Raw genomic sequence first — 112,851 nt, forward strand, 5'->3', positions numbered from 1 at the left:
ATCAGATTATTTTTAAACTTATCAAATAAAACCTAACTCAACCAATCTTAACTAAGTTACTGTTTTATCAGAAGTTTTAATCTTCATCACCGCCGATGGATGTGCATTCTACAGTATTTCAGGAGGCTTGCAACCCCCTTTTTCAACAAAAACCACCGTCTGTTTATTTATTCTACAGAAATCAGCTTTTTCTCTATCTTTTGACTAAAAATGGTACAGAATCGGGCACGTTACTTAATATTTTTTCTTCTTTGCTGAGTTCCTGAAAGCGTAAAGCTCGACAATCGATGTATTCAATATAGCCCCCTTCCTCATTTTCTTCCTGATCATTGATCTTTACCTGATAGCTAAAACTCCCTACATAGCCTGCCCCAAGACCAAATTTAAAATCACCTCGACTTTGTCCTTGAATTGAAATCTGAATTCCATCTTTATTTTCACAGTGCCATTCGAATTCACGTGGTAAATACATTTTCTGGCCATTTGGTGTGGTCACACTTGGATAGACCCGATGCACTTTAAAAATTACCTTTTCATCCAGCATTTGGGTCTGCTGGCTTTCCAAATCTTTATAGTAAATGCGTGACTGAATAATCTTATTAAAGCTATCTCGTACCTGAACCAAAATAATCTGTCGGTTTTGACTCAGGTTAATCATCTGATAAGTCAAGAAAGCAAATGGCAAATAGGGAAACTTGAAACTACGAGCATATTCAAAGCTGCCCAGACTTTCGATTTGGTATTGTTGATCTTTATACTGAATGACACCTTCACACCAGCATGGAATCGACCAATAATCAGCCAAAGAAAATCGAAGCTGGGTAAAGTGGGTAATCAACTCGATAGCTCTAATTTTCAAATCAACACTGAGCTCGTCATCCTGGCGGGTGAAATGAAATTCCGGAAATATACTGCTCAATTGCTCACGTGTATGAAAATTAAAGTTACAGCTTTCAAAACGACACTCATTTTGGATGGAATAATGATTCAACTGACCGACCATGTGCGGACTGGTACTACAGATTACCGTTGCTGTATCCAAGGCATCCGTATGAATGGCATCGGGATTACATAGCATCGGCACATTCGGCTGACCGATCATGCTAAAAAAATTGAAATAATGCAGTGGCGCAGGCAGATTGGGAATAACAAAACGATGGTGAATATATTTATATTTTTTATTTGGACCATGACAGGCCAGATCGGCCTGGGCAGCAGGAGTCTGATTCAGCTGTTTCGAACGATCCAATAAATCCTGAAGAAACGCCATATCAGACTCTCCTGCATACTAGCTCACTTGTCGTTTCGCCATAAAAGTCGTAACAAAACCAGACAAAGCATAAATTACAGAGATAACCAGAATCCCGACCGGAATGTTGTAAGTCATCGCTGCAAAGATAAATACGGCAATTGGCAAGACAAAAAATGGAACCCGCTTACGCTCTACCGTTTTAAAAGAATAGTATTTGATATTAGAGATCATCAGCAAACCGGTAATCACAATCGCAACGGCATTGATGATCTGAACCACTGAATCTTTAATATCGAAAATTTCCGGGAAATCTAAACCGACCCAGACCAGCGAAATAATCATTACGGCAGCAAGTGGACTCGCGACGCCAATGAAGTAGCGCTTATCAACCACACCGATCTGCACATTGAAACGTGCCAGACGGAAAGCCGCACAAGCGGTATAAACAAAACATGCCGCCAGACCGATCCGGCCCAACTCACTTAAGCCCCAGCTGTACATCAAGATAGCAGGTGCTACACCAAAGGCCAGCATATCCGATAGCGAATCAAACTGTTCACCGAATGGACTTTGCGCCCCAATGGCACGTGCAACACGTCCATCCAGGCCATCGAGTAATGCTGCAATAAAAATCGCATAAATGGCTTGCTGAAAATTGCCATTCATACTGGCAATAATCGAGTAAAAACCTGCTAACAACGCTGCGGTTGTAATCAGGTTCGGCCATAGATAGATGCCTCGACGCTTAATTTTTTGCCCTTCGTGAGTATGCTCTTCTTCTTCCACCTCAAAGGTGATGCCATCAAAAGGCGCTTCGGTGGAAGAGTCACGTTCCGGTTTGCTTATATTTGTCATTCTTGTCGATCCTAGCTATGACCTGATCTTTAAAAAATTATTCGCCTACTAACCAGCGAACTGCGGCGTGACCACCAGTTTCCTGCATACGTAAATGCGGGAATAACCATTGAAGTGCTTCATCAGCATCTTCAGAGAACTTCCAAGGTGGGTTAATCACCAACAGACCACAACCATTTAAACCAACAGGAGTGTCGTCTGGCCATACACATATTTCACAGATCAGCTGACGGCGAATACCAGTCTTGAACATTTTTTTCTCGAAACGCTCAATCATGGCACGGTCTTTAATTGGATACCAAACAGCAAATACACCTGTCGGCCATTTTTTATAAGCTGCTGCAATCAACTCGACTAACTGAGGGAAATCTTTACGTTCCAGCTCATACGGCGGGTCGATCATTACCAGACCGCGTTTTTCTTTCGGTGGAATGACTGCGAGCAAACCTTCATAAGCATCACGCTCATGCAGACCAGCACGCTTGTCAAAAATATTCTGATCAAGCTGCTGGAAGACATCACGCTGCATTTCAAAAATGGTGGCTTTGTCGATTTCACGCATGCCTTCAAGGGCAAACCACGGGGAACCCGGATACGCGCCTTTACCAAAATTTTCACGCATTTTTTCAACAATTTTTAAATATTGCTGTATGCCTTCAGGGGCATTGCGCTTAATTGAATCATCCAGTTTAATCAGGCGATGAATACCGTTTAAGAACTCACCAGACTTCTGCGCTTCTGAAGTCGACAAGTCATATTTACCTGCGCCGCCATGCGTATCAATATAACGATATGGCTTGTCTTTATTATTAAGGCGAGACAAAATCTGAAGCAATAACACGTGCTTCATGACATCGGCAAAGTTGCCTGCATGGAAGTGGTGACGATAATTCATGTTTCAATTATTCCTAAGATCAATAGCTATTTTAACATGAAAAACTGATTCGTTCAGAAACGATTATTGCTCTAAAATAGCAAACCTTTTTACCACACGCTCGAGAATTGAAAAATGGAAGCAGTTGTCATCCCAGGGGATTGGAATGTTGATCAAATCTTAGATGATTTAGATCAACATGGCTTTAGTGTTGTTGACGGTGCTTATTCAATTGAATATCAACATGCGGTCAGTCAAGAATGCCTAAGTCACTTAAACGAATTTCGTGATGCCGCGATTCAAAATGGCGTAGTAAGCAACATCCGCAGTGATCATATTCTTTGGTTACAACCTAAATTTCAAATCTCTCACCAACATACCGAAACCCTGCAACAATTTTCTCAAGTTTTAAACCGCGCATTTTATTTGGGTATTAAAGATGTCGAAGCGCATTTTGCCTGCTATAACGCAGGTGAATTCTATGCTCTTCACCGCGACAACCCGCAAGGTAAGAATGGCCGCATGATTTCCTCGGTATATTATCTGCATGAAGAATGGCAAGATGACTGGGGGGGTAAACTACATTTACAAGATAAAAATGGACAGTGGCATACGATTTCACCTAAGCCCAACCGTTTAGCATTCTTCCAAAGTGATTTATTGCACGAAGTATTAGTAGCCAAACATCAACGTTTATCCATTACCGCGTGGTTACGCTCAGATACCTCTTTAATCTAGCCTTTAAAAGCAGACAATCATCCTCATATAGCAATCATTAAGACACGAGGACTGCGTTCATGCGACCAACCACCAAAGAGATCATTGCACGCATTGGTGAAACAGATCAGCTATTTTTAAATGGCAATACCCCTGAGCTGGCGCTTGAACGGGCTGACCTTCGCCTGCAACTGGTAGCGATCAGCCAGTTACGTCAGGAACAGGTGCATTTTCTGCAAGAAGCGATTGTTCTGCTGGAACAAGGTCGAATCGAGTTTGAAGAAATGCCACTCGATCTTTATATCAATCTGTCATTGCATTTGGCTAAAGCCTACATGATCTATTTTGAACTGACTAAAGAAAATCGCTATGCACTGATTACCCAGCAGATTTTAAAACCGATGACCCGTTATGAGCATGCGGATATCTATTTCTTCCTGGCATATGCCTCAGCAAGCAAAAAAGAACCGGCTATGACCCGTCACTGGTTAAATAAATACAGTAAATTGAACAATTTTGATCTGGAACTGGTAGATCAACATCCAGCATTTGAAGAATACCGTCAACAGGACTGGTTTATTCAAATTCTACACAGCCGGATGCATTAAAACTGCGAAATTATTCTCATAAAAAATGCCTCATGAATGAGGCATTTTTTATAACTAGTTTTATCTTCTTAAGCCAGTCGACGGCGATCGGCATCTAAGTGTAACTGTTGATTCAGTTCATCAACCCAAATTGCCCAGTCATCGTCTTGTACCAAATGACTAATTAACAATGAACGCTGTGCTTTATTCCAGAAATGCGCATCATGCAATGAGATTTCCTTAGGTAACTGATGAGTACGTACATATAGCTCAATGGCAGCAGGACTATTCGGCAAACCAAGTTGCGAAAATAATAGGGGTAAGGATGGTTGCATTGTTCCGAGCATCTCGCCCTCCTTATATCAGTTAATTTGTAATTCTTTATAGAACTAACTTATAAGATAAGACAAAAAAAACCTAGTCCTGTGACTAGGTTTGTTTGTATCTTTTTGTATAAAAGTGGACTAAGCGCTTTGCTTGTCACTCTCTACATGCAGTAATTGATTGAGCTTATCAATAATTACAATCCATTCATCATCTTGATGCCAATGTTCACGAAGAAATGCACTCTGCCCCTCACTCCAAAATTCCGCATCTGGCAGAATAACTTCAGATGGAAGCTGATGGGTACGGGTAAATTCATCAATCGACCTTTCATCTGCTGGCAGGCCGAGTTGTTCAAATAATAATTCTAAAGTAGGTTGCTGTTCCAATACCATTTGATTGCTCCGTAATAGAAATAAAAAATAATTTGCTGCTAGTTTTTTAACGTTCAAGGATGTGAGGAGGTCGGCAGATCACAAGTACCTGAACCCTCTGCTTCTATATGCAATTGTTCATTCAGTACATCGACAAAAATGGCCCAATCATCATCTTGCTTCCAATGCCCAATTAGAAAGTCATGTTGGTTCTTGGTCCAAAAAGGTGCTTTATGTAATGGCACATCCATCCCGATCTGATGGGTTCTGATAAATTCATCGATTGCTTCAGGGCTTGAATCCAAGCCGAGTTGCTCAAAAAAAACTTCCATGGTAGGTCGCTGCTCTAACATCTCAGTACCTCCTCTTTTATTGATGACTCTGCTTACAAATTAAACGACTTATATAGAAAGTTCAGTTGTCGCTCTTTGACAGGATGTTATTTTTTGTTTTTAGGATATTCTGAAATAAAAAAGCACTCCATTTGGAGTGCTTTTTTTATTTAATCTTAAAAGACTAAATTAGTTAAGCATGTCAGCCACTGCTGCGCGCTCTTCTTCAAGTTCGTTCAATGTAACATTGATACGTTCACGGCTGAATTCGTCGATTTCAAGACCTTGAACGATTTTGTATTCACCGTTTTCAGTCGTTACAGGGAAACCGAACATTACGCCTTCAGGGATACCATAAGAACCGTCAGAAGGAATACCCATCGTTACCCATTTGCCGTTAGTGCCAAGAGCCCAATCGCGCATATGATCGATTGCAGCGTTTGCAGCAGAAGCAGCAGAAGACAGACCACGTGCTTCAATGATCGCAGCACCACGTTTACCAACTGTTGGAAGGAATACGTCTTTGTTCCATGCAGCATCGTTGATTTTGTCTTTCAAGCTTTCGCCGTTTACGTTTGCAAAACGGTAGTCAGCATACATCGTTGGAGAGTGATTACCCCAAACAGTCATGTTTTCGATGTCAGAAACTGCAACACCCGCTTTTTGCGCAAGTTGAGTCAACGCACGGTTGTGGTCAAGACGTAACATTGCTGTGAAGTTTTTCGCTGGAAGATCTGGCGCAGATTTCATTGCGATGTAAGCATTTGTATTCGCAGGGTTACCCACAACAAGCACTTTAACGTCACGGCTAGCAACTTCGTTCAGTGCTTGACCTTGACCGATAAAGATTTCGCCGTTTACCTTAAGAAGGTCAGCACGTTCCATACCAGGACCACGTGGACGAGAACCTACTAACAATGCATAGTCAGCATCTTTGAATGCAACTTTAGGATCATCAGTACCGATCATGCCTGCCAATAATGGGAAAGCACAGTCGTCAAGTTCCATCATCACGCCTTTAAGCGCTTGTTGAGCTTTCTCAACAGGAATTTCTAATAATTGAAGAATAACTGGTTGGTCTTTACCCAACATTTCACCGCTAGCGATACGGAATAATAGGCTGTAACCAATTTGACCAGCAGCGCCAGTAACGGCAACGCGAACAGGTTGCTTCATGTAATTATCTCCAATTGAGAGGATAGTCAATGCGGATTAAATAGCTGTTCTATCTAATCTTAATAATCATAAACGGCAAAGATTGTACTCCAATCCTTTCGGAGATGCATGTAAAAGCGAATGAATTCCAACAAAAGTCTGATAGGAAATATAAATTAATTTGGCTGAAAAGCTTAGTATGTACCTTTAATTGTAATGTTCTGAGGGCAGGTATTTACTATACTGCTCGGACATTGCTTATATTGGCCATTGCTGCGATAGCACACCTTAACCGCAGTCAGCAGGCTGACACTACGGTTGGTCTGGCAGTTAAACCGGATGCCGCTGGCGGGTAATTGCGGATTAATCTTAAGGAATTTTGTACGCAATGTATTAATCGACATGACCATGTTTTCTTGGTCTGTCAGTTCCTGTGGTACTTTCAGACGATCCGCATAATTAATAATGGTCCGAAAATACTGGCTGGCACTCATGGGAATACACCCTCCAGTACTCTGCCATAAGCGTGCCCGTGAAGCCTCGTCCGGCATGACACGAGCAACCACCTTGGCTTGTAAAGGTGGAAGTGCGGATGAAGTCTGCGTGCTGCAATCCTGTTGACTGGTTTCAGGAAATAAGCCGGAGATATTCAAGGAATAACCTTCCAGACATTTTCGCTTTTTGGCCAATTCAGGATACAGACTGCAAAGTGCGGGAACCATCTGCACATCCATGATATAGCCCGTCGGTGCCGCAAGCGCAGGAAAACTCCCTCCTGCGACTATACAAGCAGAAAGCCATACTGATACTCGACGACTATTCATTAACTTCATGAATAATTCACTATCCCTAAATCATTAATTTTTATTGTGTACTACGTAGCGGAATTGCTTGCATACGTTTCCCGATTGATTGTGCTCCCTGGCCCAATAGGATGCCATAATGTGTCGCATTGGTCATGACATGTTTCACATAATCCCGTGTTTCTAATAAAGGAATGGTTTCCGTGTACTGATCTGCTGCTAGATTCTGTAAGTCTGGCTGCCAACGGCGTGCGCGATTCGGTCCGGCATTATAACCTGCCGTTGCTAAAACAGGACTGTTGCTGAGCTGGCGTTGAATCGTAGACAAATAGAAGGTGCCATAACGAACATTGGTATTCATATCGCTTAATGCTGCCGGATTATAGGTTTCGCCCATCTGACGCGCGACCAGTTTGGCCGTATCTGGCATGATCTGCATCAAGCCACCTGCCCCGACATGTGAACGCGCCACAGTATTAAATCGGCTTTCCTGACGCATCAAACCATAAGCCCATGCCGGATCAACACTGGCATTCTGGCTATGGCTGACCACATAATTTCGATATGGCATTGGGAAACGGTAATCATAGTTGTGCTTATTCACTGTACGATCTGCAGCATAAATAGCACGGTCATGCCAGCCCATATCATGCGCACGTTTCGCTGCGGCAAGCAGTAGATCATCATCATGTTTCAAGTAAGCCTGACGCACGGCCCAGTTCCATTCACGGTTTACATACGCAGCTGAAGCATTGATATTACGCAAGGCAAAAGCACGGCGGAAATGAATATCCTGATTCAGGCGTTGCATGGCCTGAGCAGAAGGCTGTGCGGATTTCGGCGTACCTAAGGTTAACTGTCCTAAGCGGTCACGTGCCAGCAAGTTATGATAATCATCACCAGTGGCCAGTTTTCGATAAATATCTTCAGCTGCTTTTTTTGATGCTCGGTCTGAGCGCTGTTCACTTGCACGAGCCAGCCAGTATTGCCAGCGGTCTTCCTGTTTCTGGGTCACACTCATCGCATCAATCGCCCGAATCAGACTTTCCCAAGCGCTAAAGCGAATCGCCTGACGTGCATAAATTTCTGCTTCTTCCGGACTAAATGACAGGCCATAACTCAGATCCAGATAATTCAGGACTTCACGATTAAAGTTGTTCTTCATCACCGTGGTGCCACCGATATAGCCGACTACACGGTACAAAGCTTTTTGGATCTGTTCAGGGGTGCCTTCAGCAGTACGTCGCACACTCGAAAATGCTGTATTCAGATCACTATCCGCCAGTCGCCCCATGGCATACACCAGATAAGCATGATCAGCAGTGGTCGCTTTGGGTGCCGTCCATAAATAGGCTGTCGGATTGGCCTGAATGCTATTAAGCTGCGCCAAAGAAAGGTTGAGGCCGATACTCTGGGCGGTCGCAATCGCCTGTCCAGACTGACCGGCACGCAATTGTGTCCAGAGTCGTTGCTGACGGTCTTCAATGGTTAATAAGGGACTGGACAGCATCATTCGACCTAAACCGGCACAGGATTCCGGTTGAGAATTGGTGGTCAGCCAGACATCTTTATATTCGGCATAGACCAGAGGATCACCACTTTTGGCACGTACCTGAGCAATCGCGCAGCTTTCTGCCTGATCTGGATTGGTCACATATTGCAGGACCGGCTGTGCTGCTGAAAAATCGGCCTGCTTTACTTTTTCTTCAACATAGTCTGCTGCCAGCTTTTCTGCCATGGCAGATTGCGGATAACGCTGGGCAAAATTAATAATCTGACTGGCCGGCTGCATGCCAAGATTTTGATTCAGAATCCAGTATTCCGGGTAGTAACCCAAGGCATCATTTTGCATGGCTGCACGATACTGTTGTAATAATTCAATATTTCCAGCATTTGCCGCAGTGAGTGCGTCATTAAATTGTTCTTCGGCAGCTTGAACGCCCATTGAACTCAGACAGGCCATCCCTACAGTGAATAATCTTGAATATTTATGTGTACTTATAATCTGTTTCAACATTAACTTAACTTCTATCATGTAGTTCGTGCCAGACAATTTTGTTCAACATCGGTGCTAGTTTATAAATTCTAGACCGACTCTACTGTTCTCTTATGTAACCTTATGATTCAGCAATATTAATTTTCAAACATTTTCTGTCCATAAATCAATATTTTCAGGCCACCAATAAAGGCTATAAGTTTAAGCGACTTTCCTGCTAAAATATGCGACTTCCAAAAAATTCATTCTGTGAATTGAATTCTAATTGACCTGATTCGCAGATTAATAAGGTCGTCCGTTCACAATTTAAACGTATTATCCCTAGGAGCCTTCATGACGGTTCAAACCTTCATTCCGAAGAGTGCCCCAGCTGCCTCAGAAAACACTGTTACCCAGCCAGCGCACACCCCAGCCCACGATGCTACAGTCAAAAAACTGTACATTGAAACGCAAGGGTGTCAGATGAATGAGTATGACAGTCATCGTATGGCCGACCTTTTGGGCGACTCACATGGCTATGTGCTAACCACTGACCCTAAAGAAGCAGATATTCTTCTGATGAATACTTGCTCAATTCGTGAAAAAGCACAAGAAAAAGTATTCTCTGAATTGGGTCGCTGGCGCAAACTAAAAGAAAAAAATCCGGATCTGATTATTGGTGTGGGTGGCTGTGTTGCTTCACAAGAAGGTGACAACATTCAGAAACGTGCCAATTATGTTGACATGATTTTTGGTCCACAAACCCTGCACCGTTTGCCGCAAATGCTGGATCAGCATTTTGAGCAAGTAGAAAAGCCAAAGAAAGATAAAATTAAACTGGTTGATATTTCCTTCCCGGATATTGAAAAATTCGACTTCCTGCCTGAACCACGTGTTGAAGGTTATAAAGCCTTTGTATCAATTATGGAAGGCTGTTCAAAATACTGTTCTTTCTGTGTGGTGCCGTATACCCGCGGTGAAGAAGTATCACGTCCGCTGGATGATGTCCTGGCAGAAATTGCAGGTCTGGCAGAAAAAGGCGTACGTGAGATTTCACTATTGGGTCAGAACGTAAATGGCTATCGTGGTGAAACCTTTGATGGCAAGATCTGTACTTTTGCCGATCTGTTACGTTTAGTTGCAGAAATTCCAGGTATTGGCCGCTTACGTTATACCACGTCGCATCCACTCGAATTTAATGATGACCTGATTCAATGCTACCGTGACCTGCCACAAATGGTGTCACATCTGCATTTACCAGTACAAAGTGGTTCCAATGACGTCCTTCAAGCGATGAAGCGTAACCATACGATTGATGTCTATATCGAGAAAATTGCCAAACTCCGTAAAGTCCGTCCGGATATGCACTTATCTTCAGATTTCATTATTGGTTTCCCGGGTGAAACCGACGACAACTTCGAAGAAACATATCAGTTTATTAAAGATATGGACTTTGATCATTCGTACAGCTTTGTGTATTCAAAACGTCCGGGTACGCCTGCTGCGGAACTTGAAGACACTACACCTGAACAGGTGAAAAAAGAACGTCTGGCAAAAGTTCAAAAATGGATCAAGCAATCCAGTATTGAGAAAACGGATGCGATGCTTGGCACCATTCAACGTGTTCTCATAGAAAAAGTTTCTGACAAGGATCCAAATGTCCTGGTAGGCACCGCAGATAACACACGTTATGTGACATTTATCGGTGATCCTGCATGGGTTGGACGTTTTGCCGAGATTGAAATCACTGAAATAAAAACACTCAATTTAGTTTACGGTGAGCTATTGAATCTTGAGCCTGACGTGGCGTAATGTAGGGATATAAGAACCCATCTCTATAAGGAACTCTCTTTGACAGCAGCGATTCGACGTACAGTAGCTTTTCCTGGAATTTCAATGGACCGTTTACAGAGCATGCTCGGTGCTTATAACGGTCATTTGAAGCAAATTGAACAACGTTTAGACGTCAAAGTTTCCCATCGAGGCGATAGCTTTTTTATTGATGGTGAGATCGATGCCGTTGAGAGAGCGGAGTTGCTCCTACAGCGACTTCATGAAGAATCTGAACAGAGCGGTCAGATCAGTGCAGATACCCTGCACCTGATGATCCAAGGCAGCCAAACCGACCGTGAATTGCAGGACAACCTGCATGATCAGGAACATACTGGTCTGGACAATGTCTGGCTGCAGACTCGCAAAGGCCGTATCAATCCACGTGGTGCCAACCAGAAACGTTATGTACAACGCATTCTGCAAAGTGACATTTCTTTCGGTATTGGTCCTGCCGGTACAGGTAAAACCTATCTGGCGGTAGCAGCTGCAGTGGACATGCTGGAACGTAATGAGATTCAGCGTATCCTCTTGGTACGTCCTGCGGTAGAAGCCGGTGAAAAACTTGGCTTCCTGCCGGGTGATCTGTCACAAAAAATCGATCCATACTTACGTCCGCTTTACGATGCCCTGTATGAAATGCTGGGTTTCGAAAAAGTAGCCAAATTGATTGAACGTCAGATCATTGAAGTGGCACCACTGGCTTATATGCGTGGTCGTACCTTGAATCACTCCTTTGTGATTCTGGACGAAGCACAGAACACGACACCTGAACAGATGAAAATGTTTTTGACCCGCCTGGGCTTTGGCTCTCGTGCAGTGATTACCGGTGACGTGACCCAGGTCGACTTGCCACGTGGTCAGCAATCTGGTTTGGCCCATTCACTTCGTGTATTGGAAAATGTGAAAGAGATTCATATCACCCGCTTCCATTCCCGTGATGTGGTACGTCATCAGCTGGTTCAGAAAATCGTTGAAGCCTATGAGGGCTGGGATAGTGAACAACAACGTTTAACTGCCGAAGCACGTGCCGAACGCAAAGCACGTCAGGAAGCCTTGGTCGCTGAAAATGATGCGGCAGCTGACGCCCAGCATTAATATTTACTTTTAAGGATTTGTTTTGAAACTTAGTCTTAGTCTACAACAGGATTTTCAGGCACCTGAACTCGTGATTAAGCGTGCCTATATCAAGAAAGTTGTAGAAACTGCTTTACGTCATATCGGTACGCAAAGTGATTGTGAAATTGGTATTGCCTGTGTCGACAATGATGAAAGCCACAAACTGAATCTGGAATATCGCGGAAAGGACAAACCCACCAATGTGTTGTCTTTTCCAAGTGATCTTCCGGATGAAATGGCAGAAGTTTTGGATGCTTTTCCGATTGGAGACTTGGTCATCTGTATCCCAGTGGTATTGCGTGAAGCCGTTGAACAAGGCAAAGCACCTTTGACTCACTTTACCCATATGCTGGTTCATGGCACCTTGCACCTGATGGGCTATGATCATGAGACTTCAGATGAAGATGCAGAAGAGATGGAAGGCATTGAGATCGAGATTCTGGCAAAATTCGGTTTTGCAAATCCATATCTGGAAAGAGACTAAAATTTTCCGACTATAAAAAGTGAGCTTCGGCTCGCTTTTTTATGCCTGTAAATAGCAATCAAATCAATGCTATTTAATTCAACCAAAGCTGATAAAATACACCTCATAACAATAAAGATGATTAGCTAAAGTTCAGGATAAAAATGAAAAAGATTCTTCTCGTATTGCTACTCATGGGTACTTCCCTTCTATCTTCAACGCTTTATGCAAGTTCAAAGACGCTATGTAAAGAAACTCAATTTCAAAAAGCAGATGAAGTCTGGACAGGTCATTATTATTTAAATGGCGTCATGGAAACAGGCTCTGAAATGCTGTTATTGCCTGAAGGTAAATTTAAATGGTATCTAACTTATGGAGCCCTAGATCAATATGCTGAAGGTAGATGGTGGAAAAATGGCAACTGCATCGGTTTAAAACCTGAGCGTAAATATAAAAAGCATCTGAGGATTTTTCCAAAGCATCTAAAAATTGAAGGCAAATTTTTAAATGTGATTTGGAACAGTTCCGGAGAACACGGTTATTATCATCGTGTGGAAGAATAATTTCAGAAATTAGTTAAAATTAGAAGTTACTATGCAATATGTCGTTATTTTTAAAGCTAAAATTAAGCAGTTAGACACAGATTACTTTGCCACTGCCCAACAGATGCGGGAAAAGGCCTTGACCCAGTTTCACTGTCAGCATTTTGAAAGTTTAACTGAAGGAATCACTGAGATTGCACTTTCCTACTGGAGCAGCCTGCAGGATATTCATGCCTGGCATCAGGACGCTGAACACCAGGCCGCGCAACAATTCGGTAAAGATAACTGGTATCGCTATTTCAGCGTGGATGTCTGTAAGGTATTACGCCATTATGAAACAGCGCCAGATTAACGCACTTCAAACTCGGCTTCTGCCGGATCAAAACGCCAGGTTCGGATAATTCGTAATTCTGAAATATCTTTCATGTTGGCATCAAAAGCACCAAACGGCGCAGCCTTACGTAATGAGGTTCGAGCAGCTTCATCCAATACAGTATGACCAGAAGATTCCAACAATCGAATCGCTCGAATACCCCCATTTTGATTCAGGATCACCATTAAGCGGACGTCACCCGCCAAGCGCTGTATACGGGCAGATTCAGGATAAAAACGATTCCCATAAAATTCGACTTTTTGACGGAATTTTTCCAGATAAGCTGCAGATACATCCTGCTTGGCTTGGATACCGTCAACAGTTTTAATTTTCTGCTGACGGCTAAAGTTTTTCTGGCGCTGCGTATATTGAGCTTCCAGACTCGCGACCATAGCAGCTTTGGCTTGAAACTGGCTGTTGAGTTCTTCCTGACGTTTCTTGCGCTGATTTTCTTCTGCCTGTTTCTGCCAGCTTAGGGTTGTCATCAGAACTTTTTCTTCAAAGCTCAACTCTTGTTTTTGTTGCAGCATATCTTGGCTGTTTTGAAATATTTCTTCTTTTCCAGCTGTCTGATCCGGCATCGGCAATGGAGCATCACTGGACATACGATGCGCTTCACGGAACTGACCGGAACCTTGCTGATCTATCTGGGCAAGAAAATCAGCATGCTCGATTTTGTCATTACTGATTCGCAGGCTGACTGCAATTTCCTTGGTCGAAGTATCCTGTTCCGATGGCATTCCAAACTGCAGCATTAAAATCATGATATGTAACAATGCAGCAATCCCTACAGCACTGCTAAAAATTGGATCTTTCCACCATGATTTAACCAAGGGCATCAGGGTCATTCTAGTCACATTTTTCAGGCTCAGCCAGGAGCCTTTATCCTTAATATCTTGCAAAGAAAATTTTTCAATATACAAACATTGATACATCTTTCACTTTGAGTAGATAGTGAGAGCTATATCAAATCTTCTACGTTGTATAAACAAAACACTAAAAATGGTGCAATTTATTTTGCTAAACTGCAAGCACACGCTCTTGTATTTTTTATACTTTTCGACAAGATACATGCTATCAAAAATATAGTTGCCAGGATGCTTCCATATGCAAACCATCATTTCCAATATTTCCAGACGCATTCGCCAGGTGTATCAGAAGGCGGAAGGGTTTATTGAAGATGAACGCGAGTTTCCCCTCTCTCAGGTATTTTTGAATGCAACTTTTCAGCGTTTTGTGACTGATAACGTCAAAGCCTTAAAAGATCTGCATGCGGATCTGCATGATGACTGGTTACGCTTATATGCAACACTTGATTACAATGGCATGGTCATTACTCTGTCTGTTGACCTGAAACTGGTACAGATGGAGCTGAATAAAGACCGTCAGCTGATTGTTTTTGAACAGATTAGCGATACCCAAGTAATTGATGCTAAATACCCAAATATGTTCTATAAAATTGGCGTACGTTGTGCCCTATTTTTCTATCAGCGCATTTTGAATAAAGATCCTCTCGGTATGATTCTGGAAAAGCTGGGTGTAATTAAAGTTGTTGATGACTTATTACATTTAGATCTTAACCGCTGGCTCGGTAAAAGCCGATCAGTGATTGATACTTTGTCTAAAGTACATGTCAATCATGCTGTATTACGTGAGGCTGAACTGGTCGTTAGTGGAAATGTGAATCTAGCAGCCTTGTTCAGAAAGCTGTCTCAAGAAAAAGAAGAAAGCTGGGATGATGCAGATGAATTTAGTGAAAATCAGGTCACCCCAATCAAGCAAAAACAAGATTCGTAAAGTGTTTAAGTTGTGAAACAACAATGAAAAAAATGACATGAATGATACACTTCTGCAAATTTTATCAGTTCATTCTCCCTCCACATTTTAGTCTGATAATAAAGGCTTGGCAGAAGTGACTGACTGCCCTTTCATACAGGAAAATTCACTTATGGCACAACACTTAATTAAAACTATTGGTATGACTGCAGGACTGACCACAGCACTGGTATTCACAGGCATGTCCAGTCAAGCTTTTGCCATGAGCCCATTCCAGGCGACTTATCAGTTTAGCTATAATGGCAAGAACATGGGATCGGCAACACGAACCTTAACTAAGTCAGGCAATAACTGGACTTATGTATTTGCAGCCAAGGCTGCCGCGATTGCTTCTGCGACAGAAACCAGTCATTTTACTTTTAATAATGGCAAGATTAATTCTAGCAATTTTAGCCGTAGCAGTAAGGTATTGGTTAATAACAATACCATGAGTATCAAGTTCAATCCGTCTTCTAAAACTATTCATACTAAAAAAGATGACAAGGCACGTTCATTTGCTTGGAGAGATGGTGCCCTGGATGAATTAAATGCCGAGTTACAGATCCGTGAAGACCTAAAAGCTTCTGGTTTAAAAAGCAATTATTACATTGCAGATGCTAAAGAACTGGAAGCACGTAAATTTGTTAAGCAAGGTACAGAAAATATCAAAACCAATTACGGCACCTTTAGCACCATGAAAGTCGTAATGAAACATGACAAGCCAGGACGCGAAACCATCTTCTGGTTAGCCCCAAAACTTGATTATTTACCAGTCAAGGTAGCGCATGTCGATAAGAAAACTTCCTATGGTTTGTTACTCACTGGCTATAAAGGTCCAACGAACTAAGCATTTTTAACGATTTTCGCTTGATTTTTTCCGGGTGCTTTTTAAAATACGCTTTTGCTTGAAAAAGCATCTGGTCTTGAGGATTCTCCCGTGCACGCACTAGAACAGAAAATCTTAGCTGAAGGTATCGTTCTATCTGAAGAAGTTTTGAAAGTTGATTCTTTCTTAAATCATCAAATCGATCCTGTTATGATGCAGCAAATTGGTCAGGAATTTGCGCGTCTATTTAAAGATGCTGGTATCACTAAAATCATCACTATTGAAGCATCAGGGATCGCACCTGCTGTAATGGCTGGCCTTGAGCTGGGTGTTCCAGTGATCTTTGCACGCAAATATCAATCATTAACTCTGAAAGATGATCTGTATCGCTCTAAGGTATTTTCTTTCACCAAGCAAACTGAAAGTACCATTGCAATTTCTAAAAAGCACATCAACGCTGCTGATAAAGTACTGGTAATTGATGACTTTCTTGCAAATGGTCAAGCGGCTCTTGGCTTGGCAGACCTGATTCACCAAGCAGAAGCATCTGTCGTGGGTATTGGTATCGTGATTGAAAAATCATTCCAGCCGGGCCGTGACATTCTGCTTGAAAAAGGTTATCGCGTAGAATCATTAGCGCGTGTGAAATCACTAGCAAATGGTACGGTTGAATTTGTTCAAGACTAAAATTTCTCGAATTAAATTAAAGAAGAGTACTGAGGTGCTCTTTTTTTATATCCGTTTTCTTGAATTGAAATATTTTTAAGACAACTATATTCTTCTATTGCTTCGTTTTTTCCTAAAAAATTTCAATTAAAAAATAATCATTAATAGAAATTGCTTTACTTTCCGACAAGTAGACAATATTTTTTAAAAATTTTTATATAAAATAAGAGGCCTAACTATCTGCCAATAGTTAGACCTGTAAGAAAATCAAGCAAGTTATATTATTGTCCTACTGTGACAGTAATACTTCCAGTATTTACTGCACCAATTGCAGTAGTAGTAATGGTGTTGGCCACACTATTATCTACACCTTCTGCAATTGCACTTACAGAGGCATCAACTGCTCCAGCATTATAAGCAATATTCGCTACACTATAATTGCTTAAAGTTTTATTAACTTCCTCATCAAAAGTCCTATCCAGCGTTGTGCTCAATGTATCTGAAATATCCGCACTCGTTGTACTCTCCGAAATATCTTCTCCAATTGTTTCGTTATTGATTTCACTAGTTACATCAGTATATGCCCAATCTAGGGTTTCATTAAGTGTATTTGAAGTCACTGTACTCAAGCTACCTTGCGCGATTTCAATACTACCTGTATTAGCTGCACCCATTGCTGTAGTTTCAATTGTATTTTCAACTGAATTGACCACATCTTGAGTATCTGTTCCAAGATCTGATCCTAAATTGGCATAAGCCTCTGTATTAACACTTGCATTAATATCAGCACTATTGACAGCTAGATTCAGGGCAGATCCATTTTCGACCTGCTGGGAAATTGCATCCAGAGATGCCTGTAAACCGGTATCTACCTCTACATTTGTGTTTTGAGCATATGCCATACCTGCACCAGACAGGAAGGTGACGGATAAAGCGATTGTTTTGATCGTGTTTTTCATCTTTGTTTTTCCTTTTCTAGTTTTGAAGCACTCCTCGCTAAGTACTTCTTTTACTAATGGGAGCGAGCCCACTTGTGAAACTATTAATCACGCAATGTGCTTGACCAATAGTTTTCAACAACTTCAGGATTGGCATCCCATAGCATGGATGTTTTCTCCTCGTCTTTTTCTTTGCTGTTTTTTTCCTGCTTCTCTTTTTCCTCTAGCATTTTGTCTGAAGAGTCTGGAGAGTGTTTTTTACTGATATATTTAATGAGATCCTGTTTACTTATTTCAGGTTCTGGATCAGGATTTTGGATTACCTCGGATTCTTTGTTTTTTGGTGCTTTGGTATCTTTACTCGGTGTATTGGTAGATTTGTTTTTCTCTTGAGATTGCTGAATATCGTCCGAGGTTAATTCCTGAACCGGGGTACTTGAATCTAGATTATGTTGTTGCTGATTTTTTTTATATTTATGCAAAGCCACCGAACTTCGAGTTAAGTTTAAACGTCCAAATTCTGGTGGAATTTCTGCACGACACTTCTCGAACACTGGCGGTGGAACGACTTGGCTCAGTAATTCAAAAGTGGCCAGATTCAACATCTGACGTAAAGCAAAATTCGTCGCTTCGCGCTCACCTTTTCCGATCTGAATATTTAATAAGGTACGGCCGGTAAATCTTCCAGCGCTGATACCATAATCCTGTGCAGCAATCTGTTTCTGTAATGAGACATTCGCGACAACTTTACTGCTGCGTGTATCAGTCAGAGATAGATCCAAACCTACCATAATTCGGGTTTGACTATAATTCGGTCCAACACCTGCAATCTGCATGTCCAACCCGCCACCTGGAATAAAATCCAGGCTATTAATACTGCCCGTCACATAATAATCAGAGGCCTGGATTTGTCTTGGATCACGAATCCCCCACTTGGCTTCACTTTCAATAATACGAGGATCACGCCGGTTCATTACACTGACCCCAGACTGAAATAAGGCGGATTGCACCATATCTCCTGCGCCTTGGGTCACCATTTTTCCACTACCACCATTGGTTACGACGTCTTTACCTGTCTGGTCTAAAATTGCTCCTACAGAAAAGCTGATGTCATTGCGCAATTGCCCCTTTAAGCAAGATAAGGCCATATCAAAGGGAGTAAAAATATCAGTAATTGGCGGACCTTGTACCAGTTCTACCGGCTTTGAATTTGAAGATGCCAGACCGGTACATCCTGTCAAGGATTGAGTAAAAATCAAAATGATACCGGCGGAAGATAAAGACCTTCCATACGGGAAATTCAGCATAGTGTTTCTCCCGGCTGGTTACTCACATTTGGGCAGCGTGGTGAATTCCGATTGGAATTAGAACTCACTGGAGCTTCATTGAATAATTCACTGGAAATATTTACACCATTATCTGAGCCCTCCACCGTAATATTATTGGTTGGAGTATTCACAGTGCCGATAGAATTTGAAGAGGTGTTATATACGGTAGTTCTTGCTTTTCCAAAACTTTCATAATAATCAGACTCTCTGAGTTCAATCAGATTTGCCTGTGCCAGATGCTCATTAGAACGTGCAGGTGATGCTTTCCAGCGCTGAGTCCACTCATCTGATGTAGCATAAGCGTTGCTCAAAAAAAACAAACACAATAAACCCGCATTGATGACCAATATTTTCATACCTTTAGTATCCTCTGATTTAGTATGTTTATTAGTTTTCTGCTTAATTAAGATTTAATTTATCTGACAAAAATTAGATCATATAAAAATTTAAAAATTACATTTAATTATTATTCACATACTTTCTTATTTTTAATTAAATTCAAGTTATTGTTTTAATTTAAAATAGAATTTTTAATTAATTCTATTATTTATAAAAAATATTTTATAAATATTTTCAAACTATAAATTTATTTTTTAAAAAATATTTAAAATAATATTTTAAAAGTATTTATAAAATTAGAAAAAATACTTTAATCGAGGAAATATTTATGGTGATTTTCACGATCATTTATTAATAATTTTTCATTTTATAAAAGTTTATATTTTAATCACTCTTAATAAATCACTTTATTAAGAAATATAATTAACCGATTATACGAAGACTATTTTCCAAATACATTTTTTTACTTCTTAAAAAATCTAAAAACAAAATACTCAATATAGATACTCAATACCTCTACTAAACAGTACTTAATTTCAATTTATGATGGTCATGTTATTTAACCCGAATCGCGGATAAAAAATTGACTTGAAAAATAAGAGGACTAGAGCCATCAGTTGAGTTACCACACAAAACTTAAAACTCTAGTCCCGATGTTTAATAGTACCGAATTATTTTGCGTAATTGATGATTTCTTTCTTAAATTTGAAGCAACCTACTGGAATTTCCTTAAACAAAGTCGTCGTTTCTCCAGAGTCCGAACCGCTCACTTGAGTATCTCAGAAATCACTTTTATCGCGATCTGGTATAAATGTTCTCATTTCACTAATTTCAAAGCATTTTTCACATGGTTGAAACAGGATAAAAATCATTTATTTAAAAGCTTACCCTGTTACCAACGGATGATTCATCTGATTAATAGACATCAATTAGCTCTACACGCTTTACATGTGGCGCTAATGAAAGGCCAAGGTACACAATATTTATGGATTGATTCAACAACTCTGCCAGTTTGTAAAAATCAACGTATTCAACGCCATAAATCATTAGTCCAAATTGCATCACGTGGTAGAAGCTCAATGGGCTGGTTTTATGGCTGTAAATTACATATTGTGATGAATCAATTTGGTGAAATTGCTTGTTCTGCTTTATCCAATGGACATTTGGCTGATATCAAAATGGTTGAGAGACTCTTTAAAGAGATGGAAGCAAAGTTGTATGGAGATCGTGGCTATATTAGTCAAGAACTGAAGAGTAGGTTGAAAGAGCAAGGTATTGATTTAATTACCTATCATCGAAAAAATATGCAGGCTATACAACTTTCTGAGTCAGATAAATATCACTTAAAACAGCGCAATAAGATAGAGACTTTATTCAGTTTATTGAAAGGTCAGTACAATTTAGTGACAAGCAAAGCACGTAGTGTTCATGGATTTCTAGGAGGGATTTACGCGTCCTTGTGTGCATATCAACTGATCCATAAAAATAAGCCAACAATTCAAATTATGAAGTCATCGGCTTAAGCAGGATTCGGGTTATTTAGTGTAAAAAGGTGACAAGTAAATTATTTTTTATAAGAAATAGAAAAGATACTTTGAAGATATTATTTTTAGTAGCTGTAGAGTATGGGAGAGCTAAAAACTTAAAGAATTCCAAAATGGATTTCGATATAAAATAATTTACAGCACAAATACAAAGCCTTATCAAATTCTCCTTTACAATCAAATTGGCAGGAAATGTCCCTGACATCAAAATATAAGACAGACATACTGTAGAGCTGTCATATATCCACCTGATTAGGCAAAATGACAAATCATAAATAGGCTGAACATCGGCCCATAACACTCATTGATGGAATACCTTATGCAATGTCCTAAATGTGGCTCAACAGATATTGAACAACGTGATCATGAGCAAAATCTGAAAAAAATTGGCGGTCTACTCATGACCTCTGCAGGCGCAACGGCGGGAACTGTAGGTGGCGCAGCTTCAGGTGCGTCGATTGGTGCTGCGATCGGGACTGTGGCAGGCCCACTTGGTGTAATTGTCGGCGGAACAGTCGGGACTTTCGTTGGCGCAATTAGTGTTGGGATTACTGGTGGTGTGGTCGGTAACTTCTTGGGTAAAAAAGCTGGTGTAACCGTAGATCGTAACCTGTTTCTGGATTATCGTTGTCTGAAGTGCAAATATCGCTTTAATATTCAGACAACAGCTGCTCAGGCACTGGAAGTGAATAAAGAAGATTCTCGGGAATCGAGTGATCAGGACAATAAAATCTGAAACTTATTGTCCTGATTGAGAATTATTAAACCTGATTTAACTTTAAAGCTATTTCTGCCAAGCGCTTACCCTGAGCTTCACATAGTACCTTTTCATCTTGGCTTAGTGCCTGATCATGGCGTGCACCACTGACATGGCTGGCGCCGTAGGGTGTACCACCCGTTTTAGTATTTGATAATGCTGGAACAGCATTACTTAGTCCCATGATCATCATACCGTGGTGGAACAACGGCGGAAGCATACTCAGTAATGTACTTTCCTGGCCGCCATGCATTGCACCAGAGGCTGTGAACACGCATGCCGGCTTAGCATGCAAAGCTCCATTCAGCCAAAGACTGGTGGTCTGATCCCAGAAATATTTCATTTCAGCAGCCATATTGCCAAAACGTGTTGGCGAACCCACTGCCAAAGCAGAACAGTTCGCCAATTCATCTAGCGTACAGTAGATATCCCCTTCCGCTGGGATACTCGCCTCTGCTTCTTTTACCACAGTAGAAAGATTCGGCACCGTTCTGATCTTCACTGCAATACCTGCGGATTCAACCCCATTGGCAATCAGATGTGCCATCTCTTTGACTGAACCATATTTGCTGTAATATAAAACAAGGACATAAGGTTGCATATGATGAATGTTCGATACTAAAAAAAGAAAACTATACGGTATTTTTCTGTTTTTTTGGGTAAGCTGAACCAGAAAATTCATGATGTATAAGAAATTGAGACAACAAGCGCATGATCGTTGAATACTTAAAGAAATTACCTTTTTATGAAAAGCACTGGTTTCAATTTATTTTATTTGTACTTAGGCGCTTTGAGGCGGATCGTTGCCGTGAACAGGCAGGCTCATTAACTTATACTACTTTGTTTGCTGTAGTACCAATGCTGACGGTTTTTCTGGTGATCATCTCTTCAATTAAGGCACTAGAACCTGCACGTCAGCAACTTCAGGAAATGATCTATACCAATTTCCTGCCCAAGACCACCATTGCCTTTGATAAAGCCCTGAGTGCTTTTACTGACAAATCCAGCAATCTGACCATCATCGGGATCCTGTTCCTGTTTATTACCACCGTGATGATGCTGACCAGTATTGAGACAGTATTTAACCGAATCTGGCGTGTCACAGAAACACGTGGCGGGATTATCGGCTTTATGCGCTATTGGACCATTATTTCTTTGGGTCCAATTTTACTCGGTAGCGCTTTCGTGATTTCTTCCACTGTAGCGTCCATGAATGTACTGAGCAATAACTTTGCCGGCTACGAATTGAATGGTGCTTTTATACTGTGGCTCATTTCATTTTCTTTGACGATTATCGGCTTCTTTATCCTGAACTGGACCATTCCTAACCGCAGTGTACCGATCAAATCTGCATTCGTGGGCGGTTTATTTAGTGCAGTGGTTTTTGAACTCTTAAAGAACCTGTTTGGCTTTGTCATGTCCAATTTCACCAGTTATGAAATTGTCTATGGTGCTTTTGCAGCGGTTCCTATTTTCCTGATCTGGATTTATCTGTCCTGGAATATTGTCCTACTCGGGGTTGAGATCAGTTATGCAATCACGGCATTTGAATCGGGCCAGGATTGTAAAATCCATCCAATTCTGATGTTACTGGATTTACTGGAGCTGTTTTACCGCAAGCAGAAAACTGGAGAAAGTATTAGTGAAGCACAAGCACTCGAAGTTTTAGGACGAGATGAAATTGGCCGTCTGCCAAGCTATATCAGCATGTTTGAAAAACAGAATCTGATTAAACGTACGGAGGATAATGAATATGTCTTGGTACGTGATCTGGATCAGGTCAATTTCTGGGATTTCTACCTCAAACTTCCTTATGCCCTGCCACACACACATCAAATTGAAAATCTTCAGATCAATGACCTCTGGATGCAGCGACTACAACCAAAATTACGAGAAGCAGATCAGTATCTGGCAGAAAATCTAGGCATTCCCCTTTCAGAGCTGTTTAAGCAAAAGGAAGGGCAGAATGAAGCTCAAACTCCATTTAAGTCTTAAGCACTTCAATAAAAATCCTCTCTTATGAGAGGATTTTTTTGGGAATTATATAAGTAAGTTTTTCAGTAAAAATTTTCACTGCGTTATTCACGCTTTTTTAAACACTATTGATAACCAATATTTTAAGGAGCTACTTTTATATTTTTCGGCTTTAGCCATCCCTGCAAACTTACTAACACAACACCCAGCATGACCATGATCGTGCCAATAATAAAGTTCATCTCAACTTCTTCATCCAATAACAGAATTCCAAAAATCATACCAAACACCGGCGTTAGAAAAGAAAATACACCCAGACGTGAAGCCAAATATTTTTTCAGCATCCAGAACCAGATCAGATAACTGGCAAAAGAAATGACCACTGTATGAAAAATCAGACTAGAAATAGATAAGGTTGTCCAGTTCACCGTTGCTTGTCCTGTCATCCAGGCAAGAGGTAACAGCAGCATGCCGCCCATCAATAGCTGATAGAACAAAGTTTGTGTTGCTGGAGCTTCAGCTAATCGTGTTAATCGAACACTCACAGTGGTAGCAGCCCAAAATATACCAGCCATTAAAGCCAACAAATCTCCCCAAAGCATACTGGCTTGCATAGCTTGACCAGTGTGGCTACGAAATAAGAAACTCACCACGATCCCGCTAAACGCAACGAGAATTCCACCCCACTGTAATGGAGATAAATGTTCTGAAGGAAGTTTCCAGTGCAATCCCAATGCCACAAAAATTGGTGCGGTATATAGTAATACGATGGTATGTGAAGCAGAGGTATAACGCAGTGCTTCAGCGACCAGGTAAAACTCTAAAGCGAACAATACCCCGACCAGCAAACCTGCCGGAAGATAGCTACGACTCCATAGCTGGCGCCTTACATCTGCTTGAATCAAAAGATAAACCATTAATGCAGATAAGGCTGAACGTAATGCAATCTGCATCAAGGCTGAAATATCTGATGCTGCCAGCTTGAGCACTACCTGCTGTAGTCCCCATAACAGACACAGGACAAACATGATTAACGAGGCTTGCGCATCAAGCGCTTTACGCTGCTCCACAATTTCAACTCTACGCACACTATCAAAGATGCACACTATAAATCTGTCAGAAATAAAAGATATACTTTAAAACAGACAAATAATCGCATTATTCAGGCAATCTAACGTGAGAAGCAATAAAACAGTCGCTCAAGATATCAAGCAACTTAGAACCAATGATGATATTGACGCAGCTCTGTGGATTAATTTTCGTGAAGACCCGGCCCTGTCAGTCTATCCATTGCATGATCATGCCTGGGGAGAGTTTATCTATGCTTTTAATGGCATCATGGAAGTGAAAATTGGGCATATTGATTATATTACCCCTCCGCCTTACGGTGTATGGCTACCACCTAACTTACAACATAGTGGTTTAAATCGTACCGATGTTTCACATGGAACTTTTTATATTCATGAAAGTTTATGTACAGGTTTACCAAATCAGCCGGGGATCTTATTAACCAGTCCTCTGGTCACTTCACTCTTGCAGCATTTAAAATTACATCCGACTAATGTAAGGTCAGAAGAGCATCAACGTTTATTACACGTACTGCTTGATCAACTTAAACAGGCACAGATGATTGGCAGTTATTTGCCGCATACTGAACATCCTCAACTCAGACAAATTCTGGATTACCTACATCAAAATCCAGAGAATAACAGTACCTTGCAGCATTTGGCAGCTATGCATAACCTGACTGAACGCACCTTGGCGCGCTACTGCCAGAAGGAGCTGAGAATGTCACTCAATGAATGGCGGCAGCGTCTGAAAGTCATCAAAGCCATGTCTATGCTGAAACAGCAAAAAACTGTAGAAAATATTGCCTTTGATCTGGGCTATGCCAATGCCTCAGCTTTTATTCAAATGTTTAAACGCTGGATGGGCTATACACCTGATCAATTCAGGAAAATTCATCAAACCAGTTAAAAATTTTAAATAAAAATAAAGGAGCCTTTCGACTCCCTTATTTCCACGTAAGATTCAGCTTATTTCACAAAGGTAGTCCAGATATATTCCTGGTTTTTACCCTTTAAGGTCATTTTCAGCTGTTCACCAGAGTGCAATGCTGCTACACCCGCTGGTGTACCAGTCATTACCACATCCCCTTCTTCTAGGGTAAATACCTGACTGATATCTGCCAGCAATGTTCCCACATCAAAGATCAGTAAAGCAGTATCGCCTTTCTGACGCAGTTCATCATTTACATGCAGCGTATAGTGTACATCTTTCCAGTCATTTACTACGTCTTCAACTGACACCCAGTCAGAGAGCAGGCAAGCGCCATCATAAGCCTTGGCACGTTCCCATGGCTGGCCTTTTTTCTTAAGGTCATCCTGCAAATCACGTAAAGTCAGATCCAGACCCAAAGTCACAGCACCCACTGCTTCTAAAGCTTTTGCAGGATCAGTTTCATTTTTCAGGGTACGGTCAATACGCAGGCTCAGCTCACATTCATAATGACAGCTGCCCAGATCACGATTCCATTCAATTCCTGCATCCAGATCGCCTAATGCACTTGGTGGCTTGATAAACAGGACCGGTCGGTCCGGAATGGCATTACCCAGCTCTTTGGCATGATCTGCATAACTGCGGCCGACACAAACGATCTTGGATGGACGTGTACTCATGATTGACTATTTTCCCTTTTAAATGTTGAAATTATTTCTTGAAAGTACGTTCGAAAATGCTTTGTTCAGTGGCATCGGCAAAGGCGCGTTTAGGTACGATCACCACAGTACGATTTTTAAGTTCCAGCATATAGGTCAGCTTGCCTTTGGCAAAGTTTTGCACTTCACTGTAATGCACGATCTTGTTGCGGCCATTATGGAAGATTTCAGCATGGTCCTGATACAGGTCAATACCCTGCTCGCTCTTGCCGAACTGGTATTTTACAAACTGGCGTTTGAACATCATCGGCAGGAACCAGTAACGCATGATGCCCTGTAAAAGCAGAAAGAATGCACCCAGTGCCACGTAATAACGCCCTACCCCATCAAAGCCCATAGAAAAGCCCCAGATGATGATTCCGACACTCACCAAAGGAGTCAGAAATCGGCTGATCTGCTTTTTGCCAAAAGTAGCCAAAGCAAATCCATCCTGAGATTCTTCTAAAGTCAGAAAATAGCGGGTCGATAAAGTCGGTGCTGACTCAGTCATAGCATCACATCAAAATATAAAAATCCTTGGCTCATACTATATCAAATTCACTGCTATCCCCATTAGCAAAATGTATTCGGAAATGAATTACATATCTTTGCTTCCGCTGGTTATAAAAATCGTTTTTAATCCACAACTATCAGAATAATAAAATGCACAACAGGACGTTGTATGAAATCACTAAAATCGTGTCTGCTTCTTTGCCTCTGCACAACTTATATTCCTTTTAGCTGGGCGAAAATTATTCCCTGGACGCCAGCACTTCCGAGCAGTATCGATGTCTTTTCCGGTAGTCCACAGCAGCTAGCGGATTTGACCGGTGACCGACTATTCATCTATGCACATCCTCGACAATCCTTACAGCTTCCGACCTTTAAGCAGACAGCTGCTCAAAGTGTACAATTTTATAGCAGTGCGGTGATATTACCGATTCCTGAGGCTCAGGTTAAAAAACATCTTTTAAATTATCAGGGCTATGCCGGCCTGTTTCCAGCGCTCAAGTCTGCTCAGATTCTGGAGTCCCGCGGACATATCCAGCAGGTGCGTTATCAGGTACATATTCCTACGCCCATTCCAGTGCTGAATTTTAAGGAAAATGTGGTGATGCAGCATCATGTGTCAGAAAACAGTATTGAAACTTTAATTGTGGATGCCCCGATTCCTTATGGTGCTGGACGGCTGGAATGGTTTGCACTTGGAGCAAATAAAACTTTGGTCACCGTGACGCAATGGGGCGACTTAAATCAGCCGAAAGGCTTTCTGTTTAGCAAAATTTTAAATGCCTTACCTGAAGCTAAACTGGGTATTCCTGCTGGTACCAATGCGTTCCTGCTTGAAGCTTTACAGCAACGTTTTAAATCCCAGTCGAGCATTCCATTATCTGCAAGCCAGATCCCGCAAGTACATTTTAATGCCGGGCAAATTCAGAAAATCACTCAACTGAGTCAGCAGTCTGCCCAGCCTGTCAGCTTTATTCTGCCTGCACGTCAGCTCAAATATGGTCAAACCTCAGAAAACATGCGTTTTAGTAGCAGTTTTCATTATTATCCACAACCGGTTCAGAAACTGCAGCCCTGGCTTGCAGTTGATGCCAGTCAGCAATTATTCCCACGACAGATTCGTAAAGTGGAACTCAATCCAGTGAATCGTCAGCAGATGGATGCCAACTATAAGGTATCGGTTGGGTTGGGAGTGATCCAGATTCCATTCGATTTTAAGCTTCGTTATCAACAACCCTCGCCTTTGCAAAGCCAGTTTGATGCGATTGGCGGAGATTTAAAATTTGTAAAGGCAGGAATGAAACTGCTGCCACAAGCTCATGGCACTTTATTTCAAATGACTAGCAGCATGAAGATTCATGATCAGGCCCCATTTTTATTACGTGCCATGCGCAGTATGCCTTATCACGATATTCTGCCAGCAGTTGGAGCAAATACGGTCTATGCACTTAAAGTACAGCAAAAGCTGAAGTAAATTCAAAAGCAGTTATTGTTTTTTTATATCTATAAATCAAAAACTACAGACGTAAAAAAACCGCATCAATGTGCGGTTTTTTTTGAGAATTCTTATCAAGATTGGTGCGCTCAGAGAGATTCGAACTCCCGACCCCTTAGTTCGTAGCCAAGTGCTCTATCCAGCTGAGCTATGAGCGCGACGTCTTGATGGGGTGCATTATATATGTTTTTCTAAACTTGTTAAGTCTTTTTTAATAAAAACCCAACCGAACGTACAGTAAATAAACGATATGGTTAAATTCAGGTTTTATCGGTGAATTTTCCTGTAGATTTATACCTAAAAGCAATTAATAGCGTATCAGCTTTCGACCTTAAGCTAGTTTAGCTATCAGATTCATAGCGGCATAGTGAAAATTAAGCACTGGCATTTGAGCCTAATTCCAGAAAATTTCAGGCACAAAAAAACCGCAACATGTGCGGTTGATTGTTCAAGTTGGTGCGCTCAGAGAGATTCGAACTCCCGACCCCTTAGTTCGTAGCCAAGTGCTCTATCCAGCTGAGCTATGAGCGCGTAACTTGTGTGCCTAGGTTGGCAATACGTTTTTCTGCTTAACTTACTTGGTGCGCTCAGAGAGATTCGAACTCCCGACCCCTTAGTTCGTAGCCAAGTGCTCTATCCAGCTGAGCTATGAGCGCGCGACATAAGTAAGCGTGGCGGTGAGAGAGGGATTCGAACCCTCGATACAGTTACCCGTATGCGTCCTTAGCAGGGACGTGGTTTCAGCCACTCACCCATCTCACCGTAACGTGCCGCCATAATACAAATTTCGGCATAGCACTGCAAGCAAAGCTTTAAAAAAAAGTGCAGTTTTTTGCTCGATTAAATACTTTTTAAACAATTTATCTGTTTTTATACACTTATTGTGCGAAAAAGCTCCGCTTTCTATCCAATAGTCGAAAATCCGCCGAAAAACGGAAACTTAAACAGATTATTGCAATCATTTACGTGCAGTCTGAGCGCACATGTCTTATGCTAATCCCATCTCCTAGGAAAATTTAAAGACATGATGAAAAATTGGGTCGATCCTGAAGCAAAAGCTGAAGCTGAACGTTATGACAACCCTATCCCAAGTCGCACGCTGATTTTAGAAACCATAGAAAAGAATAATGCCCAGTCGCATGCCGACCTGGTGGAACATTTTGAAATTGCAGATCAAAAAAGTATTGATGCCCTGAGTCACCGCCTGATTGCCATGGTGCGTGATGGCCAGTTAATGAAAGATGGTTATAAATTCCAGATTGCTACTGAACAACCGGAATATGAAGCCACGGTATATATCAATTCTAAAGGCATGGGTACAGCCAATATTTCCGGTCAGGATGATCTGTTACTGCCCGAGCGTGAATTGCGCCAGGTCTTTAATGGTGACCGCGTTAAAGTCCGCCAAACTTCAGTCGACCGCAAAGGTAAGGCCTGGGGTTTTATTACTGAAGTGGTACAACATCGTGTCAAACAGGTTATTGGTAAAGTCTGCCAGCATGAAGGTGAATATTTCGTACAACCTGCCAGTCCGAATGCACATCAGCCGATCACCCTAGAAAAAGAACTGATTGAACATGCTCAGGTCAAAGTTGGTGATTCGATTCGTGTTGCGATTGATACCTATCCAACCAAAGAAGAATTTGCGACTGCGCATATTATCCAGTCAATGGCAGATAAAGCAGATACGGAAATCATCATTCCACAAACCATTCTGGAATATGGTCTGCCTTACGAATTCCCTGATGAAGTCATCAAAGAAGCAGAAAGTTTTAAAGAACCAAATGCTAAGGATCGAGAAGGTCGTATCGACCTGCGTGACCTGGCCTTAGTCACTATTGATGGTGAAGATGCTCGCGACTTCGATGATGCGGTGTATGCAGAGAAACGTCCTGGCGGTGGTTATCGTGTTGTCGTGGCAATTGCAGATGTGAGCCATTATGTCCGTGTTGGCAAGCCCCTGGATGACGAAGCCCAAGAACGCGGTACATCGGTTTACTTCCCGCATTATGTCTTGCCGATGCTGCCTGAAGCACTCTCCAATGGCTTATGTTCCTTAAACCCGAATGTTGACCGTCTCTGTATGGTTTGCGACTTAAAACTGTCACGTGCAGGCCGTGTGACCAGTTTTGAGTTCTACCCTTCTGTGATGCATTCCAAAGCGCGTCTGACCTATAACCAGGTTGCACAGTATTTTGAGGGTGACAGTAACGCGATTACTGAAGATCGTGATGTACGCAAATCACTGAATACACTGTTCCAGCTGTATCAGGTGCTGAAAGAATTGCGTGCGGATCGTCATGCAATGGAATTCGAAACTGTCGAAACCTATATGACTTTCGATGAGCTGGGTGGTATTCAAGAAATTCTGCCACGCACCCGTAATGATGCGCATAAGCTGATTGAAGAGTGCATGTTGCTCGCCAACGTGGCGGCGGCAGAGTATGCGCTGAAAAATGAAATTCCAATGCTGTACCGTGTGCATCAGCCACCAGAGTTTTCCCGTATTCAGAAAGTGCGTGACTTCGTCAAGCTACTCGGTCTGAAATTCCCGGAACAGCCCACCCAGAAAGATTATCAGGAAGTGATTGAAGCGACCAAAGACCGTATTGATGCCCCAAGTATTCATGCAGTCTTGTTACGCTCAATGATGCAGGCCTACTATGGCGCGAAGAATGATGGTCACTTCGGTCTGGCATATGATGCCTATACGCATTTCACTTCGCCGATCCGCCGCTACCCTGACCTGTTGTTACATCGGGCGATTAAAGCACAGTTGGCGCAGAAACCATATCCGATTTCGGGTGCATCGCTGGATGATGCCGGTGAGCATTTCTCTTCAACTGAGCGTCGTGCTGATGAAGCTTCACGTTCTGTAACGACCTGGTTGAAATGTCACTACATGCAGCAGCATCTGGGTGAAGAATTTGTTGGCATTATCAGTGCGACTGCAGAATTTGGTCTGTTTGTTACCCTGAAAGATCTCTATGTAGATGGCATGGTACATGTCAGCCAGCTCGGCGATGATTTCTTTATCTTTGATCAAAGCAGCCAAAGCCTGGTCGGTCAGAACCGTGGGCAAATCTTCGGTCTGGGGGATGAAGTCAAGATCAAGGTTGCCGGGGTGAATCTGGAAGAACGTAAGATTGACTTTGAACTGGTACAACAGTTAACCCATGCTGGCCGTCAAATCCGCGCCCGTGCACCACGTGTCGCAGAGAAAAAGCCTTTAGTCCGTCCGGAAGCTACTGAACAAGTCTTTGGCAAACATGAACGCGAGTCCAAAGCCAAAGATAATGCAGATGGAGAACAACCCATACGACGCAAAAAAGACAAAGGAAAACCCAGTTCCTACAGCAAAAAGCCTGCTAAAAAATCTGCAGGAAAGCCTGAAACAAAGGATAAAGGTAAGGTAAAGAAAAAAGCCAAAGCGAAAAAGAAAAAATCCAATGCCAAAGCAAAGGGTGAATGATTTTTGCTAAATAAAAAGAGCGCTACGGCGCTCTTTTTGTTTTAATATATCCATATAAAAATAAGCTACTTAAAAACAATGAATCCGCAAAAGATCTCGAAATATGATTATCACAACTATGTCTTGTTCGCATTTTTCTTGCTGACGATCTCAGCGCTTTTTGCCATCTTTAGCTTAGATTTCACCCCAACGGATCACGTCAAAATATGTGCTTTCATTTTAGCAATCGTTATGTATTTGGTGATTTTGATCTACTTTTATATGCTCCATCGACAGGGTGAATGGGTCATTCCCCGCACATGGAAAAATGCAAAGAAAAAACCGAAATTCTATTTCTTACTGCTACTGCCTCTTTTTGCAATTTTGATTTGTTATTTGAATCTGGTGTTTTATCCCCCTCTACTGCATACCCTTGTTTTTGGTACACCTAGTGTCGTGACCGTTGAGACAAGTGCAGTGAAAGAGCAGACATATAAACATGGCGTCAGCTATTTTTTGGATACAGCGTATGATGGATCTGGTATTTTTCGACTCAGTTCAAATGAATATGAACACTATAAAAATCAGGTTTTACAGATAAAGCTGTCCGTCATCCAAGGGCAATTTGGGACTTACATCAAAAAGATCGAATCCATCCAAATTGTCAAAGCAACACAGAATAAATAGCACCCAAGGCTTGATTTATCCTTCTAGAAGCCTTACTTCTACAAATAACACAGGAAATAAATCGGCAGACCGACATGACATTAGAAAAGGCAACCTTGCCTGTTCCAGAATTTGACCAAATTACCCTTGCAGACCTAAAACAAAAGATTGAACAGAGCATTGCCCAAGGTCAGGCATTTTTAAAAGAATTAACCGCTGTACCTGAATCTGTACAAGCACAGCTACAGGTACTCGAACACGTCGATACCCTTGAAAATAACATGAGTGAAGTATGGGGCGTACTTTCGCACCTGAATGCCGTGATGAACAATGCTGAAACTCGCGAAGTTTATCAGTCTTTACTCCCTGCTTTAAGTGAATACTACACCGCGCTTGGTCAACATACGGCGCTTTATCAAACTTATCAGCATGTGCATGATGCACCGGTATTTACTGACCTGCCTGCAGCACAGCAAAGCGCGATTAAACTTGCACTACGAGACTTCAAACTTTCAGGTGTCGCTTTAGAAGGTGAAGCGAAAAAACGTTATGCAGAAATTTCCGCACGTTTATCTCAGCTATCTTCAGATTTTTCCAATCATGTATTGGATGCGACTCAAGCCTACTTCAGACCATTAAATGAGGATGAACTGGCAGGCTTATCGGCAAACAATATTGGACTGCTCAAACAGTATGGCCAACAGCATAAATTGGATCAGCCCGTAGCCACCCTGGATTTCCCATCCTATTTAGCCATTATGACCCATTCAGAAAACCGCAGTCTGCGTGAGGAAATCTATAAGGCCTATACCACACGTGCATCAGATCAGTCCGACAAGTCTGAATTTGACAATACAGCTGTGATGGAAGAAATCCTGAATCTGCGTCAGGAAATGGCTGTGCTCCTCGGCTTTAACAACTATGCTGAATATTCACTGGCCAGTAAAATGGCACCAAGTGTTGACGCCGTAGATGAGTTTTTACGTGATCTGGCTGAGCATGCGCGTGCGCCTGCTGAAAAAGAGATTGCCGAGCTGAAAGCAATTGCAGCAGAAGATGGTATTACCGAGCTGCAACCTTGGGACAGCAGTTATTATTCTGAAAAGCTGAAAATGCAGCAGTTCAACCTGTCACAGGAAGCACTGAAACCTTATTTTCCGACCCCAAAAGTAATTCAAGGTCTATTCAGCATTGTGAACCGTCTGTATGGCATTCAGGTCATCGAACGTGAAGCTCCGCTTTGGCATCCGGATGCACATTATTTTGAACTGGAAGATCAGGGTGAAGTCATCGGTGGTTTCTACTTTGACCTGTATGCCCGTCAAGGTAAACGTGGTGGTGCCTGGATGAGTGGTTTCCGCTCTCGCATGCGTACCCATGACGGCTTACAAAAGCCCATCTGTTATATGGTCGGCAACTTTACCCCACCGGTCGGCGACAAACCCGCCCTGCTAAGCCATGATGAAGTGATTACCCTGTTCCATGAATTTGGTCATGGTCTGCATCATATGCTGACTGAAGTAGACAATATCTCTGTTGCCGGTACACATGGTGTGGCTTGGGATGCAGTTGAGTTACCAAGTCAGTTCATGGAATTCTGGGCCTGGGATCAGGACAGTCTAAATTTGCTCAGCGAGCATATAGAAACCAAAGAAGTCCTACCAGCAGATCTGCTGAAAGCCCTGCTAGATGCCCGCTTCTTCCAGTCAGGCATGCTAACATTGCGTCAATTCGAGTTTGCCCTGTTCGATCTGACCATTCACCGTGCCAATCCAGCGCTGAATGCTGAACAGGTTCAGGCGACCCTGAGTGAGATCCGAGACAAATATGCCGTGTTGCCAACGACACCGTATAACCGTTTCCAGCATAGCTTTAGCCATATCTTTGCAGGTGGCTATGCTGCCGGATATTATTCTTACAAATGGGCAGAAGTATTGGCCAGTGATGCCTTTGACCGTTTTGAAACAGAAGGCATTTTCAATACGGACACGGGTCACGCTTTCCGCAAGAACATTCTAGCAGTTGGTGGAAAAGACACTGCACTGGAGGCATTTGTGAACTTCCGAGGCCGTGAGCCAAAAATTGATGCTCTACTACGTCATCAAGGTTGGACGAATACATTAAAAAATGCTTAAACTAACGGTTTAAATTAATCAACAGGTGAGTATGATGACCATCAAACGTCGTTTCATTGCAGGTGCTAAATGTCCGAAATGTCAGGCGATGGATCGGATTGTCATGCTGACCTCCGGCGAGAATGAATGGATTGAGTGTATTGAATGTGGCTATGAGGAAAACCGTCCAACCCACGTTGAGCAACCTGAAGCTCCTGCTGTACCTGATGAAGTGGGTGTGATTCAGTTTAAACCGCGTTAAGTATAGAAAAATAAATAAGGTTGAACATATGAGTGTAGAGCAAAGGCATAGTTCTAAACTTTTAGTGGGGATTATTGGGGCTTTAGTTACTGTCGTGATTCTGGTATTTGCTTATCAGTGGTTCAGTGCATCTTCATCTCAGGAAATACCTGAACAGGAAACTGTAACAGTTACTCCTGCTCGAGAGCCTATTAAGACTGAGGCAACGGCTCAAGTAGCTCCAATTGAAACAGAAGCAAATCTTGCCAATCGATTGGTACAGGACGAGCTCATTAAAGCTCCAGTACCTGAAAACCCTGCACTGGCCAAAGAGGAAATCTCCCGTCTGGAAGATATCCAGTCACAGCTAGATGAGCAAAAAATCATGCTAGATGCTCAGCACAAAGATGCCGATGAACTGATCAGGCTGAAGGAAGAACAGATCAAGCTGCTGGAAGCCCAACTTGGAGAAAAATCATAATTTTTGATCAAATAGTTCGCTAGAATATTTCACAATCTTCTAACGATGCTTTTTCTTATGCCCAGCGCACTCCCTTCTGATCTGATTAAAGCCATCCTTTTGCTCACCTGCTCGGCTTTGCTGTTCTCTATGATGGGAGTGTGTATTCGTTATGCTTCACATACGGTTGATAACGCGACTGTCGTATTTTTCCGTAATGCGGTGGGTATGTTGTTATTCCTACCTTTGCTGCTCAGTAAAGGTATTGGTTTCTTTAAAACTGAAAAGTTATGGATGCATGTCTGGCGTTCTGTGGTGGGTTTAATGGCAATGTATGGTTTCTTCTATGCCATTGCCCATCTCAAGCTGTCTAATGCCATGGTGTTTACCTATTCCTCTCCAATTTTCATTCCCTTCATTGCCTGGCTATTTTTAAAAGAAAAGATCATCAAAGCGATGCTGCTTGCCGCTGCTATCGGATTTATTGGTGTCTTGTGTGTAACAAAGCCAGATTCGGGGCTGTTTAATCTCATGTCAGTGATTGGACTCGGTGCCAGCTTTTTAGCGGCTATGGCTTTTGTCACTGTACGTGCGCTGACAGATACTGAACCACCAGAACGGATCGTGTTCTATTTTTGCTTTATTGGCACACTGGTTTCAGTGATTCCGATGTTCTGGCACTGGCGCCCTTATCATCTAACTGAACTAGCTTATCTGATTGCAGCAGGCGTTTTGGCTAATATTAGCCAGATCCTGATGTCCAATGCCTACAAGCTGGCACCTGCCGGACAGATCGGACCTGTCAACTATGTGGCGATCATCTTTGCCGGAATTTGGGGCTATATCTTCTGGAAAGAAATCCCCGATATTATGGGCCTGCTTGGACTGGCTCTGATTTTCTCAGCCATTTTGCTATGTAGTCCTCTATTACAAAACAGCTTTAAACGAAATCATCCGTCCTCTTAAAGGCAGAAAAAAGCACCCGTAGGTGCTTTTTTAATATCCGGTGTTAGTGATACCAGCCGAACAGCTTGAACAGGTAGGGGACATAGGCAATGATCAGCATTGCTGGCAGTAACACAATTACGGGTAGAATCCAGCGTTCATAGCGGTAATAGAAGGACAAATGTCGTACCTCTGCATCTGCTTCTGCCACTTCAGCATCACCAATCGACTGCCGGGCCAGCAGATGATTCAATGCTACTGGTGGCGTCACATACCCCAGTTCAAAGCCAATCAGGGTAATCATCCAGAAATGTACCGGATGAATGCCATATTGGTACGCTACCGGCGCTACCGTTGCGGAAATCAGAATCACGGCGCCGAACGGATCCATGATCATGCCCACAAAGATCATCAAGCCAACAATCATGGTAATGACCAGAATCGTGCTGTTAATATCTGTCGGGAAAGCTTCCATGATTTCCAGACGCTCCAGCAAACCGCCAACGCTAACGGACAAAGCCATCAAAATGACCAGTGCACCGATATGCCCTACTGTTTCGCTGCTGGAGATATGCATGGATTTCCAGAAACCGAACTGACGTAAGGATGAACCAGGTGACGATTCAGGCTGTGCTGCTGTACCACCAATCCCATTCAGATTCATATTAAGACTTTCATCCCAATGCCCTACTGGTGGTATTGGTGCAGGCTGATGGCGCAGTTTGTCATACAGTACAATCATTAACAGGATGACTGGCATCATCACTGGTGCAGTGAACTCGTTCAGATTGGTCGACAATGCATATTTGTAAAACATCCAGATCAGTACAAAGATCACGATGTATGGAATCACAGCCAGGAAGGCACGACCTGATTGTGGTGCTGCTACGCCTGCTGGGGCAATACGGAACTTGCTTTCAGCAAAAAACAGTGAAATTACCAGGAACAGGGTCGAACTTAGTAAGAATACATACACACCGTAGTGATACAGCAAGTCTGTCGTTACTTCTTTATTTAATGAGGCTACAACCACAATTAATAGACATGGACGTAATACGACACCCAGAGAACCCGACATGGCAGTAGCTGCCAAGGCAAACTGACGGCGACCACCGGCATTCCAGACTTCCTTATAGATAATCGCACCAGCAGCAATCACGAAGATCCCTGATGCCCCGGTATAAGCGGTTGGCAATGCAGCTGCCAACAGGATTAACCAGGTCAGGGTTTCCGGTGCCAGATTCCATGGACGCAGAATATTCAGGAACATATCCACGACACGGGTCTGTTTCAGCAACATGCCGGCCCAGATAAACAGCGCCAGGTTCAGGAAGATGCTAGAGAACTCGACCAGCTGACCTAGATAAATCCCTTGCCCCATTGGATAATCCATGAAGAAGGTAAAGTTAATCCCGGTACTGATGGCCATATAGGCATACAGCGGTACGCTCAGGAAAGCCAGACCAAAACTGCCGCCTTCACGGGTAGGCTTCGGCAACTTAATCACCTGGAACAAGCTGATCAGGGTTAAGGTGCTAAACAGAATCATCCACAGCCAGTAGATGTATTTCATCTCTCCCATGGCCACGCCAGAGTTCAGTACTGACTGATACTGGCTATAAGATGAGAATGCCAGGAAGGCATTAGCGACGAGCATAGCCAGTGTATAGACCCGGAAATCAATTTTGGTGGCTGGGCTGCGCAGGCCAATATGATGGGTTTTCAAGGTCGCACTGATGGCAGCAAATACCACCATAATCACCAGCAGCAATGCACGGTTTTCCACACCAAACTTGAACAGACCAAAGAAACTGGTTTCAAAGCTACGGTAAGCACGAATACTCGGATGAGCATTGATATGATTTATGGCTTGGGTATAAAAAGCATGAGACTCTTCACAAACCTGTTGCGCCTGCATGACTGCTGCACGTACATCCGCCTCGGAACGCACGCCAAAAAAATCGGCATATTCATCGGCAGCATCAGCTTTCATCTGCTGTTGGACACGGCTATCGACATCGATGTTCCGTTCACATTGCGGTCGGGTTGGTTCAGCACGTAGGAATGAATACTGCATCCCCGTAGCTGGGTCGCCATAAAGCCGTTCACCCATGCGCAGCAATTGCCCATGGATCATTTCACCCGTACCAATGACAAGAGTCAGTAACAGCAAGACCAGTACGACAAATGTCGAGATCCATTCTGTCCAGATATAACGCAACAGACCTAGTCCCGATCTGTTTTCAGCATCATTTTGCATGTGTATTCCTATTGTTATTCTCTGGGAATGTCCACCATACTTGGCTTCACTTTCCCTTTGTCTTGTAAGTCCGATTTACAGACCAATCTGATTATTATGCTTCTGACTCTGCACCAGACTGTGCGAAATGAAAATGACAATTTGCATTTTCTTTTTTGTTATTTATGCCAACTGCATCATTGATCCAGCCAGTAATTACCAATGATATATAGATTGGCCACTACAATCCCCCAGATCACCCCCAGCAAATGCGCTTCAACCAGTACCGGACTACCAATCAATTGGGCCGTGCCCTCACTGCCGATGGTATTTTCCCAGACCAGCTTGGCAAAAATCAGAAACAATACCAAAGCTGCAAAACTGCGTTCTTTCTTATACAACAGATGCACACAGGCCACGGCGGCATACGCACCATGCAAGACACCCGACAGTCCAGCATAAGCCTCGATATCTGGCAGGAAATAATAAAAGCTAAGACTGATCAGCGGAGGCAAGACCAGTAGAATACTGACGAAGTTCCACACCGAAACACGTGGAAAGATAAAGGGCAAGCAGATAAAGGCCAGCATATTAAGGAAATAGTGTGTCCAGCCAACGTGCACCCAATGTGCCGTCCACAGCCGCCAGGGCTCACTTATCAGGCTAGCTTGCCAAAAGATAAAATTATCTTTAAAAATCTGCAGCCATGCGCAGAAAGCAACAAAGACTGCCAGAAAGACAATCTTGTTACGAAGATAGTGATCATGCATCTGCATCGCTTAGTCCCTTAACGTATGTCAATTTAGGTCCGCCTTAACGTACGGACCTGACTGGATCAGGAATCCGCATTAAACAGATCATCAAGGTCAGATGCTGTATCCGCTTCATCCCAGAAACGTTGCATGCCATCGTCTCCAGTGCGAACGCCGGTATGCTCGGTCCAGTAACGGTCTGCAATGCCACCCACCATAATCGAAGCCATACTGTCGATCAGCTTGAATTGTGGATTGACCGGTTTTTCATCAGAACGTGCCTGTGCAAAAGTTTTCAGCGCATCACGCAACTTGGCATCATCACCTGATGCCTGAGCAGCTACAGCATAAAGTGCATGTGATAAACGTACACCTTTCTGTTCACCAATCTGGGTCGACTGTTTCAAGGTCTGATATGGATCCGGCTTGCCATCACCTGCGCCTGGCAACAAGGTCCAGATCACGGCACGTGTAGCATTTGGTGCACCCCAGAATTTTTCATTGTTCAGACAGGTCATCCCGCGTTCTACCACAGCAGCGATGTCCTTCGGTACCTGCACCGCTCCACCCGAGTTAATATCATTGGTCATGGCTTGTAGGCCACTGAGCATGCCCAGCAGATAGACAGTCTGTTCTGTATCACCCTTCAAGGTTGGGCAACTCTCACCCAGCGCGACATTATATTTTTTCTCGTAACGCTTCTGGAACATCTGGTAACCGTTATATTGACGCTGTGCAGCCAATGCTGCCCAACGTTTCTGCTCTACGCGAGCATCCTGCGCCTCAGTAACCTGATTGGCTTTAGATGCACGCATATAGCGTAGTTCGGCATCTAGCGCTTTCTGCTCCGCACAAATACCGGCTGCAGAGTACATCAGTACGGCAACACGGGTTGGATCTGCCCCCATCTCCTTGGTTGACATGATCGCTGGTGTTAAGGCATTGCCTGAATTACACACCATTTCTGCATCATCCATCGCCAGAATTGGTGGCACTATATGTTTTTCAGTGAAACCCAGCGCCACATTGGCACCCGTTTTAACCACCTGTGAGCAACCTGTTAAAGCCGTTGTTGTTATTACTATGGCCGCCATACCCTGGCATATTTGTTGGACTTTTGACATTTTCCTGTCCTCTATAATTGTGATTATGTCCATGCTGCTAAACATAGCAGATGAACTATATGAATTAAAGAGTATTTACTCTAAATTAGATGAGTCACTTTGCCATTGATTACCGGTTCTGCAATTGACTTGATCGAAAGAAATACTGAATTTTGGGCAAAAAAAAGTAGCATTGCGACGGTTCAGCACATGCTACTTATTAACTGGGAAAGCTTTAACTTATCGTTTTAGCTTATTAATGTGATTGAGTTGAAATTTGTTCCCTAACTATAGTGCCGAGTCGTCCAATGACCAGTGCCAGAATTACCGCGATTACTGGAAATATCCACGTTGGAAATTCCATATTAATCTCCTCTGTTGACTTCGGTGATTCAAATGTACCTGTTTAAAATAAAAGCAATTAAGAAAATTGTCAGACAATTCAAATATTTTCCAAAGAATTATGTGAATTGTCTGACAAAGGATCAGTATATAAAGATAAGAATTTGAAAAATATATAATTTTAATTTTAATTTTAATTTTGATGAAAATACCGATTGTCTGGCAATCAGATCATTTTCGTAAGGACTTTCAATGACTTCCATTGTTGTGTTGGTAACTGGTCACACCAGATCAGCAATGGCGGTACTTTGGCATGCTGAAAATACACCACCAGATAAGCTTGGTGATCAATCACATGACTGATCTGGGCACGCTGTATGCGCTGATCATGATGGGTAATGCTCCATTCCCGACCATCCAGATATTCAAACTGGGCGATCTGCGGACGCTTGCGATAAAACAGATGATAGATGATCAGTCCTGCAACCAGACAGATTCCCCATAGCCATAAGGGCAATAACTGGTACATCACAAACATCAACACAATAAAAATGAAAAACTGAAACGCAAGTGCAAGCAGGCTGCGTTTCAGCTGATAACAACGATTATCCATGAACGTAGTGTTTAAGCTTGTTAATAAACTCACGTAATTCAGGACGTGGCGGTTCGGATACTTCCATAAACCAGTCCAGCAGGTCCGGGTCTTCTTGCGCTACGAGTTCAGCAAACATTTCTTTTTCAAATGGGTCTGCTGTCAAATAGCAGTTTTTGACATAGGGATCAAAATACACATCCAACTCTTTAAGACCACGACGTGCGCGGTAAATCACTTTACGCTCTTCCAGGCTGATGTCTTCAGTCATCATATTTCCCCAACGTGTTAAAAACATGAGTAGTTTACCTAAGCGCCAAGTAATTTTCGAGGGAATTGGCGGAAAGCATCAGCATTATCTGTATTTTGTACATTTCGCACATTGTCCCCAGATAGACCCTGCCCTTATGTTCATGAGAACAATAACCAGAACAAGGAATCCTGATCATGCAATCTGCTGCGATTCGACCAATGTCGCATCTTTTACCGCGTACTTTGTTTAATGCTGAGCATGATGCTTTCCGCGAGACGGTGCGCAAATTCTATCAAAAGGAAGTCATTCCGCATACCGAACGCTTCGAACAGCAACAACACGTAGATCGCGAACTATGGAATAAGGCAGGAAGCCTAGGGCTACTCTGCCCGACTTTACCAGAACAATATGGTGGTTCAGGTGTGGATCGGCTTTACAGTATGATTCTGATTGAAGAACAAGCTTATGCCGGTGATTCAGCGACCGGTTTTTCCCTACATTCCGATATCGTCGCGAATTATATTCTGAATTTCGGCAATGAAGCCCAGAAACAGCAATGGCTAGCAAAAATGGCCAGTGGCGAAGTGATTACTGCGATTGCGATGACTGAACCCGGCACAGGTTCAGATCTTCAGGCTGTACGCACCAGTGCCGTGTTGGAGGGTGATGAGTATGTGATTAATGGCTCGAAAATATTTATCACCAACGGCTATCTTTGCGATATGGCAATTGTAGTGTGTAAAACAGGCGATAGTGACAAAGGCTCAGCTAATCTTTCATTGATCATGGTAGAAGCTGACCGTGCTGGTTTTAGTAAAGGCAAACCGCTAAATAAAATCGGCATGAAAGGCCAGGATACCTGTGAACTATTCTTTGATAACGTGCGTGTTCCTAAAGAAAATTTATTGGGTATGCCCGGTATGGGTTTTATGATGCTGATGAAAGAACTGGCCTGGGAACGCCTGATTGTGGCAATGATCTGTCAGGCAGGCGCTGAAGCTGCTTTTGCACATACGGTGAAATACACTAAGGAACGTCAGGCTTTTGGCAAACCTATCTCAGCATTTCAGAACACTCGTTTTAAGCTGGCGGAACTACGTACTGAAATCGAAATCTGTCGAGCTTATCTGGATTGTTGTATGCAACAACAGTTACAGCAACAGCTAGGCGTAGATGCAGCTGCTGCCGCAAAATACAAAATTTCAGAAATGTTCAGTAAGGTAGTCGATGAATGTCTGCAACTACATGGTGGATATGGCTATATGCTGGAATATCCAATTGCTCGTGCCTACATCGATCATCGTGCGAACCGTATATATGCTGGAACCAATGAAATCATGAAAGAATTGATCTCACGAGCAATTTAATTAAGATCATATAAACAGATAACAAAAGGAGCATTTAATGCTCCTTTTCTATAGGTTCAGATATTAAGATACTAGACGTGGTTTAACTTTTTTGCCGTTAACTTTTCCCTGTTCAACTTTAGATTTAAACTGAAGAATATCATCCTCGAAAGTTGCAGTTTTAAGATCTTTACGGTCAGCTAAATAATTATTGCTGACACGCCAAGGGCCATGCTTACCTTGTTTTGGCATGACGTTTGCGGCACGGGCAATATAACCTGAGGTCAGGCTACCCATCACCGTATCTTCGAGTAACTCTGCAGCATTACCTTCGGGTAATACCTCATCAAAACCGTTCATATCCATATAGTTCAGCAGACGGCAGATATATTCGGCTGCGATGTCTACTTTCAGTGTCCAAGATGCATTGATATAGCCAATAATCAGCGCCATATTCGGAATATCACTCACCATCACGCCGCGATACAGCATATGTTTGGAAGTATCGATGGGCTTGCCATCGATGGAAGCCTGCATCCCACCCAAAATCTGAATATTTAATCCTGTTGCTGATACGATAATATCGGCATCAAGATGTTTACCGGATTTAAGCCGAATACCGGTTTCAGTAAATCTCTCGATATGGTCAGTTTCTACCGATGCACGACCTTCACGTAAAATTTTGAATAAATCTCCATCCGGTACCACGCACAGACGCTGATCCCAAGGCTCATAGTCCGGGGTAAAGTGTTTCATATCCACCTTACCCTTAAGTTGGAACTTCACCGCATTTAAAAGCAGCTTTTTAAGCAATTTTGGCTGTTTTTGTGCCAGCGCATAAATCCCGCGCTGCATACCAATGTTTCGTGCACGGGTAAGCTTATAAGCAATATCTTCAGACAGATACTTACGCATCTTGTCATAGACCATATCAATGGATGGTACCGAAGCAATATAAGTCGGTGAACGCTGCAACATAGTCACATGGCCTGCTCCACCTTTGACCATCGCTGGAACTAACGTAATAGCAGTTGCACCACTACCAATAATTACCACTTTTTTACCGCTATAATCGAAGTTCTCAGGCCAATGTTGCGGATGAATAAAAGTTCCTTTAAATGCATCTTGATTTGGAAATTCTGGTTGAAAACCTTGGTCATAATTATAATAACCAGTACAACCCAAAACAAAATTCGCTACCCAAGTTTCATTCTTACCTTGAGCATTTTCGATTTTCACTGACCATTTATGCGTATGCGTATCATAATTGGCATTTAAAACACGGTGCTGATAATGAATTCTGGATTCAAGTTGGCATTCTTCTACTACTTCAGACAGATAGTTCTTAATTGATGCACCGTCAGCCAACACGCTGGCTTTTTTCCAAGGTTTAAAATTAAAGCCGAAAGTCGACATATCAGAATCTGAACGGATGCCCGGATATTTAAATAAATCCCAAGTACCACCTACGCTTTCCCGACGTTCAATAATTTCAAAAGAACGCTTCGGACAATTTTTAGAAAGATGTACTGCTAAACCAATTCCCGAGATCCCCGCACCCACAATTAAGATATCAACCTGTTTTTCCATATTCTTCTTTTAACCCAAGTTTGTCATTTATTTTATTAAAGCACAAAACTGACAATACTCCATGTCAAGTTTGTATGTTTGCCCTATTTTTTTTATCTTTTGGGGACATTTTTATAGCTAAACCGATAATCAATTTATAAAAAGATAAGTTTTAGGCATCAAAAAAGGCCGGTTTATTCAACCGACCTTTCCGAACAACGTTTGCTGCTCTTCACGAAATTAGTTAACTTCGCGATCTACTAGCTCAACGTAAGCCATCGGTGCAGCATCACCTGCACGGAAGCCCGCTTTAAGAACACGTAGATAACCGCCGTTACGCTCTTTGTAACGAGGGCCAAGAACGGTAAATAATTTACCAACAGTTGCAGCTGAACGAGTACGAGCAAACGCCAAACGACGGTTTGCTACTGTATCGACTTTAGCTAAAGTGATTAAAGGCTCAGCAACACGGCGTAATTCTTTTGCTTTAGGCACAGTTGTTTTGATCAACTCGTGCTCGAACAAAGAGTTAGCCATGTTTTGGAACATCGCTTTACGATGACTGCTTGTACGGCCTAATTTCACACCACTATTACGATGACGCATGGTGATAGTCCTACTTAATTAACGGCTACGATAGGCGAAACGATCGTCCATACGGAGACTAGCTGGTGGCCAGTTCTCTAAACGCATGCCGAGTTGTAAGCCTTTAGAAGCCAGAACATCTTTGATCTCAGTAAGCGATTTTTTACCCAGGTTAGGAGTTTTAAGCAACTCAACCTCAGTACGCTGTACAAGATCACCAATGTAGTAAATGTTTTCTGCTTTCAAACAGTTAGCAGAACGAACAGTTAGCTCTAGATCATCCACTGGACGAAGCAAAATCGGATCAACTTCTTCACGAGGTTCTTGAGCAACAGGAGCTTGATCTTTCTGAAGGTCAACAAAGATTGCAATTTGTTGTTGCAAGATTGTTGCCGCTTTGCGGATTGCTTCTTCAGGATCAACTGTACCGTTAGTTTCAAGATCAATGATCAGTTTATCAAGGTCAGTACGTTGTTCTACACGAGCATTTTCAACTGTGTAAGACACACGTTTGATCGGGCTGTAAGAGGCATCTAACTGTAAACGACCCACTGGGCGAGTCTCGCCTTCTGGGAAACGTGAGTCAGAAGTCTCGTAGCCACGACCTTGAGCCACTTTCAGGCGCATCTTAAGATTGCCTGAAGCACTTAATGTGCCGATCAAGTGTTCAGGGTTAACCACTTCAACATTATGAGGTAAACGAAGGTCAGCCGCAGTTACATCGCCTGGGCCTTGTTTCTCTAATGTTAAATAAGCTTCATTTTGATCGAACAGCTTAATAGACAATCCTTTTAGGTTCAGCAAGAGCTCGACGATGTCCTGCTGCAAGCCTTCCAAAGTACTGTACTCGTGCTCAACACCTTCAATCTCAACTTCAACCACAGCAGCGCCAGGCAAAGAAGAAAGAAGGATGCGACGTAAAGCATTGCCCAGAGTATGACCAAAGCCACGCTCTAAGGGTTCTAGAATAACTTTTGCCGAGGTCCCGCTTGCCGCTTCGACCTTGATCGCTTGCGGAGTTAGAAACTCATTTGCAGTACGCGTCATATTGCTACCTCAAGGATTATTTAGAATACAATTCTACAATCAAGCTTTCGTTGATTTCAGCAGGTAAATCAGAACGATCCGGTGCAGCTTTGAACGTACCTTCTAGTTTAGAATGATCTACTTCCATCCAAGAAGGAATGCCACGTTGAGCAGCTAATTCAATTGCGTTTTTGATACGTAATTGTTGTTTAGCGCCTTCGTGAACTGCAATCACGTCACCAGCTTTAACTTGGATAGACGCGATGTTAACGCGACGGCCATTTAAAGTGATTGAACGGTGAGATACTAACTGACGAGCTTCAGCACGTGTAGAACCAAAACCCATGCGATAAACAACGTTATCAAGACGGCTTTCAAGTAACTTTAACAAGTTCTCGCCAGTTGCGCCTTTAACACGAGCTGCTTCTTTATAGTAGTTACTAAATTGACGCTCTAAAACACCGTACATACGACGTACTTTTTGTTTTTCACGTAATTGTAGTGAGTACTCAGATTGTTTGCTGCCACGCGCACCACCGTGTTGGCCAGGCGCTTTAGCATGTTTTTTAGTCTTAACGTCAAATGGTTTAACGCCAGATTTTAATTGCAGGTCTGTCCCTTCGCGGCGAGAGAGTTTGCATTTTGGACCAATATAACGAGCCATGAATGTTTCTCCTTACACGCGACGTTTTTTAGGTGGACGGCAACCGTTGTGAGGAATTGGAGTCACATCGGTAATGCTATTAATTTTATAACCCACTGCACCTAAAGCACGAACCGCAGATTCACGACCTGGACCAGGGCCTTTAACAAGGACGTCCAAGTTTTTCAAACCGTAATCCAAAGCTGCTTTACCAGCAACTTCAGCAGCTACCTGAGCAGCGAACGGAGTTGATTTACGTGATCCACGGAAGCCTTGTCCACCTGAAGTGGCCCAAGCCAGTGCATTACCTTGACGATCGGTAATAGTCACAATGGTGTTATTAAAAGAAGCGTGAATGTGTGCAACACCTTCAGAGACGGTACGAGTGACCTTCTTGCGTGTGCGAGTATCTTTAGCCATCTTTTAGCTTCCAGAAATCTTATTTCTTAATTGGTTTGCGCGGACCTTTACGGGTACGTGCGTTAGTTTTGGTGCGTTGACCGCGGACAGGCAAGCTGCGACGATGACGAAGACCGCGATAGCAGCCTAAATCCATTAAACGTTTGATGTTCATGGAAATTTCGCGACGTAAATCACCTTCGGTCGGAACCTTAGCAACTTCTGCACGAATCGCATCAAGCTGAGCGTCATCTAATTCACGGATCTTAGTCGTTGGAGCAATACCTGCAGCAGCTAAGATAGCTTTTGAAGTATGGCGACCAATACCAAAGATATACGTTAGAGAGATAACAGCATGCTTGTTATCCGGAATGTTTACACCGGCAATACGAGCCATTCAATTTTCTCCAAAAAGGCAGTAGAGATAATCAACCGCCCCACAAAAATCTTGAGGGGCGGATAATAACCTAATTCGCCTACTGAAATCAACAGGTCTTGATCAGATTAACCTTGACGCTGCTTATGACGAGGTTCTGCGCTACAAATTACGCGGATAACCCCATTACGACGGATAACTTTACAGCTACCACAAATTTTCTTTACAGAAGCTTGTACTTTCATGATGAAACCTCTAAGTGCGCTATCCCTTAGGATGAGCAGTCGTTTTTCTCATTAATGTTTGATTGTCATACTGGTGCGAAGTGAGATGTGCTTGTAGCTGAGCCATAAAGTCCATCACCACCACTACCACGATTAGCAACGATGTTCCGCCCAAGCTGAATGGAATACCAAAAGAGCTTTGCAGGATCATCGGCATTAAACAGATGACAGTGATGTAAATCGCGCCAATGAAGGTCAAACGATTGAGAATATGATCTAAGTAACGAGCAGTTTGCTCACCTGGACGAATACCAGGCACGTAAGCTCCGCTGCGTTTCAAGTTTTCTGACACTTCTTTAGGGCTAAATACTAGCGCAGTATAGAAGTAACAGAAAAAGATAATTAACGCACCAAAGAGCACCAAATACAACGGCTGACCAGGCGACAACACCAATGCCAAATCTTGCAGACTACGCTTGATAATTCCTGCATCAGGATCTGCACTGCCAACCCACTGACCTAAGCTCGCTGGGAACAAAAGCAATGAACTTGCAAAAATTGCAGGAATCACACCGGCCATATTAATTTTTAATGGCAAATGTGTCTGCTGTGCAGTAAATACGCGACGACCCTGCTGCTTCTGAGCATAGTTGACCGGAATACGACGTTGCGCCTTCTCGATAAACACAATTGCTGCAAGCACGGCGATGGATAACAATGCAAATATCGCCAGACCAATAAGACTAGACTGACCATTATCGACAGAAGTCAGGGACTGCATAACCAAAGTTGGCAGACCTGCAACAATACCTGCGAAGATGATCATGGAAATACCATTCCCCACCCCACGCTCGGTAATCTGTTCACCCAACCACATCAGGAACATGGTCCCCGCAACCAATGAGGTTACTGCAGGAACATAAAAAGCCAGACCAGAGGTCAGGGTAATTCCCTGGCTGATCAAGCCCGCGCACATACCGACCGCTTGCACAAATGCAAGGAACAGTGTGCCCTGTCGTGTGTATTGATTTATTTTACGTTTGCCTTGCTCGCCTTCTTTCTTTAAAGCTTCCAGCGAAGGAACGACTGTTGACATCAGCTGCACGATAATCGATGCAGAGATGTATGGCATAATCCCAAGAGCAAGAATAGACATTCGCTCCAATGCACCACCAGAGAACATGTTAAACAAACCAAGGATCGTACCTTGGTTTGCATTAAACAAATTCTCCAGCGCAGCATTGTTAATGCCCGGTACTGGAATATGTGCTCCCAGTCGAAACACCAACAACGCACCAATGAGAAACATCATTCGACGAATAATTTCACGGTATTTCACATGAAATGGTTGGCCTTTCATCATGTTGACATGACCTGAAGAACTAGGAGACATAGACACTGGAGATTACTCCTCGACTTTACCGCCAGCAGCTTCAACAGCAGCTTTAGCGCCTTTAGTCAACACAACACCTTGTACAGTGAATGCGCGAGTAATTTCACCAGAAAGTACGATACGTGCACGAGTCATGTCTTTACGTACAACGTTCGCAGCTTTTAAAGTTTCTAGAGACACGATGTCGCCTTCAACTTTAGCAAGCTCAGATAAACGTACTTCAGCAGTTTTCAAAGCCTGTTGGCTAGTGAAACCGAATTTAGGCAAACGACGATAAAGTGCTGTTTGACCGCCTTCGAAACCTGGACGAGTACCACCGCTCTTACGTGAGTTTTGACCTTTGACACCACGGCCACCGGTCTTACCAACGCCAGAACCAATACCACGGCCTAGACGTAGGTTGTCACGCTTAGCACCTTCTGCAGGTGCAATAGTATTTAAACGCAGAGTCATGGCTTATTCCTCTACACTAACCATATAGTAGACTTGGCTGATCATACCACGGTTAGATGGAGTGTCTAACACTTCAACAGTATGACCAATACGACGCAGACCTAAACCTTTAAGGCTCAGCTTGTGATTTTTCAAGCGATGCGATGCAGATTTAGTCTGGGTAACTTTAATCGTTTTCATGATTATTACCCTTGAATTTGTTCTACTGAAAGACCACGTTTCGCAGCAACTTTCTCAGGAGAAGTCATATCACGCAGACCTTTAAAAGTCGCGTTAACTACGTTAGCAGCGTTAGTAGAACCGTAACATTTAGCAAGTACGTTGTGTACACCAGCAGCTTCAAGAACGGCACGCATAGCGCCACCAGCGATTACGCCAGTACCTTCAGAAGCAGGCTGCATGTAAACACGGCTTGCACCGTGACGAGCATTCACAGGGTGTTGTAAAGTCGTACCAGCAAGATCTACAGTGATCATGTTGCGACGAGCAGCTTCAAGTGCTTTAGAAATAGCAGCTGGAACTTCACGTGCTTTACCACGACCAAAACCTACGCGACCATTACCATCACCTACCACAGTCAATGCTGTGAAAGAGAAGATACGACCACCCTTAACAACTTTGGCTACACGATCAACGGCAACCAGCTTTTCAACAAGACCTTCGTTTTGTTCAACTTTAGCCATGATTAGAACTCCAAGCCGTTTTCACGAGCAGCATCAGCCAAGGCTTTGATACGACCATGATATTTGAAACCAGAACGGTCAAATGCAACTTTAGTTACACCAGCTGCCTTAGCGCGTTCTGCGATTAAAGCACCTACTTTTTGAGCTGCTTCAACATTACCAGTTGTACCAGCACGTAGAGTAGCGTCTAGCGTAGAAGCTTGCGCTAATACTTTGCCACCATCTGCTGAGATAACTTGAGCATAGATGTGACGCGGAGTGCGGTTTACACACAAACGAGTCGCACCCAATGCACGGATGTGCAAGCGTGTGCTTTTCGCACGACGCAAACGGGATTGTTTCTTTTCGTTCATAAGAACCTCGCGCCTTATTTCTTCTTAGCTTCTTTACGAAGTACAACTTCGTCAGAATAACGAACACCTTTACCTTTATACGGCTCTGGTGGACGGTAACCACGGATTTCCGCAGCAACTTGACCTAATTTTGCTTTATCAGCAGATTTTAGGATAATTTCAGTCGCTGTAGGAGTTTCTGCAGTTACACCTTCAGGAAGGTTGTAATCAATCGGGTGAGAGAAACCAAGGTTAAGGTTAACAATGTTACCTTTAACCGCAGCTTTATAACCAACACCGATAAGTTGTAACTTACGTTCGAAACCTTCGCTAACACCTTTAACAAGGTTGTTAAGCACAGCGCGAGCAGTACCAGCCTGCATCCAAGCGTCTTTAGATTCAGCTTTAGGAGCAATAACTAGAGTACCGTCTTCCTGTTTTAGCTCGACCAGCGCATGCAGGTTGAAAGACAATGTACCTTTAGTGCCTTTCACTTCGACCTGCCGGCCGTTCTGAGTAACTGCTACACCGTTAGGTACAGTTACTGGGGCTTTAGCCACACGAGACATGAGGAATCACCTATTAAGAAACAAAAGCAATAACTTCACCACCAATGCCTGCAGCACGTGCAGCGCGATCAGTCATGATGCCTTTGCTTGTAGAAACAATTGCAATACCTAAACCTTGCTTAACGCTTGGAAGTGCATCTTTACCGCGATACTGACGTAGACCTGGACGGCTTACGCGTTTCACAGTTTCGATAACTGGTTTGCCTTCAAAATATTTTAACGTAATTGTTAAAGTTGCTTTGCCTTCAACATCAGCAACTTCTACGTTAGAGATGTAACCTTCTTGTTGAAGAACGTTTGCAATAGCAACCTTCAACTTAGAATTAGGCATAGAAACAGTTTGTTTCTTCGCCATTTGTGCGTTACGAACACGTGTTAGCATGTCGGCAACGGTATCTTGCATACTCATTTATAGTGCTCCTTACCAGCTTGCCTTAACAACGCCAGGTACATCACCTTGCATTACTTTTTCGCGTACCATGTTACGGCTTAAACCGAACTTACGGAAGTAACCATGAGGACGACCAGTTAAACCACAACGGTTACGTAGACGTACTGGAGATGCATTACGTGGTAATGCTTGTAATTTCATCATCGCTTCGAAACGTTCTTCGTCTGACGCATTTACGTTAGCAATAACAGCTTTTAATTCAGCACGTTTTGCAGCGTATTTAGCAACAGTAGCTTCGCGTTTCAATTCGCGATTAATCATACCTTTCTTAGCCATTTCGACCTCTTATTTGAACGGGAAGCCGAATGCACGCATAAGCGCACGGCCTTCGTCATCGGTGCGAGCAGTCGTAGTGATGGTAATGTCCATACCACGAATACGGTCAATCTTGTCAAAATCGATCTCAGGGAACATGATCTGTTCTTTAAGACCCATTGAGTAGTTACCACGACCATCAAATGATTTCGCTGAGAAACCACGGAAGTCACGGATACGAGGAATCGCAATAGAGATCAAACGGTCTAAGAATTCGTACATGCGTTCGCCGCGTAAAGTAACTTTACAACCAATCGGCCAACCATCACGGATTTTGAAACCAGCGATAGATTTACGAGCTAACGTAAGTACTGGTTTTTGACCAGCGATAGCTTGCATATCAGAAAGAGCACCATCAAGGAGTTTCTTGTCAGCAGCAGCTGCACCAACACCCATGTTGATAGTGATTTTAGTGATGCGAGGGATCTCCATCACATTCTTAACACCCAATTGTTCTTGTAATTGAGCTTTAAGTTCGTCGTTGTAACGTGCTTTAAGTCTGGCCATTGCCTTTTTCAACCTATTACTTCGCTACCGCCACTGATTCACCATTTGATTTGAATACGCGAGTTTTCACGCCATCAATCACTTGGTAACCAACACGGTCAGCCTTTTGGGTTGTAGCATTAAAAAGTGCCACGTTTGAGATGTGAAGAGAAGCTTCTTGAGTTACGATGCCGCCTTCAGCGCCAGTAGCTCGGTTAGGCTTCTGATGTTTCTTAACTAGGTTAAGACCTTCTACCTTCACTTGGTCATTTGAAACAGACAGAACAGTACCCTGTTTGCCTTTTTCTTTACCTGCGATCACAATTACTTGATCGCCTTTTTTAATCTTAGCCATGATTGCCTCTTATAGAACTTCAGGAGCCAATGAAATAATTTTCATGAACTGTTCAGTACGAAGTTCACGAGTCACTGGTCCGAAAATACGAGTTGCAATCGGCGCTTTGTTGTTGTTCAAAATAACAGCAGCGTTATCGTCGAAACGAATCACTGAACCATCTGGACGACGGATGCCGAATTTAGTACGAACCACAACTGCATTCATCACGTCACCTTTTTTAACACGTGCGCGTGGAATTGCTTCTTTTACAGTAACTTTAATAATGTCGCCAACAGAAGCATAACGACGATGTGAACCACCAAGTACTTTAATACATTGTACGCGGCGAGCACCACTGTTGTCTGCTACGTCGAGCATAGTTTCGGTCTGAATCATTGCCCTACTCCAAAACCGAGCATCACCGGTCGCAAATTCGAAAGGCTCAAAGAGTACTCGAATTTGACCGATGATGCAACAAGAACGTTAATTACTCAGCAGCTGCTTCAATAACTTCAACTAGAGTCCAAGACTTAGTTTTAGAAATTGGGCGGCTTTCTTTGATTGTTACAACATCACCAGTTTTAGCTGTGTTGTTTTCATCATGAGCATGTAATTTTGTTGAACGGCGGATTGATTTGCCATACAACGGGTGTTGAACACGACGTTCGATAAGCACAACAATAGACTTGTCCATTTTGTCGCTTACTACTTTGCCTGTTAACGTGCGGACTGTTTGTTCACTCATTGTCCGTTCCCCTGTTTTTCGGTAAGGAGGGTCTTGATACGAGCAATAGTCTTGCGAGTTAATTGCACTTCGTGCGATTTACCCAGTTGACCAGTTGCTTTCGCCATACGAAGACGGAATTGGTTAAGCTGTTGCTCATCAAGCAAAGCTGTCAACTCTTCTACCGACTTTTCACGTAGATCTTTAGTTTTCATTACATTACCGTCCGAGTCACGATAGTGGTTTTAAACGGAAGTTTAGCAGCTGCAAGCGTAAATGCTTCGCGAGCTAATTCTTCGTTAACACCATCAATTTCGTACAAGACTTTACCTGGTTTGATTTGGCAAACCCAGTATTCCACAGAACCTTTACCTTTACCCATACGAACTTCAAGAGGTTTAGAAGTAATAGGTTTGTCTGGGAAGACACGGATAAAGATCTTACCACCACGTTTAATACGACGGCTGATAGTACGACGCGCTGCTTCAATTTGACGCGCAGTCATTTGACCACGTTCAATTGATTTAAGAGCGATTGTACCGAAAGATACTGAACTACCGCGGTGTGCAAGACCAGTGTTACGGCCTTTTTGCACCTTACGGAATTTCATACGTTTAGGTTGCAACATGGATTATTCTCCTTTTTCAGCAGAACGATCATTGCGACGACCACGACGCTCTTGACCTTCACCACGACCGCGACCGCGTTTAGCTGGACGTTCTTCAGCTGGAGCCGGGTTCATGACTTGTTTCATGCCGCCCAAGATCTCACCACGGAAGATCCAAACTTTAACACCAATCGTACCGTAAGTAGTTTCAGCACGCATAGTAGCATAGTCGATGTCTGCACGAAGTGTATGTAGAGGTACACGACCTTCACGATACCACTCAGTACGAGCGATCTCAGCACCACCTAAACGGCCTGAAACTTCAACTTTGATACCTTTAGCGCCAGCACGCATTGTGTTTTGAACCGCACGCTTCATAGCACGACGGAACATTACACGTTTTTCTAATTGAGAAGCGATAGCTTCAGCAACAAGACGTGCGTCTAAGTCTGGACGATCGATTTCGTTGATGCTTACTTGCGCAGGAACACCCATGATAGATGTTAATTCGCGTTGTAATTTCTCAATGTCTTCGCCTTTTTTACCGATAACGATACCAGGACGAGCAGTGCTAATAGTTACTTTAGCAGCGCCTGTAGGACGTTCGATAAGAATATTGCTGATCATTGCATTCTTAAGTTTTTTAGTTAAAAACTCACGAACTTGCAAATCTTTAAGCAAGTATTCAGCGTATTGTTTCGGACTCGCATACCAGTTAGCGTTATGACGTTTCACAACACCTAGGCGGATACCGATTGGATGAACCTTCTGACCCATATCAAACCCCTACCTTAACGGTAATGTGACAAGTACGCTTAGTAATACGATCTGCACGGCCTTTAGCACGTGGCATAATACGTTTCAGGCTCATGCCTTCATCAACGTAGATCGTAGAAACTTTAAGGTCGTCTACATCTAAACTGTTATTGTGTTCAGCGTTTGCAATTGCAGACTCTAACGCTTTCTTAACTAGGACTGCAGCTTTTTTGTTGCTGAAGTTCAAAATGTTAAGTGCGTGCGCAACAGATTTGCCGCGGATAAGATCTGCAACCAAACGAGCTTTTTGTGCCGAGATAGCGGCACCGCGTAATTTAGCAGTTACTTCCATCATAGCACCTATTAACGTTTAGATTTCTTGTCAACACCGTGACCACGGTAGGTACGAGTCGGTGCAAATTCACCAAGCTTGTGTCCAACCATATGTTCAGAGATGATCACTGGAACATGGTTACGGCCATTGTGTACAGAAATTGTTAAACCAACAAAATCCGGGAGGATCATCGAACGACGCGACCAAGTTTTGATCGGCTTACGGTTATTAGCCGCGATAGCCGCTTCAACCTTAGCGAACAAGTGCGCATCGACGAATGGGCCTTTTTTCAGAGAACGAGGCATTGTCAGATTCCTTTACTTGTTACTTAACGCGACGGTCGCGAATAATCATCTTAGTCGTACGCTTGTTGGTACGTGTCTTGTACCCTTTAGCTTTTTGACCCCATGGGCTTACAGGTTGAATACCTTTGCTACGACCTTCACCACCACCGTGCGGGTGATCTACCGGGTTCATCGCCATACCACGAACGGTAGGACGAACGCCACGCCAGCGCGCTGCACCAGCTTTACCCAATGAACGAAGGTTGCTTTCTGAGTTAGATACTTCACCTAACACAGCGCGACATTCAACGTGTACTTTACGCATCTCACCTGAACGAAGACGGATGATAGCGTATGAACCGTCACGACCCAACAATTGAGCAGATGTACCAGCAGAACGTACTAACTGTGCGCCTTTACCGATTTTAAGCTCGATGTTGTGAAGAGTAGAACCGATAGGCATGTTACGAAGTGGTAAGCAGTTACCTGGACGAATTGGAGCATCGTTACCAGATTGTACTGAATCACCAGCACGTAAACCTTTAGGCGCGATGATGTAGCGACGTTCACCGTCAGCATACTTCAACAACGCAATGTGCGCAGAACGGTTTGGATCGTATTCGATACGCTCAACTACAGCTGGGATGCCGTCTTTGTTACGTTTGAAGTCTACGATACGGTAGTGTTGCTTGTGACCGCCACCAACGTGACGAGTCGTAATGTGACCGTTGTTATTACGGCCGCCAGTACGTTTTTTAGCTTCAACTAGTGGAGCATAAGGAGCACCTTTGTGAAGATGGTCGTGAACGACTTTCTCTACAAAGCGACGTCCTGGAGACGTTGGCTTACATTTTTGAATAGGCATAGTTTTCGTCCTTATTCCGCTGCGCTTTCAGCGGCATCGCCCAAGTCAGCCATTTCTACATCTTGGCCAGCTTTCAGGGTGACGTATGCTTTTTTAACATCAGAACGACGTCCGATAGTTTTACCAAAGCGTTTAGTTTTACCTTTAGTGATCGTAGTGTTAACTTTAACAACTTGAACACCAAACAATTGCTCAACTGCTTTTTTGATTTCAAGTTTAGTTGCATCAGTAGCAACTTTAAAAACTTGAACACCAGCAGTTTCACCTAAAACTTGTGCTTTTTCTGAGAAAACAGGTCCTTGCAGGACTTGATATAAACGTTCGTTGTTCATCCGAGTTCTACCTCAATTTTCTTAGCAGCAGCTACAGACATAACAACTTTATCGAACGCGATCAAGCTAACAGGATCGATTGCAGTCGCATCAACCACATCTACGTGTGGAAGATTACGAGCAGCTAGATACAAGTTCTCATCAACAGCATCAGTAACGATCAATGCACGAGTCGCATTTAAGTCGTTAAGTTTTGCAAGCAATTCTTTAGTTTTTGGAGCTGCAACAGCAAACTCTTCAACTAAAACTAAGCGATCTTGACGAACAAGTTCAGCTAGGATGCATTGCATAGCACCGCGGTACATTTTACGGTTTACTTTTTGAGACCAGTCTTGTGGACGAGCAGCAAAAGTTTTACCACCGCCAACCCAGATTGGGCTACGAATAGAACCAGCACGAGCGCGGCCAGTACCTTTTTGACGGAATGGTTTTTTACCACCGCCAGAAACGTCTGCGCGTGATTTTTGAGCTTTAGAACCTTGACGACCACCAGCTAGGTAAGCTGTAACAACTTGGTGTACAAGAGCTTCATTAAATTCACGACCGAACGCAACTTCTGATAATTCAACAGCAGAGCCGGAAACAGTATTTAAATTCACGTTATTTCCCCTCAGGCCTTGATCGTAGGACGAACAGTTACGTCGCCACCAGTAGCACCAGGAACCGCGCCTTTAACTACTAGAACTGAACGTTCAGTGTCGATAGCAACGATTTCAAGACCCTGTGTAGTTACGCGTTCAGCACCTAAATGGCCAGCCATTTTTTTGCCTTTGAACACGCGACCAGGAGTCTGGTTTTGACCTGTAGAACCTAGAACACGGTGAGAAACAGAGTTACCGTGAGTAGCATCTTGAGTACGGAAATTCCAACGCTTAACACCACCTTGGAAACCTTTACCTTTAGAAGTACCAGTTACGTCAACGATTTGACCTACTTGGAACAACTCAACAGTAAGCGTACCACCAACTTCACGACCTTCAAGCTCAGCTTCTGAAACGCGGAATTCTTGAACCAGACGACCAGCAGCAACACCCGCTTTAGCAAAGTGACCTTTCTGAGCGTTAGTTACGCGAGATTCGCGACGTTCACCAGTAGTGATTTGAATCGCTTGATAACCATCAGTTTCAAGCGTTTTGATTTGAGTGATGCGGTTAGGATCAACCTCAATCACTGTAACAGGCACAGAAACACCAGCATCTGTAAAGATACGTGTCATACCGCACTTGCGACCGACTAAACCAATAGCCATGTGCATAAACCTCTAAAAAAGCGGCCTAATTAACTTAGAGCGTTAATTAACCCGAAAGCCTTAACCCAATGCGATCTGTACATCAACACCAGCTGCAAGATCTAACTTCATCAATGCATCTACAGTTTTGTCTGTAGGTTGAACGATGTCGATCAAACGCTTGTAAGTACGGATTTCGTACTGGTCACGCGCGTCTTTGTTTACGTGTGGTGATGTTAAAACGTTAAAACGTTCAATGCGTGTAGGCATTGGAATTGGACCACAAACTTGTGCGCCAGTACGTTTTGCTGTTTCTACGATTTCTTGAGCTGATTGATCAATTAGACGGTGATCAAAAGACTTAAGACGGATACGAATTCTCTGGTTAGACATACCAGTAAACTCCAAGCCAAATATATAAAGAATCACTCTTGACGCATCTCACCCCACTAATTTTTGAGGTAAGTGTCAAGAGCAGTGAATTATCACTAAGGTCATGATCGATGCCACGACTGTAACGATAGTTAACTACTTTCTTCGCAGTTAACATCCTTCCTATCGAAGGGTGGCTTATTATAGCCATTGTTTAATGCATAAGCAAATGCCTTTTATAGTTTTCGTCTGCAAATCAATTTGGTTGCTAAATCAAGAGTTTGTTTTTCACCCGTCAAGCTGATTTCTCTACCACATATTCGATTGCGCGATTTAGTATTTGATTTCCTTCAATAAAATTAGATTTTGGGCTTTTTCTGAGCTCATGCACAGGCTGCACATATTTTCCTGAAAATTTTAGCAACTCATCTTCATCTTCTAAAAACAGGGCCAAGGTTTCCGGGGTTATTTCTGGATGGAACTGGAAACCGAGAACATTTTTGCCTAATTGATACATCTGGTTGCGACAGGCTTCATTTTCTGCCAGATGTACTGCCCCTTTGGGAATTTCAAAGGTCTCGCTATGCCACTGCATGATCCGGAATTTCTCAGGCAAACTAAAACAGTCTGCTGGCACATTGGCCACTTTACTGACAGACATCCACCCCAGTTCCTGTTCTGGATTATAACTGACTGCTGCCCCCAAGGCATTGGCAATCAGCTGTCCGCCTAGACACAAACCAATCGCTGGCTTCCCCTGAGACAAGTAACGACGTAACCAGCGTTTTTCAATCTTTAACCACGGATAATTTGCTTCATCATTTACACTCATGGTCCCGCCCATAATAATGAGCAAATCTACTTCTTCTACTGCAGGTAGCGCTTCTATTTCCAAAGGACGATCCACAGGTAAAGCAAAGAATTCAGTCGCTGTAATTTGCGCCTGATGCTGCTTTAAAAATTCATGACAACTACCGTAACCTTCACCAGCAATATGCTGAAAATAATGTACTCGTAAATGCGACTTCATGCGCTCGAACCTGTTCTTGTATCTATATAGGCTAGGTTTTGCAAAAATGAAGCCAACTTTTTATTTTATGTGAGGTTTTTAAACAATTGATAACGCAAGTAGCGCTAAAGCAAAGATTCTCTTAAGCTAAAGCTGTTTTTGACTCCAGATATGAGCTGCAGCATGAAAAAAAATCCTCAAACCGCCCTGATTCATGCACCACGAAAGGCCCCTCAGTACATTTCGACGGTTCAACCTCCCCTCTATCGTGCATCAACCATTATTTTTAACAATACCGATGCCCTGTTTAATCGCCATTGGACCGATGATTATGACTATAGCTATGGCACACATGGTACCCCAACCACATTTACCTTAGGCGATAACATTGCCCAGCTCGAAGGTGGGCTCTATCACCTGCTTGCACCTAGCGGTTTATCTGCGATTAATCTCGTGAATTCCTGCTTTTTAAGTCAGGGAGAGGAAGTTTGGGTACCGGACAATATTTATGGCCCAAACATGGAGCATCTACGCAACCTGGAAACACGTTATGGCATTCAGGTACAAGTTTATAATCCATTATGCCTGGAAAGCTTTAATCCTTCAGATAAAGCCAAACTAATCTGGCTGGAAGCAGCTGGCTCAGTCACACTGGAATTTCCGGATTTAAATGGCCTCGTGAAGAAAGCTCAAGCACACAATATTCTGACTGCACTGGACAATACCTGGGGCGCGGGTCTGGCCTTTAATGCCTTTGATTTTGGTGATGAACACCTGAGTGTAGATTTATCCGTACATGCGCTGACCAAATATCCAAGCGGTGGTGGTGACATTCTGATGGGTTCAGTGGTCACGCGTGATAAAGAACTGCATCACAAACTGTTCCGCGCACATGCCATTCAAGGCATTGCTGTCTCAGGTGATGATGTTGCTCAGGTGCAACGTAGTCTTGCTTCCATGCAGCTGCGTTATGCCCATCAATCCAGTAGTGCACTCAACATTCTCACCTGGTTAAAACAGCAAGCGGAGTTTGTGCAGGTACTGCATCCAGCCGATCCGCATAGCGCAGGCCATCAATACTGGAAAGAAATTTGCAAGGAAGGTCATAGTGCCGGCCTGGTCAGTGTAATTTTTGACAGTAAATATGAACTGCAAGATATCCGCAATTTTTGTGACAGCTTAAAACTGTTTAAGCTTGGTTTTAGCTGGGGTGGTCCTGTTAGCCTGGTCATGCTATATAACTTAAAAGATATGCGTGTGCTTGAACATTCACATTTGAAAGAAGGCTTCCTAGTACGCTTCTGTATTGGTCTAGAACATCCGGAAGATCTGATTGAAGACATTCAACACGCACTACAAAACATGAAAAAAGTTAAAAATGAATAAATAACAATAGGAAATTATATGGGTACACCAATCGTAATCGCTAAAAAAACCGCCGATACCACCCAGGATATCGTGCTGCATTCTCAGCTTGCCAACCGCCATGGTCTGATTGCCGGTGCAACCGGTACTGGCAAGACCGTGACATTAAAGGTACTGGCAGAAAGTTTTTCCCGAATTGGTGTACCTGTATTCTTGGCCGATGCCAAGGGCGATGTTTCCAGCTTGGCGAAAGCTGGGGAAAGTAATCCCAAATTTGATGAACGCATTAAAAGCCTGAATATCGAGTCCATCCCTTTTTCAGCGTCGCCTGTGGTGTTCTGGGATTTATTTGGCGAGCAAGGCCATCCGATTCGCACCACCATTTCCGAGATTGGCCCTCTCCTTCTTGCCCGTATTTTGAATCTGAACGACACTCAGGAAGGTGTGCTCTCTGCCATTTTCCGTATTGCTGATGATCAGGGACTATTACTGATCGACTTTAAAGATCTAAAGGCCATGATTAGTTATGTCAGCGAACATGCCGCAGATTTTAAAGCGGACTATGGCAATCTGTCTCCTGCCAGTCTGGGCGCGATTCAACGCAATCTGCTTGCCTTGGCTGATCAAGGTGGTGAGCAATTCTTTGGTGAACCAGCGCTGGATCTGATGGATTTTTTACAAACCGACAGTCAAGGTCATGGCAATATCAACTTGCTTGCTGCTGACAAGCTGATGAATACACCCAAGCTATATGCCACCTTCCTGCTGTGGATGCTTTCAGAGCTGTTTGAACAGTTACCGGAAGTCGGCGACCTGGATAAACCTAAACTGGTGTTCTTCTTTGATGAAGCCCATTTGCTATTTGATAATACTAGCCCTGCCTTGCAAGAAAAGATTGAACAGGTGGTGCGTTTGATTCGTTCTAAAGGTGTGGGGATTTACTTTATCACCCAGAATCCACTCGATTTACCAGAAAGAGTTTTAGGTCAACTCGGCAATCGGGTTCAGCATGCTTTACGTGCTTTTACCCCTAAAGACCAAAAAGCGGTAAAAACGGCGGCAGATACTTTTCGAGCTAATCCAGAATTTAAAGTTCAGGATGCTATTACCGAACTGGCTGTCGGTGAAGCACTGATTAGCTGTCTGGATGAAAAAGGCACACCGCAAATTGTAGAACGCGGCTGGGTGATGCCGCCACACTCCTCTTTTACCCCCATTTCTCCTGAAGAACGCAAAACTTTAATGCAACAAAGCATTGTGGCTGGGATTTATGAACAGCAAGTTGATCGTGACAGTGCGCATGAAATACTGCAAAACAAAGTCACTGAACGCCAGCAACAGCTTCAGGCTGCGGAACTTGCCAAACAGCAAGCCAAAGAACAAGAAGCGTATGCCAAACAAGTCGCAAAAGAGCAGGAAACATTTGCTAAGCAGCAAGCCCGCGAACAGGAACGTCTTGCACGCGAACAGCAGAAAGAAGCTGAACGTGCAGCGAAACAGCGTGAAAAGTTCACCCAAGACATTGTTGGCACCTTTGCCAAAAGTGCCGCACGCACTTTGGGTAGCACTACCGGCCAGAAAATTGTCCGTGGTTTATTAGGGTCATTATTTGGTAAGAGATAACCCTCCTTTCTCCGATTATTTTCTTTATTTTTATGGGATATTTTAATATCCCATAATTTTTTCATGGTTTTTACTTAAAGATGTATTGTGAATATATCTTTAAAGATGTATTTTAAATACATCTTATAAATAACAGCCATGAGAGATCTGCTATGACTCCACAGCAAATTGACCTAGTAAAAGCTACAGTACCTGTGCTTCGTGAAAATGGGGTTGCTTTAACCGGTTATTTTTACAACCGGATGTTAAACAATAACCCTGATCTAAAAGAAACCTTCAACATGGGTCACCAGCGTAGCGGTGCTCAGGCGCAAGCCTTGGCAGGTGCAGTTTTAGCATATGCTGAAAATATCGAAGATCCTTCTGTGTTATTACCTGTGGTTGAACTCATTGCGCATAAACATGTCAGCTTAAATATTAAAGCACCTGATTACGGCATTGTTGGGGAAAACCTGCTGCATTCAATCAGTGAAGTACTCAATATTTCTATGGATGATCCACTGATTGATGCGTGGGCTACTGCATATGGACAATTAGCAGACCTGTTCATTGCGACTGAAAAAGCGATTTATGATCAACATGAACAGACTAAAGGTAGCTGGTTAGGCTGGCGCAATTTCAAGATTGCCAAAAAAGTAATAGAAAGCGAAGAGATCACTTCGTTCTACCTGGCACCAGTCGATGGCGGACCATTACCGAAGTATGAAGCAGGTCAGTATATTTCTGTACGTGTGTTTGTGCCTGAACTGAATTTGAGACAACCACGTCAATATACGCTTTCAACTTGTCCTCAAGATGAATACCTGCGTATTTCAGTGAAGCGTGAAGATCAAAAAGGTGATTTGGTTCCAGGCTGGGTATCTAATACTTTACATAGCTTGGCAGAAGGCTCAGAAATTGAAGTGTCTGCACCAACAGGTAATTTCTACTTGATTGATCCAAACAAACGTAATGTATTCGTCAGTGGGGGTGTGGGCTTAACTCCAATGGTAGCCATGTTAAATCAGTTGGTAACTCTGGATATGCCACAACCTGTGACTTTCATTCATGCCTGCCGTAGCAAACAGGTGCATGCCATGAAACAGCACATTCATGATTTGAAAGCCAAATATCCACGTTTAAGCACGCTGACTGCTTACGAATTCCCGCACCAAGGTGACAAACTGGGTGAAGACTATGATGTAGCAGGCCGTCTGGATCTGAGTACAGTTGATCGTGCTTTATTACCAGAAAATGCTGATTACTATCTATGTGGCCCAATGCCATTTATGGCAGAACAACACAAAGCGCTGGTTGCACGAGGCATTCCTGCTGAGAATATTCACAGTGAAGCCTTTGGTACTGGTGGCGTTCGCCACTAAGCAGTCAGCTTAAACTGAAATCAAGCAAGGGCTAGTCTGGCTGTGTTAGACTAGCCCTGCTTTGTATAAAAACTCTAGATTTATAATGCAGTTAAATAAATTTACCGATTACGCCTTACGGATTCTCATGTACATCGCTCAGCCGAAAGAAATGCCGTATACCATTGCGGAACTCGCGAATGAGCTGCAGGTGTCAGAGAACCATGCCATGAAAATCGTACATTTTATGGCAAAGCAGGACTGGCTCATCACTACTCGTGGGCGAGGCGGCGGCATTCGCATGAATCCGCTCACCTTAAAAATACCATTAGGTCAAATCGTGCGTATCCTGCAACAGGATAGCCAAGTGGTAGAATGCAATACCCCACCCTGTGTGCTGCGTAAAAATTGTGGTTTAAAAGGCATTTTAGATGATGCCGTAGAGCAGTTTTATGCCAGCCTGGATCAATATACGCTCAGTGAAGTGGTAACACCACTGCAAGGTCATTACAGCATCCAGTCACCAATCGGCCTGATCAATCTTTAGTTTTCACTTTCTGCTTACCAAGTCTTGCATTGAAAGTTCGCTTGCCCAAGCGACTTCCTTTATAATAGCTGCTTGTAAATTTAAGTTTGAAGTTGAGCCATGCACCACAGCAGAGGAAAATCGAAAAACAGTAAGGCAGCTGCTGCCCCAAAGCAAAAGATTAGCTATACCAAAAAAGTCGATCCTGCGATTACTGAATACTCTGTGCGCTCGCTCAATTGGCTGCGCAAAGCTGAATTTTTAATGAGTGCACCCAAACTTAATCTGTGTGTTGAAGATACAGGTTATGAAGTGGCATTCGCCGGTCGCTCCAATGCAGGTAAATCCAGTGCCATCAATGCGCTGACCAATCAGAAACAATTGGCACGTGCTTCGAAAAGACCGGGCCGTACCCAGATGATTAACTTCTTCAGCCTCGGCAATCCAGACCAGCGTCTGGTTGACTTACCCGGTTATGGTTATGCAGCTGTACCTGAAAAAATGAAACTGGTCTGGCAGAAAGAACTAGAAAATTACCTGATTCACCGTAAGAGCTTGCAAGGTCTGGTGCTGTTGATGGATATCCGTCATCCACTACAACACTTTGATGTGATGATGCTGGAATGGGCCTATTCACGTCACCTGTTCGTGCATGTCTTGTTGACCAAATCAGACAAGCTGAATCGTGGTCCTGCGTCCAAAGCCCTACAGGAAGTCAAAGCAACATTAAATAAAATGAAGCTAAACTTCTCGATTCAATTGTTCTCCTCTTTAAATAAAGAAGGTCTGGAAGAACTGGCAAGCGTGATGGCCGGTCGTCTGAACTTTACTCTGGATCAACCAACGGAATTTGATCTGGATAGTATTCCTGAAGCATCAATCCATGATTTAAACGAAGCTGATGAACCGATTGAATCTGTTGAGCTAGAAGATGACACTGACTCAGACCAAGATCATGAAATCACTGCAAGTGAATTAAACAATCTGGATGAGCCGGTTGAAGCTGATCAACCAGAGATTGTTGAACAAGAACAGCCAAAATAAGCCCGATGTGATCCAAGTGACAAAATAATGTCCCGTATTGCCTGCAGCAATTCGGGACATTATTTTCATACTGTATTGATCAAGCAGTGATGGATCCACCCCATGTCTTTACTCTCACGATTCAAAACAACAAAAATTGGCTCTTCAATTTCCTATTTTATCCAACCGCGCAAAGTTAAGTTTGAATGGCAGGCTACCCCGATTGACTGGATTCCAAATCAGCCTTTTGCCAGTTACTTTGTGAATGAAATTAATAATATTCTGCCGGCCGGTGAATTCTGGTTCTGTCGCCTGTATAACAAGGTTCTCGCTCAGATCACCGACGAAAAATTAAAGCATGATGTACAGGCTTTTATCCGTCAGGAAGCCATGCATGCTCAGGCACATAATTCGGCCAATAAAGAGTATCTATCTGAACGCCAGATTGATATCCAGCGCAATCTGGACATTATGGATTTCCTGTTCAATCAATTGCTGGCCGATCAGCCGCTTGGTCTGAAAATTCCTAAAATCGCAGAACATCAATGGGATCTGTTCCGGCTTGGTATCGTCGCGACTGTAGAGCATATGACCTGTGTCCTTGGAAAATATGCGCTCTATAACACCGAATGGGAACGGCTTGGTGCTGATACAAATATGCTAGATCTGGTGAAATGGCATGGCGCAGAAGAAATTGAGCATCGCAGTGTGGCATTTGACTTATATCGTCATCTTGGTGGCGGATATATTGCCCGCTACTATTTAAGTGTGGTGGTGATTATTGGAGTGATTGGTCTGTGGGTCGACGGTGCAGCACACTTGTTAGCACAAGACCCTCGCTTTAAGCAGCTGAAACCCACGGTGTATAAACCCTGGATCTGGAAAGAATGGTTGCGTATTTCACAGCAGGACAATCGTTTGTTACCGAATCCCCTATGGCTGGTTTCTCAGCAGCTCGGCTACCTGATGCCATGGTATGACCCGGTGCATGAAGGCAGTACCGATGATGCACTGTATTATCTTGAGCATTCCCCTGCGGCCAAACGGGCAGGTTTAAAAGTCGCCTGAGCTCTCCTCTTATTACAATTTCTAACAGCAGGGATCATTTCCCTGCTTTTTATTTGACCTAAGATAAAGCTACAGACATGACCCTAAGGATAAGCTCATGCAAGCACGGATTTCAGTGATTACACTCGGTGTTCGCGACCTGGAGGCTGCACTACGCTTTTATTATGATGGGCTGGGCTTTCCCAGTAAAGGCATTGTTGGCAAAGAATTTGAATATGGCGCAGTCGCATTTATTGAACTACAGGCTGGATTAAAACTGGCTTTATGGCCGCAAAGCAGCATCCAGCATGATACCGGACTCGAACCGAGCCCAATGTGTCCCACTCAAATGACCTTGGGACACAATGTGTATAGCCCATTAGATGTCGATCAGGTCATGACTCAGGCTGAAAAAGCTGGAGCCAAGATTGTGAAAGCTGCACAGGCCAGATTTTATGGCGGCTATGCAGGCTATTTTCAGGATCCAGATGGACATCTGTGGGAGGTGGTTTTCAATCCTCAACTAGAGATGGACTGATCCAGCTGCGGTTCACGGGTATGTCGGTCAACCACGACACTGATCATCATATCACCCTGCACATTCACCACAGTCCTGACCGTATCGAGCAGTCGGTCAATCGGCAACAGGATCGCAATGGCTTCTGCCGGTAGACCCACTGATTGCAGTACCATGATCATAGTCACCATCCCGGCACTTGGAATACCCGGTGCGCCTAAAGATGCAATCATTGCTGTGGCACACACGACCAATTGCTGCCCTAACGTCAGATCAAGTCCCATGAGGTTGGCAATAAATAAAGCTGCTGCGGCTTCATACAGTGCCGTACCATCCATGTTCAGCTGAGTCCCAAGCGGAATGACAAAGCCTGCCGTATGTGGACGTACTCCCAGATTTTCCTGGGCACATTTCATAGATAATGGCATGGTTGCAGAACTGGAACTGGTCGCAAAAGCGGTAATCAAGGCTGCGCGAGTGCCTTTGAAAAAGGTAATCGGGCTCATTTTCCCGAAGATCCACAACAATAATGGTAGAACTACCAGACCGTGGAAAATGGTGGTGCCCGTTACTACCGCAGCAAACTCTGCCAGACGGCTCAGTACCGAAATATCTTCAGTGGCAATCAGCTTGGCCAGTAGCGCAAAAATCCCGAATGGCGCCAGTTTCATGACCCAGCCAATCATCAGCATCATGATGTCAAAAAACTGCATACTGAGCTTACGCACCGTCCGAAACTTGTCTCCCCCTGCCACCAGTGCCACACCGACAAAGAGTGCAAAGACCACCACTGCCAGCACATTGCCATCGGCAAAGGCCTTAAACGGATTGATCAGGGTATTCTGAATAAAGTTGGTAAAGAATGAAGATGGCGTTAAAGTATCCAGAGTTTTATGCTGAGCCATGGCATCCTGGAACATTACTACATCGACACCCTTGCCTACATCAAACAGATGGGCACAAGCCAATCCCAAGATTAAAGCCAGGGTGGTCGTGGTGACACAGCATGCCAAGGTAATTTTCCAGGTTCGGCTCAGCTGACCACCAGCTTGCAGATTCGATACTCCAACCACAATCGAGCTAAAGATCAGTGGAACCAGCAACATCTTTAGCAAACCAATAAAGATGCTGCTCATGATACCCAGACCATACAGGCTGAGCTCTTCAAACGTGGTTTGCGGGAAAAGATTTAATAAAAAACCAAATAGGACACCCAATACTGCGGCAACTAGAATCTGCGTATTTAAGCTCATCTTCATGGACATTTTAATATTGAACTTATCCGGCACTATGCCATGCAAGTTTCGGATAATCGAGTAAAATTTTATAAACGCTTTGCAGCAAAATATCTTTTATTATTCATTTAATCCATATGGTGATGTACCAAATTTTGGCACGCAATGTGCTTAATCAGTGCAATAAGCTGGTTTTATACAAAGGAAATACACGTTCATGAAAAAAATGATCATTGCTGTTGCACTCATTTGCAGCATCGGGCAGGTTTTTGCACATTCTTCGGGCGGTAAAGAACAGCAAGGCTGCCATAAGCATTCAAGCAATGATGTGCCACATTGCCACTAACTTCAAATCACATCCATAAAAAAGCCGGAACTCTAATCCGGCTTTTTTATTTTGAATCTTACTGGGTTTCAATTTCCCGCAGACGGATCAGACCTTCCTGGGTTGTACTACAGACCAGTTCTCCATTCTGCCACATACGACCGAAGTTCAGACCACGTGAGCTGGCACTCACTGTCGCATCCATATCATAAAGCATCCATTCATCGGCCCGGAATGGCTTATGGAAATACATGGCATGGTCGATGCTGGCACATTGTAGGTTTGGTGAAATATAGCTCAGACCATGTGGACGCAATGCTGTCGTCATCAAGGTAAAGTCTGAGTAGAAGGCAGCAATCGCCTGATGCAGCGAAACCTCATCAACTTCCGGAGCGACTTGGCCATGGGTACGGATATAGTGCGCATAATTTGGCGCTTCCGGTTGCGGCTGGAATGGATTCACCGGCATCACAGGACGAATTTCTACATGGCGATCACGCATAAATGAAGCACGGACATTTTCCGGTACGAATTCAACAATCTGATGCTTCAGTTCTGCCTCATTTTTCAGGCTGTCAACTGAGGGATATTCTGGTTCAGAAATCTGATAGTTCAAGCCTTCTTCTGGTTCGGCAAAAGACACCATACACATAAAGATAGTACGGCCATGCTGAATCGCACGCACCTGACGACTGGCAAAACTCTTGCCATCACGGATACGATCTACTTCATAGATAATCGGTGCATTGACATCTCCTCCAAACAGGAAATAGGCATGCAATGAATGTGCTGGACGATCAGTCGTATACGATGCAGCACGCAAAGCCTGTCCTAATACCTGCCCACCGAATACGCGCTTGCCTACCAGGTTACGGCTAATTCCACGGAAAATATTCTCTTCCAGCTTTTCCAGGCTAAGCAATTCAACCAGTTCTTGTGTTAAGACATTCATAGGCAACCTATACGATGTTCGGGATATCCAACATTGGAAAAATAACAATGTGCTTCATTTCTGGTAATATTCTGCCATAAATTCTGAGTAAATCCCTAGAGATTGACTGACTGGCCTGTCATTCCCTTAATGGACGTTTCGCTAAAAAAAACGTTTTTTCACGTTAAAATCAAAGAACTTTTGTAGAATTTGTTAGAAAATGACATATTGTTTTCAAATACAATCTATCAAAATAGATCCCCCTCAGAAATCCTGTGGTTCTGGTCAGTAAAATTAGGAGTAGGTATGTCCAAGAGTGGCTTTGGTCAAATGTATCGCAAGCTTTCAAGTAAGATGCTTGAACTTGTGGTTACCCCGCATGTACTTGGGGAAGTACCAACGGAAGTCCCTGCTCCAGCGGCTGACCAGCAAGATCAGAAAAAGATTGTCTGTTATGTTCTGCAAAACCATTCTCGCAGTAATGCGCTGGTGGTAGATGGTGAAACCCGTCGTCTCAAATTGCCTGCTGCACTTGATCCAATGGATTTAGGTACGCGCCGGGAAAAAGCTTCGGTATTGTTCCTGCAATATCATGATGAAAGCAATCTGCTGAGCTCGCCGCCCCATGCTTTTCCACCACGTCTGCTGCGTCTGATTGAAGCACTGGAACAGAATCCAGAACTGGATGTAGAACTGATTCCGGTGACCGTGCTATGGGGTCGTGAGCCAGAGAAAGAAGATTCCTGGTTCAAATTGTTATTTACCGATACCTGGTCAACACCAAGCAAGATGAAACAGCTGGTGAATATTGGTCTGCATGGTCGTCAGTCTTATCTGGAGTTCCATGAAGCACAGTCTCTGCGTGCACTCATTGATCATGCCAAAGTGACACATCCGAACCTGTCTCCAGCAACTTATATTGTCAGCACCTTGAATGACTATCTGGATGCCCAACGAGAAGTAGTGCTGGGACCTGACCTTTCAGATCGCCGTAATGTGATGCAGGGTCTGATCAAATCTCCAGATGTGCAGGCGGCTATCCGTAATGAAAGTATCCGCAGCAAGATCAGTGTGGATGAAGCTGAACGCCGTGCCATTGGTTATTTAAATGAAATCGTATCAGATTACTCCAACTCAACCGTACGTTTTGCCGATAAGGCCCTGACCCGTCTCTGGACTCAGCTCTATGACGGCATTGATGTACATAACTTCAGTACGGTACGTGAACTGGCGAAAGACTATGAAATTGTCTATGCACCATGTCACCGTAGTCATATCGACTACCTGTTATTGTCTTATGTGATTTATCGTCGTGGTTTGATGGTGCCGTACATCGCAGCGGGTGATAACCTGAACATGCCATTTGTTGGTCAGATCTTGCGTGGCGGTGGTGCCTTCTTTATCCGCCGTACTTTCCGCGGTAATGCACTCTATACGACAGTTTTCAAAGAATATCTGTATAGCGTTCTGTCACGTAATACTCCACTGGAATACTTTATTGAAGGTGGCCGTTCACGTACCGGCCGTCTGTTGCCACCGAAAACCGGTATGCTGGCAATGACCGTGCATGGTCATTTGCGTGGCAAAGCGAAGCCTATCGTATTTGTACCCACCTATATCGGCTATGAACGTCTGATGGAAGGTGCAACTTATGTAGGTGAAATGAACGGTAAGGAAAAAGAAGCAGAATCTATTTTTGGCATTCTAAAAACCTTGCGCAAGATTGAACGTATTTTCGGTAAGGTACATCTGAATTTTGGTGAACCCGTCTTTCTGGATGACATGCTGAAACAGCATGGTGCAGATGAAATCAAGATTGAAAAAAATGATGATCCAATCCCGCCAGCAGTATCTGAAGCAGTAAATAGTTCTGCACAGGCGATTCTGGAAAATATTAACCGTGCAGCCGTCATTAACCCGGTATCCCTGCTGTCACTCATTTTATTAGCAACACCAAAACACACACTGGATGAGGCGATTTGTATCAAACAGTTAGATACTTATCGTAATCTGCTGACGTCTTTGCCATATGATGAACGTATGCAAGTGACGCCGTTATCAGGGAAAGAAATCATTGCCTATGCAATGAAGTTGAAACTGATCAAACGCGTCAATCATGTGCTGGGCAATATTATCGCCATCGAAGATAATCAGGCGATTTTACTGACCTATTTCCGCAACAATATTGTGCATGCCTTTGTATTACCATCACTGGTAGCCGCCCTGGTAAATCATAATGGTATTATTCGCCGTGATGATCTGGTGAATATCAGCAGCACGCTGTATCCATTCCTGAAAGCTGAACTGTTCCTGAAATGGCATGAAGATGAAATCAAGGTACCAGTAAACGCTTATATTGATGCTTTGATTGCAGCGAAGTTAATTGCACAGGATGGTGAAAATTTGGTGGCACCTACACCAAACAGCGAAGCGCATCATCAGCTAGAAGTTTTGGCTGCACCTGTCATGCAAAGTATCGAGCGCTATTACATGACGCTGGCACTGATCACCCAGCGTGGTTCAGGCAATATCTCCACCCGTCAGGTTGAAGAATTAAGCCATCTGGTAGGTCAGCGTTTGTCTGTACTGTATGAATTCAATTCACCAGAATTCTTTGATAAGGCACTGTTCCAAAGCTTTATCAAAACGCTAACTCAAAAAGGTTATATCAGTACTAATGAAGACAATGCGATTGTCTTTGATGAAAGCTTCAAAAATATCGCTCAGTATGCGGATCTGGTACTGGATGAAGTAAAGCTGCAAATGCTTCATAACCTTACAGCCTTTACGGATGAAGAATTGAAAGAAGCTTTGGATGCCTTGGCAGCTGAACAAGCCAAGAAGCGTGCGAAACGGAAGAAAAAGTAAGATTATTTAAGCGCCCTCTCCCTCTGGGATGAGAAGCATTGCTTCGCAAGAGGGATGAGAGAAAATGTTTAAAAACTTACCTCTCCCTAACCCTCTCCTAAAAGGAGAGGGAACCCAACTTTATTCAAGATGAGTGAATAACTTCATCAATTCCAAATAATCCTGAAAACAATCTTGATGCTTTAACTCATATCCCATTTTTTGCATACGGGTAGCATATAGTTTCTTCCCCGTCACCTGCTCACTTTCTACCTTTAATAAAGGCAATCTCATCTGCTGCTGAAACCATTGCAGAACTTCATGCAACAGTTGTGGCTGGTTATTGGTCAAAATATATGAAGATTCAAGATGTTCCACGTGAATCATCTCAGCCATAAAACGTGACAAGTCTTCAATATGAATCCGATTCGACCAGTGCAGATTTGGATAACTGGACATAAATCGTGCCATTTTTTCCAAGCGTGCAACTGAAGCTCCATAAATCCCACTTGGGCGGATGATCGTACATTGGTCTGGATAAGCAGCTAAATAAATCTGCTCCATTTGATGCAGGACTTTGCCTTGCGGATCATTCGGATAAATTGCACTGTCATCATCCACCCGCTCTCCGGCATTCTCGCCATAGACCCGGGTGGACGACACGACAACCAGACGTTTTATCGGATGGGATTTTAGCGCAGTCACAATTGGACCGACTGAGTCCAGATAAGTCTGTTGATAAGCTTCGACCGTACTCTGGTCAGGACTGAGCAAGACGTAGACCCAGTCAATCGGTGCAAGGCTGCTTAAATCGAGTTGATGCACATACTGAACATGATGAGTGGCACAGGAATCTGTTTTCGCACTGCGACTGATTGTGCTAATTTGATGACCTTGCTCAAATAATTGTTTAGCTATGCGTGCGGATGTTTTACCATAACCGATAAATAAAATATGCATTCAGCACCAAATCACAAAACCTGGTTGAGGGGACATGGCTGCAGTCCATCAGTTACAAGGTGTCGGCAATGCCGCCGCCACATTACTTGAAAAATTAAATCTGTTCACAACTGATGATTTGCTCTTTCATCTGCCACGTGACTACGAAGACCGTAGCACGATCATTCCCATGAATCAATTGACTGTGGGACGTAGCTATTTGCTGGAAGGTATTGTCAAAGGCGTAGATTTTCCACCAGGTAAACGCAAGTCCATGGCCGTACTGCTGGATGATGATTGCGGTAAGGTGACGCTACGTTTCTATCATATCTATAAGGGCATTACCGACCGCTGCAAAGTTGGTGCAAGATTAAGAGTCTTTGGCGAAGTGCGTGTTGGTGCCCGTGGCCTGGAAATGTATCACCCCGAACTACAGGTCATTACTGAACATACCCCACTTCCACAGACACAACTTACCGCGATCTATCCGGCAACTGAAGGCCTGACCCAACCCAAGTTACGTGAATATATCAAACAGGCGCTCGCCCTACACAGTGATGATCTACCGGAATTGCTACCGGCTAAATTCAGCAATGGCTATGACCTGAAGCAGGCACTGGAATATATCCATCACCCTCCAGTCGATGCCAACATGTTGCAGCTGGCACAGGGTTCCCACCCCGCCCAGCAGCGTCTGATCTTTGAGGAACTGGTCGCGCATCAGATCAGTTTACTGACCCGCCGTGCCTTTATTCAGCAGATTGAAGCGCCTGCATTTTCACCAAGTAAGCGTTATGCCAAACAGTTGCTCGCGGGTCTACCTTTTGAAATGACGGGGGCGCAAAAACGTGTTTCACGAGAAGTTGCCCATGACATGAAAGGCAACAAACCGATGTTGCGTCTGGTACAGGGCGATGTCGGTGCAGGTAAAACACTGGTTGCTGGTGTGGCGGCCTGTCATGCTCTGGAAGAAGGCTGGCAAGTGGCCCTGATGGCACCAACCGAAATTCTAGCAGAACAGCATTATTTAAATTTTAAAAAATGGTTTGAGCCACTGGGACTGACTGTTTCATGGCTGTCTGGCAAGCAAAAGGGTAAAGCCCGTACTGCGGCAGAACAAAGCATTAAAGATGGCAGTGCCAATCTGGTGGTTGGCACCCATGCCTTGTTTCAGGAAAATGTCGAGTTTGCCAAATTGGGGCTGGTAATTATTGATGAACAGCATCGCTTTGGTGTGGATCAGCGTCTGGCTTTGCGCAATAAAGGGCTGGATGGTATGTCTCCACATCAACTGGTCATGACGGCGACACCAATTCCACGTACGCTCGCCATGTCTGCGTATGGTGATCTGGACACTTCAGTTATTGATGAACTGCCACCAGGTCGTACTCCGATCCAAACCGTCACTATCCCACTGGACCGCCGTGAAGAAGTACTCCAACGTATTGCCACCAACTGTGCTGAAGGTAAGCAGGCGTATTGGGTCTGTACTCTGGTCGAACAGTCAGAAATGTTAGATGCCCAAGCAGCAGAAGCCACTTTTGCCGAAATTAAGGAACGCTTCCCGGAAATCAATATCGGTCTGGTCCATGGCAAGATGAAGCCTGATGAAAAGCAGGCGGTGATGCAACAATTTAAAAATAATGAATTGCAGCTATTGATTGCCACGACCGTGATTGAGGTGGGTGTCGATGTACCGAATGCTTCTCTGATGGTGATTGAGAATGCTGAGCGTCTCGGACTCTCACAACTGCATCAGCTGCGTGGCCGTGTTGGTCGGGGTGCGAAAGCCAGTTTCTGTGTACTCCTGTATAAGCATCCTCTTTCTCAGAATGGTCAGGAACGTTTGCGTATCATGCGTGAAACCAATGACGGTTTTATCATCGCGGAAAAGGATCTGGAACTGCGTGGTCCAGGTGAACTGCTTGGCACCAAACAAACCGGAGATATGGGTTTCCGGGTAGCCAAGCTGGAACGGGATGACCACCTGCTTAATCAGGCACATTATGTGGCGCAGCAGATGTTAAAGGATTATCCGAAACAGGCCGATGCGTTATTAAAACGCTGGTTACCTGAGGCACCACGTTATGCCTATGTCTAAACTGATTCAGCAAGGCAAGCATTGGCTGGGCAAGTTACAACCCTGCCAGCTTTGTCACAACGATTATCAAACAATTCATTCAGTATGCCAGGATTGCTGGAACCAGCTACCCTGGGCACATCAGACCATCCAGCGCCAGGAAATGCAGGTACAGATTGCCTGCCATTATGACTATCCGATGGATCGTCTGATTCAGTTGTTCAAATATGAGCAGAAGCTTTATCTGGAAAACTTGTTAGCAGGCGCGCTTATCAGTTTAAAACTTCCCAAAGTTAGCGCAGTCGTCCCGATGCCAATCTCAACAGACAAATTGGTACAGCGCGGCTATAACCAGTCCTTACTGCTGGCTAAACAGGTCGCAAAGCATCTTCAAGTTCCAGTTTGGCAACCGGTGAGCCGGCTCAAACAGCATTCACAAAAAGGCTTAAGCCGCCTGGAACGGATTGAAGGTATTGAAGCACAATTTCAGATCAGTACATCATCAAAATTGCGTTATCGTAAGGTGCTGGTTATTGATGATGTGGTAACAACTGGTAGTTCAATTCGTGCACTTAATCAGAAGCTCGAAGAACTTGGCTGCCAGCAAATTTATACAGCCTGTGTCGCAGGTGCAAAGCTTTAAATTAAGCTTGGGCTAAAAGATTTGACTTCACCCATGGAATTACAATTTCTGTGGTTAACGGGGCCAGCGCTAAGTCTTGTTCATTGAGATCAATCCATTTCATCTCGGCAATCTCCGCCTCAATTTTGGGCATTTGATCCAGTTTGACCAGATATACATAACTGACCAGTTGGTGGTCGGGTTCATTCGCGGTCTTCGTTTCAAAACGACCAACAAATTGCTGCACTTCAGCCTGACAGCAGATTTCTTCCTGAATTTCACGAACAATCGTCACTTCAGGTGCTTCATTCGGTTCCAGCTTGCCACCCACCTGCATAAAGCAGCTGGTGCCTTTCTTACGCACAACCAATAATTGCTGTGCTTCATTCAGTACAATGCCGGCGGCAACAGTAATAACTTTCATAACAACTCAAATTTAAAAATGATCAATGGGCTTATTTCACGAGATCTTGCTGATCAACCATCCCCCATTTCGCTTGCGGTGGTTGATAATTCTCAAAAGCATCCAGAATTGTTTCAATTTCTTCACTGACAATGAGTTTCTCGGTAAAACGTGCCTTGGTAAAACCCTGTTCAGTCGTGTGCTGAATAAAATGAATCAAACCGGTATAGAAGTTTTCTGCATTTAAAAATGCACATGGCTTTTCATGAATACCGAGCTGTGCCCAGGTCCATTGCTCAAAGATTTCTTCCAGTGTTCCTACACCACCCGGTATCGCAATAAAACCATCTGCCAGTTCTGACATTTTGGTTTTGCGCTCGTGCATATTTTCAACAATATGCAGTTCAGTCAGACCAGGATGGGCCAGTTCACGGTCTACCAGCTGCTTTGGAATAACCCCAATCACTTGGCCGCCCGCAGCCAGAGTACTGTCCGCAACAATTCCCATCAAGCCTGAACGGCCACCACCATAAATCAGAGTTTGCTGTCTAGATGCCAGCGTCTGGCCGACTTTTTCAGCAATCTCGGTATAAACAGGTGCGATCCCCAGTGCGGAACCACAAAAAATTGCGATAGAATTCATCATTTTTCACCATTTAGTTCTAGCTGTATCGCAAGGAATCCCTGATCGAAGCTTTTTTTGAAAAAATAACTGTTCAATCAGTGTTTTTATTCAATTCCTTGTCTAAAATACACCCATTCCAATTTACATACTGCGCAAGGGAGAAAAGACAGCATGCTTGAAGCCTTTTATGCCACAGAGCGCGGTAGCCTAGAAGATGCCACTATTAATGGCGACTTTGATTTACATCAAGATTTGGTTTGGGTCGATCTGATTGCTCCTTCACAGGAAGAGCAGCAATGGATCATGGACGCTTATGAGCAAAATCTTCCTACCCTCAAATCATTAGAAGACATTTCATCCAGTGCCCGATTCTACCGCGATGATGACGGTATTTTGCATATCAGCACTTATTTTTTAACGAAAAATAAAAACTATCAGGTTGAAGAAGATACTGAAGATCAATCCAGCATTTTAGCCACGGTGCAAACCGTTGCCTTCATTCTGCATAAAGACCGGCTGTTTACCTTGCGTGGGGAAAAGCTGGTAGCGTTCCGTGCCTTTCGTGCTCGTGCGCGCCGCAATGATTATGAGATTGATTACAAGGATCCGACCTGGATTCTACTTGGCCTGCTTGAAGCCAAGCTGGATGAGCTGGCGGATATTCTGGAAGATGTGCACAAGGATCTGGAAAAATACTCAACCGAAGTCCTGAATAACCGCCATCGTGAACAGATTCTGGATCTGGATGACATGATTACCCGTCTGGCACAGCTCGAGGATATGCTTGGAAAAGCCCAGCTTTGTCTGATCGATTTACGCCGGGTACTGACCTTCCTGTCCCGTCCACGGGCGCTCGGTAGTCATATCTATGATGCGGACATTCGAGAGCTCAGTGAAGATGTACGCTCTCTGGTTGAGCATGATGCTTTCTTATTCCAGAAGGTGCGATTCCTGCTCGATACAACTTCCGGATTCATTAATACCGAACAGAATGACACGATCCGTCGATTCTCGATCTTGCCAAGTATGCTTGCGCCACCGATGCTGATTGCGAGTATTTATGGGATGAACACAGAAGTTCTGCCTTTTGCACATGGCACCACCAGCTTTATTATTGTCGGGCTGATTCTGGTCGCATTCTTCATTGGACCATTGATTTACTTTAGATGGAAGAAATGGATTTGAGCGAGCTTTGAGGCACTGCTTCAAAGCAAAGCGCAAGAAATCTCTGTATTTAACTTATATCTATTTAATCCCTCGTCAACTTCTCTCTAAAAAAGTGAAGAAAATTCCCCCTCCTTTTCCAGAGGAGGAGTTAGGTGAGGATTTTCACCCTCTCTCTTTAACTCTCCCTGAGGGAGAGAGAACTTGCAATCTATACTTAGATCTATTTGATTTTCATTATTTCTTAAAATCTAATCACAATAAAAAAGCACCTTTCGGTGCTTTTTCTCTCTACTGAATGATCTGTAAATCATTCTCCAGGTGACAGGACTGTATGATCTTCATCACTTTTGGAGGAACAGCTTTAAACTGCAATCCTTTGGCTTGTGGCGTCTGACGTAACCATCTGACCAATATCGCCAAAGCCAGAGTACTGCCACTTTCAAGCTCAGCCAGATTTACCACAATAGGAAAAACTGTCTGTGACTGAATTTCACGCAGCCCCTGTTCATAGTATTGCTGCGCATTGTTATAGTCGATTTTGCCTATAACATGCAGTTCCTGATTACTGAATCTGATCACAGCTCACCTATCTTATTTTTTCTTTTCAACCGCTGCTTCTGCATCTGGCTTGAAGTTTGCAATTGCTTTATCCAAGTTACCGCCATTACGTTTTACAGTCGCTGCAAACTGGTTACGGAACTGTAAACCTAGATCAATACCAGACACGTTGATATTACGGATTTTCCATTGTGAACCTTTATCGGCCAACTGGAAAGAAACCGGAATTTTCTCGCCATTATTATGGAAATCAATGGTTACAACTGGATTTTTGCTACCCGTGTCTTTGTACGGACGCATGGTATAAGACTGGTTGGTATATTTGGCAAATGCTGAACCATAATTTTCAGTCAGCGTTTCACGGAAATTACGTTCAAACTGAGCACGCTGTGCAGCAGAGCTATACTGATTAGTTGCATACGTTCCCATCACAATGCGGGTAAATGCTTGTGAATCGATATATGGATCAAGATTCTGACGAATAATAGTTTTCACCAGTGCCGGATTGCTCTGCAACTTGCTATGGTCTGCTTTCAGACGAGCCACCAGATTGTCTGCAACTTTCTTGATAAATGCAGGTGGTGCTTCAGCCGGTGCAGCGAAAACACTTCCCATCGCCATAGTAGATAGAATGCATGCTGCAAGGGTTTGCTTTACTAAAATATTCACTCAAATTTCCTCAATCATTATTCAACAAATGCAGGTTCTGCATCTGTAGCTTCAGAAGTTACTGCATCAGCAGATGCCTCCTGAGTTTCTGATGACTTACTGCCTGCTCCACCTGTCACGAATTTGGTAATTAAATCTTCAATTTCCATCGTGCCCTGGGTATTGGCAATCTGATCACCACGTTTCAAATAATTCAGACCGCCGCCTGGAATAATTTTCAAATACTTTTCACCCAGCAAACCATTGGTTGCTACCATAATGTAAGCATCTTCATCAATATTGGTAATGGATGTCATGTTGTCTAAGAGTTGCTTTTCCATTGCTTTTTGTTGCGCAGGTGCCGCAGCTTCATAGTCAGTGCTGTAACGTAACTCATCTAAGGCTTCTTGCTGTACTTTCTTTAACTGTTCAGCATTAAATGATGTCAGTGAACCATCTAGCGTCATATGTACAGTGGCTAATCGGGTGACTGGATCAAGTGTAATCGTATCGACCTGACCGACTTTCACACCGCTTAAAGCCACTTTGGCACGTGGCTTAATGCCATTTACATTTTCGAAAGTTGCTGTCATTTTATAGCTGTCGGCAATATTGGTTCCGACCAAACCACTGACACGCATTGCCAGGAAGAAAATTGCAATTCCAAACAAAATGACAAAAACACCAACGGCCAGCTCACTGGTACGTGATTTCATTAAACACCTCCGAACATGACCGCAGTCAACACGAAATCAAAACCTAAAACACACAACGATGAATACACCACAGTACGTGTTGTGGACGTTGCAATCCCTTCAGATGTCGGTTCACAGGCATAACCCTGATAGACCGCAATCCATGTACAAATCAATGCAAATACAAAACTTTTAATGATGGTACCGTTAAAGATATCCTTGTAGAACTGCACGGTACTTTCCATACCGCTCCAGTACGCACCTTCATCTGCGCCAAGGAAATCTACACCGACCATTTTACCGCCCATAATCCCTACGGCAGCAAAAATTACGGACAGCATTGGCAGACTGAAAATCCCCGCCCAAAGACGTGGTGAAATGACCCTTTTTAGCGGATCAACCCCAATCATCTCCATACTGGATAACTGTTCAGTGGCTTTCATCAGACCGATTTCGGCTGTCAATGCGGAACCGGCACGACCAGCAAACAAGAGCGCTGCCACAACCGGTGCCAGTTCGCGTAATAAGGTTAGAGCTACTGCGGTACCTAACATGGCTTCACTGCCAAAGGTCGCCAGAATGGTATACATCTGCAAACCGAGAACAGCACCAATAAACAGACCCGAAACTACGATGATCAGTAAAGAGAGCACCCCAACACGGTACATCTGGTAGACAAATAGCTTAAACCCCAGCCAGGTTGGCATCGAAATCAGAATTTGCAACAGCATCAAGGTCGCAACCCCAATCCCGCGCACACGTTCTATGACGCGTCTACCCAATAAGGCAATTGCATTCATGAACGCACCTCATCACTTAAATAAGCCGCATGACTAAACTGATAATCCACAGGTCCCTCAACGGAACCCGTCAGGAACTGCTGAACAAATGCAGAAGGATGTGCTTTTAATTCTTCAGGTGTACCTTCGCCCTGGATCTTTCCTTCTGCCACTACGTAAATGTAGTCCGCAATGGATAGAGTTTCTGCTACATCATGCGAAACGATAATTGTAGTCAGGTCTAATGCTTCACGCAGGGAACGAATCAGACGTGTTAATACACCCATCACGATCGGGTCTTGCCCGGCGAATGGTTCGTCATACATGATCAGCTCTGGGTCAAGTGCAATCGCACGTGCTAGAGCCACACGACGGTTCATACCACCAGATAATTCAGAGGGCATCATCTGCTCTGCACCGCGCAGACCGACAGATTCCAGCTTGAGTGCCACGATTTCTGCGATCAAGTGCTCAGGCAATTTGGTATGTGCACGAATCGGGAAAGCGACATTTTCATAAACACTCATATCTGTGAACAAAGCACCGCTCTGGAATAACATGCCCATACGTGCACGTGCAGCAAACAGCTCACTACGTGACATGCGTGCGATATCCTTGCCATCCAGCAACACCTGTCCTTGATCTGGCGTTAGCTGTCCGCCAATAAGACGCAATAATGTAGTTTTACCGGTACCAGAAGGTCCCATAATGGCAGTGATCTGACCACGTCGAATGTTCAGGCTGACATTCTCATAAATCACACGTTCGCCTCGCTTGAAGCTCAAACCTTTCACTTCTATGAGTGATTGAGTCTCAAACGCTGTTTGATTTTTCATAGCTAAGCGTTTTCCTGCATTTTTTCAGCATGCGTACTATAAAGGATTAACTCTCTAAATGTTACCTTTTGATCGGAATGTTACAATGGCAAAAAGGCAATATCTGAATGAAAAAAATGAGAAAGCATGATTTATTTTTATAATTTTATCGTCTGCTTATATGTTCAATAATCATTCAATTATAAAAATTATAGAGAAAGAGAATGATGTTACATAAGATCAGGATCAGCGCAATATAAGGCATAACAACCTCATGGATATAACGAGCCAAGTGTGATTTTTGAGGATTAGTTATCATAACCGATTCAAATTCAGGAATGGCACACACTTTACCTAAAACTTTAAAAAAATGCATGCATAAAAAACCAGCGTTACCGCTGGTTTTTTCTGGCCAGATTCAATTAGTCATTGAATTTGCGACGTGGACGGTCTTCACCGAACGAACGCTCACCACGTGGTTTGTCATCGAAGTTACGGCGTGGACGATCACCACCGAAATCACGTTTAGGACGGTCATCACCAAATGAACGTGCTGGACGGTCACCGAAACCACCTTCACGACGTGGCGCCGGACGATCACCGAAATCACGTTTAGGACGATCCCCAAAACCACCCTCACGACGTGGCGCCGGACGATCACCGAAATCACGTTTAGGACGGTCACCAAAAGAACCTTCACGACGTGGTTTGTAGTCTACGCGGTTGCCACGGTTGTCATCAGAACCTTCGAAACGAGGACGGTCGCCAAAATCACGTTTTGGACGGTCATCGAAAGAACGTTGCGGACGGTCACCGAAACCACCTTCACGACGTGGAGCTGGACGATCACCGAAGTCACGTTTAGGACGATCACCGAAACCGCCTTCACGACGTGGACGATCGCTGTTGAAGTCACGACGTGGGCGATCTTCGCCACCGAACGCAGGACGTTCGCCACGAGGTTTGTCATCAAAGCTACGACGTGGACGGTCATCACCACCATCACGACGTTTGAAGTTACCTTCACCTTCGAAACGACGACCACCGCCGAAGCCACCACGGCCGCCACGACCGCCATCACGACCACGACCACGACCAGCGCCATCACGGCTACCGCGTGCAGGAGGTGGAGATGGCTCAAGACCTTCGATTTCAGATACTTCTAAACGAGCATCCAGGTAGTCTTCAAGCGCACGGATTTTACCGCGTTCACGGTAAGTCGCTAAAGTAATCGCTTTACCAGTACGGCCCGCACGACCTGTACGACCAATACGGTGTACATAGTCCTCGTTCTTCATTGGAAGACCGAAGTTGATGACGTGAGAGATTGTTGGTACGTCTAGACCACGTGCTGCAACGTCAGTTGCAACCAAGATTTTTGCACGACCTTCACGGATGCTGCGTAGACGACGGTTACGAACTGTCTGTGGCATTGCACCGTGAAGTGCTACTACTGATAGACCTGCTTCAGCAAGTTCTTCAGCCAGCATATCGGTATCTTCTTGCGTAGAAGCGAATACAACTGCCTGATCAACGTCTTCTTCGTTTAACCAGTGAGTCAGTAATTTTTTCTTGTGCTCAAAGCCATCAGTCCAGTGCAAAGTCTGAGTGATGTCAGTATTCGTAGAGTGACCAGTTTCGATCGCAATACGCTCTGGCTCATTCATCATACGTTCAGCAAGCGTGATGATACGCGGTGCAAATGTTGCAGAGAACATCAAAGTCTGTTTACGGTTCGCAGCCAAGTCACCGATTGCCTCTAGGTCTTCAGAGAAACCAAGGTCTAACATACGGTCAGCTTCGTCGACGATTAACGCATCAACTTTGTCCAGTTTAATCTGGCGACGGTTAACAAGATCAAGTAAACGACCTGGTGTCGCAACTACAACTTGTGCACCTTTTAATTGTTGGATTTGTTTACCAAATGGCATACCACCCATGATTGCAGCAATACGAACACCTTTCATGTGACGTACAAATGCAATCGCATCCTGACAAACCTGTTGTGCAAGTTCACGTGTTGGTGAAATTACCAGGATATTCGGTTGAGTTACCGCTTTCATGCGTTCTTTGAACGGAACGAAAGTATCTTCAGTTGCAAGGCCATTCAATGTAGGGAGAAGGAAGGCTGCAGTTTTACCAGAACCAGTCTGGCTTGACACTAGAAGGTCTTTACCTTCAAGCGCCGCAGGAATAGATAGTTCCTGTACAGGTGTAGGCGCAGTAAAGCCTAGTGCTTGTAAAGCTTGTTGTAAGGTTTCGTGTAGAGGAAAATCAGCAAAAGTTTTGCTCATAGAGTCTTTCACCCGGAAATTGGGTGCTCCATTAAAAATAAAGTCAAATGAACATCGACAAAAAGCGGTACAGCAATATACGCTGAAAATAAGAGATCATTCAGCGGCGATCCGAGTAACGACGATGTGATATAACGCACGCATGATTACGGCATAACCTGAAGGAATCGCTTTAGCGATTGGGGCGCGAGATATCGTCCTCTCTTTGGACCGCACGCGCATACACAATGATAAGAAGAGAAATGTTCAGGTAACGAACAGAAATTAAGTGCGTGCGCGGATTATAGCAGGATTTAAAATAATGTCATTAAGTTTTATTGTTATTTTGTATTAATCTAAAATTAGTTGATATTTTAACTATATTTAGCAGAAAAAAATATTATCCAGTCATAAAAAAGGCATCCCTTAGGATGCCTCTTATATGTTTTAAACCAAAATGTCTAAACCCGATTATTTAGCTGCCTCGCCCCATGCAGGAACAACTGCCTGCATTAAAGGTTTCAGCATTTTCATAGAGCAGGCAATGACCTGACCTTTTTCCATAGATTCGCTGCCACCACGTGCATCAACCACTGTACCGCCCGCTTCTTTCACAATCAGTTCACCAGCAGCGATATCCCAAGGTTTCAAACCAAGTTCAAAGTAACCATCTAAACGACCTGCCGCAACATAAGCCAGATCCAGCGCAGCAGAACCTGCACGGCGGTATTGAGCACCTGCCTCAGTAACGTTTAATAGTGATTCGAAATGGTTTTTCGCATAAGACACCACTTCACCGCCACGTTGAGCGCGGTAAGCATGACCGACTGCCAGGAAAGAATTCTGCAAGTTGTCTTTCACATTTACACGGATACGACGCTGGTTCAGCATCGCACCACGACCACGACTTGCAGAGAATAGCTCGTCTTTCACAGGGTCATAGATCACACCGTGTTGGGTTACGCCTTTGTGCTGAACAGCAATAGAGATACAGAAATGCGGGAAACCGTTGATGAAGTTCAGTGTACCGTCAAGAGGATCAATCACCCAACACCATTCAGCGTCGTGACCTTTACCTTCTTGCAAACCAAACTCTTCACCAAGGAAGCTGTGGTTTTTATAACTTTTACGCAGCGTATCGATAGTCAGTTGCTCTAGGTAACGGTCAACACGCGTTACAGGACCATCAATGCCTTTCTCTTCGACTTGTAGATCGAGTTTATGACGATTTTGATGCGCTTTTAAAAGCTCTTGACCAACTAATTGAGCCGCACGCGCAGCCATCACCACCATAGGTTCCATTGAACACCCACTACAAATTTGAAGATATTGATAAAGAATAATGCATAAAAGCCCCTACATTTTAGCAAATCTAAGGGCTTTTTGGGAAAAAATGTGTCTAAAATTTTGAAGACGTTGTTTCAGACTGGCTGGGTAAGTGAAGACCAGGCCTGATTCATTGACTTTTCAATGCCTTGAGCATCAAGTCCTGCCTGTTGCAGCATCTGTGCATGGGTCGCTTGCGCCATAAAGGTATCAGCAAGACCAAGATTTAAAATTGGTTTTACGATCTGCGCTTCAGCCAGATATTCATTGACTGCACTGCCCGCACCTGCCATCACTGCATGTTCTTCGACTGTCACGAACAGAGTGGTACTTGGCGCAATATCATCTAGCATTTGGGTATCCAGTGGTTTGATGAAACGCATATTCACCACACGTACTGCCACATCATGTTTTGCAGCAAAGGCTTGGGCTGCATCGATAGCGGCCTGCACTCGGCTACCAAATGCCAGTACAGAGATATAGTCATCATGCTGACCATTAAAGCTCGCTACGATTTCAGCCTGACCCATTGGTAATTCAACCATGTCTTGCTGAATCTCAACACCCAGACCACTCCCACGCGGATAACGTACTGCTGCCGGACCTTTATAGAGATACGCAGTATGTAGCATCTGGCGACATTCATTTTCGTCTTTTGGCGCCATGATCACCAGATTCGGAATGGTACGCATATAAGCATAGTCATATGCTCCGGCATGGGTCGGACCATCTTCACCAACCAGACCAGCACGATCGATAGCAAACGTCACATCCAGATTTTGTAGCGCCACATCATGTACTAACTGGTCATAACCACGTTGCAAAAACGTTGAATAGATCGCTACAACCGGCTTCAAACCTTCGCAAGCCATACCCGCTGCTAGCGTTACCGCATGCTGTTCTGCAATCGCGACATCAAAGAAACGCTCAGGATATTGCTTAGCAAATTCCACCATGCCTGAGCCTTCACACATGGCTGGGGTAATGGCCAGCAAGCGGTCATCTTTCGCCGCTTCATCACACAGCCACTGACCAAAGACATCAGAATATTTTGGTGCTGGATTTGCAGTAGATCCTGCATTTAAACGACTAATCGCATGATATTTAATTTGTTCTGCTTCTGCCGGAGCAAAGCCTTTGCCTTTTTTGGTATAGACATGAATCAGACGTGGACCTTTACGCTTTTTCAGTGCATTAAACACATGCACCAATTGACTCAGATCATGACCATCATAAGGACCAAAATAATCAAAACCAATCGCCTTAAACAGGTTATCGGCAGCATCAGTCGCTGCACAATGCAGACGTGAGTTATACACCCATTCTGGATGCGGCTGAACGAAAGCTTCACCCTCTTCAGTAATATTCACCGACTCACCACGTTCCCACAGTGCAGCGAGATGCTTGGCAAAACCGCCAGTGCTGCAGGAAATCGACATGTCATTATCATTCAGCACCACCATCAGATCTGCATTGTGCGCGACGGCGTCATTCATGGCTTCAAAGGCCATACCTGCCGTCATTGCACCATCACCAATAATGGACACCACTTCACATGGATTCTTTTGATAGCGACGCGCCAAGGCCATGCCCAAGCCTGCTGAAATCGCAGTAGAAGAATGCCCTACCCCGAAAGTATCAAATTCAGATTCATCACGCGCCGGGAATGCAGCCAAGCCATTTTTGGCACGAATCGTGGTTAATTGCTCACGACGACCGGTTAAGGCTTTATGCGGATATGCCTGATGACCTACATCCCAGATCAGGCGGTCGTCTGGCGTATTGAAGCAATAGTGCAAAGCTACAGTCAGCTCAATCACCCCCAGATTGGCACCAAAATGCCCACCACTTTGTCCTGCAGCATACAAAATGTACTGACGTAACTCATCGGCCACCTGCTCAAGCTGATTTTGCTCAAGTGAACGCAATTGCTCTGGATGATCGATCGCATCAAGCAACGGTGTTACAGGGCGTTGAGTTGGTATTTCTGTATACAGCATAAATGGCAAAGCCTTCAAAAGCCTGGCAAATCCTAAGCTAGGTCTGTCTATGGGGAGTCCCGATCATATAGTCGAATTGTAGCAGCTTCAATTGACTAAAGCTGTTAACGGCGCAATATTAAACAATGAGCTTGATCAGGGTAAAATTTGCAGAATACGATTATCCTGAATAATCTTACTGTTTATCAACTATTATCGTTCGCTTTATACAAAAAAGAAAATGTTCTCCAGAAAATCATCTATGCAACCCTACTAATGTCCAATCATTACGCTATACTTTGAGCAATTTCAGGATTTAACGGGTTCAGCTGTGCCTATCGAGTTTGTCGCAACATCAAGATTACCTACCGCTCATGGTGAATTTAAAATTACTGTTTTTCAAGACCCTAAGACTGGCGAAGAACATGTCGCGTTATCTAAAGGACTGGAAGAATCGAGTGATGAACCCGTGCTGGTGCGTGTACATTCTGAGTGTTTGACGGGTGATGCTTTTGCCTCACTGAAATGTGATTGTGGACCGCAACTTCAGGCGACACAAAAGCTGATTAATGAAGTCGGTCGTGGTGTGATTTTGTACTTGCGTCAGGAAGGCCGTGGGATTGGTTTGACCAATAAAATCCGAGCCTATGCTTTGCAGGATCAAGGTCATGACACCGTAGATGCCAACCTGATGCTAAACCTGCCAGCAGATGCACGCCAATACGATATGTGTAGCATCATGCTGGATCATTTAGGGGTAAAAGCTGTACGTTTGATTACCAATAACCCTACAAAAATCAATGCACTTAAAGACTTAGGTATTAATGTGGTGGATCGTGTACCTCTGACGGTTGGTCTAAATCCATTTAATGAACAGTATCTTAAGACCAAGCATGAACGTATGGCGCATCTGTATCGGAAGGATGATTTTTGATTTTTATTTAATCTCCCCTAACCCCTCTTTGAAAAAGAGGGGGAAACTCCTTCATTTAGTAAGAATCGGAAGCCTCCCTGAGTGAGACTTCAGTATTGCTTTAAGTCGAAGTGCAAGAAAGTGAGGTTTGGTGGGATTCTAAATCGTCATCGAAAAAATCCGGTTCTCCGGCATTTTACGTTTTAATCTCAGGTCAAAAGCCATACAGATATTACGTACAAAAGGTTTCCCTTTCTCCAAAATTGTGACTGATGAGTCTGCAATTTTAATTAACTGATCCTGTGACATTTCTTTGAGCTGTTCTAGTACTTCGTCAATTTCAGCAAATTGCATGTGCTCATCTGCCCAAGAAGTGGTGAAACTGCACATCAGATTCAGGATATGCTTACGGATGATTAAATCTTCCTGACTTAATACATGCCCTTTAACGACTGGAATCTCATTCTGTTCCAGACATTCATAATATTCTTCAATGGTTTTTACATTCTGGGCAAAGCTGTACCAGCTATCACTGATTGATGAAATCCCCAGTCCAATCATCACTTGCGTTTTGGAAGCTGTATAACCCATGAAGTTACGGTGTAAAGAACCCTCCTTAAAAGCCTGATACATGCTGTCACTTTCTAGCGCAAAATGATCCATGCCAATTTCATGGTAGCCATGTGCCAATAGTTTCTTCTTGCCTTCTTCATAGCACTGGCGCTTGATTTCATCTTTAGGCACATCGGCATCTTTAAAACCGCGCTGACCATTGCCCTTGATCCATGGCACATGCGCATAGCTATATAAGGCTAAACGGTCCGGCATTAAGGTATTAGTTTGACCAATGGTAGTCAGTACATCATCCAGGCTCTGGAATGGTAAGCCAAAGACCAGATCATGCGAAATCGAGGTATAACCTATTTCACGCGCCCATTCGGTGACCTGTTTGACATTTTCATAAGGCTGGATGCGGTGAATGGCTTTCTGCACAATTTCATTATAATCCTGCACGCCATAGCTGACCCGGCGGAAACCTAAGTCATACAAGCCTTGCAAATGTTCATAAGTGGTATTGTTCGGATGGCCTTCAAAACTGAATTCATGCTCAGACGCTATTTCGGCCTTAACCAAGATACCTTTAATCAGTTGAGTTAAGTGCTCAATCGAGAAAAAAGTCGGTGTACCACCACCAAGATGGATTTCCTTGATCATTGGCTTTTCTTCCAATAATTCACAGTACAGATCCCATTCCTTCAGCACCGCCTGAATATAGGGTTGCTCAACTTCATGCCGTTTGGTGACACGTTTATGGCATCCACAGAAAGTGCACAGGCTTTCACAAAATGGCAGATGGATATATAGACTGATGCCTTCTTTCTGATTCGATTCAGCAAAAGAGCGCTTTAAAGTCTGTTTCCACTGTTTCAGAGAAAAGTACTGTTCTTCCCAATACGGTACAGTTGGATAACTGGTATAGCGTGGACCTGGGACATTGTATTTTTGAATGAGGGAAGTAGCCTGAACCGACATAATATCCACCTATGACCATCGAAAATTCACCCAAGCATGGGCCATCTAAAGCTATTGTGTGGGGCTCGGAAAAAGAATTCAACCTAGCATCTCGGTCGGATTTAATACGCTACCTTGCTTTAATTTACTGTGAACACAAAGTCTTTTTAGATCATCAGTATCGGCAAATACATCTTAATTTTTATGCCATTTTATGCTTTGATGTAGAAAGTCTTTCTTTCTCCCCATGAGGGCTTTGATGCAGCATCCAACTTCTGCGGATATTCAACGGGTACGCGAATTCCTCCTCGACTTACAGGCGCGCATCTGTGCGGCTCTCGAACAACAAGAACGTACTGGTGGTGGCTCAGCTGAGTTTATCATTGATGACTGGGAACGACCTGAAGGTGGTGGTGGCCGTTCACGTGTGCTGCAAAATGGGACAGTAATTGAAAAAGGCGGGGTGATGTTCTCGCACATCAATATTTCTAAACTACCGGCTTCAGCCACTGAACGTCATCCACAAATTGCCGGAGCTAAGGCACAGGCGATGGGCGTCTCACTGGTGATCCATCCTAAAAATCCAAATGTGCCGACCTCACATGCCAATGTGCGCCTATTTGTTGCTGAAAAAGAAGGCCAAGATCCGATCTGGTGGTTTGGCGGTGGTTTTGACCTGACACCGTTCTATCCGAATGATGAAGATGTGCTTTCATGGCATCAGACGGCGCATGACCTGTGTGCGCCATTTGGCGAAGAAGTTTATGCACAGCATAAAAAATGGTGTGATGATTATTTCTACTTAAAGCACCGTGATGAACAGCGCGGTGTCGGTGGCCTGTTCTTTGATGACCTGAACCAATGGGATTTTGAAACCTGTTTTAAATACATGCAGGCGGTAGGCAATGGTTACTTAGATGCCATCATTCCGATTTTCCAGCGCAATCAGAACAAACCTTATAGCGAAGCACAGCGTGAGTTTCAACTGTATCGTCGTGGTCGTTATGTTGAATATAATCTGGTCTATGACCGTGGCACTTTGTTTGGCTTACAGACCGGTGGCCGGATCGAGTCCATTCTAGTGAGTCTGCCCCCACTCACTGGCTGGTCTTATCGTCCGGAATGGGCCGAAGGTTCACCAGAGAAACAACTCACCGATTATTATCTAAAGCCACGAGATTGGCTGCAAGAGTTAAAGAAGTAGGTGTACGCTTAACCAAAATGCTCTCACTTTGAGGGCATTTTTTATAAAACTGTTCCAATTATTTTTTGCTTACAATACCTCTAATTTTTTTCTCCTGAAAACTTCATGCAATTAATTCGTTCCCAAATTTACAAAACTAATTCTTCAAGAATATTAATTTGAACGAAAAATTTTCCTATAAACATTTAGAAACTTTTCTTTATATAAATAAGCAGAAATGTCCTCACTTCGTCACAAGCTCTGCTGTATAGTAAAATCTTAAAAAATATTGGGTAAAAATATATGCAGCTACGACATTTCAAAAGTCATGTGCTGATGATGTGGGTATTTCTGGCCGTTACAGTCAGTGCAATTACCACAACATTCTTAACCAAGGATCTTATCTTGGACAGTCTGGCAATCAGTGTCAGCATTATTATGATTATCGGTATTATCTTAAGTGGTGCCCTGCTTCTGACTGAACGCATTATTAAAACCTGTAACTCCTAAAATAAGCCCCTAGAATTAGACCTTTCAATACTTTAGTCCCTACCTGTTTTCACGTATATTGTTGAGCATTTCAGCACATGGACACTGTGAAATGAGCAAACAATTTGCTGTTGTTGGCAACCCGATTGAACAATCACGTTCTCCAGAATTGCATCATGCATTTGCCGCTAAAACCGGTATTGATCTCACCTATAGTAAACGTCTGGCTCCGCTGGATGGCTTTGAAGCCAATATTCAGGACTTCTTTGCCCAAGGCGGTATCGGTATGAATGTCACGGTCCCGTTTAAAGAACAAGCTTATGCTCAGTGTCAAGTGCTGACTGAACGCGCTCGTATTGCCGGTGCAGTAAATACACTATGGATGGAAAATGGCGTCCTGCATGGTGATAATACCGATGGTCAAGGTCTGGTTGAAGCTATTCGTGCTTTAGACTGGAACTTGGAAAATACCGATATTCTGATTATTGGCGCTGGTGGTGCGACTCGTGGGGTGATCTATCCACTGGTACAGGCAGGTGTGAAGAAAATTGTTATTGCTAATCGTACCCTCACCCGTGCCGAACAGCTGATTGCGGATTTAAAAGATGCAGTACCACAAGCTGAACTGCAAGCGATTGCTTTAACTGATCTGGCGGGTGATTTCGATATCATTATCAATGCAACTTCTGCCAGCTTGAGTGGTGATGCCTTAATCCTGCCGGAAGCACTGCAGTTTAAACACGCTTATGAAATGGCCTATGGCAAACCATCTACTTTTCTAGATCAAGCCCGTGCGCGTGGTGTTCCTAGCGCTGAAGGTTTTGGCATGCTGGTGGGTCAAGCGATTGAATCCTTCTCGATCTGGAATGGGGTCAAGCCACAGCTCAAAGATTTCCTTTAAGCCCGCTTAAGCTTTTAATATGGTTCAAGAGTCTCTACGGAGGCTCTTTTGCTTTTCCGACAGAAGGCAATATGCAAAGTAATAAGTGGATTTAATGACAGCACTTCTGTTTATTTTCAAACGATAACATTTGTGTACAATTCACCCAAAAAACCACCTAGACAAACAGAATAATTATCTATTAAAGTCGTCTCATATAAGTCTTTTTTATTTTTCATCTATTTATTATTAGTCCATATCCTTAACCTGAATCACCCTAATTTTTCTATCTACTCGATTCGCCTTTCTGACATTTTTATTTGCTTGCCTTATCAATGTATTTTTAGCTGCAATGTGAATAATCAAAGAATCGATACAGATAATCCAAAACTATTAATCAGGATTAAAACGCATGCCAGCATATAAAGCCCCGTTACGTGACATTCGCTTCCTTATGAATGAAGTGCTTGATTACCCTGCACATTACCAGACACTATCAAATGGTGAATATGCCGATGCTGATACCGTGGACATGATTCTGGAAGGTGCAGCAGATTTCTGTGAAAACGTACTTTCTCCATTGAATCAAAGTGGTGATCTGGAAGGCTGTCATTTTGAAAATGGTGAAGTCACTACGCCTAAAGGCTTCAAGGAAGCATACGAACAGTTCGTACAAGGCGGCTGGCAAGGTCTTTCTTATCCTGAAGAATTTGGCGGTCAAAACCTTCCACAATCTTTGAATCTGGTTAAGTCTGAAATGATGGGCACTGCAAACTGGTCATTCCAAATGTATCCAGGTTTAAGTGTCGGCTGTATCAATACCATTATGCAGTTTGGTTCAGATGAACAAAAAAATCTATACCTGCCTCACCTGGTAGCAGGTACATGGTCTGGCACCATGTGTTTGACTGAGCCGCAATGTGGTACCGACCTGGGGCAGGTAAAAACCAAAGCTGAGCCAAATGCAGATGGCACGTATGCCATTTCAGGTACCAAGATCTTCATCTCGGCGGGTGAACATGATCTGACTGAAAATATCATTCATATTGTACTTGCACGCCTGCCAGATGCACCTGCGGGCACTAAAGGTATTTCCCTGTTCATCGTACCGAAATTTATTCCGGCAGCTGATGGCGGCATTGGTGAACGCAATCCTGTCACTTGTGGTTCGATTGAACACAAAATGGGAATCCGTGCATCTGCAACAGCTGTACTGAACTTTGACAATGCGGTTGGTTACCTGATTGGTGAAAAGAATAAAGGTCTGCATGCAATGTTTACCTTTATGAATACGGCACGTATCGGTACTGCAATTCAGGGTATCTGCCATGCAGAACTGTCTTTCCAAGGTGCTCTGCCTTATGCCAAAGAACGTATGTCGATGCGTGCCCTTTCTGGCAAGAAAGATCCAGAAAAAGTAGCTGATGCCATCATTCACCATGCTGATGTTCGCCGTATGTTATTGACACAAAAAGCAATTGCTGAAGGCGGTCGTGCAATGATTTATCATGCAGCACAAATTGCAGACAAAATGAATGATGCTCTGGTTCGTGGCGATACAGCAGCTTTCGAGGCGCATGATGATCACTTAGGTTTCTATACCCCTATTCTGAAAGGTTTCCTGACTGAACTGGGCTATGAAGCAGCCAATCACGGTATGCAAGTCTTTGGCGGTCATGGCTATATCAAAGAATGGGGCATGGAACAGATCGTACGTGACTCGCGTATCTCTACTCTTTATGAAGGTACAACAGGTGTACAGGCACTAGATCTGATTGGCCGTAAAGTGCTGTTAACTTCTAAAGGCAAAGTGATTCGTGATTACACGGCAGAAATCCTGAAATTCTGTGGTCAGCATGCACGTAACAAATACATGCGTCTTTTTGCTTGGGACTTAACCAAACTTTGCGCACAATGGAATGCCTTGACGGTTCGTATCATGCTGGCTGCACGTAAGGACCGTGATATTGTTTCTTCTGCATCTGTAGATTTCCTGATGTTCTCAGGCTATGTGATGATGGCATACTTCTGGGCACAACAGGCTGCGGTAGCTTCCGCAAAACTGGCTGAGGGCAACGGTACTGAAGTTCCTGAGTTCTATAAGGCAAAAATCAAGACAGCTGATTTCTACTTTGAGCGCATGTTGCCGCGTACTCAAGGTCATGCTGAAGCCATGGTCAACCCATCTAAAACGATGACTTCACTGGCATCTGAGCACTTCAGTTTCGATTACTAAGTTTTCACTGACTTTGAAAGTCAAATAACAAAAAGAGAGCCACGGCGCTCTTTTTGTTAAAGCATATTAAGTCCTTGATTTTTTAATTCTGTATAATTTTTCTACAATTTTATTTTGAGTGATATCAACTGCATAAAAAATAATAGTGATATACAGCTTGAATATCTCTGAATTCAGGGTATGATGGTTGCAACTAGAAAAATTCTTGTTTTGGTTAGTCTTCTTTAAGTATCGCAGTTTTAGTCATAAACCTCCGTTTTTATAGATCAAAAGCTCCATCCAGTCTATTTTTCCAAGTTACATCTTAGTCATCCCATAGATTGACTATAAATCAATAAAACTCAATAGGTTATATTATGTCTAATACAGTTACTGGTACAGTAAAGTGGTTCAACGAAACTAAAGGTTTTGGCTTCATTCAACAAGACAACGGTCCAGACGTTTTCGCTCACTTCAGCGAAATCCAAGGTTCAGGTTTCAAAACTTTAGCTGAAGGCCAAAAGGTTTCTTTCAGCGTTGCTCAAGGTCAAAAAGGCCCTACAGCGACTAACATCACTGCAATCTAATCGTTGCTAAGATGAAAAAAAGCACTCATTAGAGTGCTTTTTTTGTGCCACACATAAATAGATACTTATCTTAGGTCCATTAATTAAGGTCTTACTTTTCTTTAATCCCTAGTCTTTCAATTCAAAATACTCTGTCTAATTTCTTCATCTGATTACAGTCATGTAAAAAATTACACTAAGTCATAATCATCACAACAGCCCATATTACAAAATATCGCCTAAGCCTCGTTAATATGAATGACTTGAAGGAAAAGTCGAAATAGAAGAAAAGCCCTAGGTAATCCATCGGGCTTTTTTATTTTTAAAAAATCAAAATGATATCAAAGGTTAATCTATTGCTTACTCTAACTTGAAACTGATATCGGCACTGTGATTATCTAAAAATACATGCTGCCGATGCCAAGCTAAAAAGTTTTGATCGGGCTGATAGCTCTTTGGCACCTGTAATCTCTGCCCCTCATACTGTTTTAAATAAATATATAAAGACTGGTCGTGTAGTGCTTTATTCGCAATACAAACTTTAAACTTTTCATCAATAGCAATAAAACCAGTATCAAAAGCTTTATCTAACAGAGAAGACAAGCAAATTCCATTCCGTGGGTTAGTTCGTTGCGCATAATTTTCTGACCAAGGAATGATATGGGAAGCTACTAGAAAATCTTTGGTTTTGATCCCTGAAATTGCACATTGATATTGATAATTGAGCTTTACTTTTAAAGCAAATTCTCTTTGTTCAACGCCTCGGATTTTGACATGGGCACGCTTATCTTCAACAAAATAATGAGCAACTTCTTGCTCTACACGAGTTTGGGATGCATTGAATTCATAAGTATTACCTTGCACCCCAATATTCAGCAATCGCCAAAAATCATCAGCATGGATTTCATTCATACCATATTGCTGGAAAAAATATTCCCAAGTTGGGCCACGGGTCTTAAAGCTCCACTAAAAATTTTCCAAATCGGATTGCAGGATGGGATTTTCAAAAGCAATGCCTTGTTCAATAGTGGAATAGACTGGCTTTTGACGAACTTTATCGGGCCCAGATTCATTCGGAACTTCAATCATCTGACCAATGCGGCCAGCACCGTAAATATAGAATTGGTTTTTTATTTCTGAAGCTTTTTGTGGTCGACGATAGAGAAAGAAATCACCTGGACGAACTTTATTAAATTTTGCCTTGTCCCAATGATATTCCTCAAAATCCAAGTCACCATACACCAAATGATCACTTTTACTATCAAAAATAAAAAAGCGTGCATCGCCTAATTCTACTTTGTAGAAATCTAATAAAGGACTCACCCGCCCCTCGCAATATTGTTATGTTATTCAAATGACTTAATATTTGAATAATCACAAAATTATTGAGAAATTAATAGAGACGAATGGAATTAAACTTTATTAAATAGAAATCCACAGGCTTATAAAAACTCTTCCAGTACTGAATTTAAGAACACATGCCCCTGCTCGGTACAAGCCAGACGTTCTGGATCTTCAACCATGAGTTTACGTTGACGCAGTGAAGTCAATAATGCATTCAGACCATTCAGACTGAGGCCAGTACGCTCTGCATACAACTTCGCTGCTACACCGTTATTTAAACGCAAGGCATTCATCATAAATTCAAACGGCATATCTTCAGCTTCAATCCGTTTAAACTGCAAATGTTCTGCTGGCACCTTCGCTAAATAGTCTTTTGGCAAACGGGTTTTCTGGAAACGATAGATCCCATCAGCTTGAGTCACTTTTCCATGCGCCCCTGCCCCAATCGACAAATAATCGCCAAACTGCCAGTAATTCAGGTTATGTGCTGACGGTAACTCTTTACGCCAAGCCGAGACTTCATAATTAATAAAGCCCTGAGCTTTTAAATAAGCCTCACCCTGTTCCTGAATATCTTCCAAGACATCATCCACAGGTAAAATAGGCTGCGTACGGAAAAATACCGTATTTGGTTCAATAGTGAGCTGATACCAGGAAATATGAGTCGCTCCATTTTCCACAGCTAATTTCAAGTCATTTAAAGCCTGTTCTAAAGTCTGTTCTGGTAATCCATGCATCAGATCAATATTAATGCGCTCAAAACCTGCCTCTTTCGCATGCGCAATTGCCGAGATCGCATCTTCATTGCTATGAATACGCCCCAGCTTTTTCAAATGCTCAGTATTAAAGCTTTGTACACCGATCGAAAGACGGTTAATACCCGCTGCCAGATAACCGGCAAATGGATCATGCTCTACTGTGCCCGGATTGGCTTCCAAGGTGATTTCACAACCTTCTTCAAAAGGAAGCAGTGCTTTTAATTGACTAAATAACCACTGATAACCTTGAGCAGAAATCAGGGATGGTGTACCCCCACCAATAAATACACTATGAATCTGACGTCCCTGAGCAAAGTCAAGCTGGGTCTTAAAGTCTTCAACCAAGGCATGCAAATATTCCTGCTCGAGATCCAGAGACAGTTTGCCATCTGGTACCGCATGCGAATTAAAATCACAATATGGACATTTACGCATACACCATGGCATATGAATATACAGGGACAAGGGAATAGCGGCAGGATTTAAATCAGTCAAGGACAGTGCTCAGAACATCAGATGAATTTTGTTGTATTTTAGCATGACAAAAGTACCCTGCTTATGAATTCTCATCCGCTTTACAGTAGACTCAGTTTAACTTAACAAAAACAAGACCCTGAGAATGAAAATATCTTCCGAGATCCTGCTGTTTATCCCTTTGGCAATGGCAATTGGTATTGGCTTAAGTTTTCAGACCGGTATCAATACCCAGCTACGGGAATATTTATATTCTCCCTTACAAGCTGCCCTTTTCTCCTTTCTGATTGGTACAATATTGCTTGCTGTGTTGGTATTTTTTCAACAGGTGGATAAACCGAGCCTCAGTACATTTACGCAATTGCCCTGGTATTTATGGCTGGGCGGTGTCATCGGTGTCTATGCAATTAGCATGAGCATCTATAGTGCACCTAAGCTTGGGCTACTGACTTTGTCTGCATTGGTGATTTTTGGACAGCTGGTCTCTTCCATGATCATTGATCATTTTGGCTGGTTCGACAGTGAAAAAATACAACTCAACTGGCAACGTCTTCTGGGTGGCGTGGTGATTTTTATTGGTGTGCTTCTCACTTTACAACGCTAAACCTTCTATCTAAGCACATGATGAAAGATGAGTATTTTTTGTGTCGAATGTTTCGTCAGCCACAACCCTAAGCTTTGAATTAAAACGACTGTTCACCTTAATGTTGCCCATTTTGATCACCCAGTTTTCCCAAGCTGGTCTTGGTCTGATTGATACCATTATGGCGGGGCATCTGTCTGCAACTGATCTGGCAGCCATTGCGGTCGGAGTCGGGTTATGGATTCCGGTGATGTTATTATTTAGTGGCATCATGATTGCTACTACTCCTTTAGTGGCTGAAGCTTACGGTGCTCGCACTCCCGAGAAAATTTCAACGATTGCCCGTCAATCCCTTTGGGTGGCTTTAGTACTTGGGGTGATCGCAGGGCTAGTTTTGCAGATTTTGCCTCTGACCCTTCCCTTACTTGGTGTACCTGAAAGCTTGCAGCCTAAGGCCGGCCTGTTCCTACATGCCATTGGTTTTGGTATGCCAGCGGTGACCATGTATGCAGCACTGCGTGGCTATTCCGAGGCAATCGGTTATCCACGCCCAGTCACTGCAATCAGTCTATTGGCTCTGCTGGCATTAATACCACTCAACTTTATTTTTATGTATGGTTTCGGTCCAATTCCTGCATTGGGCAGCGCTGGTTGTGGTTTTGCTACAGCGATTCTGCAATGGCTGATGCTGATTACGCTCGCGATTTATATTTTAAAAAATAAGTCCTATCAGGCAACCCAACCCTTCACTCACTGGGAAACAATTAATACTTACTGGCTCAAGCGTATTCTCAAGTTAGGCTTACCGATTGGTCTGGCAATTTTCTTTGAAGTAAGCATTTTCAGTACGGCAGCGATTGTCCTGAGTCCGCTGGGTGAAACCATTGTCGCGGCACATCAAATTGCGATCTCCATTACATCGCAGCTATTTATGATTCCGATGTCTTTAGCGATTGCTTTGACGATCCGTGTTGGAACCTATTATGGCGAGAAAAACTGGGTCGCAATGCGTCAGGTGCAATGGCTGGGTTTAGCCACTGCTACTGTACTCGCCGTATTGACCATGCTGCTGCTGTGGTTCTTTAAGCATGAGATTGTGGCGCTGTATACCTCAGAAATGCAGGTCTCCCAGATCGCAGTGTATCTGGTGTTGTTTGCAATTGCCTATCAGTTGATGGATGCCTGGCAGATCAGTGCGGCAGGTTGCTTACGTGGTATGCAAGACACCAAAGGCCCGATGTGGATCACCATGCTTGCTTATTGGGTGATTGCCTTCCCGGTCGGTGTCTATCTGTCCAGATTTACGGATATGAGTGCGGCCGGTGTCTGGGTGGGGCTGATTGTCGGTCTGAGTGTGGCCTGTGTACTACTGCTGATGCGTCTCTATAGCAACAATAAACGTTTAATTCAGCAGGCTTAAAAGAATTAACAAGGGTGAACTTTCAATCCTATATTCAATTAACCCGCAAGCGACATGGCTGTCGCCGTTGATCAGTCATCTTGCGCCACGCTTTAAAGCAGTGCTTAAAGCGTGGCCCAGAATATAGCATCAGTAATAAAGGGGTTTTATTACTTTTGCCGCTGTGAAAGTAAAAACCACCTACACAATAAGATAAAAATGCGAATGAAACATTGAGGGCATGATCATTCAGAACTCTAGTTCGCCTCTAAAGCTGCTTTTAAACCCTGTGGAATCTCAGACTCATCTGCTACTTCTTTAATGACGACCTGGCCCACAATCACTTCCGTTCCATTAAAAGTCATGGTTGGTGAACCATACAGCTCATAGCCTTCATTTAATGCCTTGGTGACACGGGCACAAAAATGCACATCATCCTTGCCGGTAAAATAACGATAAACTTTCATGGAATAGTCTTAGCTTAAATCATGCTGACTATTCTAATCTCATCAATGCATAAAAACTCAGAATTAATGGTGAACCCAATCACTCTAAATAATGAATCAAAGCGGTATTGGCACAGTTTTTGGAAGATTATTGAAGAAATTGTGAAGTATGAGATTGGGCTGGCAACACAACCTCTACAATTAGTTATAGGCATTTACGCCTTTGTCGCCTATGATCAAAGACAGCATTAAAAAGATGATTTTGAGGAATTCCGCATGGCAAAAACGGCTAGCACACCCGGTCGTCGCTTTATGAAACTTGCCGGTATGACAGCAAGTATCGCCAGCAAAACATTATCAAATTCTATTAAAAATTTAACTGCCGACGAAGAGCAGAAAAATGCAGCGCGCAGCAAACTTTTTCAGGATATTGGTGTACAGATTGCCGATACTCTTGGGGAAATGAAAGGCGCGGTGATGAAAGTTGGTCAGATCGCTTCTCAATATAAAGATATTTTTCCGCCTGAAGTCGCACGTGCCATTTCCAAGTTGCAACGTCAGGCACCAGCCATGCCGTTTAATGTGATTAAAGCACAGGTTGAAAAAGAGCTTGGCAAACCGCTGGAGCAGATTTTCCAGGATTTTGAACCTAAACCTTTTGCGGCTGCCTCGATTGGTCAGGTGCATAAAGCCACCTTGCCGAATGGTCAGGAAGTCGTGGTGAAAGTGCAATATCCGGGTGTGGAAGAAGCTTGTGAAAGCGACCTAAAACAGGTCCGTCTGGCGTTACGTCTGATGGGTGTATTGAAAATTGACCGTAAACTGCAAGATCAGCTGTTTAAGGAAATTCAGCACAGTCTGGACGATGAGCTGAACTATGAAATCGAAGCCCAAAATTTAGAGGTTGCTCGTGCTTTCCACGAAACACTGGATAGCAAAATTGTGATTCCACAAGTCTATCCGGATTATTCGTCACGGCATATTCTGACTTTAAGTCTGGAACATGGTGAAAGTATTGAAACTGCCAGTACCTGGCCGGTAGAAATCCGTAATGATCTGGGTCGTCGCCTGTTCCGTGCCATTGGCCAGGAAATTTTTTATCTGCGTCGTTTCCACTGTGACCCGCATCCGGGTAACTTCGCCTTCCGTGAAGATGGCACGGTCATCATTTACGATTTTGGTGGTGTAAAAACTTTATCTACTGAAGTGATTGGTCATTTTAGAGAGCTAGTACATGCAGCTCGGGAACAGAATATTCCGATGATCGAGCAGCAGCTAGACTCGCTTAAGTCACTTACAGAACTTGGAAAATTCCCTCAGGAACTGTATGAACAATGGCTGGAAGTACTGTTACGCCCACTAAATGGCTATTATGATTTTGAGGAAAACTCGGCGCACCATGACGGGGTAGAGCTGATCAAGCCATCCTTGAAATATTGGGACGTATTTAAACCTTCTCCCGATACCTTGATGGTAAACCGGACCATTTCAGGACAATACTGGAATTTGATTCATTTGAAAGTTAAAGATGATCTCAGTGATGTATTTGAGGAGCTGGTACCGGAACGTGCCTAAGCTTTAACAAGAGTTACACCAGGATACACATCGTTACCGGGCTTATATTGAAAACAATATTGTTATATTATAACATAACATTAAATCTAATCATTGTTGTTCAAGCAAGGTAAAAATATGCGTCCAGATATCCATCCAGAGTATCGTGAAGTACTATTTCATGACACCAATGCCGATGTTTATTTCGTTATTGGCAGCACCATGAATTCCAGCCAGACCCGTGAATACGAGGGCAAAACTTACCCTTATGTCACTCTCGACATTTCAAGTGCGTCTCATCCCTTCTATACCGGTGAGCAGCGTCAAACCAGTAATGAAGGCCGCGTAGCAAGCTTCAATAAACGTTTTGCACGCTTTAAACGCAGTTAAAACTTAAATGTCTTATTTCTAAATCCTCTATTGTCAGGAAATCTCCCTAGTTTCCTGACTTTTTTATGCCTGCGCTAAAGCCAGCTGAGTCAGATAGAAACCAATTCCCAGTAGCAGTACACCGACAATCACACTGGATACGACATAACTAACAGCAATTGTTAGCGCCCCCTGTTTAAGTAGCTGAAAAGTTTCCAGACCAAAACTGGAAAAAGTAGTAAAACCGCCTAAGACCCCCACCATGAATAGCAGCCGTGCTTCATTCTGTAGAAAGCTGTATTTCTGGCTAAATGCAAAGAAGATCCCCGCACATAAACAACCGATAATATTGATCCACCAGGTCGGCCAGGGAAATAACATCTGCGGCTTGAAAATCAGCATGCCTGTTGTATAACGCAGTGTCGCCCCGATTGCGCCGCCCATTGCCACCAAAAGCCAGTTCATGTCCTCTCCGTTATCCTTCAATCCTGAATACGTCATCAGCCCTTATATTGGGCGAGAATAATGAATAACATCATGCACCTAAAATTGCACAATGAACATGGATCTTTGCCAAAAAATTGGTATATTCGACACCATTCATATTTATTTAAGTTCTAGAGGGAAACCCCATGGCTCAGGAATTACTGGCTCAATTGGCTGCTGGCGAAGCAAAATTTGCTGATGTAATTGCATTCATTGATGCACGCTATCAGCACACACCAACAGCTTTTAAAAATGGTCAACAAGCCAATGCTGCTACTGAAAACCAGGGTAGTGCAAAAGTATTCTCTTTTGCTAAATTGAATGGTCTGGATCAGGCGCAAACCTTAAGTCTGTTTGCTGAACACTATGCCGCAGTACTGGCAACGCCTGAAGCGACCGACCACCAGAATATCCGTCAGTTCATGATCAATGGCTGGGATGGCATTCAGTTTGAAGGCGAAGCGCTAGCTGCTAAATAAATGCTCAATCAAGCTATAAAAAAACCGCTCCTTTGAGCGGTTTTCTTTTCCTATAAATTGCCATGAATGAACTGTTATCACTAGCTACGTTGTACCTTTTCAATCCACTGAATTGAATTGACACGAAACACTTCACATGCACCATCACCTGTATCAGTCGGAGTCAATGATGAGGTCCACACCAGATCTTTATCTCGCACTTCAACCAGCTCGCCTTTCAAGCGGACCAGATCACCACGTTTGACCTGTTTAATGGCTTTGGCAATCTGCGGATTGGCAGGAATGATATGCATATTGGATACCATCTGCATGGCCTGTGCTTTAGGCACTGGAATACGATCCATTTTCCAGTTCAGATAGCGGTCATACTGGTTTACCGTGATATGCCGGGCAATTTCCGGTTCAGCGAATAGTCCCCAACTTACTGCATAATCAATCGGAGAAAACTTGGCTTGTGGATCATTATTATAAATTTTTGAACCCAAAATCCGGAAATCACCTTTAAACGGCTGCAATACCGAAATTGACTGGCCTTTTGCCACGGGTGGCAAGCCTTTGGCAATATTATGTTCTACGGATGCCTGTGACAGCACCGGTAGCATCAGACCCAGACACAGGGCAATATGCTTCATGCTTTTCAACCTCATCTTGCTTTTATCCCAACCATCTCAGTTCATCTGTTTACCAAATATCTTAGCGCGAACTTATGAAGGAAATAGTTGAAATTGGTAACAATGTGCTATGAATGAGTCGTACTAAAAATTATATTTACCAAGGAATTTTCGGTTAAGCTAAGCGCAATCCAGCAATAAATTGAACCTAAAATCATGCTGTATAAACTTTATCAAAAACATATTTTCCCGCACCTGCTAAATCAGGTCATGCAAACCGCATCACTCATGGATCTGCGCCGTGAACTGTTACTTGGGGTTTCTGGTGAAGTTCTGGAAATCGGTTTCGGTACCGGGCTGAATCTGCCCTTCTATCAAGGCGTAGATACTGTCTATGCCTTAGAGCCTAATCTCGAAATTTTTAAATTAGGCCAAGAGCGGATTCAGGTAGCGCCTTTTGTGGTTGAGCACATTCTTGCCAGTGCTGAAGTATTACCTTTTGATCGTGATCAGCTGGAAAATGTAGTTTCAACCTGGACTCTCTGCAGTATTCCTGATCTGCATCAAAGCCTAAAGGAGATTTACCGGGTACTGATGCCAGGTGGAACTTTGCATGTAGTAGAACATGTACTGAATCGGCAGAATCTGAACGTGCAGCGTTTACAGTATTTATTGACTCCGATTCAGAAGAAAGTCGCGGATGGCTGCCATCTTGATCGGGATATTGAAACTGCTTTACTTGAAGCTGGTTTTGAACTGGATGAAGTAAAATATGTCGATGCCGCTGGTATTCCAAGTATTGGACAGCGTATGTTGCTGGCCCGGGCACGTAAGCCTGTTTGATGCATTAAATAAAATCAATTCACCTGAATAGCATGCACTTTAAGCAACTGACATTGGGCGCGATGTTTCGACCCGATTCCTGCCTGAAAAGCCTGACCTGTAGTACCCGACTGTACAGTGACAATGTCACCCTGAAGATGAACCTGCTGTCCTGATTTCAGACGGCGAATCTGATTGGCAATATTTTCATTGGCGGCAATCAGGCTAAAATGCTGTACATGGGTTTTAATGGCTTCTTGCTCCGCTGTAGTGACCGCACCTTCAATCTGGAAGCAGCGTTTTGGCTGATCGAGCTGCAGTCTGGCCTGCATAGTGGGCAAAGGCTGAGTCGCCAGCAAGACATCAATATTGCTGACATAGGCCAGATCATTAAAAGTACCCACAAAGGGACTGGCCTGATGCAAGACCCGACGGTTTGGTTTGATAAACGATTTATCCAGCACTGTATACGTTGCTGAAACAGGCTGCACCGCTTCTACCTTAAAATTCTTAAGGACGCCGCTTTCTTCCAGATGAGGGATGGCGCGAAAATACTCTGACCAGACCCAGATCCCAAATGCGAATAGTGCTGCGGTGATCAGTAATTTATCCATATGATCTTTTCCTAATCCTCGAATTCTTCAAAATCGATACGGATGGTTTCAAAGCGTACCCGTCCTTCCTGAATTGCCCGGGCAATTGCCTGTTGCCCTTTGCTCAGCCGTGCGCCACCACTCTTGATATCGATCAGCACCACTTCAATATCTTCAGCCAGACCATCACCATCACGGAAGTCGGTATAACCATCAAAAACTACATAATCTACCGGATCACCCAAGAACTTTGCATCACTGGGTAAATATTGAAATTCAGGCATAATCGGTGCCAACTGTTCGGCCATTTTCCCCTTGAGTACAGCACGGCTGGTATTCACACTACGCTTCTGGGCCGCGGTCAGGGCCTGCTGATGTTCTAGTTCCAGCTCGGCAATGTAGTGTTCATATTCTGCCTTGATGCGGCCATTACGGCTTTGCCCCAGAATTAGTGTGGTCAGCACAATCCCGATACACGCTCCTATTAACATTGCCATCCATATGGACATTCAATCTTCCTTAATTTTCACTTAAGTTATGGTTAGATTCGACTGAAGTCGAGGTTTTCCGCCATCTGCCGATCAGAAAAGAATGATATGCTAGCAATGTACATAAATAAATCACCCCGACTCATGAAAACAATTTTAGTTGCAAATCAGAAAGGTGGTTGTGGCAAGACAATGACTGCCATCAGCCTAGCATCAGCACTGGCCCAAAAAGGTTACAAGGTTGCGCTTGCTGATGCCGACAACCAGAAATCTGCACTGCAATGGCTAAAACATCGCCCTGAAAATGCTGCACCAATTCAGAGTCTGGACTGGCGTAGTCCTAAATCTATTGGCGATGCACCCAAGAAAATCGAATACCTGATCATTGATGCGCCAGGCGCTTTAAATGGTGAGCATGCGGAACAACTGGTCAGTGAAGCACATGCCATTATCATTCCTTTACAGCCTTCATTTTTTGATATCGATTCGACCCGCCGTTTTCTTAAACATCTTCAGGAGATCAAGCGGATTCGTAAAGGTAAAGTCCAGATCCTGCTTCTGGCAAATCGTAACAGGCCGAATGCAGCATCGAATCAGGAAATTCAGCAGTTCTTTGACCGGATTGAACAGCAGCCAGTGGCATGGATTTCTGAACGTGCACCATATGGACGTCTGGCGATGGAAGGACTGTCGATTTTCGATAAACCGCAAAAAATTTACCGGGAAATGCAGGCACAATGGCAACCTGTATTAAATACCATTATCGATGATCCAGCCCAGTGGTTCTAAACTCACAGCGTACGATATCTTTTTTTTGATAAAAGAATCCGTATAACTTTGTCAGTGTACATTTGCGCCCGGCTTTTTTTCAGTTAATATGCCTGACAGACCTAAGGAATGAGTCATTGAATTCAGTGCAACAATACGCGCCTACATTACAAAAAGTTTTATTGTTTGGATTATTTTTTATCCTACTTTATTTGAGTTTTAATGTACTCAAATACTTTATTGTACCTGTAGTTTGGGCAGCCATTATTGCCTATATGACTTGGCCTCTGTATCAGTCTATCAAACGCTCTGTCGGTTCAAGACCGAACCTGAGTGCGATTATCATGATGATTATGGTAACGCTGGTGGTTGGTATTCCATTAACATTTGCCATCTTCCTGCTGCAACATGAAGGTCGTAGCCTGTATTACGAATTACAGAAACAGGTCTTTTCTGGTCATCTCAATGTTCCAGACTTTATTCGTAATCTGCCCCTCGTAGGTAAGGAAATTTCCCGTACCTTGCGTGATATCAATAACGACCCGAACAGCATTGTCCAGAATATTTCTATCTGGATTCAGGGGCACCTGAACTACGGTAAAGTGGTATTTAATGAAATCAGCAAAAACCTGATTAAATTAGGTTTTGCGATGCTGTCTTTGTTCTTTTTCTACCGTGATGGCGAAATCATTCTGAAACAGGTCAGCAAAGCCTTAGAAAAAGTGATTGGCCCACGTGTGCATCATTATCTGGATACCATTTCTGATACCACGCGTGCCGTGGTCTATGGTGTCGGACTGACTGCAATTGCACAGGCCCTCCTTGCGGGTGTGAGTTACTTCGTCGCAGGTGTGCCAAACCCGATGGTTCTGACCATTATTACTTTTATTTTTGCCCTGATTCCGTTTGGCCCACCTATGGCGTATGGTGCAGTATCCCTCTGGCTATTTTCACAAGGCCAAACCATCGAAGCGATTGGCGTGATGGCATGGGGCGTCTGTATCGTCAGCACGGCCGATAACGTGATTCGTCCATTGGTCATTTCCGGCGCGACCCAGATTCCATTCCTGCTGATCATGTTTGGTGTACTTGGTGGTATTGCCAGCTTCGGTCTGATTGGGGTATTTATCGGTCCAGTGATTCTGGCTGTACTACTGGCAATCTGGCGTGAATGGCTGCATGAAAATGGCCAGAATGAACCGCTGATGATGCCGAAAGCCACGCTGGCCTATGATCTGGAAGAAGAAAAGAAAGATCCACCAACATCGTCACTTTAAGTGGTGTTGGCAGCGCTTATATCGCATTACAAAGCTAAAACATTTAAGTGCTTAATCCATATAGAATTGTCATAAATTCTCTGTTTCAATGAGGACACAAAATCAAAATAAGTATGGGATGCCATATCATGTCTGCATTGTTTAAGTCATCAATGTTCAAGTTATCTGCACTGGGTATCATCAGTGCGGCCCTGTTCACTGGTTGTGCAACCTCTTCGACTCAACCAAGTATCGACAATATGAAAGCGGTTACGGTAAATGCTGTATCTCCACAAGGTGTGGGTCAGTCGATTGGTATGGTTTATCTGGCTGATAGTCCGGCGGGTCTGGTGATTCGTACCAATTTAAGCAACTTGCCTGCGGGTGAACGTGGTTTCCATATCCATGAAAATGGTTCATGTGCACCTGCTGAAAAAGACGGTAAAGTCGGCGCTGCAATTGCTGCGGGCGGTCACCTGAATACCAATCAGTCACCGAATCACGGTACGCCAATGAGTGGTCATCTCGGTGACTTGCCAGCGCTGAAAGTAGCTGCTGATGGTACTGCAAAAGTGACTGTGGTTGCACCACGCTTAAAGCTGGCTGATGTTCAAGGCCGTGCCATCATGGTTCATGCCGGTGGTGATAACTACTCTGATTCACCTAAACCACTTGGCGGTGGTGGTGACCGTATTGCCTGTGGCGTGATCTAATTCATTGACTAGAGCAAAGCACCTTCCCGGAGGTGCTTTTTTATATCTTATAAATCATACAGATCATTTTACCAATATAAAAATATAGCTAAAACCAACCACACAACTCTGAATTATTTATTTTAAATACAATTACTTATAGTTATAAAGCCTATTTATTCTGCTACTTATATCGGCTACACTCGTAGAGTTTCCAAATATTCTGACTTGCTTATGAACATCAAAACCCTACGCCTTGTTGGTCTGATTGAAGGTATTTCTTTCCTGCTGTTGTTATTTATCGCCATGCCAGTGAAGTACATGATGGACAATCCTGTTTTGGTGAAATATATCGGCATGGGGCATGGCGTGTTATTTATTCTTTTTCTGGTAGTACTGTTTGCGGTATGTGAAAAACAGAAATGGTCACTCAGTATGTTTATTATGGGCCTGATCGCTTCAATTCTGCCATTTGGGCCATTTATCTTTGATATGAAATTGAAAAAACTGGAGCAGCCGGCTGAAGCTTAATTTTGGGATTGCAATCATTATCAAATGGATAATGGATATTCCCTCTCCTTTTAAGAGATGAGCAGTACTGCAGCGCAAGGGGAAGATTATTTTATTAATATTTCCCTCTCTCTAACTCTCTCCCATAGGGAGAGAGGACTTCTTATATTTTTTCACTTTCTATTCTGAATTCCAAAAACTATTAAATTTATAATGAATGTTCCCTCTCCTCTCAGGAGAGGGTTAAGGTGAGGTTATTAAGAAAATAATATCAAAACTCCCCTCTTTCCTTTCTTTCTGCCATCAGTGTCTTTAAACATACTCTTGGAATGCCAAACCACAGTGCAATCAGCACAGTACAAGAAATACTATAACCCCAAATAGCATAAGCTTCATAAATCACCCGAACCAGCTCAATCACAGCGAAGAAGCTCAGCATCATCAGTACAGATAATGCAGCTGCTACGGTGCCCTTAGACACTTCAGAAGACATCAAAGCAAAACGGTAAATAACCGAAAAACTCAAGCCTTCACCGAAACTGATTAGAGTCATGCCAAGAATCAGGCAGTGTACAAAATAGTCTGGAATAAACAGCCCCGCGACGATGACCAATGTTCCAATAAACATCAGCGGGACGGCACGCATGACAGTGTGACCTAAGGGCATTTTGTCGATGATTTTCAGCAGGACCAGATTACCTGCAATCAGGCCGCCCAAGACTGGAATCTGGGCCAAACCATACTGCATACTGGTCAGGCCCAAATGCTCGACCAGCATGACTGGAGACAGTGCAATCCACAGCATTAACGGCATGCAGATGGTAGGCAATGACATGGTTAGTGTCACAAAGCGCTTATTCTTTAGTATTTCTTTGAAGTCATCCCAGATATAACTTAGCGGCTGTTTAACCCGACTGATTTGAGGGTCAGGCATTTTGGCTTTAAGACCAAACCAGCTCAAAAAAGCCAAGAAGGCTATGCCGATAAAGCCCCAATGCCAGGATACATGCTCAATCATAAAGGCACCGAGCACAGGCCCCAACAATGGTGCGAGCAAAGACACATTTGCCATGAGTGCCATGACTTTAATGGCATCACGTTCTTCAAAGGTTTCTTGAATTGCGGCATAACCTACTGCACCGATCACAGACAGGCCGAAGCCTTGTAAAAAGCGCAGTGCAATAAAGCTTTCAATATTCGGAGCAAACAGAATTGCCAGACAAGTTATAACAAAGAAAGCGACACCACCGAGTAATACAGTTTTACGACCGAGTCGATCTGATAAGGGCCCAAGCACAGCCGCAATAAATGCCCCACCCAATAAATAAAAAGACATGGACGACGGCGCCCAGGTACTGCTCACACCAAACTCTTTGGTAATAGCGAGCATGGCGGGTTGTACCAGGTCATTGCCGATATAGACGGAGAACTCAAACAGTACCAGCGCCAACGGGAACATAATGGTGGCACGGGTGAGTTTTGTCGTTTGAATATTTTGCATGGAAGAGTTAAGGCTCATTTACTCTTTTTAGAATTTTAAAAGAGCTGAATTTAAAAAATTGAGCGAAGTGTAGCAGAGTTTATTGTTTAAAGCTTTTTGGGTTAAGTCTATCTAAATATAACTATTTAATAACTTCTATAAGTTGCGTTTTTATAAATTTAAAATAAATTAAGCCATTCTTTAAAAAAAGAAAAAAGCGCATCCTTAAAATACGCTTTTAACTAAAACCTGTTTAAAGAGCAAACAATATTATGGACACGGCTCTTGCTGGAATTTTTTCTTATCATTTCCCCGCAAGCATTGATAAGCTTTCTGAATATTGACCAGCTCCCACTGACGACCATCCAGCTTAAAGTGATAAATGGTTTGAATGGCTTTTACCGAATCATCTTTCAGCCCGGTTTCTGTCACTTTCACCTGACCTGCAGTAGGTGACTCTATATTATTAAAGAATTGACGTAGTTCCACTGTTGCAATGTTCTCACGCAGTTCAGGGCGCAATTTTAAAACCTGCTCTAGTGGGGTATCTGGTGACTGTAATTTAAAAATTGTATCCTGCGTCGTTGCACAACCACCTGTTACAGCCACACCCAAAGTCAAAGTTGCCAATAAAATTATTCGTAGCATGGTCTTGTTTCCATTGTTGTCTTTATTATCAAAAACTATGATGCCGGGCTTTCTTTTTGCCGACTATTGAGACAATGTAAGTGTGATTACACAACAATAAAAAAAGCGCACCTTTCGATGCGCTTTTGTAAATTTGACCAGATTAAAGATCGAATAATTTACCCGGGTTCATGATGCCTTTCGGATCGAACACTTTTTTCAGGGCTTTCATATATTCGATTTCTTCAGCTGAACGTGAATATTCAAGATATGGCTTTTTGGTCATACCTACACCATGTTCCGCAGAAATTGAACCGTCATATTTTTTCACGGTATCAAATACGTACTTGTTTACGACCTGACATTTGGCAAAGAATTCATCTTTAGACAAATCAGCAGGTTTTAAGATATTTAGGTGTAAATTACCGTCACCAATATGACCGAACCAGCAGATCTCAAAGTCAGGATAGTTCTCAGAAACAATCGCATCAATTTCTTTAATAAATGCTGGGACGTGAGTGATTAGAACTGAAATGTCATTTTTATATGGAATAAATGGCGCAATAGATTCTGAAATGTCTTCGCGTAAACGCCATAAGCTTTCTACCTGATCAAGGCTTTGGCTCATCACGCCGTCCAATACCCAGCCCTGCTCCATACAATGCTCGAAGATTTCCATCGCCTTGTCCATAATCGGCTCAAATGGCGCTTCAAACTCAAGCAATACATAGAATGGGCATTCAGTTTCAAATGGACGCTGTACATGTCCATTGGCCAGGACTTTTTGCATTGCCAGTTCACCAAAGAACTCAAATGCGGTTAAATCAATTTTTGCCTGGAAAGCGTGGAGCACTGGCATCACTGCTTCAAAGTCAGGCACACCCAGTACCATCACTTGTAAATCTTGTGGTTGACGTTCTAATTTAATTTCTGCTTCAGTCACTAGACCCAGCGTACCTTCACCACCGATGAATAAGTGTTGTAGTGCATAACCGGTTGCATTCTTGATCATGCCTTTGTTCAGGCGCAGGATATCCCCTTTACCGGTTACCACAGTCAGGCCAAGTACCCAGTTACGGGTCATGCCATATTTGATCACTTTAATGCCGCCAGCATTGGTCCCGATGTTACCGCCAATTTGCGATGAACCCGCAGACGCAAAATCTACCGGGTAGTACATACCCTGTTCTTCAGCATAGTTTTGCAACTGTTCAGTCACGACACCTGCCTGCACGCGTACCATACGGTCTGCCGGGAAGAATTCCAGAATCTGGTTCATCTTGTCCATGCTGACTACGATCTCGCCGTTGGCAGCCACTGCACCTGCAGAAAGACCAGTACGACCACCTGATGGTGTCACTGCAACGTTAAATTGGTTCGCCAATTTTACGATGTCTTGAACCTGCTCAGTGGTTGATGGGAAAACGATGACTGACGGGTTTGGATCAAAGTGCTTAGTATGATCGCGACCCCAATTCTGGAGGCTGTCCGTATCGGTTTTAATACGGTTTTCACCCACAATTGCAGTCAATTGGGTCAATAACTCAGGGGTTAAAGCGACTGGAGCATTCATCGTTTGCAGACCTAGCATGAAGTAAACAAGAGAGAGGTCGTCTGTTCATTCGCATATTTTTCAGGCATCAAGGCCTGTATGAAATTCAGACGATACATGACCATTAAAGCATCAAAACGGGCTGCTTTAAAAGCATGGCGCAATATTATAAGCTATTTTTAGGCGATTCCCTGAAAAAATGACAATTTAGCTAATATACCTTTGAAAATGATAGTTTAATTCAACCAGAATCATCATTTTCACCAATATCACTTGCAAAAATACCTGATATTCACGTCACGAAGGAAATGTAAATCAGGTACTTTCCTATGCTATTATACCGCGACTAAATTTGGCCTTTGTAGCGGAGCCGTAATGAGCCAACATCTATCTCTACCTAAAGATAAAATCCGTTTTCTATTGCTAGAAGGCGTTCACCAGAACGCAATCGACACATTGAATGCAGCTGGATATACCAACATCGACTATCGCAAAACGGCGCTTGAGGGTGAAGCACTGAAAGAAGCGATCAAAGATGCGCACTTCATTGGTATCCGTTCCCGTACTCAGCTCACTGAAGAAGTGTTTGAAGCTGCGAACAAACTGATCGCGGTAGGATGTTTCTGTATCGGTACCAACCAGGTAAATCTGGATGCAGCAATGCGTCGTGGTATTCCGGTATTCAACGCACCATATTCAAATACTCGTTCGGTTGCTGAACTTGTACTTGCTGAAGCAATTCTTCTTCTTCGCCGTGTACCTGAAAAATCGACAGATACACATGCAGGCGGCTGG

126 protein-coding genes, 4 tRNA genes and 2 pseudogenes (1 of these 132 only partly in view) are annotated in these 112,851 nt (G+C 43.5%); 51 read left to right on the forward strand and 81 right to left on the reverse strand.

The genetic code is table 11. The features are described from left to right. Positions 1-193: 193 nt before the first annotated feature. From ACTJIX_RS08050 to ACTJIX_RS08060, 3 genes are read right to left on the reverse strand one after another with little or no spacing between them, the layout of a single operon-like run. Positions 194-1,270, reverse strand: coding sequence for a DUF6670 family protein (locus ACTJIX_RS08050; protein ID WP_004896061.1), 1,077 nt, complete (start codon positions 1,268-1,270; stop codon positions 194-196). Positions 1,271-1,288: 18 nt separating this feature from the next. After that, positions 1,289-2,107, reverse strand: a complete 819-nt coding sequence (gene pssA, locus ACTJIX_RS08055) for a CDP-diacylglycerol--serine O-phosphatidyltransferase (protein WP_004896063.1) — start codon at positions 2,105-2,107, stop codon at positions 1,289-1,291. Positions 2,108-2,144: 37 nt separating this feature from the next. Continuing rightward, the gene (locus ACTJIX_RS08060) at positions 2,145-3,002 is read right to left on the reverse strand and encodes a 23S rRNA (adenine(2030)-N(6))-methyltransferase RlmJ (RefSeq protein ID WP_004896065.1); all 858 of its coding nucleotides are present in this window, start codon (positions 3,000-3,002) and stop codon (positions 2,145-2,147) included. Between the two features lie 114 nt (positions 3,003-3,116). On the opposite strand from ACTJIX_RS08060, the gene ACTJIX_RS08065 reads away from it, so the two are divergent. Both ACTJIX_RS08065 and ACTJIX_RS08070 read left to right on the forward strand, forming a co-directional pair. Beyond that, positions 3,117-3,719: a 2OG-Fe(II) oxygenase gene (locus tag ACTJIX_RS08065; RefSeq protein ID WP_004896067.1), complete on the forward strand. Its 603-nt coding sequence runs from the start codon at positions 3,117-3,119 to the stop codon at positions 3,717-3,719. A gap of 59 nt (positions 3,720-3,778) precedes the next feature. After that, complete coding sequence (locus ACTJIX_RS08070) at positions 3,779-4,306, forward strand: hypothetical protein (RefSeq protein WP_004896069.1); 528 nt, start codon at positions 3,779-3,781, stop codon at positions 4,304-4,306. Between the two features lie 68 nt (positions 4,307-4,374). Here the strand turns inward: ACTJIX_RS08070 and ACTJIX_RS08075 are convergent, their stop codons facing one another. The 6 genes from ACTJIX_RS08075 to ACTJIX_RS08100 form a co-directional block, all read right to left on the reverse strand. Then, positions 4,375-4,632: a DUF2789 family protein gene (locus ACTJIX_RS08075; protein WP_004809704.1), complete on the reverse strand. Its 258-nt coding sequence runs from the start codon at positions 4,630-4,632 to the stop codon at positions 4,375-4,377. Positions 4,633-4,749: 117 nt separating this feature from the next. Next, complete coding sequence (locus ACTJIX_RS08080; protein WP_004809708.1) at positions 4,750-5,004, reverse strand: DUF2789 family protein; 255 nt, start codon at positions 5,002-5,004, stop codon at positions 4,750-4,752. Between the two features lie 53 nt (positions 5,005-5,057). Beyond that, on the reverse strand, positions 5,058-5,336 hold the full coding sequence (locus tag ACTJIX_RS08085) for a DUF2789 family protein (protein WP_004809710.1): 279 nt from the start codon (positions 5,334-5,336) through the stop codon (positions 5,058-5,060). Between the two features lie 168 nt (positions 5,337-5,504). Continuing rightward, entirely contained in the window at positions 5,505-6,491 is a 987-nt protein-coding gene (locus ACTJIX_RS08090; protein WP_004809714.1) for a malate dehydrogenase, read from the reverse strand. 173 nt (positions 6,492-6,664) lie between these two features. Beyond that, complete coding sequence (locus ACTJIX_RS08095; protein WP_004896072.1) at positions 6,665-7,303, reverse strand: ribonuclease T2 family protein; 639 nt, start codon at positions 7,301-7,303, stop codon at positions 6,665-6,667. A gap of 31 nt (positions 7,304-7,334) precedes the next feature. Then, a complete protein-coding gene (locus ACTJIX_RS08100; protein WP_228127701.1) occupies positions 7,335-9,236 on the reverse strand; it encodes a lytic transglycosylase domain-containing protein in 1,902 nt (633 codons plus the stop codon). 366 nt (positions 9,237-9,602) lie between these two features. Between ACTJIX_RS08100 and miaB the strand changes: the two genes are divergently transcribed. The 5 genes from miaB to ACTJIX_RS08125 all read left to right on the forward strand — a co-directional run bounded on the left by miaB (position 9,603) and on the right by ACTJIX_RS08125 (position 13,554). Then, a complete protein-coding gene (gene miaB / locus ACTJIX_RS08105) occupies positions 9,603-11,060 on the forward strand; it encodes a tRNA (N6-isopentenyl adenosine(37)-C2)-methylthiotransferase MiaB (RefSeq protein ID WP_004809718.1) in 1,458 nt (485 codons plus the stop codon). Between the two features lie 39 nt (positions 11,061-11,099). Further along, the gene (locus ACTJIX_RS08110; RefSeq protein ID WP_004896076.1) at positions 11,100-12,176 is read left to right on the forward strand and encodes a PhoH family protein; all 1,077 of its coding nucleotides are present in this window, start codon (positions 11,100-11,102) and stop codon (positions 12,174-12,176) included. 22 nt (positions 12,177-12,198) lie between these two features. Then, positions 12,199-12,681: an rRNA maturation RNase YbeY gene (gene ybeY, locus ACTJIX_RS08115; protein ID WP_004809720.1), complete on the forward strand. Its 483-nt coding sequence runs from the start codon at positions 12,199-12,201 to the stop codon at positions 12,679-12,681. A 143-nt stretch (positions 12,682-12,824) separates the two neighbouring features. After that, on the forward strand, positions 12,825-13,223 hold the full coding sequence (locus ACTJIX_RS08120; RefSeq protein WP_076754325.1) for a hypothetical protein: 399 nt from the start codon (positions 12,825-12,827) through the stop codon (positions 13,221-13,223). 31 nt (positions 13,224-13,254) lie between these two features. Then, positions 13,255-13,554 (forward strand): antibiotic biosynthesis monooxygenase family protein, encoded by a 300-nt coding sequence (locus ACTJIX_RS08125; protein ID WP_004896079.1) that lies wholly within the window; start codon positions 13,255-13,257, stop codon positions 13,552-13,554. Here ACTJIX_RS08125 and ACTJIX_RS08130 read toward each other — a convergent pair. Further along, entirely contained in the window at positions 13,551-14,414 is an 864-nt protein-coding gene (locus tag ACTJIX_RS08130) for an energy transducer TonB (protein ID WP_212749370.1), read from the reverse strand. The two genes, ACTJIX_RS08125 and ACTJIX_RS08130, sit on opposite strands and share 4 nt — an antisense overlap. A 268-nt stretch (positions 14,415-14,682) precedes the next feature. Between ACTJIX_RS08130 and ACTJIX_RS08135 the strand changes: the two genes are divergently transcribed. The 3 genes from ACTJIX_RS08135 (at position 14,683) to ACTJIX_RS08145 (ending at position 16,903) form a co-directional block, all read left to right on the forward strand. Continuing rightward, complete coding sequence (locus tag ACTJIX_RS08135) at positions 14,683-15,372, forward strand: hypothetical protein (protein WP_004896084.1); 690 nt, start codon at positions 14,683-14,685, stop codon at positions 15,370-15,372. Positions 15,373-15,523: 151 nt separating this feature from the next. Further along, complete coding sequence (locus ACTJIX_RS08140) at positions 15,524-16,237, forward strand: DUF3108 domain-containing protein (protein ID WP_004809730.1); 714 nt, start codon at positions 15,524-15,526, stop codon at positions 16,235-16,237. A gap of 90 nt (positions 16,238-16,327) precedes the next feature. Then, positions 16,328-16,903, forward strand: coding sequence for a xanthine phosphoribosyltransferase (locus tag ACTJIX_RS08145; protein WP_004809732.1), 576 nt, complete (start codon positions 16,328-16,330; stop codon positions 16,901-16,903). A gap of 260 nt (positions 16,904-17,163) precedes the next feature. On the opposite strand, the gene ACTJIX_RS08150 is transcribed toward ACTJIX_RS08145, so the two are convergent. From ACTJIX_RS08150 to ACTJIX_RS08160, 3 genes are all read right to left on the reverse strand, one after another. After that, complete coding sequence (locus tag ACTJIX_RS08150; RefSeq protein WP_004896088.1) at positions 17,164-17,841, reverse strand: hypothetical protein; 678 nt, start codon at positions 17,839-17,841, stop codon at positions 17,164-17,166. A gap of 83 nt (positions 17,842-17,924) precedes the next feature. After that, positions 17,925-19,127 carry a CsgG/HfaB family protein gene (locus ACTJIX_RS08155; RefSeq protein WP_004896089.1) on the reverse strand — a complete coding sequence of 401 codons (1,203 nt, stop codon included), beginning with the start codon at positions 19,125-19,127 and terminating at the stop codon, positions 17,925-17,927. Beyond that, positions 19,121-19,504, reverse strand: a complete 384-nt coding sequence (locus tag ACTJIX_RS08160; protein ID WP_004809738.1) for a hypothetical protein — start codon at positions 19,502-19,504, stop codon at positions 19,121-19,123. The genes ACTJIX_RS08155 and ACTJIX_RS08160 overlap by 7 nt, the downstream gene beginning before the upstream one ends. 636 nt (positions 19,505-20,140) lie before the next feature. On the opposite strand from ACTJIX_RS08160, the gene ACTJIX_RS08165 reads away from it, so the two are divergent. Beyond that, entirely contained in the window at positions 20,141-21,010 is an 870-nt protein-coding gene (locus ACTJIX_RS08165; protein ID WP_008305761.1) for an IS982 family transposase, read from the forward strand. A 328-nt stretch (positions 21,011-21,338) separates the two neighbouring features. Beyond that, positions 21,339-21,767: a hypothetical protein gene (locus ACTJIX_RS08170; protein ID WP_167539045.1), complete on the forward strand. Its 429-nt coding sequence runs from the start codon at positions 21,339-21,341 to the stop codon at positions 21,765-21,767. A 25-nt stretch (positions 21,768-21,792) separates the two neighbouring features. Here ACTJIX_RS08170 and wrbA read toward each other — a convergent pair whose 3' ends face one another. Further along, entirely contained in the window at positions 21,793-22,389 is a 597-nt protein-coding gene (gene wrbA / locus ACTJIX_RS08175; RefSeq protein ID WP_004896093.1) for an NAD(P)H:quinone oxidoreductase, read from the reverse strand. Between the two features lie 110 nt (positions 22,390-22,499). Between wrbA and ACTJIX_RS08180 the strand changes: the two genes are divergently transcribed. Continuing rightward, the gene (locus tag ACTJIX_RS08180) at positions 22,500-23,783 is read left to right on the forward strand and encodes a YihY family inner membrane protein (RefSeq protein WP_004896096.1); all 1,284 of its coding nucleotides are present in this window, start codon (positions 22,500-22,502) and stop codon (positions 23,781-23,783) included. A 122-nt stretch (positions 23,784-23,905) separates the two neighbouring features. Here ACTJIX_RS08180 and ACTJIX_RS08185 read toward each other — a convergent pair whose 3' ends face one another. Continuing rightward, a complete protein-coding gene (locus ACTJIX_RS08185; RefSeq protein ID WP_026056804.1) occupies positions 23,906-24,832 on the reverse strand; it encodes a DMT family transporter in 927 nt (308 codons plus the stop codon). A gap of 106 nt (positions 24,833-24,938) precedes the next feature. Between ACTJIX_RS08185 and ACTJIX_RS08190 the strand changes: the two genes are divergently transcribed. Continuing rightward, on the forward strand, positions 24,939-25,739 hold the full coding sequence (locus ACTJIX_RS08190) for an AraC family transcriptional regulator (RefSeq protein WP_004896099.1): 801 nt from the start codon (positions 24,939-24,941) through the stop codon (positions 25,737-25,739). 59 nt (positions 25,740-25,798) lie between these two features. Here ACTJIX_RS08190 and ACTJIX_RS08195 read toward each other — a convergent pair whose 3' ends face one another. Beyond that, a complete protein-coding gene (locus ACTJIX_RS08195; protein ID WP_004896100.1) occupies positions 25,799-26,440 on the reverse strand; it encodes a fumarylacetoacetate hydrolase family protein in 642 nt (213 codons plus the stop codon). 31 nt (positions 26,441-26,471) lie between these two features. Further along, positions 26,472-26,969 carry a YcxB family protein gene (locus ACTJIX_RS08200; protein ID WP_004809751.1) on the reverse strand — a complete coding sequence of 166 codons (498 nt, stop codon included), beginning with the start codon at positions 26,967-26,969 and terminating at the stop codon, positions 26,472-26,474. A 171-nt stretch (positions 26,970-27,140) separates the two neighbouring features. Between ACTJIX_RS08200 and ACTJIX_RS08205 the strand changes: the two genes are divergently transcribed. Further along, complete coding sequence (locus ACTJIX_RS08205) at positions 27,141-28,442, forward strand: hypothetical protein (RefSeq protein WP_004896103.1); 1,302 nt, start codon at positions 27,141-27,143, stop codon at positions 28,440-28,442. Positions 28,443-28,544: 102 nt separating this feature from the next. Here ACTJIX_RS08205 and ACTJIX_RS08210 read toward each other — a convergent pair. From ACTJIX_RS08210 to ACTJIX_RS08225, 4 genes are all read right to left on the reverse strand, one after another. Then, positions 28,545-28,621, reverse strand: a tRNA-Arg gene (locus ACTJIX_RS08210). Between the two features lie 296 nt (positions 28,622-28,917). After that, positions 28,918-28,994, reverse strand: a tRNA-Arg gene (locus ACTJIX_RS08215). A 48-nt stretch (positions 28,995-29,042) separates the two neighbouring features. Further along, positions 29,043-29,119 (reverse strand) — tRNA-Arg (locus tag ACTJIX_RS08220). 16 nt (positions 29,120-29,135) lie between these two features. Beyond that, positions 29,136-29,225 (reverse strand) — tRNA-Ser (locus tag ACTJIX_RS08225). 262 nt (positions 29,226-29,487) lie between these two features. On the opposite strand from ACTJIX_RS08225, the gene rnr reads away from it, so the two are divergent. The 6 genes from rnr to ACTJIX_RS08255 all read left to right on the forward strand — a co-directional run bounded on the left by rnr (position 29,488) and on the right by ACTJIX_RS08255 (position 36,361). Next, a complete protein-coding gene (gene rnr, locus ACTJIX_RS08230; protein ID WP_004896105.1) occupies positions 29,488-31,935 on the forward strand; it encodes a ribonuclease R in 2,448 nt (815 codons plus the stop codon). 78 nt (positions 31,936-32,013) lie between these two features. Then, positions 32,014-32,601 (forward strand): hypothetical protein, encoded by a 588-nt coding sequence (locus ACTJIX_RS08235; RefSeq protein ID WP_004896106.1) that lies wholly within the window; start codon positions 32,014-32,016, stop codon positions 32,599-32,601. 74 nt (positions 32,602-32,675) lie between these two features. After that, positions 32,676-34,715 (forward strand): M3 family metallopeptidase, encoded by a 2,040-nt coding sequence (locus tag ACTJIX_RS08240; RefSeq protein WP_440611341.1) that lies wholly within the window; start codon positions 32,676-32,678, stop codon positions 34,713-34,715. Positions 34,716-34,755: 40 nt separating this feature from the next. After that, complete coding sequence (locus ACTJIX_RS08245) at positions 34,756-34,956, forward strand: YheV family putative zinc ribbon protein (protein ID WP_171058649.1); 201 nt, start codon at positions 34,756-34,758, stop codon at positions 34,954-34,956. A 28-nt stretch (positions 34,957-34,984) separates the two neighbouring features. Further along, positions 34,985-35,416, forward strand: coding sequence for a hypothetical protein (locus tag ACTJIX_RS08250; RefSeq protein ID WP_004896113.1), 432 nt, complete (start codon positions 34,985-34,987; stop codon positions 35,414-35,416). Between the two features lie 57 nt (positions 35,417-35,473). Then, the gene (locus ACTJIX_RS08255) at positions 35,474-36,361 is read left to right on the forward strand and encodes a DMT family transporter (protein ID WP_004896116.1); all 888 of its coding nucleotides are present in this window, start codon (positions 35,474-35,476) and stop codon (positions 36,359-36,361) included. A gap of 43 nt (positions 36,362-36,404) precedes the next feature. On the opposite strand, the gene ACTJIX_RS08260 is transcribed toward ACTJIX_RS08255, so the two are convergent. The 5 genes from ACTJIX_RS08260 to ACTJIX_RS08280 all read right to left on the reverse strand — a co-directional run bounded on the left by ACTJIX_RS08260 (position 36,405) and on the right by ACTJIX_RS08280 (position 41,639). Then, positions 36,405-38,600 (reverse strand): TRAP transporter large permease subunit, encoded by a 2,196-nt coding sequence (locus ACTJIX_RS08260; RefSeq protein WP_004809766.1) that lies wholly within the window; start codon positions 38,598-38,600, stop codon positions 36,405-36,407. A 176-nt stretch (positions 38,601-38,776) separates the two neighbouring features. Then, positions 38,777-39,355, reverse strand: coding sequence for a rhombosortase (rrtA, locus tag ACTJIX_RS08265; protein WP_004809768.1), 579 nt, complete (start codon positions 39,353-39,355; stop codon positions 38,777-38,779). A 59-nt stretch (positions 39,356-39,414) separates the two neighbouring features. Beyond that, the gene (locus tag ACTJIX_RS08270) at positions 39,415-40,455 is read right to left on the reverse strand and encodes a hypothetical protein (RefSeq protein ID WP_004809769.1); all 1,041 of its coding nucleotides are present in this window, start codon (positions 40,453-40,455) and stop codon (positions 39,415-39,417) included. 547 nt (positions 40,456-41,002) lie between these two features. Continuing rightward, a complete protein-coding gene (locus ACTJIX_RS08275; protein WP_004809771.1) occupies positions 41,003-41,389 on the reverse strand; it encodes a hypothetical protein in 387 nt (128 codons plus the stop codon). Next, positions 41,382-41,639 carry an FAD assembly factor SdhE gene (locus ACTJIX_RS08280; RefSeq protein WP_008302635.1) on the reverse strand — a complete coding sequence of 86 codons (258 nt, stop codon included), beginning with the start codon at positions 41,637-41,639 and terminating at the stop codon, positions 41,382-41,384. The genes ACTJIX_RS08275 and ACTJIX_RS08280 overlap by 8 nt, the downstream gene beginning before the upstream one ends. A gap of 176 nt (positions 41,640-41,815) precedes the next feature. Between ACTJIX_RS08280 and ACTJIX_RS08285 the strand changes: the two genes are divergently transcribed. After that, a complete protein-coding gene (locus ACTJIX_RS08285; protein WP_004809773.1) occupies positions 41,816-42,988 on the forward strand; it encodes an acyl-CoA dehydrogenase family protein in 1,173 nt (390 codons plus the stop codon). Between the two features lie 63 nt (positions 42,989-43,051). Here the strand turns inward: ACTJIX_RS08285 and ACTJIX_RS08290 are convergent, their stop codons facing one another. The 30 genes and pseudogenes from ACTJIX_RS08290 to ACTJIX_RS08435 all read right to left on the reverse strand — a co-directional run bounded on the left by ACTJIX_RS08290 (position 43,052) and on the right by ACTJIX_RS08435 (position 59,340). Then, a complete protein-coding gene (locus ACTJIX_RS08290) occupies positions 43,052-44,557 on the reverse strand; it encodes a flavin-containing monooxygenase (protein ID WP_004809775.1) in 1,506 nt (501 codons plus the stop codon). A gap of 219 nt (positions 44,558-44,776) precedes the next feature. Continuing rightward, on the reverse strand, positions 44,777-45,142 hold the full coding sequence (gene rplQ / locus ACTJIX_RS08295) for a 50S ribosomal protein L17 (protein ID WP_004786886.1): 366 nt from the start codon (positions 45,140-45,142) through the stop codon (positions 44,777-44,779). 18 nt (positions 45,143-45,160) lie between these two features. Next, a complete protein-coding gene (locus tag ACTJIX_RS08300; protein WP_004809777.1) occupies positions 45,161-46,168 on the reverse strand; it encodes a DNA-directed RNA polymerase subunit alpha in 1,008 nt (335 codons plus the stop codon). 16 nt (positions 46,169-46,184) lie between these two features. Continuing rightward, complete coding sequence (rpsD, locus tag ACTJIX_RS08305) at positions 46,185-46,811, reverse strand: 30S ribosomal protein S4 (RefSeq protein WP_004809780.1); 627 nt, start codon at positions 46,809-46,811, stop codon at positions 46,185-46,187. Positions 46,812-46,823: 12 nt separating this feature from the next. Further along, positions 46,824-47,210 (reverse strand): 30S ribosomal protein S11, encoded by a 387-nt coding sequence (rpsK, locus tag ACTJIX_RS08310; RefSeq protein WP_001040166.1) that lies wholly within the window; start codon positions 47,208-47,210, stop codon positions 46,824-46,826. Between the two features lie 19 nt (positions 47,211-47,229). Beyond that, positions 47,230-47,586: a 30S ribosomal protein S13 gene (gene rpsM / locus ACTJIX_RS08315; RefSeq protein ID WP_004281492.1), complete on the reverse strand. Its 357-nt coding sequence runs from the start codon at positions 47,584-47,586 to the stop codon at positions 47,230-47,232. Between the two features lie 107 nt (positions 47,587-47,693). Next, on the reverse strand, positions 47,694-47,810 hold the full coding sequence (gene rpmJ / locus ACTJIX_RS08320) for a 50S ribosomal protein L36 (RefSeq protein ID WP_000867907.1): 117 nt from the start codon (positions 47,808-47,810) through the stop codon (positions 47,694-47,696). 19 nt (positions 47,811-47,829) lie between these two features. Then, the gene (secY, locus tag ACTJIX_RS08325) at positions 47,830-49,149 is read right to left on the reverse strand and encodes a preprotein translocase subunit SecY (RefSeq protein ID WP_171056626.1); all 1,320 of its coding nucleotides are present in this window, start codon (positions 49,147-49,149) and stop codon (positions 47,830-47,832) included. Positions 49,150-49,194: 45 nt separating this feature from the next. Then, positions 49,195-49,635: a 50S ribosomal protein L15 gene (gene rplO, locus ACTJIX_RS08330; protein ID WP_004809786.1), complete on the reverse strand. Its 441-nt coding sequence runs from the start codon at positions 49,633-49,635 to the stop codon at positions 49,195-49,197. Between the two features lie 3 nt (positions 49,636-49,638). After that, positions 49,639-49,815, reverse strand: a complete 177-nt coding sequence (gene rpmD / locus ACTJIX_RS08335) for a 50S ribosomal protein L30 (RefSeq protein ID WP_004896123.1) — start codon at positions 49,813-49,815, stop codon at positions 49,639-49,641. A gap of 5 nt (positions 49,816-49,820) precedes the next feature. Then, positions 49,821-50,318, reverse strand: coding sequence for a 30S ribosomal protein S5 (gene rpsE, locus ACTJIX_RS08340; protein ID WP_004657688.1), 498 nt, complete (start codon positions 50,316-50,318; stop codon positions 49,821-49,823). Between the two features lie 2 nt (positions 50,319-50,320). Continuing rightward, on the reverse strand, positions 50,321-50,671 hold the full coding sequence (gene rplR / locus ACTJIX_RS08345) for a 50S ribosomal protein L18 (RefSeq protein ID WP_004281497.1): 351 nt from the start codon (positions 50,669-50,671) through the stop codon (positions 50,321-50,323). A gap of 14 nt (positions 50,672-50,685) precedes the next feature. Further along, on the reverse strand, positions 50,686-51,219 hold the full coding sequence (gene rplF, locus ACTJIX_RS08350; protein WP_004809790.1) for a 50S ribosomal protein L6: 534 nt from the start codon (positions 51,217-51,219) through the stop codon (positions 50,686-50,688). 13 nt (positions 51,220-51,232) lie between these two features. After that, positions 51,233-51,628 (reverse strand): 30S ribosomal protein S8, encoded by a 396-nt coding sequence (gene rpsH / locus ACTJIX_RS08355; protein WP_004809793.1) that lies wholly within the window; start codon positions 51,626-51,628, stop codon positions 51,233-51,235. A gap of 12 nt (positions 51,629-51,640) precedes the next feature. Next, positions 51,641-51,946 carry a 30S ribosomal protein S14 gene (rpsN, locus tag ACTJIX_RS08360; RefSeq protein ID WP_004809795.1) on the reverse strand — a complete coding sequence of 102 codons (306 nt, stop codon included), beginning with the start codon at positions 51,944-51,946 and terminating at the stop codon, positions 51,641-51,643. Between the two features lie 9 nt (positions 51,947-51,955). Then, positions 51,956-52,492 carry a 50S ribosomal protein L5 gene (gene rplE / locus ACTJIX_RS08365; RefSeq protein WP_004809796.1) on the reverse strand — a complete coding sequence of 179 codons (537 nt, stop codon included), beginning with the start codon at positions 52,490-52,492 and terminating at the stop codon, positions 51,956-51,958. Positions 52,493-52,508: 16 nt separating this feature from the next. Then, complete coding sequence (gene rplX / locus ACTJIX_RS08370; protein ID WP_004809797.1) at positions 52,509-52,826, reverse strand: 50S ribosomal protein L24; 318 nt, start codon at positions 52,824-52,826, stop codon at positions 52,509-52,511. A 9-nt stretch (positions 52,827-52,835) separates the two neighbouring features. Then, positions 52,836-53,204 carry a 50S ribosomal protein L14 gene (gene rplN / locus ACTJIX_RS08375; RefSeq protein WP_001982634.1) on the reverse strand — a complete coding sequence of 123 codons (369 nt, stop codon included), beginning with the start codon at positions 53,202-53,204 and terminating at the stop codon, positions 52,836-52,838. A 91-nt stretch (positions 53,205-53,295) separates the two neighbouring features. Next, on the reverse strand, positions 53,296-53,553 hold the full coding sequence (gene rpsQ / locus ACTJIX_RS08380; protein WP_004809803.1) for a 30S ribosomal protein S17: 258 nt from the start codon (positions 53,551-53,553) through the stop codon (positions 53,296-53,298). Further along, positions 53,550-53,747, reverse strand: coding sequence for a 50S ribosomal protein L29 (rpmC, locus tag ACTJIX_RS08385; RefSeq protein ID WP_004786915.1), 198 nt, complete (start codon positions 53,745-53,747; stop codon positions 53,550-53,552). Before rpmC ends, rpsQ begins: the two co-directional genes overlap by 4 nt. Continuing rightward, a complete protein-coding gene (gene rplP, locus ACTJIX_RS08390; RefSeq protein WP_004809805.1) occupies positions 53,747-54,160 on the reverse strand; it encodes a 50S ribosomal protein L16 in 414 nt (137 codons plus the stop codon). The genes rpmC and rplP overlap by 1 nt, the downstream gene beginning before the upstream one ends. Beyond that, positions 54,139-54,916, reverse strand: a pseudogene (gene rpsC, locus ACTJIX_RS08395) (30S ribosomal protein S3). The gene rplP and the pseudogene rpsC overlap by 22 nt, the downstream one beginning before the upstream one ends. Position 54,917: 1 nt before the next feature. Beyond that, positions 54,918-55,247, reverse strand: coding sequence for a 50S ribosomal protein L22 (gene rplV / locus ACTJIX_RS08400; RefSeq protein WP_001982638.1), 330 nt, complete (start codon positions 55,245-55,247; stop codon positions 54,918-54,920). Positions 55,248-55,258: 11 nt separating this feature from the next. Further along, positions 55,259-55,534: a 30S ribosomal protein S19 gene (rpsS, locus tag ACTJIX_RS08405; RefSeq protein ID WP_004673001.1), complete on the reverse strand. Its 276-nt coding sequence runs from the start codon at positions 55,532-55,534 to the stop codon at positions 55,259-55,261. 19 nt (positions 55,535-55,553) lie between these two features. Then, positions 55,554-56,378: a 50S ribosomal protein L2 gene (rplB, locus tag ACTJIX_RS08410; protein WP_004809807.1), complete on the reverse strand. Its 825-nt coding sequence runs from the start codon at positions 56,376-56,378 to the stop codon at positions 55,554-55,556. Positions 56,379-56,389: 11 nt separating this feature from the next. After that, complete coding sequence (rplW, locus tag ACTJIX_RS08415) at positions 56,390-56,710, reverse strand: 50S ribosomal protein L23 (RefSeq protein ID WP_004809809.1); 321 nt, start codon at positions 56,708-56,710, stop codon at positions 56,390-56,392. Continuing rightward, complete coding sequence (gene rplD / locus ACTJIX_RS08420) at positions 56,707-57,309, reverse strand: 50S ribosomal protein L4 (protein WP_004786925.1); 603 nt, start codon at positions 57,307-57,309, stop codon at positions 56,707-56,709. Before rplD ends, rplW begins: the two co-directional genes overlap by 4 nt. Before the next feature lie 11 nt (positions 57,310-57,320). Then, a complete protein-coding gene (gene rplC / locus ACTJIX_RS08425) occupies positions 57,321-57,959 on the reverse strand; it encodes a 50S ribosomal protein L3 (RefSeq protein WP_004809812.1) in 639 nt (212 codons plus the stop codon). A 60-nt stretch (positions 57,960-58,019) separates the two neighbouring features. Continuing rightward, the gene (gene rpsJ, locus ACTJIX_RS08430; RefSeq protein WP_000070912.1) at positions 58,020-58,331 is read right to left on the reverse strand and encodes a 30S ribosomal protein S10; all 312 of its coding nucleotides are present in this window, start codon (positions 58,329-58,331) and stop codon (positions 58,020-58,022) included. 274 nt (positions 58,332-58,605) lie between these two features. After that, positions 58,606-59,340, reverse strand: a complete 735-nt coding sequence (locus tag ACTJIX_RS08435; protein ID WP_004896130.1) for a type 1 glutamine amidotransferase — start codon at positions 59,338-59,340, stop codon at positions 58,606-58,608. A gap of 162 nt (positions 59,341-59,502) precedes the next feature. Between ACTJIX_RS08435 and ACTJIX_RS08440 the strand changes: the two genes are divergently transcribed. The 7 genes and pseudogenes from ACTJIX_RS08440 (at position 59,503) to ACTJIX_RS08470 (ending at position 66,781) form a co-directional block, all read left to right on the forward strand. Continuing rightward, a complete protein-coding gene (locus ACTJIX_RS08440; protein WP_004896132.1) occupies positions 59,503-60,705 on the forward strand; it encodes a PLP-dependent transferase in 1,203 nt (400 codons plus the stop codon). An 18-nt stretch (positions 60,706-60,723) separates the two neighbouring features. Next, the gene (locus ACTJIX_RS08445; protein ID WP_004896134.1) at positions 60,724-62,307 is read left to right on the forward strand and encodes a helicase HerA-like domain-containing protein; all 1,584 of its coding nucleotides are present in this window, start codon (positions 60,724-60,726) and stop codon (positions 62,305-62,307) included. Positions 62,308-62,459: 152 nt separating this feature from the next. Then, the gene (gene hmpA, locus ACTJIX_RS08450) at positions 62,460-63,668 is read left to right on the forward strand and encodes an NO-inducible flavohemoprotein (protein ID WP_004896136.1); all 1,209 of its coding nucleotides are present in this window, start codon (positions 62,460-62,462) and stop codon (positions 63,666-63,668) included. An 85-nt stretch (positions 63,669-63,753) separates the two neighbouring features. Then, on the forward strand, positions 63,754-64,194 hold the full coding sequence (locus tag ACTJIX_RS08455) for an RrF2 family transcriptional regulator (RefSeq protein ID WP_026056807.1): 441 nt from the start codon (positions 63,754-63,756) through the stop codon (positions 64,192-64,194). A gap of 99 nt (positions 64,195-64,293) precedes the next feature. Beyond that, positions 64,294-65,070: pseudogene (gene yihA / locus ACTJIX_RS08460) on the forward strand (ribosome biogenesis GTP-binding protein YihA/YsxC); the annotation flags it as partial. Positions 65,071-65,319: 249 nt separating this feature from the next. Next, positions 65,320-66,264 (forward strand): metal-dependent hydrolase, encoded by a 945-nt coding sequence (locus tag ACTJIX_RS08465; protein ID WP_004896140.1) that lies wholly within the window; start codon positions 65,320-65,322, stop codon positions 66,262-66,264. A 97-nt stretch (positions 66,265-66,361) separates the two neighbouring features. Next, positions 66,362-66,781, forward strand: coding sequence for a VOC family protein (locus ACTJIX_RS08470; RefSeq protein WP_004896147.1), 420 nt, complete (start codon positions 66,362-66,364; stop codon positions 66,779-66,781). Here the strand turns inward: ACTJIX_RS08470 and ACTJIX_RS08475 are convergent. After that, a complete protein-coding gene (locus tag ACTJIX_RS08475) occupies positions 66,763-68,013 on the reverse strand; it encodes a dicarboxylate/amino acid:cation symporter (RefSeq protein ID WP_004896149.1) in 1,251 nt (416 codons plus the stop codon). The genes ACTJIX_RS08470 and ACTJIX_RS08475 overlap by 19 nt on opposite strands. A gap of 199 nt (positions 68,014-68,212) precedes the next feature. Between ACTJIX_RS08475 and ACTJIX_RS08480 the strand changes: the two genes are divergently transcribed. After that, positions 68,213-68,341: a hypothetical protein gene (locus ACTJIX_RS08480; protein ID WP_005223361.1), complete on the forward strand. Its 129-nt coding sequence runs from the start codon at positions 68,213-68,215 to the stop codon at positions 68,339-68,341. A gap of 58 nt (positions 68,342-68,399) precedes the next feature. Here the strand turns inward: ACTJIX_RS08480 and ACTJIX_RS08485 are convergent, their stop codons facing one another. Next, on the reverse strand, positions 68,400-69,272 hold the full coding sequence (locus ACTJIX_RS08485) for an acyl-CoA thioesterase (protein ID WP_004809832.1): 873 nt from the start codon (positions 69,270-69,272) through the stop codon (positions 68,400-68,402). Positions 69,273-69,557: 285 nt separating this feature from the next. Here ACTJIX_RS08485 and plsB point away from each other — a divergent pair, with 285 nt between their 5' ends. After that, on the forward strand, positions 69,558-72,119 hold the full coding sequence (plsB, locus tag ACTJIX_RS08490) for a glycerol-3-phosphate 1-O-acyltransferase PlsB (RefSeq protein WP_004896151.1): 2,562 nt from the start codon (positions 69,558-69,560) through the stop codon (positions 72,117-72,119). Between the two features lie 120 nt (positions 72,120-72,239). Here plsB and ACTJIX_RS08495 read toward each other — a convergent pair whose 3' ends face one another. After that, positions 72,240-73,058: an NAD-dependent epimerase/dehydratase family protein gene (locus ACTJIX_RS08495; protein WP_314295859.1), complete on the reverse strand. Its 819-nt coding sequence runs from the start codon at positions 73,056-73,058 to the stop codon at positions 72,240-72,242. Positions 73,059-73,092: 34 nt separating this feature from the next. Here ACTJIX_RS08495 and recG point away from each other — a divergent pair, with 34 nt between their 5' ends. After that, entirely contained in the window at positions 73,093-75,138 is a 2,046-nt protein-coding gene (recG, locus tag ACTJIX_RS08500; RefSeq protein ID WP_004896155.1) for an ATP-dependent DNA helicase RecG, read from the forward strand. Further along, the gene (locus ACTJIX_RS08505; protein ID WP_004896158.1) at positions 75,125-75,760 is read left to right on the forward strand and encodes a ComF family protein; all 636 of its coding nucleotides are present in this window, start codon (positions 75,125-75,127) and stop codon (positions 75,758-75,760) included. The genes recG and ACTJIX_RS08505 overlap by 14 nt, the downstream gene beginning before the upstream one ends. A gap of 1 nt (position 75,761) precedes the next feature. Here ACTJIX_RS08505 and ACTJIX_RS08510 read toward each other — a convergent pair whose 3' ends face one another. Both ACTJIX_RS08510 and ACTJIX_RS08515 read right to left on the reverse strand, forming a co-directional pair. Beyond that, positions 75,762-76,163 carry an NUDIX hydrolase gene (locus ACTJIX_RS08510; RefSeq protein ID WP_005223363.1) on the reverse strand — a complete coding sequence of 134 codons (402 nt, stop codon included), beginning with the start codon at positions 76,161-76,163 and terminating at the stop codon, positions 75,762-75,764. 31 nt (positions 76,164-76,194) lie between these two features. Next, positions 76,195-76,785: a TIGR00730 family Rossman fold protein gene (locus ACTJIX_RS08515; protein ID WP_440611357.1), complete on the reverse strand. Its 591-nt coding sequence runs from the start codon at positions 76,783-76,785 to the stop codon at positions 76,195-76,197. A 153-nt stretch (positions 76,786-76,938) separates the two neighbouring features. Between ACTJIX_RS08515 and ACTJIX_RS08520 the strand changes: the two genes are divergently transcribed. Then, the gene (locus tag ACTJIX_RS08520) at positions 76,939-77,952 is read left to right on the forward strand and encodes a CorA family divalent cation transporter (RefSeq protein ID WP_004809844.1); all 1,014 of its coding nucleotides are present in this window, start codon (positions 76,939-76,941) and stop codon (positions 77,950-77,952) included. A 270-nt stretch (positions 77,953-78,222) separates the two neighbouring features. Here the strand turns inward: ACTJIX_RS08520 and ACTJIX_RS08525 are convergent, their stop codons facing one another. The 8 genes from ACTJIX_RS08525 to dxs form a co-directional block, all read right to left on the reverse strand. Next, a complete protein-coding gene (locus tag ACTJIX_RS08525) occupies positions 78,223-78,513 on the reverse strand; it encodes an STAS domain-containing protein (RefSeq protein WP_004809846.1) in 291 nt (96 codons plus the stop codon). Between the two features lie 12 nt (positions 78,514-78,525). Next, positions 78,526-79,161: an MlaC/ttg2D family ABC transporter substrate-binding protein gene (locus tag ACTJIX_RS08530; RefSeq protein WP_004809849.1), complete on the reverse strand. Its 636-nt coding sequence runs from the start codon at positions 79,159-79,161 to the stop codon at positions 78,526-78,528. 17 nt (positions 79,162-79,178) lie between these two features. After that, on the reverse strand, positions 79,179-79,856 hold the full coding sequence (mlaD, locus tag ACTJIX_RS08535; RefSeq protein ID WP_004809851.1) for an outer membrane lipid asymmetry maintenance protein MlaD: 678 nt from the start codon (positions 79,854-79,856) through the stop codon (positions 79,179-79,181). Beyond that, positions 79,856-80,635 carry a lipid asymmetry maintenance ABC transporter permease subunit MlaE gene (gene mlaE / locus ACTJIX_RS08540; RefSeq protein WP_004809853.1) on the reverse strand — a complete coding sequence of 260 codons (780 nt, stop codon included), beginning with the start codon at positions 80,633-80,635 and terminating at the stop codon, positions 79,856-79,858. The genes mlaD and mlaE overlap by 1 nt, the downstream gene beginning before the upstream one ends. Further along, positions 80,632-81,450, reverse strand: a complete 819-nt coding sequence (locus tag ACTJIX_RS08545; protein WP_004809856.1) for an ABC transporter ATP-binding protein — start codon at positions 81,448-81,450, stop codon at positions 80,632-80,634. The genes mlaE and ACTJIX_RS08545 overlap by 4 nt, the downstream gene beginning before the upstream one ends. 401 nt (positions 81,451-81,851) lie before the next feature. Next, a complete protein-coding gene (locus tag ACTJIX_RS08550; RefSeq protein ID WP_004809857.1) occupies positions 81,852-83,723 on the reverse strand; it encodes a DEAD/DEAH box helicase in 1,872 nt (623 codons plus the stop codon). A gap of 450 nt (positions 83,724-84,173) precedes the next feature. After that, entirely contained in the window at positions 84,174-85,004 is an 831-nt protein-coding gene (locus ACTJIX_RS08555) for an inositol monophosphatase family protein (RefSeq protein WP_004809859.1), read from the reverse strand. 119 nt (positions 85,005-85,123) lie between these two features. Next, a complete protein-coding gene (gene dxs, locus ACTJIX_RS08560) occupies positions 85,124-87,028 on the reverse strand; it encodes a 1-deoxy-D-xylulose-5-phosphate synthase (RefSeq protein WP_004809861.1) in 1,905 nt (634 codons plus the stop codon). A gap of 310 nt (positions 87,029-87,338) precedes the next feature. On the opposite strand from dxs, the gene ribA reads away from it, so the two are divergent. After that, positions 87,339-87,941, forward strand: coding sequence for a GTP cyclohydrolase II (ribA, locus tag ACTJIX_RS08565; protein ID WP_048881805.1), 603 nt, complete (start codon positions 87,339-87,341; stop codon positions 87,939-87,941). Between the two features lie 138 nt (positions 87,942-88,079). On the opposite strand, the gene hemN is transcribed toward ribA, so the two are convergent. Beyond that, a complete protein-coding gene (gene hemN / locus ACTJIX_RS08570; protein ID WP_111810304.1) occupies positions 88,080-89,453 on the reverse strand; it encodes an oxygen-independent coproporphyrinogen III oxidase in 1,374 nt (457 codons plus the stop codon). A gap of 238 nt (positions 89,454-89,691) precedes the next feature. Here hemN and hemF point away from each other — a divergent pair, with 238 nt between their 5' ends. From hemF to ACTJIX_RS08595, 5 genes are all read left to right on the forward strand, one after another. Then, positions 89,692-90,636 (forward strand): oxygen-dependent coproporphyrinogen oxidase, encoded by a 945-nt coding sequence (gene hemF, locus ACTJIX_RS08575; RefSeq protein WP_111810303.1) that lies wholly within the window; start codon positions 89,692-89,694, stop codon positions 90,634-90,636. Positions 90,637-90,918: 282 nt separating this feature from the next. Then, positions 90,919-91,125 carry a hypothetical protein gene (locus tag ACTJIX_RS08580; protein WP_004809869.1) on the forward strand — a complete coding sequence of 69 codons (207 nt, stop codon included), beginning with the start codon at positions 90,919-90,921 and terminating at the stop codon, positions 91,123-91,125. A 91-nt stretch (positions 91,126-91,216) separates the two neighbouring features. Next, positions 91,217-92,005 carry a shikimate dehydrogenase gene (gene aroE, locus ACTJIX_RS08585; protein WP_004809872.1) on the forward strand — a complete coding sequence of 263 codons (789 nt, stop codon included), beginning with the start codon at positions 91,217-91,219 and terminating at the stop codon, positions 92,003-92,005. 391 nt (positions 92,006-92,396) lie between these two features. Next, complete coding sequence (locus tag ACTJIX_RS08590) at positions 92,397-94,220, forward strand: acyl-CoA dehydrogenase C-terminal domain-containing protein (RefSeq protein ID WP_008303040.1); 1,824 nt, start codon at positions 92,397-92,399, stop codon at positions 94,218-94,220. 356 nt (positions 94,221-94,576) lie between these two features. Then, the gene (locus tag ACTJIX_RS08595) at positions 94,577-94,786 is read left to right on the forward strand and encodes a cold-shock protein (protein WP_004786992.1); all 210 of its coding nucleotides are present in this window, start codon (positions 94,577-94,579) and stop codon (positions 94,784-94,786) included. A gap of 339 nt (positions 94,787-95,125) precedes the next feature. Here ACTJIX_RS08595 and ACTJIX_RS08600 read toward each other — a convergent pair whose 3' ends face one another. The 3 genes from ACTJIX_RS08600 to hemW form a co-directional block, all read right to left on the reverse strand. After that, a complete protein-coding gene (locus ACTJIX_RS08600) occupies positions 95,126-95,677 on the reverse strand; it encodes an HNH endonuclease (protein ID WP_004809877.1) in 552 nt (183 codons plus the stop codon). Positions 95,678-95,731: 54 nt separating this feature from the next. Further along, on the reverse strand, positions 95,732-96,088 hold the full coding sequence (locus ACTJIX_RS08605) for a hypothetical protein (protein WP_440611342.1): 357 nt from the start codon (positions 96,086-96,088) through the stop codon (positions 95,732-95,734). Positions 96,089-96,207: 119 nt separating this feature from the next. Next, on the reverse strand, positions 96,208-97,362 hold the full coding sequence (gene hemW / locus ACTJIX_RS08610) for a radical SAM family heme chaperone HemW (RefSeq protein ID WP_008303044.1): 1,155 nt from the start codon (positions 97,360-97,362) through the stop codon (positions 96,208-96,210). Between the two features lie 124 nt (positions 97,363-97,486). On the opposite strand from hemW, the gene ACTJIX_RS08615 reads away from it, so the two are divergent. Beyond that, positions 97,487-97,945 carry a DMT family transporter gene (locus tag ACTJIX_RS08615; RefSeq protein WP_004809881.1) on the forward strand — a complete coding sequence of 153 codons (459 nt, stop codon included), beginning with the start codon at positions 97,487-97,489 and terminating at the stop codon, positions 97,943-97,945. A gap of 40 nt (positions 97,946-97,985) precedes the next feature. Then, complete coding sequence (locus ACTJIX_RS08620; protein WP_305176088.1) at positions 97,986-99,344, forward strand: MATE family efflux transporter; 1,359 nt, start codon at positions 97,986-97,988, stop codon at positions 99,342-99,344. A gap of 236 nt (positions 99,345-99,580) precedes the next feature. Here the strand turns inward: ACTJIX_RS08620 and ACTJIX_RS08625 are convergent, their stop codons facing one another. After that, positions 99,581-99,790 carry a DUF1737 domain-containing protein gene (locus tag ACTJIX_RS08625; protein WP_004809883.1) on the reverse strand — a complete coding sequence of 70 codons (210 nt, stop codon included), beginning with the start codon at positions 99,788-99,790 and terminating at the stop codon, positions 99,581-99,583. A gap of 255 nt (positions 99,791-100,045) precedes the next feature. Here ACTJIX_RS08625 and ACTJIX_RS08630 point away from each other — a divergent pair, with 255 nt between their 5' ends. Both ACTJIX_RS08630 and ACTJIX_RS08635 read left to right on the forward strand, forming a co-directional pair. Further along, positions 100,046-101,344 (forward strand): ABC1 kinase family protein, encoded by a 1,299-nt coding sequence (locus tag ACTJIX_RS08630; RefSeq protein WP_108675558.1) that lies wholly within the window; start codon positions 100,046-100,048, stop codon positions 101,342-101,344. Positions 101,345-101,461: 117 nt separating this feature from the next. Further along, a complete protein-coding gene (locus ACTJIX_RS08635) occupies positions 101,462-101,713 on the forward strand; it encodes a type B 50S ribosomal protein L31 (protein WP_004809889.1) in 252 nt (83 codons plus the stop codon). A gap of 63 nt (positions 101,714-101,776) precedes the next feature. Here the strand turns inward: ACTJIX_RS08635 and crcB are convergent, their stop codons facing one another. Next, positions 101,777-102,157 (reverse strand): fluoride efflux transporter CrcB, encoded by a 381-nt coding sequence (gene crcB, locus ACTJIX_RS08640; protein ID WP_071319834.1) that lies wholly within the window; start codon positions 102,155-102,157, stop codon positions 101,777-101,779. A 167-nt stretch (positions 102,158-102,324) separates the two neighbouring features. Here crcB and ACTJIX_RS08645 point away from each other — a divergent pair, with 167 nt between their 5' ends. Next, positions 102,325-102,657 (forward strand): HopJ type III effector protein, encoded by a 333-nt coding sequence (locus tag ACTJIX_RS08645; protein ID WP_071319833.1) that lies wholly within the window; start codon positions 102,325-102,327, stop codon positions 102,655-102,657. Between the two features lie 80 nt (positions 102,658-102,737). Here the strand turns inward: ACTJIX_RS08645 and ACTJIX_RS08650 are convergent, their stop codons facing one another. Then, complete coding sequence (locus ACTJIX_RS08650; protein WP_004809895.1) at positions 102,738-103,289, reverse strand: hypothetical protein; 552 nt, start codon at positions 103,287-103,289, stop codon at positions 102,738-102,740. A gap of 195 nt (positions 103,290-103,484) precedes the next feature. On the opposite strand from ACTJIX_RS08650, the gene ACTJIX_RS08655 reads away from it, so the two are divergent. Further along, the gene (locus tag ACTJIX_RS08655; RefSeq protein WP_071319832.1) at positions 103,485-104,111 is read left to right on the forward strand and encodes a class I SAM-dependent methyltransferase; all 627 of its coding nucleotides are present in this window, start codon (positions 103,485-103,487) and stop codon (positions 104,109-104,111) included. A 14-nt stretch (positions 104,112-104,125) separates the two neighbouring features. Here ACTJIX_RS08655 and ACTJIX_RS08660 read toward each other — a convergent pair whose 3' ends face one another. Further along, on the reverse strand, positions 104,126-104,704 hold the full coding sequence (locus ACTJIX_RS08660; RefSeq protein WP_071319831.1) for a hypothetical protein: 579 nt from the start codon (positions 104,702-104,704) through the stop codon (positions 104,126-104,128). Between the two features lie 11 nt (positions 104,705-104,715). Continuing rightward, positions 104,716-105,192, reverse strand: a complete 477-nt coding sequence (locus ACTJIX_RS08665) for a Holliday junction resolvase-like protein (RefSeq protein WP_034592066.1) — start codon at positions 105,190-105,192, stop codon at positions 104,716-104,718. 123 nt (positions 105,193-105,315) lie between these two features. On the opposite strand from ACTJIX_RS08665, the gene ACTJIX_RS08670 reads away from it, so the two are divergent. The 4 genes from ACTJIX_RS08670 to ACTJIX_RS08685 all read left to right on the forward strand — a co-directional run bounded on the left by ACTJIX_RS08670 (position 105,316) and on the right by ACTJIX_RS08685 (position 108,418). Continuing rightward, positions 105,316-105,960, forward strand: a complete 645-nt coding sequence (locus ACTJIX_RS08670) for a ParA family protein (RefSeq protein ID WP_163170828.1) — start codon at positions 105,316-105,318, stop codon at positions 105,958-105,960. 116 nt (positions 105,961-106,076) lie between these two features. Continuing rightward, positions 106,077-107,216 carry an AI-2E family transporter gene (locus ACTJIX_RS08675; protein ID WP_004896196.1) on the forward strand — a complete coding sequence of 380 codons (1,140 nt, stop codon included), beginning with the start codon at positions 106,077-106,079 and terminating at the stop codon, positions 107,214-107,216. Between the two features lie 128 nt (positions 107,217-107,344). Further along, on the forward strand, positions 107,345-107,908 hold the full coding sequence (gene sodC / locus ACTJIX_RS08680) for a superoxide dismutase family protein (protein WP_071319829.1): 564 nt from the start codon (positions 107,345-107,347) through the stop codon (positions 107,906-107,908). A gap of 213 nt (positions 107,909-108,121) precedes the next feature. Next, positions 108,122-108,418 (forward strand): DUF3817 domain-containing protein, encoded by a 297-nt coding sequence (locus tag ACTJIX_RS08685; RefSeq protein ID WP_005223415.1) that lies wholly within the window; start codon positions 108,122-108,124, stop codon positions 108,416-108,418. 250 nt (positions 108,419-108,668) lie between these two features. On the opposite strand, the gene ACTJIX_RS08690 is transcribed toward ACTJIX_RS08685, so the two are convergent. The 3 genes from ACTJIX_RS08690 to ACTJIX_RS08700 all read right to left on the reverse strand — a co-directional run bounded on the left by ACTJIX_RS08690 (position 108,669) and on the right by ACTJIX_RS08700 (position 112,077). Next, positions 108,669-109,898, reverse strand: coding sequence for an MFS transporter (locus ACTJIX_RS08690; RefSeq protein ID WP_440611343.1), 1,230 nt, complete (start codon positions 109,896-109,898; stop codon positions 108,669-108,671). Positions 109,899-110,147: 249 nt separating this feature from the next. After that, the gene (locus ACTJIX_RS08695; RefSeq protein WP_005223419.1) at positions 110,148-110,525 is read right to left on the reverse strand and encodes a hypothetical protein; all 378 of its coding nucleotides are present in this window, start codon (positions 110,523-110,525) and stop codon (positions 110,148-110,150) included. A 142-nt stretch (positions 110,526-110,667) separates the two neighbouring features. Then, positions 110,668-112,077, reverse strand: coding sequence for an FAD-binding oxidoreductase (locus tag ACTJIX_RS08700; RefSeq protein ID WP_071319887.1), 1,410 nt, complete (start codon positions 112,075-112,077; stop codon positions 110,668-110,670). Positions 112,078-112,431: 354 nt separating this feature from the next. On the opposite strand from ACTJIX_RS08700, the gene serA reads away from it, so the two are divergent. After that, positions 112,432-112,851: the 5' end (the start) of a phosphoglycerate dehydrogenase gene (gene serA, locus ACTJIX_RS08705; protein ID WP_048881791.1), read on the forward strand. It continues 813 nt past the right edge of the window; only the first 420 of its 1,233 coding nucleotides appear in the window; its start codon is at positions 112,432-112,434; the stop codon falls past the right edge of the window.

Source organism: Acinetobacter sp. 22323, assembly GCF_052044895.1.
Lineage (GTDB): Bacteria > Pseudomonadota > Gammaproteobacteria > Pseudomonadales > Moraxellaceae > Acinetobacter > Acinetobacter schindleri.

Excerpts from the sequence above, each read along its gene's own strand:
- ACTJIX_RS08480 (WP_005223361.1), top strand. The coding sequence starts at position 68,213 with ATGAAAAAAATGATCATTGCTGTTGCACTCATTTGCAGCATCGGGCAG.
- rpmC (WP_004786915.1), bottom strand. The coding sequence starts at position 53,747 with ATGAAAACTAAAGATCTACGTGAAAAGTCGGTAGAAGAGTTGACAGCT.
- ACTJIX_RS08275 (WP_004809771.1), bottom strand. The coding sequence starts at position 41,389 with ATGGATAATCGTTGTTATCAGCTGAAACGCAGCCTGCTTGCACTTGCG.
- ACTJIX_RS08465 (WP_004896140.1), top strand. The coding sequence starts at position 65,320 with ATGTCTTTACTCTCACGATTCAAAACAACAAAAATTGGCTCTTCAATT.
- ACTJIX_RS08130 (WP_212749370.1), bottom strand. The coding sequence starts at position 14,414 with ATGCCCTTGGTTAAATCATGGTGGAAAGATCCAATTTTTAGCAGTGCT.
- mlaD (WP_004809851.1), bottom strand. The coding sequence starts at position 79,856 with ATGAAATCACGTACCAGTGAGCTGGCCGTTGGTGTTTTTGTCATTTTG.
- ACTJIX_RS08300 (WP_004809777.1), bottom strand. The coding sequence starts at position 46,168 with ATGACGCGTACTGCAAATGAGTTTCTAACTCCGCAAGCGATCAAGGTC.
- rpsM (WP_004281492.1), bottom strand. The coding sequence starts at position 47,586 with ATGGCTCGTATTGCCGGTGTAAACATTCCGGATAACAAGCATGCTGTT.
- ACTJIX_RS08590 (WP_008303040.1), top strand. The coding sequence starts at position 92,397 with ATGCCAGCATATAAAGCCCCGTTACGTGACATTCGCTTCCTTATGAAT.
- wrbA (WP_004896093.1), bottom strand. The coding sequence starts at position 22,389 with ATGCAACCTTATGTCCTTGTTTTATATTACAGCAAATATGGTTCAGTC.
- ACTJIX_RS08550 (WP_004809857.1), bottom strand. The coding sequence starts at position 83,723 with ATGAGCAAAACTTTTGCTGATTTTCCTCTACACGAAACCTTACAACAA.
- ACTJIX_RS08440 (WP_004896132.1), top strand. The coding sequence starts at position 59,503 with ATGAAAAAAAATCCTCAAACCGCCCTGATTCATGCACCACGAAAGGCC.
- rpmD (WP_004896123.1), bottom strand. The coding sequence starts at position 49,815 with ATGAAAACGATTAAAGTTACCCAGACTAAATCTGCATCGCATCGCTTG.
- hmpA (WP_004896136.1), top strand. The coding sequence starts at position 62,460 with ATGACTCCACAGCAAATTGACCTAGTAAAAGCTACAGTACCTGTGCTT.
- ACTJIX_RS08515 (WP_440611357.1), bottom strand. The coding sequence starts at position 76,785 with ATGAATTCTATCGCAATTTTTTGTGGTTCCGCACTGGGGATCGCACCT.
- rrtA (WP_004809768.1), bottom strand. The coding sequence starts at position 39,355 with ATGCAGATGCATGATCACTATCTTCGTAACAAGATTGTCTTTCTGGCA.
- secY (WP_171056626.1), bottom strand. The coding sequence starts at position 49,149 with ATGAAAGGCCAACCATTTCATGTGAAATACCGTGAAATTATTCGTCGA.
- pssA (WP_004896063.1), bottom strand. The coding sequence starts at position 2,107 with ATGACAAATATAAGCAAACCGGAACGTGACTCTTCCACCGAAGCGCCT.
- ACTJIX_RS08635 (WP_004809889.1), top strand. The coding sequence starts at position 101,462 with ATGCGTCCAGATATCCATCCAGAGTATCGTGAAGTACTATTTCATGAC.
- ACTJIX_RS08595 (WP_004786992.1), top strand. The coding sequence starts at position 94,577 with ATGTCTAATACAGTTACTGGTACAGTAAAGTGGTTCAACGAAACTAAA.
- aroE (WP_004809872.1), top strand. The coding sequence starts at position 91,217 with ATGAGCAAACAATTTGCTGTTGTTGGCAACCCGATTGAACAATCACGT.
- ACTJIX_RS08060 (WP_004896065.1), bottom strand. The coding sequence starts at position 3,002 with ATGAATTATCGTCACCACTTCCATGCAGGCAACTTTGCCGATGTCATG.
- ACTJIX_RS08600 (WP_004809877.1), bottom strand. The coding sequence starts at position 95,677 with ATGAATGAAATCCATGCTGATGATTTTTGGCGATTGCTGAATATTGGG.
- ACTJIX_RS08455 (WP_026056807.1), top strand. The coding sequence starts at position 63,754 with ATGCAGTTAAATAAATTTACCGATTACGCCTTACGGATTCTCATGTAC.
- ACTJIX_RS08670 (WP_163170828.1), top strand. The coding sequence starts at position 105,316 with ATGAAAACAATTTTAGTTGCAAATCAGAAAGGTGGTTGTGGCAAGACA.
- rnr (WP_004896105.1), top strand. The coding sequence starts at position 29,488 with ATGATGAAAAATTGGGTCGATCCTGAAGCAAAAGCTGAAGCTGAACGT.
- ACTJIX_RS08080 (WP_004809708.1), bottom strand. The coding sequence starts at position 5,004 with ATGGTATTGGAACAGCAACCTACTTTAGAATTATTATTTGAACAACTC.
- rplF (WP_004809790.1), bottom strand. The coding sequence starts at position 51,219 with ATGTCTCGTGTGGCTAAAGCCCCAGTAACTGTACCTAACGGTGTAGCA.
- ACTJIX_RS08065 (WP_004896067.1), top strand. The coding sequence starts at position 3,117 with ATGGAAGCAGTTGTCATCCCAGGGGATTGGAATGTTGATCAAATCTTA.
- ACTJIX_RS08165 (WP_008305761.1), top strand. The coding sequence starts at position 20,141 with ATGTTTAATAGTACCGAATTATTTTGCGTAATTGATGATTTCTTTCTT.
- ACTJIX_RS08155 (WP_004896089.1), bottom strand. The coding sequence starts at position 19,127 with ATGCTGAATTTCCCGTATGGAAGGTCTTTATCTTCCGCCGGTATCATT.
- ACTJIX_RS08235 (WP_004896106.1), top strand. The coding sequence starts at position 32,014 with ATGAATCCGCAAAAGATCTCGAAATATGATTATCACAACTATGTCTTG.
- rpsK (WP_001040166.1), bottom strand. The coding sequence starts at position 47,210 with ATGGCTAAAGATACTCGCACACGCAAGAAGGTCACTCGTACCGTCTCT.
- ACTJIX_RS08170 (WP_167539045.1), top strand. The coding sequence starts at position 21,339 with ATGGAATACCTTATGCAATGTCCTAAATGTGGCTCAACAGATATTGAA.
- ACTJIX_RS08445 (WP_004896134.1), top strand. The coding sequence starts at position 60,724 with ATGGGTACACCAATCGTAATCGCTAAAAAAACCGCCGATACCACCCAG.
- recG (WP_004896155.1), top strand. The coding sequence starts at position 73,093 with ATGGCTGCAGTCCATCAGTTACAAGGTGTCGGCAATGCCGCCGCCACA.
- mlaE (WP_004809853.1), bottom strand. The coding sequence starts at position 80,635 with ATGAATGCAATTGCCTTATTGGGTAGACGCGTCATAGAACGTGTGCGC.
- ACTJIX_RS08690 (WP_440611343.1), bottom strand. The coding sequence starts at position 109,898 with ATGCAAAATATTCAAACGACAAAACTCACCCGTGCCACCATTATGTTC.
- ACTJIX_RS08095 (WP_004896072.1), bottom strand. The coding sequence starts at position 7,303 with ATGAAGTTAATGAATAGTCGTCGAGTATCAGTATGGCTTTCTGCTTGT.
- ACTJIX_RS08160 (WP_004809738.1), bottom strand. The coding sequence starts at position 19,504 with ATGAAAATATTGGTCATCAATGCGGGTTTATTGTGTTTGTTTTTTTTG.
- ACTJIX_RS08470 (WP_004896147.1), top strand. The coding sequence starts at position 66,362 with ATGCAAGCACGGATTTCAGTGATTACACTCGGTGTTCGCGACCTGGAG.
- ACTJIX_RS08100 (WP_228127701.1), bottom strand. The coding sequence starts at position 9,236 with ATGGCCTGTCTGAGTTCAATGGGCGTTCAAGCTGCCGAAGAACAATTT.
- ACTJIX_RS08505 (WP_004896158.1), top strand. The coding sequence starts at position 75,125 with ATGCCTATGTCTAAACTGATTCAGCAAGGCAAGCATTGGCTGGGCAAG.
- rplW (WP_004809809.1), bottom strand. The coding sequence starts at position 56,710 with ATGAACAACGAACGTTTATATCAAGTCCTGCAAGGACCTGTTTTCTCA.
- ACTJIX_RS08180 (WP_004896096.1), top strand. The coding sequence starts at position 22,500 with ATGATCGTTGAATACTTAAAGAAATTACCTTTTTATGAAAAGCACTGG.
- rplB (WP_004809807.1), bottom strand. The coding sequence starts at position 56,378 with ATGCCTATTCAAAAATGTAAGCCAACGTCTCCAGGACGTCGCTTTGTA.
- rplV (WP_001982638.1), bottom strand. The coding sequence starts at position 55,247 with ATGGAAGTAACTGCTAAATTACGCGGTGCCGCTATCTCGGCACAAAAA.
- dxs (WP_004809861.1), bottom strand. The coding sequence starts at position 87,028 with ATGCTGTATACAGAAATACCAACTCAACGCCCTGTAACACCGTTGCTT.
- rpsE (WP_004657688.1), bottom strand. The coding sequence starts at position 50,318 with ATGGCTAAAGTTGAACAAAACGAAGGTCTTGTTGAAAAGCTGGTTGCC.
- ACTJIX_RS08150 (WP_004896088.1), bottom strand. The coding sequence starts at position 17,841 with ATGAAAAACACGATCAAAACAATCGCTTTATCCGTCACCTTCCTGTCT.
- crcB (WP_071319834.1), bottom strand. The coding sequence starts at position 102,157 with ATGAACTGGCTTTTGGTGGCAATGGGCGGCGCAATCGGGGCGACACTG.
- ACTJIX_RS08270 (WP_004809769.1), bottom strand. The coding sequence starts at position 40,455 with ATGTCAAAAGTCCAACAAATATGCCAGGGTATGGCGGCCATAGTAATA.
- ACTJIX_RS08050 (WP_004896061.1), bottom strand. The coding sequence starts at position 1,270 with ATGGCGTTTCTTCAGGATTTATTGGATCGTTCGAAACAGCTGAATCAG.
- ACTJIX_RS08135 (WP_004896084.1), top strand. The coding sequence starts at position 14,683 with ATGCAAACCATCATTTCCAATATTTCCAGACGCATTCGCCAGGTGTAT.
- ACTJIX_RS08240 (WP_440611341.1), top strand. The coding sequence starts at position 32,676 with ATGACATTAGAAAAGGCAACCTTGCCTGTTCCAGAATTTGACCAAATT.
- ACTJIX_RS08700 (WP_071319887.1), bottom strand. The coding sequence starts at position 112,077 with ATGAATGCTCCAGTCGCTTTAACCCCTGAGTTATTGACCCAATTGACT.
- ACTJIX_RS08485 (WP_004809832.1), bottom strand. The coding sequence starts at position 69,272 with ATGAATGTCTTAACACAAGAACTGGTTGAATTGCTTAGCCTGGAAAAG.
- ACTJIX_RS08555 (WP_004809859.1), bottom strand. The coding sequence starts at position 85,004 with ATGGAACCTATGGTGGTGATGGCTGCGCGTGCGGCTCAATTAGTTGGT.
- rpsS (WP_004673001.1), bottom strand. The coding sequence starts at position 55,534 with ATGCCTCGTTCTCTGAAAAAAGGCCCATTCGTCGATGCGCACTTGTTC.
- ACTJIX_RS08255 (WP_004896116.1), top strand. The coding sequence starts at position 35,474 with ATGCCCAGCGCACTCCCTTCTGATCTGATTAAAGCCATCCTTTTGCTC.
- rplX (WP_004809797.1), bottom strand. The coding sequence starts at position 52,826 with ATGGCTAAGATTAAAAAAGGCGATCAAGTAATTGTGATCGCAGGTAAA.
- ACTJIX_RS08695 (WP_005223419.1), bottom strand. The coding sequence starts at position 110,525 with ATGCTACGAATAATTTTATTGGCAACTTTGACTTTGGGTGTGGCTGTA.
- sodC (WP_071319829.1), top strand. The coding sequence starts at position 107,345 with ATGTCTGCATTGTTTAAGTCATCAATGTTCAAGTTATCTGCACTGGGT.
- ACTJIX_RS08290 (WP_004809775.1), bottom strand. The coding sequence starts at position 44,557 with ATGGAAAAACAGGTTGATATCTTAATTGTGGGTGCGGGGATCTCGGGA.
- ACTJIX_RS08070 (WP_004896069.1), top strand. The coding sequence starts at position 3,779 with ATGCGACCAACCACCAAAGAGATCATTGCACGCATTGGTGAAACAGAT.
- rplC (WP_004809812.1), bottom strand. The coding sequence starts at position 57,959 with ATGGCTATTGGTTTAGTCGGTCGCAAGTGCGGTATGACACGTATCTTT.
- ACTJIX_RS08140 (WP_004809730.1), top strand. The coding sequence starts at position 15,524 with ATGGCACAACACTTAATTAAAACTATTGGTATGACTGCAGGACTGACC.
- plsB (WP_004896151.1), top strand. The coding sequence starts at position 69,558 with ATGTCCAAGAGTGGCTTTGGTCAAATGTATCGCAAGCTTTCAAGTAAG.
- rplQ (WP_004786886.1), bottom strand. The coding sequence starts at position 45,142 with ATGCGTCATCGTAATAGTGGTGTGAAATTAGGCCGTACAAGCAGTCAT.
- rplE (WP_004809796.1), bottom strand. The coding sequence starts at position 52,492 with ATGGCCAGACTTAAAGCACGTTACAACGACGAACTTAAAGCTCAATTA.
- rpsH (WP_004809793.1), bottom strand. The coding sequence starts at position 51,628 with ATGAGTATGCAAGATACCGTTGCCGACATGCTAACACGTGTTCGTAAC.
- rpsD (WP_004809780.1), bottom strand. The coding sequence starts at position 46,811 with ATGGCTCGTTATATTGGTCCAAAATGCAAACTCTCTCGCCGCGAAGGG.
- rplO (WP_004809786.1), bottom strand. The coding sequence starts at position 49,635 with ATGACTCTGCGTTTAAATACTATTGCACCTGCAGAAGGTGCTAAGCGT.
- rplR (WP_004281497.1), bottom strand. The coding sequence starts at position 50,671 with ATGAACGAAAAGAAACAATCCCGTTTGCGTCGTGCGAAAAGCACACGC.
- hemN (WP_111810304.1), bottom strand. The coding sequence starts at position 89,453 with ATGTCGGTTCAGGCTACTTCCCTCATTCAAAAATACAATGTCCCAGGT.
- ACTJIX_RS08435 (WP_004896130.1), bottom strand. The coding sequence starts at position 59,340 with ATGAAGTCGCATTTACGAGTACATTATTTTCAGCATATTGCTGGTGAA.
- ACTJIX_RS08665 (WP_034592066.1), bottom strand. The coding sequence starts at position 105,192 with ATGTCCATATGGATGGCAATGTTAATAGGAGCGTGTATCGGGATTGTG.
- ACTJIX_RS08520 (WP_004809844.1), top strand. The coding sequence starts at position 76,939 with ATGCTTGAAGCCTTTTATGCCACAGAGCGCGGTAGCCTAGAAGATGCC.
- hemF (WP_111810303.1), top strand. The coding sequence starts at position 89,692 with ATGCAGCATCCAACTTCTGCGGATATTCAACGGGTACGCGAATTCCTC.
- ACTJIX_RS08685 (WP_005223415.1), top strand. The coding sequence starts at position 108,122 with ATGAACATCAAAACCCTACGCCTTGTTGGTCTGATTGAAGGTATTTCT.
- ACTJIX_RS08090 (WP_004809714.1), bottom strand. The coding sequence starts at position 6,491 with ATGAAGCAACCTGTTCGCGTTGCCGTTACTGGCGCTGCTGGTCAAATT.
- ACTJIX_RS08625 (WP_004809883.1), bottom strand. The coding sequence starts at position 99,790 with ATGAAAGTTTATCGTTATTTTACCGGCAAGGATGATGTGCATTTTTGT.
- ACTJIX_RS08580 (WP_004809869.1), top strand. The coding sequence starts at position 90,919 with ATGCAGCTACGACATTTCAAAAGTCATGTGCTGATGATGTGGGTATTT.
- ACTJIX_RS08260 (WP_004809766.1), bottom strand. The coding sequence starts at position 38,600 with ATGCAAAATGATGCTGAAAACAGATCGGGACTAGGTCTGTTGCGTTAT.
- rplN (WP_001982634.1), bottom strand. The coding sequence starts at position 53,204 with ATGATTCAGACCGAAACTATGCTCGACGTAGCAGACAACAGTGGTGCT.
- ACTJIX_RS08205 (WP_004896103.1), top strand. The coding sequence starts at position 27,141 with ATGAAATCACTAAAATCGTGTCTGCTTCTTTGCCTCTGCACAACTTAT.
- miaB (WP_004809718.1), top strand. The coding sequence starts at position 9,603 with ATGACGGTTCAAACCTTCATTCCGAAGAGTGCCCCAGCTGCCTCAGAA.
- ACTJIX_RS08615 (WP_004809881.1), top strand. The coding sequence starts at position 97,487 with ATGAAAATATCTTCCGAGATCCTGCTGTTTATCCCTTTGGCAATGGCA.
- ACTJIX_RS08495 (WP_314295859.1), bottom strand. The coding sequence starts at position 73,058 with ATGCATATTTTATTTATCGGTTATGGTAAAACATCCGCACGCATAGCT.
- ACTJIX_RS08475 (WP_004896149.1), bottom strand. The coding sequence starts at position 68,013 with ATGAGCTTAAATACGCAGATTCTAGTTGCCGCAGTATTGGGTGTCCTA.
- ACTJIX_RS08655 (WP_071319832.1), top strand. The coding sequence starts at position 103,485 with ATGCTGTATAAACTTTATCAAAAACATATTTTCCCGCACCTGCTAAAT.
- ACTJIX_RS08120 (WP_076754325.1), top strand. The coding sequence starts at position 12,825 with ATGAAAAAGATTCTTCTCGTATTGCTACTCATGGGTACTTCCCTTCTA.
- ACTJIX_RS08660 (WP_071319831.1), bottom strand. The coding sequence starts at position 104,704 with ATGGATAAATTACTGATCACCGCAGCACTATTCGCATTTGGGATCTGG.
- rpmJ (WP_000867907.1), bottom strand. The coding sequence starts at position 47,810 with ATGAAAGTACAAGCTTCTGTAAAGAAAATTTGTGGTAGCTGTAAAGTT.
- ACTJIX_RS08285 (WP_004809773.1), top strand. The coding sequence starts at position 41,816 with ATGCAATCTGCTGCGATTCGACCAATGTCGCATCTTTTACCGCGTACT.
- ACTJIX_RS08510 (WP_005223363.1), bottom strand. The coding sequence starts at position 76,163 with ATGAAAGTTATTACTGTTGCCGCCGGCATTGTACTGAATGAAGCACAG.
- rpsN (WP_004809795.1), bottom strand. The coding sequence starts at position 51,946 with ATGGCTAAGAAAGGTATGATTAATCGCGAATTGAAACGCGAAGCTACT.
- ACTJIX_RS08075 (WP_004809704.1), bottom strand. The coding sequence starts at position 4,632 with ATGCTCGGAACAATGCAACCATCCTTACCCCTATTATTTTCGCAACTT.
- ACTJIX_RS08650 (WP_004809895.1), bottom strand. The coding sequence starts at position 103,289 with ATGAAGCATATTGCCCTGTGTCTGGGTCTGATGCTACCGGTGCTGTCA.
- ACTJIX_RS08280 (WP_008302635.1), bottom strand. The coding sequence starts at position 41,639 with ATGACTGAAGACATCAGCCTGGAAGAGCGTAAAGTGATTTACCGCGCA.
- rplP (WP_004809805.1), bottom strand. The coding sequence starts at position 54,160 with ATGTTGCAACCTAAACGTATGAAATTCCGTAAGGTGCAAAAAGGCCGT.
- rpsQ (WP_004809803.1), bottom strand. The coding sequence starts at position 53,553 with ATGAGTGAACAAACAGTCCGCACGTTAACAGGCAAAGTAGTAAGCGAC.
- rpsJ (WP_000070912.1), bottom strand. The coding sequence starts at position 58,331 with ATGTCTAACCAGAGAATTCGTATCCGTCTTAAGTCTTTTGATCACCGT.
- ACTJIX_RS08200 (WP_004809751.1), bottom strand. The coding sequence starts at position 26,969 with ATGACTGAGTCAGCACCGACTTTATCGACCCGCTATTTTCTGACTTTA.
- ACTJIX_RS08645 (WP_071319833.1), top strand. The coding sequence starts at position 102,325 with ATGGCTCAGGAATTACTGGCTCAATTGGCTGCTGGCGAAGCAAAATTT.
- ACTJIX_RS08085 (WP_004809710.1), bottom strand. The coding sequence starts at position 5,336 with ATGTTAGAGCAGCGACCTACCATGGAAGTTTTTTTTGAGCAACTCGGC.
- ACTJIX_RS08545 (WP_004809856.1), bottom strand. The coding sequence starts at position 81,450 with ATGAAAAATCAAACAGCGTTTGAGACTCAATCACTCATAGAAGTGAAA.
- ACTJIX_RS08195 (WP_004896100.1), bottom strand. The coding sequence starts at position 26,440 with ATGAGTACACGTCCATCCAAGATCGTTTGTGTCGGCCGCAGTTATGCA.
- ACTJIX_RS08125 (WP_004896079.1), top strand. The coding sequence starts at position 13,255 with ATGCAATATGTCGTTATTTTTAAAGCTAAAATTAAGCAGTTAGACACA.
- ACTJIX_RS08250 (WP_004896113.1), top strand. The coding sequence starts at position 34,985 with ATGAGTGTAGAGCAAAGGCATAGTTCTAAACTTTTAGTGGGGATTATT.
- ACTJIX_RS08630 (WP_108675558.1), top strand. The coding sequence starts at position 100,046 with ATGGCAAAAACGGCTAGCACACCCGGTCGTCGCTTTATGAAACTTGCC.